At 64.2% G+C, this 91,813-nt stretch carries 82 protein-coding genes and 1 pseudogene; 78 read left to right on the top strand and 5 right to left on the bottom strand.

Going from position 1 to position 91,813, the window contains the following annotated elements:
- Positions 1 to 164: 164 nt before the first annotated feature.
- The 43 genes from ACXR2T_RS06055 (at position 165) to dnaE (ending at position 45,845) form a co-directional block, all read left to right on the top strand.
- The gene (locus ACXR2T_RS06055) at positions 165 to 716 is read left to right on the top strand and encodes a hypothetical protein (protein ID WP_458838758.1); all 552 of its coding nucleotides are present in this window, start codon (positions 165 to 167) and stop codon (positions 714 to 716) included.
- A complete protein-coding gene (locus ACXR2T_RS06060; RefSeq protein WP_458838757.1) occupies positions 700 to 1,293 on the top strand; it encodes an HAD domain-containing protein in 594 nt (197 codons plus the stop codon). Before ACXR2T_RS06055 ends, ACXR2T_RS06060 begins: the two co-directional genes overlap by 17 nt.
- Positions 1,294 to 1,317: 24 nt before the next feature.
- Complete coding sequence (locus tag ACXR2T_RS06065) at positions 1,318 to 1,743, top strand: hypothetical protein (protein WP_458838756.1); 426 nt, start codon at positions 1,318 to 1,320, stop codon at positions 1,741 to 1,743.
- A gap of 241 nt (positions 1,744 to 1,984) precedes the next feature.
- Complete coding sequence (locus ACXR2T_RS06070; protein WP_458838755.1) at positions 1,985 to 3,013, top strand: hypothetical protein; 1,029 nt, start codon at positions 1,985 to 1,987, stop codon at positions 3,011 to 3,013.
- Positions 3,000 to 3,389 (top strand): hypothetical protein, encoded by a 390-nt coding sequence (locus ACXR2T_RS06075; protein ID WP_458838754.1) that lies wholly within the window; start codon positions 3,000 to 3,002, stop codon positions 3,387 to 3,389. Before ACXR2T_RS06070 ends, ACXR2T_RS06075 begins: the two co-directional genes overlap by 14 nt.
- Positions 3,386 to 3,823, top strand: coding sequence for a hypothetical protein (locus tag ACXR2T_RS06080; protein WP_458838753.1), 438 nt, complete (start codon positions 3,386 to 3,388; stop codon positions 3,821 to 3,823). The genes ACXR2T_RS06075 and ACXR2T_RS06080 overlap by 4 nt, the downstream gene beginning before the upstream one ends.
- On the top strand, positions 3,804 to 4,106 hold the full coding sequence (locus tag ACXR2T_RS06085; RefSeq protein WP_458838752.1) for a hypothetical protein: 303 nt from the start codon (positions 3,804 to 3,806) through the stop codon (positions 4,104 to 4,106). The genes ACXR2T_RS06080 and ACXR2T_RS06085 overlap by 20 nt, the downstream gene beginning before the upstream one ends.
- Positions 4,107 to 4,123: 17 nt before the next feature.
- Positions 4,124 to 4,558 carry a hypothetical protein gene (locus tag ACXR2T_RS06090; protein WP_458838751.1) on the top strand — a complete coding sequence of 145 codons (435 nt, stop codon included), beginning with the start codon at positions 4,124 to 4,126 and terminating at the stop codon, positions 4,556 to 4,558.
- A gap of 371 nt (positions 4,559 to 4,929) precedes the next feature.
- Positions 4,930 to 5,283 (top strand): hypothetical protein, encoded by a 354-nt coding sequence (locus tag ACXR2T_RS06095; RefSeq protein ID WP_458838750.1) that lies wholly within the window; start codon positions 4,930 to 4,932, stop codon positions 5,281 to 5,283.
- A gap of 2 nt (positions 5,284 to 5,285) precedes the next feature.
- Positions 5,286 to 5,918 (top strand): hypothetical protein, encoded by a 633-nt coding sequence (locus tag ACXR2T_RS06100; protein ID WP_458838749.1) that lies wholly within the window; start codon positions 5,286 to 5,288, stop codon positions 5,916 to 5,918.
- 176 nt (positions 5,919 to 6,094) lie between these two features.
- A complete protein-coding gene (locus ACXR2T_RS06105) occupies positions 6,095 to 6,439 on the top strand; it encodes a zinc finger domain-containing protein (RefSeq protein WP_489945499.1) in 345 nt (114 codons plus the stop codon).
- Between the two features lie 33 nt (positions 6,440 to 6,472).
- Entirely contained in the window at positions 6,473 to 6,784 is a 312-nt protein-coding gene (locus tag ACXR2T_RS06110; protein WP_458838747.1) for a hypothetical protein, read from the top strand.
- A gap of 429 nt (positions 6,785 to 7,213) precedes the next feature.
- Positions 7,214 to 8,071: a metallophosphoesterase gene (locus tag ACXR2T_RS06115; protein WP_458838746.1), complete on the top strand. Its 858-nt coding sequence runs from the start codon at positions 7,214 to 7,216 to the stop codon at positions 8,069 to 8,071.
- Positions 8,072 to 8,182: 111 nt separating this feature from the next.
- Complete coding sequence (locus ACXR2T_RS06120; protein ID WP_458838745.1) at positions 8,183 to 8,791, top strand: NUDIX hydrolase; 609 nt, start codon at positions 8,183 to 8,185, stop codon at positions 8,789 to 8,791.
- A gap of 75 nt (positions 8,792 to 8,866) precedes the next feature.
- Entirely contained in the window at positions 8,867 to 13,561 is a 4,695-nt protein-coding gene (locus tag ACXR2T_RS06125) for a helicase-related protein (protein WP_458838744.1), read from the top strand.
- Between the two features lie 80 nt (positions 13,562 to 13,641).
- Entirely contained in the window at positions 13,642 to 14,097 is a 456-nt protein-coding gene (gene dut, locus ACXR2T_RS06130) for a dUTP diphosphatase (RefSeq protein WP_458838743.1), read from the top strand.
- Positions 14,094 to 14,216 (top strand): hypothetical protein, encoded by a 123-nt coding sequence (locus ACXR2T_RS06135; RefSeq protein ID WP_458838742.1) that lies wholly within the window; start codon positions 14,094 to 14,096, stop codon positions 14,214 to 14,216. Before dut ends, ACXR2T_RS06135 begins: the two co-directional genes overlap by 4 nt.
- A gap of 58 nt (positions 14,217 to 14,274) precedes the next feature.
- The gene (iscB, locus tag ACXR2T_RS06140) at positions 14,275 to 15,897 is read left to right on the top strand and encodes an RNA-guided endonuclease IscB (RefSeq protein ID WP_458838741.1); all 1,623 of its coding nucleotides are present in this window, start codon (positions 14,275 to 14,277) and stop codon (positions 15,895 to 15,897) included.
- Between the two features lie 85 nt (positions 15,898 to 15,982).
- The gene (locus ACXR2T_RS06145; protein WP_458838740.1) at positions 15,983 to 18,304 is read left to right on the top strand and encodes an RNA ligase; all 2,322 of its coding nucleotides are present in this window, start codon (positions 15,983 to 15,985) and stop codon (positions 18,302 to 18,304) included.
- Positions 18,305 to 18,381: 77 nt separating this feature from the next.
- A complete protein-coding gene (locus tag ACXR2T_RS06150; protein ID WP_458838739.1) occupies positions 18,382 to 18,705 on the top strand; it encodes a hypothetical protein in 324 nt (107 codons plus the stop codon).
- Positions 18,706 to 18,746: 41 nt separating this feature from the next.
- Positions 18,747 to 19,133, top strand: coding sequence for a hypothetical protein (locus ACXR2T_RS06155; protein ID WP_458838738.1), 387 nt, complete (start codon positions 18,747 to 18,749; stop codon positions 19,131 to 19,133).
- 11 nt (positions 19,134 to 19,144) lie between these two features.
- Positions 19,145 to 19,510 (top strand): hypothetical protein, encoded by a 366-nt coding sequence (locus tag ACXR2T_RS06160; protein ID WP_458838737.1) that lies wholly within the window; start codon positions 19,145 to 19,147, stop codon positions 19,508 to 19,510.
- A 6-nt stretch (positions 19,511 to 19,516) separates the two neighbouring features.
- Positions 19,517 to 19,978: a hypothetical protein gene (locus ACXR2T_RS06165; RefSeq protein WP_458838736.1), complete on the top strand. Its 462-nt coding sequence runs from the start codon at positions 19,517 to 19,519 to the stop codon at positions 19,976 to 19,978.
- Positions 19,975 to 20,595, top strand: a complete 621-nt coding sequence (locus ACXR2T_RS06170; protein ID WP_458838735.1) for a hypothetical protein — start codon at positions 19,975 to 19,977, stop codon at positions 20,593 to 20,595. Before ACXR2T_RS06165 ends, ACXR2T_RS06170 begins: the two co-directional genes overlap by 4 nt.
- Complete coding sequence (locus ACXR2T_RS06175; protein ID WP_458838734.1) at positions 20,592 to 20,861, top strand: hypothetical protein; 270 nt, start codon at positions 20,592 to 20,594, stop codon at positions 20,859 to 20,861. The genes ACXR2T_RS06170 and ACXR2T_RS06175 overlap by 4 nt, the downstream gene beginning before the upstream one ends.
- 62 nt (positions 20,862 to 20,923) lie before the next feature.
- Positions 20,924 to 24,037, top strand: coding sequence for a CAP domain-containing protein (locus ACXR2T_RS06180; RefSeq protein WP_458838733.1), 3,114 nt, complete (start codon positions 20,924 to 20,926; stop codon positions 24,035 to 24,037).
- Positions 24,038 to 24,193: 156 nt separating this feature from the next.
- Positions 24,194 to 24,679: a hypothetical protein gene (locus ACXR2T_RS06185; protein WP_458838732.1), complete on the top strand. Its 486-nt coding sequence runs from the start codon at positions 24,194 to 24,196 to the stop codon at positions 24,677 to 24,679.
- A complete protein-coding gene (locus ACXR2T_RS06190; RefSeq protein WP_458838731.1) occupies positions 24,672 to 24,947 on the top strand; it encodes a hypothetical protein in 276 nt (91 codons plus the stop codon). The genes ACXR2T_RS06185 and ACXR2T_RS06190 overlap by 8 nt, the downstream gene beginning before the upstream one ends.
- Positions 24,944 to 25,774, top strand: coding sequence for a zeta toxin family protein (locus ACXR2T_RS06195; RefSeq protein ID WP_458838730.1), 831 nt, complete (start codon positions 24,944 to 24,946; stop codon positions 25,772 to 25,774). Before ACXR2T_RS06190 ends, ACXR2T_RS06195 begins: the two co-directional genes overlap by 4 nt.
- Positions 25,775 to 25,838: 64 nt before the next feature.
- Positions 25,839 to 26,225, top strand: a complete 387-nt coding sequence (locus tag ACXR2T_RS06200; protein ID WP_489945495.1) for a hypothetical protein — start codon at positions 25,839 to 25,841, stop codon at positions 26,223 to 26,225.
- Between the two features lie 132 nt (positions 26,226 to 26,357).
- Positions 26,358 to 27,104 (top strand): hypothetical protein, encoded by a 747-nt coding sequence (locus ACXR2T_RS06205; protein WP_458838728.1) that lies wholly within the window; start codon positions 26,358 to 26,360, stop codon positions 27,102 to 27,104.
- 113 nt (positions 27,105 to 27,217) lie between these two features.
- Positions 27,218 to 28,711 (top strand): leucine-rich repeat domain-containing protein, encoded by a 1,494-nt coding sequence (locus ACXR2T_RS06210; RefSeq protein WP_458838727.1) that lies wholly within the window; start codon positions 27,218 to 27,220, stop codon positions 28,709 to 28,711.
- 102 nt (positions 28,712 to 28,813) lie between these two features.
- Positions 28,814 to 30,340: a leucine-rich repeat domain-containing protein gene (locus tag ACXR2T_RS06215; RefSeq protein ID WP_489945496.1), complete on the top strand. Its 1,527-nt coding sequence runs from the start codon at positions 28,814 to 28,816 to the stop codon at positions 30,338 to 30,340.
- 105 nt (positions 30,341 to 30,445) lie between these two features.
- The gene (locus ACXR2T_RS06220) at positions 30,446 to 30,934 is read left to right on the top strand and encodes an NADAR family protein (RefSeq protein ID WP_489945497.1); all 489 of its coding nucleotides are present in this window, start codon (positions 30,446 to 30,448) and stop codon (positions 30,932 to 30,934) included.
- 228 nt (positions 30,935 to 31,162) lie between these two features.
- Entirely contained in the window at positions 31,163 to 31,642 is a 480-nt protein-coding gene (locus tag ACXR2T_RS06225) for a deoxycytidylate deaminase (RefSeq protein ID WP_458838724.1), read from the top strand.
- 59 nt (positions 31,643 to 31,701) lie between these two features.
- Positions 31,702 to 33,198 (top strand): UvrD-helicase domain-containing protein, encoded by a 1,497-nt coding sequence (locus ACXR2T_RS06230; RefSeq protein WP_458838723.1) that lies wholly within the window; start codon positions 31,702 to 31,704, stop codon positions 33,196 to 33,198.
- Between the two features lie 11 nt (positions 33,199 to 33,209).
- On the top strand, positions 33,210 to 34,151 hold the full coding sequence (locus ACXR2T_RS06235) for a DUF2637 domain-containing protein (RefSeq protein ID WP_458838722.1): 942 nt from the start codon (positions 33,210 to 33,212) through the stop codon (positions 34,149 to 34,151).
- Positions 34,152 to 34,262: 111 nt separating this feature from the next.
- Positions 34,263 to 35,843: a nucleotide-binding protein gene (locus ACXR2T_RS06240; protein ID WP_458838721.1), complete on the top strand. Its 1,581-nt coding sequence runs from the start codon at positions 34,263 to 34,265 to the stop codon at positions 35,841 to 35,843.
- A 2-nt stretch (positions 35,844 to 35,845) separates the two neighbouring features.
- Positions 35,846 to 36,778 (top strand): hypothetical protein, encoded by a 933-nt coding sequence (locus ACXR2T_RS06245; protein ID WP_458838720.1) that lies wholly within the window; start codon positions 35,846 to 35,848, stop codon positions 36,776 to 36,778.
- Positions 36,775 to 37,167, top strand: a complete 393-nt coding sequence (locus ACXR2T_RS06250) for a hypothetical protein (protein WP_458838719.1) — start codon at positions 36,775 to 36,777, stop codon at positions 37,165 to 37,167. The genes ACXR2T_RS06245 and ACXR2T_RS06250 overlap by 4 nt, the downstream gene beginning before the upstream one ends.
- Positions 37,164 to 38,054: a hypothetical protein gene (locus tag ACXR2T_RS06255; protein WP_458838718.1), complete on the top strand. Its 891-nt coding sequence runs from the start codon at positions 37,164 to 37,166 to the stop codon at positions 38,052 to 38,054. The genes ACXR2T_RS06250 and ACXR2T_RS06255 overlap by 4 nt, the downstream gene beginning before the upstream one ends.
- A gap of 35 nt (positions 38,055 to 38,089) precedes the next feature.
- Positions 38,090 to 41,239: a toprim domain-containing protein gene (locus tag ACXR2T_RS06260; RefSeq protein WP_458838717.1), complete on the top strand. Its 3,150-nt coding sequence runs from the start codon at positions 38,090 to 38,092 to the stop codon at positions 41,237 to 41,239.
- Between the two features lie 61 nt (positions 41,240 to 41,300).
- Positions 41,301 to 45,845 carry a DNA polymerase III subunit alpha gene (dnaE, locus tag ACXR2T_RS06265; protein ID WP_458838716.1) on the top strand — a complete coding sequence of 1,515 codons (4,545 nt, stop codon included), beginning with the start codon at positions 41,301 to 41,303 and terminating at the stop codon, positions 45,843 to 45,845.
- 75 nt (positions 45,846 to 45,920) lie between these two features.
- On the opposite strand, the gene ACXR2T_RS06270 is transcribed toward dnaE, so the two are convergent.
- The 3 genes from ACXR2T_RS06270 to ACXR2T_RS06280 are packed head-to-tail and all read right to left on the bottom strand — an operon-like array spanning position 45,921 to position 49,991.
- Positions 45,921 to 47,990 (bottom strand): DEAD/DEAH box helicase, encoded by a 2,070-nt coding sequence (locus tag ACXR2T_RS06270; RefSeq protein ID WP_458838715.1) that lies wholly within the window; start codon positions 47,988 to 47,990, stop codon positions 45,921 to 45,923.
- Positions 47,984 to 48,754: an HNH endonuclease family protein gene (locus tag ACXR2T_RS06275; protein WP_458838714.1), complete on the bottom strand. Its 771-nt coding sequence runs from the start codon at positions 48,752 to 48,754 to the stop codon at positions 47,984 to 47,986. The genes ACXR2T_RS06270 and ACXR2T_RS06275 overlap by 7 nt, the downstream gene beginning before the upstream one ends.
- 31 nt (positions 48,755 to 48,785) lie before the next feature.
- Positions 48,786 to 49,991, bottom strand: a complete 1,206-nt coding sequence (locus ACXR2T_RS06280; protein WP_458838713.1) for a hypothetical protein — start codon at positions 49,989 to 49,991, stop codon at positions 48,786 to 48,788.
- Between the two features lie 837 nt (positions 49,992 to 50,828).
- On the opposite strand from ACXR2T_RS06280, the gene ACXR2T_RS06285 reads away from it, so the two are divergent.
- The 22 genes and pseudogenes from ACXR2T_RS06285 (at position 50,829) to ACXR2T_RS06390 (ending at position 71,411) form a co-directional block, all read left to right on the top strand.
- Entirely contained in the window at positions 50,829 to 51,947 is a 1,119-nt protein-coding gene (locus tag ACXR2T_RS06285; protein ID WP_458838712.1) for a KTSC domain-containing protein, read from the top strand.
- 142 nt (positions 51,948 to 52,089) lie between these two features.
- Positions 52,090 to 52,740: a single-stranded DNA-binding protein gene (locus tag ACXR2T_RS06290; RefSeq protein ID WP_458838711.1), complete on the top strand. Its 651-nt coding sequence runs from the start codon at positions 52,090 to 52,092 to the stop codon at positions 52,738 to 52,740.
- An 81-nt stretch (positions 52,741 to 52,821) separates the two neighbouring features.
- A complete protein-coding gene (locus tag ACXR2T_RS06295; RefSeq protein ID WP_458838710.1) occupies positions 52,822 to 53,244 on the top strand; it encodes an HNH endonuclease in 423 nt (140 codons plus the stop codon).
- A 24-nt stretch (positions 53,245 to 53,268) separates the two neighbouring features.
- On the top strand, positions 53,269 to 55,005 hold the full coding sequence (locus tag ACXR2T_RS06300; protein ID WP_458838709.1) for a M15 family metallopeptidase: 1,737 nt from the start codon (positions 53,269 to 53,271) through the stop codon (positions 55,003 to 55,005).
- Positions 55,006 to 55,013: 8 nt separating this feature from the next.
- Entirely contained in the window at positions 55,014 to 56,702 is a 1,689-nt protein-coding gene (locus ACXR2T_RS06305) for a phage tail tip lysozyme (RefSeq protein ID WP_458838708.1), read from the top strand.
- A 17-nt stretch (positions 56,703 to 56,719) separates the two neighbouring features.
- Positions 56,720 to 57,379, top strand: a complete 660-nt coding sequence (locus tag ACXR2T_RS06310) for a hypothetical protein (protein WP_458838707.1) — start codon at positions 56,720 to 56,722, stop codon at positions 57,377 to 57,379.
- 98 nt (positions 57,380 to 57,477) lie between these two features.
- Positions 57,478 to 58,101 carry a hypothetical protein gene (locus ACXR2T_RS06315; protein WP_458838706.1) on the top strand — a complete coding sequence of 208 codons (624 nt, stop codon included), beginning with the start codon at positions 57,478 to 57,480 and terminating at the stop codon, positions 58,099 to 58,101.
- A gap of 206 nt (positions 58,102 to 58,307) precedes the next feature.
- On the top strand, positions 58,308 to 58,769 hold the full coding sequence (locus ACXR2T_RS06320) for a hypothetical protein (protein WP_458838705.1): 462 nt from the start codon (positions 58,308 to 58,310) through the stop codon (positions 58,767 to 58,769).
- Positions 58,770 to 58,778: 9 nt separating this feature from the next.
- A complete protein-coding gene (locus ACXR2T_RS06325; RefSeq protein ID WP_458838704.1) occupies positions 58,779 to 60,044 on the top strand; it encodes a hypothetical protein in 1,266 nt (421 codons plus the stop codon).
- 2 nt (positions 60,045 to 60,046) lie between these two features.
- Positions 60,047 to 62,605, top strand: a complete 2,559-nt coding sequence (locus tag ACXR2T_RS06330) for an ATP-binding protein (protein WP_458838703.1) — start codon at positions 60,047 to 60,049, stop codon at positions 62,603 to 62,605.
- A gap of 188 nt (positions 62,606 to 62,793) precedes the next feature.
- Positions 62,794 to 63,648, top strand: a pseudogene (locus ACXR2T_RS06335) (zinc-ribbon domain-containing protein); the annotation flags it as partial.
- Positions 63,649 to 63,666: 18 nt separating this feature from the next.
- Positions 63,667 to 64,758, top strand: a complete 1,092-nt coding sequence (locus ACXR2T_RS06340; RefSeq protein WP_458838726.1) for a zinc-ribbon domain-containing protein — start codon at positions 63,667 to 63,669, stop codon at positions 64,756 to 64,758.
- A gap of 82 nt (positions 64,759 to 64,840) precedes the next feature.
- Positions 64,841 to 65,119 (top strand): hypothetical protein, encoded by a 279-nt coding sequence (locus tag ACXR2T_RS06345; RefSeq protein ID WP_458838702.1) that lies wholly within the window; start codon positions 64,841 to 64,843, stop codon positions 65,117 to 65,119.
- A gap of 32 nt (positions 65,120 to 65,151) precedes the next feature.
- Complete coding sequence (locus ACXR2T_RS06350; RefSeq protein ID WP_458838701.1) at positions 65,152 to 66,063, top strand: hypothetical protein; 912 nt, start codon at positions 65,152 to 65,154, stop codon at positions 66,061 to 66,063.
- Positions 66,064 to 66,087: 24 nt separating this feature from the next.
- The gene (locus ACXR2T_RS06355; protein WP_458838700.1) at positions 66,088 to 66,867 is read left to right on the top strand and encodes a SprT-like domain-containing protein; all 780 of its coding nucleotides are present in this window, start codon (positions 66,088 to 66,090) and stop codon (positions 66,865 to 66,867) included.
- A 150-nt stretch (positions 66,868 to 67,017) separates the two neighbouring features.
- Positions 67,018 to 67,941, top strand: coding sequence for a hypothetical protein (locus ACXR2T_RS06360; protein WP_458838699.1), 924 nt, complete (start codon positions 67,018 to 67,020; stop codon positions 67,939 to 67,941).
- A 17-nt stretch (positions 67,942 to 67,958) separates the two neighbouring features.
- Positions 67,959 to 68,723 carry a metal-dependent hydrolase gene (locus tag ACXR2T_RS06365; RefSeq protein WP_458838698.1) on the top strand — a complete coding sequence of 255 codons (765 nt, stop codon included), beginning with the start codon at positions 67,959 to 67,961 and terminating at the stop codon, positions 68,721 to 68,723.
- Between the two features lie 73 nt (positions 68,724 to 68,796).
- The gene (locus ACXR2T_RS06370; RefSeq protein WP_458838697.1) at positions 68,797 to 68,994 is read left to right on the top strand and encodes a hypothetical protein; all 198 of its coding nucleotides are present in this window, start codon (positions 68,797 to 68,799) and stop codon (positions 68,992 to 68,994) included.
- Positions 68,995 to 69,038: 44 nt separating this feature from the next.
- Positions 69,039 to 69,605 carry a hypothetical protein gene (locus ACXR2T_RS06375; protein WP_458838696.1) on the top strand — a complete coding sequence of 189 codons (567 nt, stop codon included), beginning with the start codon at positions 69,039 to 69,041 and terminating at the stop codon, positions 69,603 to 69,605.
- Positions 69,602 to 70,213 carry a DUF7768 domain-containing protein gene (locus ACXR2T_RS06380; RefSeq protein WP_458838695.1) on the top strand — a complete coding sequence of 204 codons (612 nt, stop codon included), beginning with the start codon at positions 69,602 to 69,604 and terminating at the stop codon, positions 70,211 to 70,213. Before ACXR2T_RS06375 ends, ACXR2T_RS06380 begins: the two co-directional genes overlap by 4 nt.
- On the top strand, positions 70,210 to 71,028 hold the full coding sequence (locus ACXR2T_RS06385) for a metallophosphoesterase family protein (protein ID WP_458838694.1): 819 nt from the start codon (positions 70,210 to 70,212) through the stop codon (positions 71,026 to 71,028). Before ACXR2T_RS06380 ends, ACXR2T_RS06385 begins: the two co-directional genes overlap by 4 nt.
- Positions 71,028 to 71,411 (top strand): hypothetical protein, encoded by a 384-nt coding sequence (locus ACXR2T_RS06390; protein WP_458838693.1) that lies wholly within the window; start codon positions 71,028 to 71,030, stop codon positions 71,409 to 71,411. Before ACXR2T_RS06385 ends, ACXR2T_RS06390 begins: the two co-directional genes overlap by 1 nt.
- Positions 71,412 to 71,426: 15 nt before the next feature.
- Here the strand turns inward: ACXR2T_RS06390 and ACXR2T_RS06395 are convergent, their stop codons facing one another.
- Positions 71,427 to 71,627 carry a hypothetical protein gene (locus ACXR2T_RS06395; RefSeq protein ID WP_458838692.1) on the bottom strand — a complete coding sequence of 67 codons (201 nt, stop codon included), beginning with the start codon at positions 71,625 to 71,627 and terminating at the stop codon, positions 71,427 to 71,429.
- 221 nt (positions 71,628 to 71,848) lie between these two features.
- On the opposite strand from ACXR2T_RS06395, the gene ACXR2T_RS06400 reads away from it, so the two are divergent.
- The 5 genes from ACXR2T_RS06400 (at position 71,849) to ACXR2T_RS06420 (ending at position 82,598) form a co-directional block, all read left to right on the top strand.
- The gene (locus ACXR2T_RS06400; protein WP_458838691.1) at positions 71,849 to 73,636 is read left to right on the top strand and encodes an S-layer homology domain-containing protein; all 1,788 of its coding nucleotides are present in this window, start codon (positions 71,849 to 71,851) and stop codon (positions 73,634 to 73,636) included.
- A gap of 151 nt (positions 73,637 to 73,787) precedes the next feature.
- Entirely contained in the window at positions 73,788 to 77,027 is a 3,240-nt protein-coding gene (locus tag ACXR2T_RS06405; protein ID WP_458838690.1) for a DUF7927 domain-containing protein, read from the top strand.
- 11 nt (positions 77,028 to 77,038) lie between these two features.
- Positions 77,039 to 78,598 (top strand): SpaH/EbpB family LPXTG-anchored major pilin, encoded by a 1,560-nt coding sequence (locus ACXR2T_RS06410; RefSeq protein WP_458838689.1) that lies wholly within the window; start codon positions 77,039 to 77,041, stop codon positions 78,596 to 78,598.
- Positions 78,591 to 79,442 carry a class C sortase gene (locus ACXR2T_RS06415; RefSeq protein WP_458838688.1) on the top strand — a complete coding sequence of 284 codons (852 nt, stop codon included), beginning with the start codon at positions 78,591 to 78,593 and terminating at the stop codon, positions 79,440 to 79,442. Before ACXR2T_RS06410 ends, ACXR2T_RS06415 begins: the two co-directional genes overlap by 8 nt.
- A gap of 57 nt (positions 79,443 to 79,499) precedes the next feature.
- A complete protein-coding gene (locus ACXR2T_RS06420) occupies positions 79,500 to 82,598 on the top strand; it encodes a hypothetical protein (RefSeq protein WP_458838687.1) in 3,099 nt (1,032 codons plus the stop codon).
- A 111-nt stretch (positions 82,599 to 82,709) separates the two neighbouring features.
- Here the strand turns inward: ACXR2T_RS06420 and ACXR2T_RS06425 are convergent, their stop codons facing one another.
- Positions 82,710 to 83,267 carry a hypothetical protein gene (locus tag ACXR2T_RS06425; protein WP_458838686.1) on the bottom strand — a complete coding sequence of 186 codons (558 nt, stop codon included), beginning with the start codon at positions 83,265 to 83,267 and terminating at the stop codon, positions 82,710 to 82,712.
- Positions 83,268 to 83,608: 341 nt separating this feature from the next.
- Between ACXR2T_RS06425 and ACXR2T_RS06430 the strand changes: the two genes are divergently transcribed.
- The 8 genes from ACXR2T_RS06430 to ACXR2T_RS06465 all read left to right on the top strand — a co-directional run.
- Positions 83,609 to 84,562: a hypothetical protein gene (locus tag ACXR2T_RS06430; RefSeq protein ID WP_458838685.1), complete on the top strand. Its 954-nt coding sequence runs from the start codon at positions 83,609 to 83,611 to the stop codon at positions 84,560 to 84,562.
- Positions 84,559 to 85,140, top strand: coding sequence for a PH domain-containing protein (locus ACXR2T_RS06435; protein WP_458838684.1), 582 nt, complete (start codon positions 84,559 to 84,561; stop codon positions 85,138 to 85,140). The genes ACXR2T_RS06430 and ACXR2T_RS06435 overlap by 4 nt, the downstream gene beginning before the upstream one ends.
- A 163-nt stretch (positions 85,141 to 85,303) precedes the next feature.
- On the top strand, positions 85,304 to 86,629 hold the full coding sequence (locus ACXR2T_RS06440; RefSeq protein ID WP_458838683.1) for a hypothetical protein: 1,326 nt from the start codon (positions 85,304 to 85,306) through the stop codon (positions 86,627 to 86,629).
- 197 nt (positions 86,630 to 86,826) lie between these two features.
- A complete protein-coding gene (locus ACXR2T_RS06445; protein WP_458838682.1) occupies positions 86,827 to 89,640 on the top strand; it encodes a hypothetical protein in 2,814 nt (937 codons plus the stop codon).
- Between the two features lie 202 nt (positions 89,641 to 89,842).
- A complete protein-coding gene (locus ACXR2T_RS06450; RefSeq protein WP_458838681.1) occupies positions 89,843 to 90,718 on the top strand; it encodes an S-layer homology domain-containing protein in 876 nt (291 codons plus the stop codon).
- Positions 90,719 to 90,731: 13 nt separating this feature from the next.
- Positions 90,732 to 90,959 carry a hypothetical protein gene (locus ACXR2T_RS06455; protein ID WP_458838680.1) on the top strand — a complete coding sequence of 76 codons (228 nt, stop codon included), beginning with the start codon at positions 90,732 to 90,734 and terminating at the stop codon, positions 90,957 to 90,959.
- 99 nt (positions 90,960 to 91,058) lie between these two features.
- Positions 91,059 to 91,268: a hypothetical protein gene (locus tag ACXR2T_RS06460; protein ID WP_458838679.1), complete on the top strand. Its 210-nt coding sequence runs from the start codon at positions 91,059 to 91,061 to the stop codon at positions 91,266 to 91,268.
- A gap of 444 nt (positions 91,269 to 91,712) precedes the next feature.
- The coding region (locus tag ACXR2T_RS06465; protein WP_489945500.1) for a cytochrome ubiquinol oxidase subunit I at positions 91,713 to 91,813 on the top strand (101 nt) is incomplete at its 3' end.

Raw genomic sequence — 91,813 nt, forward strand, 5'->3', positions numbered from 1 at the left:
GCCCCTGCGAGTACGTAGCGATAGAAGGCTTTCGCTGGCACTGCCAAGCGCACCAGTCCTGGGCTGACACGCATCGGCGCTCGTGCGCGAAGCAGCTAGCTGAAACAGCAAAACACAAGCCGCGCATACATAACCCCAACCCACCCGAAATCCAGGAGCAGAAAATGAGCCCAGCACCATCCGCCAACTCAGACCCGGAGCTAACCGGTGAGCACACGGTGTTCGACCAGCACAGCCACCCAGTGCAGGCAGTCTTCGGCCCCGCGCTCGTCGTCGGCGCTGATGATCCGAACGCCGAGCACCGCTGGGTGAGCGGGGAGGCTGATGCGCCGATCGCGGAGCGCGCGTGCGTGAACTGCGGCAAGCAGTACCGGCCCACCGATCCGCACCAGAAGTTCTGCGCGCACCTCTGCAAGCTGCACAACTACCAGCTCCGCCGGTACGGGCAGGAGCACGCTGACCGCTGGCTGCAAAACCGCTCGGCGCGTATCGCGCGCTCCACGTACACCGACCCGGCGCAGGAGTACGTGTACCGGGCGCGCACGTCGGAAGCCTGCACCGGTCCGCACGTCACCGAGCAGCGCGCGCTGACTGCCCTCGCCGAGCTGACCGCCGAGCACGCCCCGGAGCCAGTATTCATCGAGCGGCGGCTGCGGTACCCGTGGCAGCCGCAGCGGCAGATCGTCGCAGAGGAGCAGCATGCTGCCGTCCGCTGATCTGCTGTTCGACATCGACGGGACGATTGTGCCGAACTTCCTGGGCGAGGTGCCGGGCATCTCGCGCCAGAAGGTGCCGTACCTGAAGCTTCACGGAACCGGCGAGGAGATCCCCCGGCACGTGCTCGACTTGATGCGCTGGGCCCACGGTCGGTCAGATGTGCAGCCGCACTGGTTCAGCGCCCGCCTCGTGGACGCCCGCGAGCGCACTGTGAGGGAGCTCTTCCCGAACGCCCTAGTCTGGCCCGACACCGCGCTCACACCGACGGACCGTCAGAGTCACGTGTGGTGGAAAGTGCAGGTGATCGCCCAGTGGCTCCGAGACCCTCGCAATGTTCACCGCCGACTCGTAGCGCTCGACGATGATCTGTCCGACTGCCTGCGCACAGGCGAACTGCCAGCCGAGCTCGCCGCGGATACTCGGTTCCTGCTAATCAGCCCGGACCACTGCATCGGGCTGACCGAGGAACAGACCGACGCGGCCGTCCACTTCATCGCGCACGGGGTCCGCCCCACAGACAGCATGGTCGTTCCGAACACCGACCCGAACGCCGCGTCCTATAGGGCACTCACATAGCCGCCCCAGAACGGAGTAAAAATCATGAGCGCCGCCCAGACTATCCAGCACGCGATCGAGCGACTCGAAAAGCTGCAGCGAGACGCCACCCCAGGTCCCTGGATCGCACGCTTCGACGGTGACGAACCTCACGTCATCGAAACCGCAGACGATCTGCCTGACGAGATCAGGGTCGGCGGCAGTCGCTGGGTGGACAGTCCCGGCGTGTACCACACCACCGACGTCATCGTCGACCTGGATGTCACCGCACTCGACACGTTCGACGTGCGCACCGCGGCCGCTAACGCTGAGCTCGTCGCCGCACTTGCAGGCGCTGTCGGCCCCATCCTCGACATTTTGCAGCAGGCCCGCAGACTGCTCGCGTCCGGACTCGTGGGAGACAGCGGTCCGGAAATCCGCCACGCGACCGCGCTGGCGGCGGCGATCCTCAGTGAAGGGCGGTCCTTGTGAGGTGCCAGCAGTGCGGTCGTGCGTTCTCCCGCCGCAAGGCTGAGTCGAACTACGCCTACCGGCGCCGCCAAGAATGCTCGGCCCGCTGCGCCCGTCTCCTCGCGCTGCAGCGCCAGGCACAGTCACCCGGGCGCGCGGCGGCGCGAGCGCTGTGGGAGGCCGCCGAGCACATGGCTCAGGGCGGGAAGTGAGTCGCCAAGGCGACTCGACCGTGCAACCGAAGAAAACAAGGAGCAAGACAATGTCTGATGATCCGATGACCACCGAAGAGCCAGCTGCCGAGCCAAGAGAGGGTAAGTTGTGGCACTCGAACGAGATCGTGACTGACAACCGAACAAACGAGAAGATCGCAGCGAATGCGATTACCGGCTACTGGAAGGACGAGGAGCTGGAAGGCCCGACACGCTTGCCGAATCTCCACGATGCGGACAGCGGGAAGGATGTGGTCGCCGCGTTGTCTGCTGCTGGCCGTCTGCGTGAACCGGGTGAGCAGCCTGTAAACAATGCTGGACAGCTCACGGACGCACAGGTAGAAGCGGCGGCACAAGCTATCAGTGATTACGAGCGCGAGTGCTCACGAATGATGGTGGCTGAGTCAAAGAGAATCTGGGGCCACGGAGGCGCATTTGTTGCGGAGCACGCGGCAACCAATCGCGGGAGGGCTCGCGCCGCCTTCGTAGCCGCTGCAGCTGCTGCGGGTTCCACGCCACAGGCGGAAGCATACGATCATTGCTGCCAGCACCCCAAATGCCCCGGCGACTCGCTTTGCTGCTGCGCGTCTGAGCAGAGGCTACGCAATGGCTGGAATCAGTGGCGAGAAGAAATCGCTGGAGACAGTAAGCAAGCGTTCCGTGACGGTTATCAGGCAGGACAAAACGATCCCGCCCCCTGGACTAACTCTCCGGCGCTTTCGTCGAGCACCTGTCAGCACAACATGGTCAAGTACACAGATTCGGTGAGCGAAAAGAGAGAGAATTTCTGCTCCCTATGCGGCCACGAGCCGTCGAGCATTGTAGACATTTCTGACCTGCCCGACCCGTCAACGACTGGAGGCGAGACATGGCGCGGCCGAATCGTCACTGCTTCATTCGAGGACGGCGAAAGTGGCTTCGACTGCGGGCTTGAAGACTGTGAGTGTCCCGAGCACGATCAGTCGCCGATGGCCGCTGGCACGTATGTCACGATCAAGCTCGACCAGGACGAGCGGATCGGGCCGGCCGAGGTCGAGATTCGCGTGCTTGCCAAGGGGAAGAACGATGCCGAGCACTAAATACGTGCGCGCCCGCTACGGCGGCACATGTGAGGCGGAGTTCTTTCATCCGAACCTGATCAGCCCGGGCGACATCACGCGGGTGACTACTCATTTTTCGAGCGACGAGCTGGTTACCTGTCACGGGGTGCCCGCGTTCACGCGCACGCGCGTCTGCCAGTGGTGCGTCATCCGAGACGCGCAGCACGGCGCGACGCGAGACGAGTACGGGCTGTTGCAATTCCGCGACAAACACGGCGATGTGTGGGTGTTCGGCCCAGACGGGCTCATGCACACGAAAGAGACCGCACCGTTCTCGTTCGAGCACGTGCAGAAGAAATGGGGCCCATTGCGCATCATCGGCGACGCGGGCGTGAAAGAAGGAGCAGCATCGTGAGTTACATGTTTGACCCTGCGCCTGTAGGGGCGCACGCCCGAGACTGGAACCCGAACGGGCTTGACGAGCAGGAAATCTTGGAGGACCTGTTTCGGGAGATCACCGTCTACGATCACGAGCGCCGCGCGCACCACGACGCGGACGGTTTCTTCGCCGATTTCGCGTTCAGCGACGCCTGCCGCGCGCTCGGGCATGAACGCGGCACTCCTCCTGCGGGTGAATCATTCGACCCGTACGAGGACGACCCGCAGTTCTCGGACGGCACCCACGACACCGGCTGGGACGGGGAGATCATCTGCCTGGACACTCGCCGCGGCGTGGCCTGCACCGTCTGCGAGGATCACTGCGCGTACGCTGACCAGGCGGTGCCGCTCTGGCGTCTCGTGCAGGCTGTTCCCACGGAAGAAGAGCCCGATGCACACCATCAGCGCTGAGCCCGTCGCGCGCATCCCGCACACGAGCGAAGTGTGCCGGCAAACGATCGAACCCGGCGAGCGGTACGACCGCGGCACCACGTTCGACGGCGGAGACGTGTTCACCTGGCGTGCACATCTCACGCCGTGCACCGAGGCCACGGATCGCGCCCGAGCCTCCATCTACGGCGAAGAAGCGATCGCCGGGGACGACGTGCGCGCATGGGCGGCCGACGCCGCGGAAACCGACCCAGTCGCCGCCGAGGTGCTGCAGCGACTGGGCGCCTCGCATACATCTCCGTAACGAAAGGCAAGAACACCATGAGCCAAGACGACCAATTCCCGACCAGCGAACAGGTCGACCGCGCCGCCCGGGCCGGCTGGGATTTCGATGCGCAGGTATCCGAGATGTTCGGTAAGCCTGTGCGGCTCAGCTTCGACGATCTTCCCGACTGGGCACGGGAAACGCACTTAGACAAGGCCCGCGCTATGCTGCGCGCCGCCGGTCCCGACGACCGGCCAGACCCTTGCAAAATGACGCACACACCGCCGTTCGACTTCGGGCAGTGCGAGACGCACGACACCACGTTCCCGCTCGGCGGCTCATGCAAATGGCACAAGCAGGACTCGATCGCCGCGGTGCTGCAGCAAGAAGCCGACGAGCAGCGCGGCCTGAAAGTGCGGGCCGCGCTGCGAGCCGAGCAAGCCGAAGCTGCTCTTGCCCAGATTCAAGCAGAACGCGAACAGGGTGGGTGAGCTGCGCGCCGCCGCTGAGCGCAGTGCTTCGGGCGGCGCCGGAGCACATCGCCGCGGGCATATCGAAGGGTTCATCATCGCCGCCGACCAGGCCGTCCCGACCCGGGCTGAGCTAATCGAAGCGGTCGAGCAGGAGGTGCTCGCCTCGGTCGGGGCGTGCACCTGCGATTCTGCGTATACAAGCAGGAAGCGCACGGATCCAACGTGCGTCTGGTGCGCGGTTGGGGCAACATTCCCGGCAGACGTCGCCGACCGCATCCTCGCGCTGTGCGCCGCCCGACTCCGCTCAGCCTGACCTGGCACTGCGATCGGCACCCTCGCGTCCCGTCCTATAAAGCAAATATCACCGGCATCACACGCAAGGAGGCCTCATGCTCGCCAGCACTCTGATCAACACTGACCGTGCCCCGTGGAGGGAGCGCGGCACCGGTAGGCGATTCGCTGACGCGGATCAGGCCGCGGGCAGCCGAGCAGCGCTCGCGTACGAGCCGCGGCCCGAGTGGGATAACCAGCCCAACATGCTGCTGATCGCGTTCCGCTCCTTCGCGCGAGCGCATCGACGGATCACCACCGTTTCAGATTGCGCGTGGGGCTGGCTCCTCGACCAGGACGGGCCGCTCACGCAGGAGTACCTCGCGCTGCGCACCATCGACATTGAAACCGCCCGGGAGCAGCTCGCCCACGCCCGCCGGGTGCTTACACGCCTCGCCGCCCAAGGAGCCTAACCATGCCTGACCCGACATCACCCATCTCGGACGAGCAGCTCGACGCGCTCACCGTGGCCGCCGAAGCCGCCACTGGCGGTCCGTGGCACTGGGCCGGGAACACCGACACGGGCGAGCCGTACCTTGCCACCTGGATCCCCGGAGCGGGCCGCTGCCAGGTGCTCAGCATCGGGCACGAATACCGTGCCACTACCGGGCGGCAAGCCGACGAGGTGCGTGAGTGCGCCGCAGACTTTGGGCTCGACCCGGAAGAGACCGTGCGCGACTGGGCGCATAGCGCTACGGGCGAGCCGATCCAAGAACCACGGCTGCAATTCATCACCGACCTGATGCTCGAAAACGCGCGCGACCTGGCCGTGTACGAAGTCGCCCCGGAAGCCACCGACCGCGAAGACCCGCGCGTGTACCGCGCAGACGTGGTCGGCATCAGGCACCCCGACGCCACCTATCTTGCGGCCGCGCACCCCGACGCGATCCGCTCGCTCATCGCCCGGCTGCGCGCCGCTGAACAGGCGATCGCCCGCGTGCGCGCCCTCGAGCGACACCGGGTACCTGCGGCGTACGAAGCAGACGGATACTGGCCCGCGCTCGACGCTGACGACGTGGACGCGGCGCTCGCAGGATCCGCAGCCTGATCCGGATCTCTTAACTCGCGTCCCATAGAGCAGATAGCCCGAACACCAAGCCCACAGGAGCACGCCATGCCCGCTGATAAACACTGCCGCTGGTGCGGCCACATGCTCGTGCGCCGCCTTGACGAGAGCGCGTCGAATTTCGCCCGCCGCAGTCACTGCTCGCGCTCGTGCGCCGTGTGCACTCAGAACCGCGAGCGGGCGCGTGCCCGTCGCCGAGAAGCGAGCCGGTCGTGAACCTCACCTCAGTGCCCTGCCCCCGCTGCCAGGCTCCGGCCGGGCGCCGCTGCGTCACCACCGGCACCGCGCGTCTGAGCTCCCCGCACCGCGTGCGGATCGAGCGTCTGGTTGCCGAGGCAGCACGATCGGCCGGTGCCCGCGCATTGCGTGAGGTGGCAGATCAGATCGAAGCGGCGGCCGAGCGCACGGACCACGTGTTCACCGAGCACGCTGTGGTGCAGGCTGGCGGCGCGGCCCTGCTGCGTGAGTACGCCGAAGCATACGGGCAGCGCACCTTCCGCTAATCACCCGGGATCAATCACAGAAAGCGATAGGCCATGCACTTCAAAAATAATGACCTGGACAGACAAGAAGCCAGCGATCAGGAATCTAAGTTTGCCTGGTGCCTCACGTTATCCGTGCTCGGCCTAACCTCACTACTGTTCGGTTTTGGCAGATTCGTCTACTTCATGACCGATGAGAGCTCACGCCCGTCGGACTCTCACCCGATGGTACAACTGGTGATCGCTATTGCGCTTCTTCTTATCTTCGTCATCAGTTTCTGCTCACTTTTCTTCGTAGAGAAGTACTACGAAAAGCGGGAGGAAGATCGCTACGTCAAAAGGCGCAATCGGGCTCGGAACCAGTAGTCAGCTCCGCGAATCAAAGAAAGAATGCTTATGAACTCCGACCACCTTCGCCCACTCACCAAACTCATCGCCAAAGAGCCCATACGGCTCATTAACGGTCGCAGTGAGACCGCCTGGCAGCCTGTGCTGAGTGACGGCACACGCATGTACCAAGTGCACTACGACGACGGACTCCCCGTTCTAGGGAGTGCATATTGGGCCGCACCTGATCACGTGCCAGCACCTGAGGGAAACCCTGGACCGTGCGCCTACATGGATAAGAACGATGCTCTGTACGCCGCCCATCTTGAAGCAAACCGCCGCGAGAACGCAGAGAGTAAGCGCATTGAGGACCGCGCTCGGCAGCTTAGACACCATCGGGAACAACGAGCGAAGATCGCATCCTCTCGCTTTCGCGAAGCATAAACCAGACGAGTCAGAAGGAGCACCATGTCCCGCCTCATATTCATCGGTGACGTTGGAGGTCACCCCAGCGTCTTCGAAGCCTGCTTGCGCCAGGTGGGAGTCGGCGCTGACTGCCGCATTCCCGACGGGGTGACCCTGCTGCAGGTCGGCGACCTCGTGCGCTGCACGAAAGCTCATTTCCGTGCAGGCAACCTCGCCTGCGTTGAACTCGCGGAGCGCCTTTTGGCCGCCAACCCGGATCAGTACATCCAGCTCGCGGGTAACCATGAGGCCGCTGCCTTGGGTGGACCCAAGCGTGAGACGTGGGAGGTGGACGCTTCGCTATGCCTCGACACCCGCTTGAAACTTAGCCGCATGTGGGAGAGCCGTCAGATGTGTCTTGCGCACGCGGTGACCAGCCGCAGCGGCGTCGAATCGCTCATCACTCACGCGGGCCTCACCCTTGATCGCTGGCTCTCACTCGGAGCGCCCACCTCGGCCCACGAGGCCGCGCAGATCGTCAACCGCGACATCGGCCGTGACATGGCCGCCTGGTCACGTGCGGGCTCCCTCGTGGGTGAGCGTGACCTGATGGCCGACACGATGTGGGCCGAGGTGAATCTGGAGTTCTATCAACCCTGGTTGCGGATCGGCACAGCGCCGTTCAACCAGATCCACGGCCATGCGTCACCGCACAACTGGAACACCGACCGGTGGTGGGATGACGCCACCCCGGCCATACGCGCAGCCACACGCGTAGATCACGTACGCCGCCGCACCGTCACGCGCAGCGGCGGCCGAGGCACCAACGGGTTCAGCGCCCGCAGCGTGGACTGGGTACTCGGCGATGGTGCTCCCCCGGCAGGAATCTGGCCGCTGTACGAGTTGCACACGGAGGAGTGAGGAAGACCGCGTCCTATAACGCAGAGAACCCGCCGTTCGGCCGTACGGGCGCCGCTCGGGCCACTAAGGCTTCGGGCACGACGCCCCAGCACCTTGTCGAAAGGAATCACCTTGACCAACACGCAAGCCTCACCTGCGCTCCGCATCGCCTCTTCCATCGTGCTCGTGCGCGATTCTCCGAAAGGTCTTGAAGTGCTGATGCAGCGGCGCCACCTCACCATGCCGTTCGCGCCGGGCGAGGTCGCGTTCCCCGGCGGCGGTGCAGAACCGCAGGACCTGGGCGATCCGCGCCTCACGGCGGTGCGCGAGCTGCACGAGGAGGAGGGCATCACGCTCGACCCTGCCGCGCTCGTGCCGCTGCATGAGTGGATCACGCCCGCGCAGCTCGACCTGCCGCGCCGCTATCTTGTGCACTACTTTATCGCCGAGTGCCCCGCGGATGCCCCCGTCCCTGCCGCCACCGAAAGCGTCGAGTCGATCTGGGTTCGACCCGCTGACGCGATCCGGCTATTCGCGGCGCGCGAAATGCCGATGGTGATGCCTACCTGGTGGCATCTCGTGCATCTGCTCGGCCGCGGCAACGCCCGCACCGCTCTAGCGGCTTCTCAGAGGCTGTTTCCGCGCGCCGCGATTGCCGACCGGCTCGAGCACGACCCGGCGGCGCGGGCGTACTACGCGCACGCAGGCCTCGACGGCTCGTATCGAGAGAGCCGCGGTTAGCTCCTGGATTAGGCCGCCGCCCGCGTCCTATAGCGCCAGTGAGGCCGCAAAGCGCGGCCGCTGAAAGGTGCTCTCGTGTCACTTCCCGCTGCCGCCCGTTCAAGCCTCGCCGCGCTCGCCTTGCTGCACACTCTGCCGGACGGGGCCGACCTCACGGACGCTGACCGGGCCACGCTCGCGGCGTGGACAGGCTGGGGGCCGCTCGCGCCCGCGCTGAGCCCTGCTCCGGCGGAAGAGTGGGCAGACGCCGCCGACCAGCTCGAAGAGCTCCTCTCCCCCGAAGCCTACGCTGCCGCCGCTGAAATCTGCGATACCAGCTTCTTCACTCCGCCCGTGGTCGCGGAGGCAGCGTTCGCGCTGCTGGTCCGTTCAGGGTTCACGGGTGGCCGTGTCTTAGAGCCCGGCTGCGGGTCAGGAGCGATCATGTCAGCGGCGCCCGCCGACCTGCCTGTTGCTTGGACTGGCATTGACCGGGACCCGACCGCGGCCCGCCTCGCGCAGCTGCAGCACCCGGACGCCCGGATCATCGCCGCGCCGCTCGAACAGCACCACTTCCCCACCGGCAGTTTCGATGCGGTGATCGGCAACGTCCCGTTCGCCCGCACCGCCGTGTACGACCCGAACTTCACCGGCGACACCGGCAGCCTGCACGGCTACTTCACGGCCCGCGCCTTGGACGCGGTAAAGCCCGGCGGCTACGTCGTTATCATCACGAGCCGCCACTTCCTCGACAGCATTGACCAGCAGGGCCGCGACCGCGCCGAGCTCGTGTCAGCAGTGCGCCTCCCCGCAGGTATTTTCCCCGGCACGGACGTGGTCGCCGACATTGTCGTGCTGCGGAAACCCGCGCATGACGGGGCAGAACGCGCCGCCCTGATCCCCGCCGCGGACGAGCAGCATGCGACCGTCGCGCATCCGGAGCCGTTTCATAGTGTGCGCGTGCACGCCTTGTGGGGGCGCTATCCCGCCCTGGTGGCCGGGAACATGACCGCAACCGGTTTCAAACCCGCCCCGTTGACGGTGAAAGCACGTGACCGGAAGACCGCCCTGGCGGCCGCGCTGCGCGCCGCGACGGCGCTGTATGAGCCTGAGCACCAGTCACCTGTCGGGGCGGTCGCGTCGCTTGACAACGTGCCGCTGCATGATGCGGACGGCCGGAAAGAAGGCAGCTTCCACGAGCTCGACGGCGCCATGCACCAGGTGTCCGGCGGCATCCTCACCCTTGTCGCCCGGGCAGGGAAAGAGCTCCGCGCGCTGGTGCGTCTGCGCGATGCGGTCACTGTGCTGCTCGCGCTTGAAGCTGACCTGGACCTGCCGGACTCAGACCTCGATCCCGCCCGGCATCAGGCGCTCTCCCTGTACGAGACGTACGTGAGGCAGCACGGACCAATCGGCCGAGGCACCCTCACTGAAGGAAAACCCGACCCGGACACAGGCGCTCCGACCTACACCTGGCGCCGCCCCGCCCTCGGCGGGTTCCGCAAAGACCCGGACTATCTCACCGTGCTCGCGGCGGAACAGTTTGACCAGGCGACCGGCGAAGCATCCCCCGCCCCGCTGCTGCTGCGTCGCGTGAACCGTGCCCCCGTGATCGTGGACCGGGCGGAAACCCCCGCCGAAGCGGCTCGGCTCGCGGCAGGCCCGGGCGGGGTCGTTGACCTGGACCGCGCCGCCCGTCTGCTCGGGATCGCGGAGACCGAGGCCGCCGAAGCGCTGGCCGGGCACGGATTCATGGACGAGCATGGCCGGTTCATTCTCGCTGGTGACTACCTCTCCGGCAATATTCGCGCGAAGCTGCACGCCGCTGAGCAGGCGGGCCTCACCCGGCAGGCCGAAGCGCTGCGTCAAGCGCTGCCCGAACCGCTCGGGCCGCTCGACATTCGCGCGCAGATCGGCGCCACCTGGATCGCGCCCGGCATCGTGGAGTCGTTCTTGCGCGACGAGCTACGTGCCAGCGGCACGGTGTCGTACGCCCAGGCCGTAGCTGCGTGGGAGATCGCGCAGGGCTACTGCCACAACGTCGACACGAACACTCGGTACGGCACCCCCGATGTCACCCCGATCCGGCTGCTGGAGCTCGCGCTCAACAACAGCACCCCGGTCGTGTATGACGAACTCTGGGAGGACGGCGCACCCCGCCGGGTGAAGAACGCCGGCCGCACGATCGCCGCGGAAGAGAAGCAGCGGGCGCTTGCTGAACGGTTCGAGATGTGGGTGTGGGAGGACGCCGACCGGGCGCGCGCCCTGTGCGACGAGTTCAACCGCCGCTTCCGTTCGCACCGCCCGCGCACCGGCGACGGCGCGCATCTCACGTTCCCGGGCCTCAGCGAAGACATCACCCTCTGGGATCATCAGAAAGATGCGGTGGACCGGATCCTGTCCGATCACCGCACGATCCTGCATCACACCGTCGGGGCGGGCAAGTCGCTCGAAATGTTGGCCGGCGCGATGAAGCTCAAGCAGCTGGGGCTCGCTCAGAAGCCGCTGATCACGGTGCCGAATCACCTGCTGGAGCAGATGGCCCGCGAAGCGCGCACCGCCTACCCGACCGGCCGGTTCCTGATCGCCGGGCGTGAGGAGGTTACGAAAGACGCGAAACGTCTGTTCGCGGCGCGCTGCGCGACTGGCGACTGGGACGCAATCATCATGACGCACACCGCGTTCACGTCCATTCCTGTGTCCGCGCCGCTGGAAGAGCAGTGGATCGAGGAGCAGAAAGCTGAGCTATCCACCGCGGCGGCGTCGATTCAGCGGTGGGAAAGCCCGCGCAGTCAGAAGAAAATCGCCGCCGCGAAACGTCGCCTTGACACCGCCCTGCGCAAGCTGCGCGAAGACGCCCGCCGCGACCCGGGCCAGGTGACGTTCGAGCAGCTGGGCGTCGACCACATCGCGGTCGACGAGCTGCACATGTTCCGCCGCCTCATGGTCACGTCCACCAGCCAGTCCGGGTTCTCGCTCGGGCATTCTAAGCGCGCTACTGACCTGGCCCTGAAAATCCGCAGCCTCAGTGACCGGCACCCGGCTAAACCCGTGTTCGCCGGGTTCACCGGCACCCTCATTTCGAACAGTCTCGCTGAGATTTTCGTGTGGCAGACGTACACGCAGCCTGAACGGCTCGCGGAGGCTGGTGTCGCCGGGTTCGATGCGTGGGCGGCGACGTTCGTGAAGTTCGAGACCGCAGTGGAAGTGAAACCGACCGGTCAGGGCTTCCATTTGAAGCGGCGCCCGCGCCATATCCGCAACGCCGCCGAGCTCGCGTCGATGCTGTCGGAAACCTGCGACACCGTCACCGCCGAGCAGATCGGGCTGGAGCGCCCCACCTGGACAGTGCACAACATCGTCAGCCGCCCCACCGAGGAGCAGGAGAGCGCCGTCGCGGAGCTCAGCGACCGCGCCGACCTGATCTACCAAGGCCAGGTCGCACCGGAAGATGACAACATGCTCGCGATCTGCGGGGAGGGCCGCGCACTCGCCCTCGACCCAGCGCTCGTGGATGTGCCCGGCGGAAGCCCGACCATGACCGACGCCGCCGATCAGATCGCGCAGCTGCACCGGCAGCACGCTGCCCGCCTGTTCGGGTCATCACCGGTGCCGGGCATGCTGCAGCTCGTGCTGTGCGACCTCGGCACCCCGAAACCCGGCCGCAGCAGCAGTTACGGCCGTCTGCGCGCCCTGCTGGCGGACCGAGGCGTGCCCGCGGCTCGCGTGCGGTTCGTGCATGAAGCTACCACCGATAAGGCACGGGCGGCGCTGTTCGCGCAGTGCCGGGCAGGGGATGTGTCCGTGCTGATCGGGTCGACCGCGAAAGTCGGGGTCGGCACAAACATTCAGACCCGGCTCGGCGCAGTCCATCATCTCGACGCCCCGTGGATGCCCGCGGACGTGGAACAGCGGGAAGGCCGCGCGCTGCGCCCGCAGAACCTCGCCGGTCACGTAGACATTTTCCGGTACGTCACCGAGGGCACGTTCGATGCGCTGTCATGGGAGACGCTCGAGCGGAAAGCGAAAGCGGTGTCCGGGTTCCTGTCCGCGGCGGCGGATGCCCGCGAAATTGACGACATCACCGATGTGGCGCTGTCGTACGGGCAGGTGAAAGCGCTCGCAACGGGGCGGCCGGAGCTGCTGCGGCTCGCGGAAGTGTCGAACGACATTCGCCGGTTGCAGCTGATGCGCGCCGTGTGGAGTCAGCAGGTGCACGCCGCTACTGATCGGCGCGGGAAGCTCGATAGACTGATCGCAGATTACCGCCGCCGCGGCGAGCTGATCAGTGAGGCGCTGGACCGCCCGCGCGCAGATGACCGCACGGGGCGGATGTACGCGCTCGCAGAGGCGGGCCGCGAAGCGTACCTGTCGAAGCAGCATTCGTACGAGCAGCGCACCTCCCGCCGCCAGTGGCGCGGCCTGGACCTCGCGCTCGTCTGGGATCCGAAGCAGCGGGCCATGCAGCTCGCGCTGTACCACGGCTACCGCCTCCTCGACCAGGCGGGCGTCCCGCTGAAGACGGTGCGCCGCGGCCCGGACGCGCTCGCTCGGGCGCTTACGGCGCGGGCGGACGAACTGATCGACGCTCTTCCCGGCACGCTTGATCGGGTGCAGGCGCTCGCCTCTTCCGGTGAGCAGGAGCGGGGCGAGCTGGACGTGTTCATCGCGCAGGCCGAGTTCGAGCGTGAGGGTGAGCTGCGCGCTCTGGAAGAGGAGCGCCGCCGGATTCAGCAGCTGCTCGAGGAGAGCACCGCTCCGGCGGAAGAGCCTGCGCTGCAGGCGGCGTGAACTACGGCGGCCGCGTCCTATAGCGGTGGTGAGGCGGAACACGTCTGCCTCGCCACCGGCACAAACTAGGAGCATCCGCTTTGTCCATTCAGATTAAGTTTCACGGCCGCCGCCCCACCCAGGCCACCCCGGGCGCTGCGGGCCTCGACCTGCACGCCCACCTTGAAGAGGGCTACGTGCAGCATCTGCGCCCCGGCGCCGCCCAGGTCATCTCAACCGGCACGTTCGTGGAAATCCCCGCCGGTTACGTCGGCCTCATCACCCCGCGCTCCGGGCTCGCCGCCCATCACGGCGTGACTGTGCTGAACGCTCCCGGCACGATCGACTCGGACTACCGCGGCGAGCTGAAAGTGCTGATCGAGAACCGCGGCAGCTCGTCTGTCTCGTTCCGCGACGGGGACCGCATCGCACAGCTCGTCGTTGTCCCCCGCCCGGACATTCAGCTCGTCGAAGTATCCCCCGCCGACTTCACCGACACCGAGCGCAGTGACGCCCGCTTCGGCAGCACCGGGCGCGCGGCGCAGGTGCAGTCATGAGCTCCGCCGAAACCCTGGTGCGGCTGCACCGCAAGGTCGAACGCACCGTCACTCTCGTGGGCCAGGTGATCCGCAAGTTTCCGCGTCAATCACCCGGCCCTAAAGGACCGGGCTTGTAACACGGCCCAGCCCTTTAGGGATTGATTGACCAGACCAAGACACACCAAACCATTGGAGGTGACTACGTTGAACGTACGTGAGCAGACCCACCAGAGAGTGCTTCCTCAGCTCTCTGCTCTGGAATCGGTATCAGCAGACAAGGAACGGGTATCCACGAAACGGGGTATCGACGCGGGCGTGCCCGCAGCGGGCGTTCAACATGGTCGAGGGGAGACCGGCACCCGTCAAACGGTGTCGGCGTCACGGGCAGCATCCTCGGGCGCTGCCCAGCCCGGCGGGGGTAACCCCGCCACACCACGCAATAACCTGGCGGCGCGCGTGTTCGTGCTCGACCGCCACGGGCAACCCCTGCAGCCTTGCCACCCGGCACGGGCGCGGGAATTGCTCGCCAAAGGGAGAGCGGTCGTACACCGCCACACCCCTTTCGTGATCCGATTGAAAGACCGCACGGTCAAGGAATCGACCGTGGCCGGGGTGGAGGTCGGCATCGACCCCGGATCCAAGCACACCGGCCTCGCCGTATTCACCACCGACCAGGCTGCCGACCCGAGCACCGGTGAAGTGACCACCGCGCGGGAAGCGGTGTGGCTGGGCGAGCTCGTGCACCGCGGCCTCGCCATCAAGAACAAGCTCCACGCCCGCGCCGCTTTGCGTCGTGGCCGCCGTGGTAGAAATCTCCGCTATCGGGCGCCCCGGTTCCTAAACCGTGCTCGCAAGGCCCGCCCGAACGCGGGCTCCTGGCTGCCGCCGTCCCTGTGGCATCGGCTCAACACGACACAGACGTGGATGCTCAGGCTCTCACGTTGGGCGCCCGTCACGGCCGTGCATGTGGAGCAGGTCAGGTTCGACATGCAGCTCCTGCAAGACCCGACCATCACCGGGGTGCAATACCAGCAGGGCACGCTCGCGGGCTACGAAGTACGCGAGTACCTGCTGGAGAAGTGGGGTCGCCGTTGTGTGTACTGCGACGCTCCCGGCACCGGCCCAGACAGTGTGCCGCTCAACATCGACCATGTGCGTCCGCGAGCGCGCGGCGGCTCTCACCGGCCCTCGAACCTCGTCACCGCGTGCATCCCCTGTAACCAGCGCAAAGATGCCCGCCCGGTGGAAGAGTTCCTCGCAAACGACCCAGCACGGCTACGTCGTATCCTTGCTTCCTTGAAGCGGCCGCTCGCGCACGCCGCGGCGGTGAACGCGACCAGGCGGGCGATCGTGCACGCCCTAGCTTCGACCGGGCTGCCGGTGCATGTGTCTACGGGCGGGCGCACGAAATACAACCGCCATGTCAGCAATGTTCCGAAAAGCCATGCCCTCGACGCCTTGTGTGTCGGGGAGGTTGATGTGGTGACGCGCTGGCCTGCTCTCGCGCATATCGCGCACTGCACCGGAAGAGGTGGATACAAGCGCACCGCGTCGGACAAGTACGGATTCCCGCGCCTGCGCCTCACCCGCCAGAAAACACATTTCGGGCTCATCACCGGCGACCTGGTACGCGCGGTAGTCCCGTCGGGGAAGAAGCAGGGTACACATGTCGGCCGCGTCGCCGTGCGTGCGACCGGATCATGCGACATCACCACGAAAGACGGCACCATTCAAGGCATCGGCTGGCGTCGTATAGCTCTCATACAGCGCGGAGATGGGTACCGACACTCCTCCGCTCCCACTCTAGAAAGGAGATAGCGGCAAAGACCGGAACGCGCCCGCAAAGGCGCGTCTCCTCCCGGCCTCGAAGGGCCAGGCTTCCGCCGCCGACCGAAAGGACATCATGCGCACTCTATTTCTGCTCTCCGGCGCCCCGGGCTCCGGGAAGACCACCCTGATCAGCGCCCTGGGCGTGGAAGGCCTCGTGCTCGGCTACGACATGTTCCGCGCGCTCTTCTCCCCTGAGGTTCCCTGTGTGGACGAGTCAGGACGTGACGGCGTAACGCTGCGGCTCCCGAGCAGAGCCGAGTTCGCGGTGGTTTCCGCCACGCAGGCGGCCCTGAAGGCGCGGCTCGCGGCGGGGGCGACGGTGTTCTTTGACGCTACGAACTCCCGGGCATCAGATCAGACTGATCTCGCGCAGCTCGCGGCGAAGTACGGGTACCGCACCGTCCTGATCGACTGCCAGGGTGACCTGTCGCTGGAAACGCTGCTGGTGCGCAACCGCGCGCGCGGCTTGAAGCAGGTGAGCGCTGAGATCGTCGCTGAGATGCACGAGCGCTGCGCCGCGAAGCCGGTCAGCGCGCTGATCGACTCCGTGATCGACGGCACCCGCCCCGTGCCAGAGGTGATGGATGCCATCAGCAGGCTCGCCGCTGTCCCTGCGCTGCATATTCCGCGCGACCGCCAGGTGGTCGTGGTGGGTGATGTGCACTCGTGCGCTGAGGCGCTCGAAGAGGCCCTCCATGAGTTCGGAACCCCGCAGACCCATTGGGTGTTCGCCGGCGACCTGTTCGATCGTGGCCCCGACCCGGCAGGAGTCATGCGGATCGTGTCGGCGCTGGTCGCGGAGGGCCGCGGCACGGTGGTGACCGGCAACCACGAGCTGAACCTGCGCGCGATCAGCACTCTGTCTGAGCAGACCCGATTCAGCGACACTCGCGTAACTCGCCAGGCGCTCTTGGAGGCGGGGATTACCGAGGAGGAGCAGGTCGCGTTTGTGAACTCTACCGTCCCTGCGCTGCACATCTACATCGAAGGCGACGATCAGCCCTGGCTGGTGACGCACGGCGGCGTGGGGATCCTCACTCAGCACAAGCTGCAAGATAGCGGCCTGCTGCACGTCTCGGATACTGAGTGCGTGTACGGCCTGGGCGACCGCGGCCGCACGTACCGCGCGAAGACGAGCTACAACGTCGCGGACATGCCGCTTGTCGGTTTCCAGCTGCACGGGCACCGCAACGGCGGCACGGACGACGAACCGGTCGAGGCCGTCTCCATCGACCGCCGCGGGACCCCTGTGATCTGCCTGGAGTCAGGCGCGTCTTCCGGCGGGCACGTGAGTCTCCCTGAGCTCAGCACGAATGAGTATTACTCCGTGCATCGCTTCGACGACCGTGTGGATCCGCAGCTCGCCGCCCGCAACCGCGCCGCCACGCGCCCGGTGAAGCCGGTGGCCGCGGTGGATCCCACCGATGCGACTGATCTGCTGGAGCGCATGCGCCAGTCGGGGTGGGTCACCGTCAAGCCGGTGGATGGGGTCGCCGACGTGGTGGCCTGCAACTTCACGCGCCAGGCATTCCAGCGCGGCGCGTGGGACGACCTCACCGTGCATGCCCGCGGGCTGTTCATCAACGCCGCCACCGGCAAGATTGTCGCGCGCGGGTACGAGAAGTTCTTCCATATCGGAGAAGCGCCGGGACGCTCCCTCGACGGCTGGCTGAACGAGCACGTCACCGCCTACCCGGTCCAGCTACGGAAGAAGTACAACGGCTACCTCGCGCTCGTCTCCTCGCTGGGCGACGGCAAGCTCGCGGTGTTCTCGAAGGCTGGGGTTACGAGCTACGCCAAGCACGCACGCGAAATGCTGCTCACCCACTTGGGCAACGGCGCGGAAGCGGCGCTGGCGGGAATGTTGGAGCGCACGAACACTACCGCTGTGTTCGAAGTGATCGCCGCGCACGACACCCACCCGATCGCGGAGTCGGGTGAGGACCGCCTGGTGCTGCTCGACTGCATCTTGAACGAGGTCACGTTCCGCACTGATGACCGTATCCGCACCGGGATCAGCCGCCGCTTCGGATTCGAGGTCGCCGAGGCGGAGCAAACTCTCTTCACCCCTGACGAGCTCGCGGCCGCCCTGAAAGCTGCCGCTGATCGGCCCGACGAGGGCGTAGTGATCGTGGACGCGCACGGCTACCGCAGCAAGGTGAAGGCGCACATGTACGCCGAGCGGAAGTCGGCCCGCACCGCGCTCGAGCGGTACTGGCGCGGCACCGCCGATACTCTCGGGCCGCGTTTCGCCGCGCTGGAAGCGGCGCTCCATCAGCACCAGCTGCTCGCCGCCGTGCGCCGGGGAGGGTTCACCGTGCACGGGGTGGATGGCCAGCCTCGTCTCGACCTCGCCGGAGTGTTTGACGCGCTCGAGAAGCTCGACCGAAAGTAGGAATCATGTCTCGCGCTCCCCTGGTCCGCAAGGACTATAACAAGCCGAACCGCTGCCCTGCCTGGAGCGGACCCGGAATGGATCTCACCTACCCCTGGGAGCGCCGCCCGCCAGGCTGCCAGAACGGTTCCTCGGGCTACTACGCCGCGCACCGCGCCCTGGATGAACGATTCCCTGAGGCGTCGCTCGGTGCTCCGGCGACGGAGGCCGAGGCGCGGGCGTACCGTCGGGAGATGCGGCGCATCGGCTGGCAGTTCCACCGATGCGCTGAATGCGGCACCCGGACGCTGCCGCTGAACTTCCGCCGCTTCGACCCGGACTGGTGGTGGTTCAAGACCCTGTTCTGGCCGTTATGGCGGCTCAGGATGCGACTGGCGGATCGTGCCCGCCGCGTCCCATAGGGCAAGAAAGCAATCCGAAAGACCCGCAGAAAGGGGCCACTGTGAGCACGCCGCCCATGTTCGACCTCGACGGTTTCGTCCAGGTCAGCTGTTCCACTGCCGACGCAATCCTGTGCGGCTCGCGGGCGCCCGAGCTCGGCTCCGGCCGCGGCGCCGCCTGGGGCAGCATCCGGCCGTCCAGCTCGCTCACCGACCCGGACGGCGAGTACGGGAGCCCGCTTGTTTACACGGAGTGGTCGTTCGAGAAGAACGACTATGTCGCGCTGCGCGAATACCAGTTCCCGGGCGACGACCGACTGTGCGAGCACTGGGTGCCCGGTCCTGGCTTCGATCATCAGCGCTTCCTGCGCGGCAACCAGCCCGCGGAAGACGAAGAGCCCACGGAGACGGACAGAGCACCCGCCGAGAAGCCTGACGGCGCGAAGTAGGGAGCAACCTCATGTCTGAATTTCACGCCCCGATCGCAGGCACTCTCCTGCACACCGCCGCCGCCCGCCTCGAAGCGCAAGCAGGAGAAGAAGGGTCACATCTCGACACCGCTCGCCGCGTGCTGCACGCCGCATTCCCAGACGGGGTTGACGTGGTGGGATCAGCCACCGCTCAGCTGACGGCGGATCGGATCCACGACGGCGCCGACGCGATCATGCTCGACGGCTCATGGAGCCCGAGCAGGCAGCCCGACTTCGACCCTGATTCGGTCCGGTGGCTTGCACGCTGGGCGATCGAATCAGCTCTCGGGCTCCCAGCCACCCCGCACGCCCCCGGCCAAGCGCTCACCGGCACCGCCCCAGCACCTCAGGAGTAGAACACTTTGGCACGCAGAATTGAACGGATCCGGGCAAACCGCAGCCTGAACGCCCTGATCATCACCACGAAACCGGAGAAAGCGTTCGACGGGTACGGCGCGTTCGGCTACCTCCTCGCGGACGGTGACCAGCATACGGCTGACACGCGCACGTTCGCGGCGGAACTGCGGGAGAAATACGGCGCGCGTCTATTCCGCCGCCGCGCCCGCCTGGACCGGATCCCAGAGCTTCAAGACGGCACCCTTATTAACCTCGCGGGTGGCGCGTTCGCGGCGTTCACCACCTTCGACGGGCTCGGGCACGCCGAACGAGACGCGCTCGCCGCGCACCGCCGCCACCCGGAACTCGCGCTCGGCTACATCGCCCGCACCCGCCGCACCGCTAACCCGCACGCCCGCCCTGTCGTGCACGACGACATCGCCGCCGACATTCACCGCCGGCTCACTGCCGAAAGGAATCCATCATGAAACAGCCCGCCCTGGTGTACCGCACCATCTCCCCCGCCGCGCTCACCTGGTGGCGTGACGCCATCGCCCGTGACCAGGCCGTCGCTGATCGGCGAAAGGAATACTGTGCTGCCCTGCTCGCCGAGTTCGGACCGGTCGGGAAGCGGTACCAGTACGACAGCGAGGAGATCGACGAACGCCCGCTCATGCGCGACGACCGAAACAAGGTCACCGGTGTGCTCAGCGCGTCAGGCGAACAGCCGCCGGGCGGCACCGGCTGGCGGCTCGACGCGCACACAGGGTTCTGGAAACCGGACCTGCGCACCAAGGCTGGGAAAGCTCGCGCCGCGGAGCTCGAAGCGCTCGCCGGGATCGACCTGCGCGCCGAAGCTGAACAGCACATCGGCCTGCCCTCCATGTTCTTCGGGACCGGGATGATGTACCGGCCCGCCCTCACGTTCGATCCGGACGAACAAGCAATCTACACCCGCTGGCCTGCCGCGGAATGTCGCGCCGCGATGCCCGCCGACCTCACCGCCAGCACCGGTGTCGTCTGGGAGGAAGTGCCGCTGAGCGTCTGGCACGCCGCGCAAGAGGTCCGCGTTGCCGAGGCCGATCAGGAAGGGAGCACGCTATGATCACCACCCCGCGCATCCTGCGCATCCGCCGCTCCCGCGTCGCCCTGACCCTCGTCGGCAGCGGCCTCGCTGTAGCTGCGTTCCTTTGGCACAGCACCCCGATCATGCTCACCGCCTGCGCCGTCTTTCTCGCCGCGATAGTGATCAGGTTCCGCGAAGCCGCGGCCGTCATCGACGAGATCACCGCTCAGTTCGAGACGGAAAACAGCGGCCCCGACAGCGTTACAGATGGGGCGAAGCAAGAAATCGACGGGCGCGTCCCATAGCTCCAGGCGGAACATGCTTGACCCCACCCGGCTCTGACGAGCCCGACCCAAAGGAAGACACTTTGAAGAAGAACGTCACCCGCCCCGCTGCGGGCAAGCTCACCGCCGCGGCCGTCATCGCTGCGACCGGAATCTCGGCCCTCGGCGCCACCCCTGCCCTTGCGAGCGATGAAGCAGCCCCGGTCGAGACACCGGCTGTCGAGGTGGATCAGGTGGTCGCCGCTGAGGAAGCCGTAGCCGCCGCGGCCGCCGCTACCCCGGCCGAGAATGTTGCCGCGCAGGAGCAGATCGACATCGCTGTGCAGGAAGTCTCTGACGCTGGCGTGCTCCTGGAAGAGGCCCGCACCGAGCAGCAGGGTGCCGCTGAGCAGGTGGACCAGGCGCAGGACGTCGTGGACACCACCGCGCAGGGCGTGACCGATGCTGAGCAGGCTTTGGATGCCGCCACGAATACACCCGACGTGGTGGATGCCACCGCTAAGGTCACCGAGGCTACCGGCAAGCTCGAGAACGCCAAGGATGCGCTGCAGAGCGCTGCCGATGCTGTGACTGAGCAGGAGCAGGCCGCCGCAGGCGCTGACCAGAACGTCACCGACAGTGAGCAGGCGCTCCGCGATGCCGAAGCAGCGGCTCAGGACGCCAAAGACAAGGCATCAGTGTTCGATGAAGATGCCCTCGAGGCGGCCGATCGCGCCGCGGCGGCGCTGAAGAACGCCGACAAGGCCACTGCCGAAGAAAAGGCGCAGGCGGCCCAGGAGGCGGCCGACGCCCTCAGTGACGCGGCGGAGCGTGTGGAGGCGGCTAAGCAGGCCGCCCTCGACGCTGACGACCCGGAGAAGGTCGCCGAAGCGGTCGAAGCTGCCGCAGACGCGGCCACCGAGCTCGACGCGGCCAAGGATGCGCTCCCCGGCATCGTGCAGAGCGCCCAGGATGCTGAGGCATCATTCACCCGCGCGCAGGCGGCCGCCCAGGCCGCCGCCGCTGACAAGAGCGTGTCACAGGCCGGGCGCGACCGCCTACAGGCCATCTCAGATGCGGCCGCGAAGAACCTCGCCCAGGCGCTCGCCGAGAAGGCCGCTGCTGAGCAGGATCAGGCCCTCGCGCAGGACGTGAAGGACGCCGCCGACGCGCTCGCGGGCGCAGCACAGACGGAGAAGCAGGACGCGGCGGCTGAGTTGCTCCGCGCCCAGAACGAACGCACCGCCGCCTCCACCGCCCTGCAGGATGCGAAGCAGCGCGCAGCTGACCTGAAGCTCGCTGCTGAGAACGCGGAGCGCCTCGCGCAGATGGGCGCGGCCGGCTACTTCGAGCAGATGGGCGCGACGGATGCGTACCGCGTGCTCACCGACCCGACCGTCACCCACTACCTCGACAACATTGATCTCGGGGCCGTGAGTGACACCACCAGCCTCGCCAACATGATCCGCGCGCTGCAGTACATCCAAGAGGGCAACGCCATCCGCGCCTCGCTGGGCCTTGCACCGCTCGAAGTGACCGACACCCTCATGGCCGTCGCAATGGCAAACACTGACCACGCCCGCACCACCTGGAATCACCCGGATCAGTTCCGCGGCGTATCGGAGAACCTCGCGTTCGGCTACAACGACAAGTTCGGCACCAGCCCGTTCACCGGCTGGTACAACAACGAGAAAGTCGTGTTCGACGACGCTGTAGCGTCCGGAAAGTACCCCGGCCTGAGCACCATGTCGGCGTACGACATCTCCGTCACCTACCCCGACCTGTACCCCAACATCGGACACTACCTCAACATCATCGACCCCGACTCCACCGTCACCGGGTTCGCTATCGAAGGCTCCACCCAGGGCCAAGTCTTCAACTCTGGCTCCACCATCAAGGGCAAGGGCAACACCTCCCTGAACATGGGCCGCACCCTGTCAGCCGAGGACTACCTCGCAAGCCTGCTGAACTACCAGTCCAGCATCAACGGGGCACAGGACGCGTACGAAGAAGCGCTCGCCGCCATTGAGGCTGCGCAGCAGCGCGCCGACGCCTCCCTCACCGCCCTGAACGCTGCCGAGGAGCGCCGCACCGCCGCGAACACCGCGGCGACAGACGCTGCCGCCGCGCAGCAGGACGCTGACCGTGCCCTCGCCGATGCGATCGCGGCGGTCACAGTCACCACCGCTGACGTGACCGCCGCCCAGCAAGATGTTGATGCTGCTGCCACCGACCTGTCGGCCGCGCAGAGCGACCTGGACGCGAAGGCTGTTGTTGACGCGCAGGCGCAGGCCGACCTCGCGGCAGCCACGGCGGACCGTGAAGCTGCCCAGGCCACCAAGACCGCGGCGGAGGAGCGCGCCACTGCCGCACGCAGCGCAAAAACGGCCGCTGACCAGCGCGTGGTTGATCTTGTCGACGCGAAGGCTGCGCTGGATGCTGCGAACGAGCAGTATGCCGATGCCACCCAAGCAGAGACCGACGCGCAGGGTGCTCTCGATGCGGCGTCGCAGCAGCTCGCCACCAGCACCGCCGTCCACGAGCGCGCTCTGGCTGACCTGGCCGAGGCACGCGACGCGTTCGCGGCAGCCGCTGACGCTGACCAGGCCGTAGCCGGGGCTCAGCAGGATCTCGCGGACGCGAAGACCCAGGCTGAGGACGCTCGCACCGTGCTCGACGGACTGCGCGATGACCAGAGCGCCGCGCAGGACGATGTGACCGCGGCAGAGGAAGCCCTGAAAGCTGCACGCGCGCTGCTCGCTGAGGCCCAGGCTGCCGCCCGCCCCGGTGTGCTCGTCGCCGAGAAGAACCTGGCTGATGCTCAGGCCCTCCACGCTGAGGCGCTGGAAGTGCTCGCGAAAGAACAGGCCGCCAAGGACGCCGCCGACCAGAAGGTCGATGACGCGCAGGCAGCCTACGACCAGGCCGTCAAGAACGAGGCTGATGCTCGCCAGAAGTTGGCCGATCTGGAAGCAGCGCAGAAGGAGCAGGAGGAGGCCGAGAAGGCCCTCACCGAGGCGCTGCGCCAGCATGAGGAAGCGCAGCGCGACTCCTCGGGCGTGGTGACCGCCGGCCTGAGCGGCCCCACCGCCGCAAACACTGACCTGCTGGCGCACACCGGCTCAGGCAGCACCAGCCTGATGCTCGGCGCCGCATCGCTGCTGGCGCTCGCCGGCGCCGGGGCTGCGCTGGCGGGCCGCCGCCGCCAGCGAGTGTAGTCAAAGGCCTGAACACCTATCCACCGCATAAGCGGCCAGGCCCATAACAAGGTCCGGCCGCATATGCGGTGGATTCTTTGGCGCAGAGCGGAAGATTCACGACCGCGTCCCATAGTGGCAGTGAGAGGGAAACGCTCTCGCTAAAGGAGGATCATCTTGAGCAGCATTCGTCCCGGTCGAGTAGCGATCGGCGTCGCCGGAGTAGTGATCGTCGCTCTCGCCGCTCTGCTCTCTCGCGGCGCAGGGCTACGCGTCAAGACGCCACCGAGCACATCAGTAGGGAAACCCGTGAGTACACCGTTTCCTCAAGTGAGCTCGAGTATCAACACGGTCACACCTAAGTCCACCCTGACCGCCACGCCAGGCACTATCAGGCTCGGGCGTGTGCGCAGCGTCCTCGCTGGTCTGGGCTTCACCTCGATAGCACTTGGCTTCGCCGACTTCGACGCTCGCTTCTGGGCGGCAGGCGGCGGGCTCATTCTCGCCGCGCTCGTCGTCTGGTACGGCCAAGGGCTGGCTCTAGCTCGACTGAGCGGAGGCCGAATGCGACCGACCACGCCGAGGCAGGACTGGGCACGCGCCGCGTCCCATAGCGCGGGTGAGAGGGAAACACCCTCACTCGAAGGAGCGCCCCGTGCCTGAACCGACCGATCTGACCGTCGACCCGAGCATCATCCTCACGCCGATTGAAATCGCGTGCGGAGTGACCACCGAGCAGGTGCGAGCGCTCCGCCCGCGCGTGCTCATCTTCGACGGGGGCACCGCGGTGGCGGTGTCATCGACCGCTTCGCCCGCTCTCGCTACCGCTACGGCCCGGTACGCGCTCGGGCGAGAAGTGGCGTACGACGGGTTCAATGACGGATTCAATGTGCTCGGCCTGGCAATCTACCGCGCAGCGGACGCGGCGTGAGCGCGGCTTTCGAGCCGCTGGAGGCCCGCCAACTGGACGAGATATACCGGCGCGCAGTATCACCCATGCTGTTTGACGGGCGCGCGCACGAGCATGAGCAGCCGGAGTTACTTATCGTGGGAGGCCAGCCCGGCGCGGGGAAGACGACGATCATCCGCGATCGGCTGAACCTTCCCCACGGCACGGTCCCGATCATCGGGGACGAGCTACGCCGGTTCCATCCACGATACGACGAGCTGCTCCAGGCCGGACCCTGCGAAATGCCGAGGCACACCGACCAGGCTCTCGGCGCATGGGTGTCACGAGCGCTTGACGAGGCCCTGCGCCGCCGCGCTCATGTGGCGCTCGAAGTCACGCTGCGCACCGAAGCAGTGCTAATCACGGCCCACGAGTATGCCGAGCACGGATACGCCGTGCGACTGAACGCCCTCGCTGTGCCCCGCGCCCGCAGCCTGGTGTCGCTCGCCACCCGGTACCTGCAGCAACACACGGAGCACGGCCACGGTCACTTGACCAGGCTCGAGAAGCATGACGCCGCCTACGACGAAATGCCCGCTACCGTGCACGCGCTGCGTGCGGCTGGTGTTCTGGACCAGGTCATTCTCAGCACTCGCCAACGGCCGCGCGGTGTGCCGTGTTCTGCCGCCGCGGGCGGAGTTGCGGGAGAGCTCGACCGCATCCGGCACGGCTTCTCCCCTACCGCCACCTGGCGTCGCACAGCATCGCGCGCTGCTGACGGACTGGCCGGATTGCACCCCAATGACCCGGACGCAGAACGTCTCACTCAGGCGATCCGGGCGCTGCTGGACACTTGCCGAGCAAGGTAGTTGACTCTTGGGCGGCAAGAGATCAGCGGCTGCGTCCTATAGTGCAGGCAGGAGGGAAACGCCCTTGCCCGGATACGCAAAAGCGAAAGGTATCACCATGTACTCAAGCTCGATTTACGGTGAAATCACCAAGCCCATCGCATTCGCCACCAACGATCGTGGTGAAACCCTCGCACTTGTTTCGATTGCTATGACTAACTATCGCATGGTCAACGGCACTCCCGAAGCCACCGCCTATGACGTAAACGTCCTGCAGGTTATCCCTCAGGGTCGAACTGACATCATGCAGCGCGTTGCTTCACTCACCACCGGAGTGACAGTAAACGCCATGGCACTTCTTGACGATTGCCGCACCGTAAACGGTGTTGATTACTACGCAGTATCTGACCAGGGCTTCCTGGTCGTGCCCGGCGGCGCAGGGGCGACAGCGGGCAGCCGGAAACATAGCTAGACCAGAGCCCCGAGCAAGGCGGCGTTGACGCGATCATCGAGTCAGCGCCGCCTTGTGGTCGTTCAAGGCCCGGTCTCCTGCGCCCGTCCCATAGAGCAGGCAATCAACCCGCCCCGTCCTCAGGAGCTCACCGTGCCCCCGAAGAAACATCGCCCCACCGACCCGATGCTCGCGGGCCTTGTGCTGCGCGGCGCGGCCTCGCACGACATTTACCAGCACAGCGCACTGTCCAGCACTGAGACGGTGCGCACCGTGCTGGAAGGTCAGCTCGCTCAGCGGGTGCGCCGCCGCTTGGAGCTCCCGCCAAGCCAGAAAGTCTGGCTGAAAGAGCGCTTCTGGGAGGGCGGCACCGACTGCACCCGCGAATGCGCGGTCGAGTTCGTGGTCGGCGGTGGCACGGGCGCAGACGCTACGGGGCAGGTGTTCTATCCCGACGACGCTTCCGAGGACCGTTGGACGCCGCGCGCCCGGGACTCGGTGTATGCGCGGTTCGACCACTGGCTGAGCGCCGCGCACACGGACGCCCGCTGCTGGACGTCGTGGACGGACGAAGCCGCGCGGGAGCAGAACGGGAACTATGCCAAAATCCCGGTGCCGCTCACCGGTGCTCTCGGCGCGGCGGCCGCGCGCGGTCGGGAACCGCTCAGCAGCGCATACTTCTGGGGCGCACGCCGCACCGAAGGCTGGTCATGGGAGCTTCACACCATCGCCCTGCGCGGCTTCCCACGCCCTGAGCACGGGGATGTGTTCCATCCGCGCGTGGACACCCACCGGTTCGATCTGCGCACCCGTACCGCTGCCGAGACGCTGACGGACCGTCGTCGCCTCCTCATGCACGCGACCGACCGGGTCATGCCGGGACGCGCGCCGCTGCTGTAGCTTGCGCGCGCGTCCGTCGTGCTGCTGAAACACGACTGTTGAGCCAGGTTCGCATGCGCCCTTGGCGAGCCGCCCGACCGCCGGGCGAATCTGCCACAGGAGGCAATTTCGTTATGAGCAGCCCGATCAAAACCGCGGCAGCGAAGTCCCTCTCCGGACTCGCTCTCGCCGGCGTCGCCGTCACCGGCCTCGCCACCCCGGCATTTGCCGCCGACCCACCCTCGCCCGTCACCGTGGAAGACCCTGCCCTGCAGAAATGCGTGAATGACGCCTTTGAACAGGCGGGAGACAGGCCTGTAGTGAGCCTGAACTGCTTCAGCCAGGGCGTCAAGTCGATCGCCGGAGTAGAGCAGCTGAAAGACCTGAAGTACATGGCGATCGGCGATGCCGACTTCTCCGACCTGAGCCCCGTCGCAGGCCTGACAGATTTGACTTCGCTGAGTGTGAGCAGCAGCCGTGTCACTGATATTTCGAGCGTTGAAAATCTGACCAATCTCACTGATCTGGGGATTTCATCATCACTTTCTGCGTCAAGCCTGGAGTCACTGGGGAATCTCACGAAGCTGAAGCGTCTCGGCTTTAACGGGGCAAAGATCGAGGACTTCTCCGTTGTTTCGTCTCTCTCGAATCTGGAGGCCTTGGACATTATGGGGTGCGAGAGCGGCGCCTCTGTCGTAAACGGCGCGCAAGGCGTGCCCTCGATCGGGTTTATCGAGGGCTTGGACAAGCTCCATAAGCTCAGTGTCACATGCGCTCTCGTCACAGACCTTTCGCCAGTGCTTCACGCGCCATCTCTCACGAGCTTGGCGGTAAATGGCGGAGCGCTAAAAAATGAAGACGTCACCGTACTGCAGCAGCACCCCAAACTGGGAAGCGTAACCCTCAACTCAAACCAGATCACTGATGCCTCTGCCCTCGGCTTCCTGAAAGACAGGATGTGGACTCAGGATTCGACGGTGGGGCCAATTCCCTCTGTGCTGAGCTTGAACAACCAGTTCATCAATGGAAAAGGGGTGCCGTCAACGATCGAGACCGGCACCGGCCTGATCGACTGGCCCGTTGACATCGACGGCAAGCGCGTTGAGTTGCAGGTAGACCGAATCGGAAACGACTCCTCTCGCACTCCGACATCTGACTTTGGGCTCAAAGACGGAAAGGTCGTCTTCACCGAGCCGGGCTACTTTGAGATGCGGTTCAACAGTGATCTGGGAGAGCTCTCGCACCCCTTCCTCAAAGGCGCTTTCACCGGACACGTCGGCCCAGTGGTCGTCACGGGCGATGCCACGCCTCCCATCGACCCGGTAGATCCGGAGAACCCCGAGCCTGAGACCCCGCCGGTAGACCCTGTTGACCCAGAAAAGCCCGGCACCACGCCACCCACCGATGATGGCACGGACGATGACCAAGAGCAGCCCGACGAGAAGCCCGGCGCCGGCGAAGAAGACCAGCAGCAGCCCGCCGCTCCGACGGACTCGCAAGCCGCGCCTAGCGAAGAGCTCGCAAGCACGGCCTCGCAGCATGCAGGTTTCATCGGCGCCGCAGCTGCCGGCGTGCTCGGCTTAGCGGCAGTCGGACTGGGGATCGCTCGACGACCACGCCGCGTGTAGCGCTGCGGTCGTTGTTCCAGTCGGGCGGCTCGCCAGGTTCGCATGCGCCCTTAGCGAGCCGCCCGACCGCCGGGCGAATCTGCCACAGGAGGCAATTTCGTTATGAGCAGCCCGATCAAAACCGCGGCAGCGAAGTCTCTCTCCGGACTCGCTCTCGCCGGCGTCGCCGTCACCGGCCTCGCCACCCCAGCATTCGCCGCCGACCCGCCCTCGCCCGTCACAGTGGAAGATCCCGCCCTGCAAAAATGCGTGGACGAAATGTACGAACGAGGAGGCCCCAGGGAGCTTCAATGTTTCGACAAAGGTGTTACGTCCCTTGTCGGGCTCGAGCAGGTGAAAGACCTCAAAGCAGCCTCGCTCGGGAAGAACAGTATTTCAAACTACGGTCCACTGTCGTCGTTGAATCAGCTTGGCTCGCTTTCCCTCACCGCCACTAGCGACGCTGATCTCTCGCCTCTCAATGGCCTCACCAAGCTCACGAATCTCATGCTGGACGGAGACGGCGCAGGGGGCAGGTTCTCTGACCTCGATCCGTTGGCATCGCTTACCAACCTCACCAAGTTGTACGTGTCAAGCGCGTCGGATCCTGACGCCTCAGCGCTGTCGTCGCTCACCAAGCTGGAATCTCTCACGATCATGTCCTGCAGGCTAGACAACGCCGCACCCCTCACCAGCATCGGCTTCATCGAGAGCATGAGCAGCCTCAAGCGGCTCCACATCGGATGTTCTAGCGTCTCGGACGTCTCCCCCGTGCTGAAAACGACGTCCCTCGAAGAGCTTCACGCGTACAACGGCCACATCTCTGACGTGAGCATGCTCTCGCAACACCCTAAGCTCGCCTACGTTGACTTCTCACAGAACAGCATTTCTGACATTTCGAGCCTTGCTGTCATCAAAGACCGCACCTGGGGCCACGACAACGCCGGAGGCCCCAGCGACGCCTTCCTGAACGTGAGAAGCCAGGACATCGGCCCGGGCGATTGGCAAGACCCCAACGGCTACGACAATCTGTACAGTCGTATCGCGAACACGGGCGAAGAAGCTTTCGACTGGCCGGTGGGTCTTGACGGCGAATTTGTCGAGCTCGAGTCGATTGAAAGGCTGGGCTACGAGGACTATCGCGCGTCTGACGCTTACGAGCGTCGAGGCGGCAAGTTCGTATTCACTGCGCCCGGTAAGTACGTTGTCTCGTTCGACAGCAGTCTAGGAGACCTGGGCACTCCTGATAACGACTCACAAACCGTCGGCAAGTACGCCGGAAGCGCATCGTTCACGGTGAAGGACTCCGGAGGCGTCCAGCCCCCGGTTGACCCCGAGAAGCCGGAGAAGCCAGAGCCGGAGACCCCCGAGCCCACTCCGCCGATTGACCCTGTTGACCCAGAGAAACCCGGCACTACGCCTCCCACTGACGAAGGCACGGACGACGAACAGGAGCAGCCTGGCGAGAAGCCCGGCGCCGGTGAAAAGGGCCAGCAGCCCGCCGATCCGACGGACTCGCAAGGCACGTCTGGCGAGAATCTCGCGAACACAGCTTCACAGCACACTGGCCTAATCGGAATGGCTGCCACAGGAGCGCTCGGCCTAGCGGCCGCCGGAATGGCCATCATCCGCCGCCGTCGCCGCGCGTAGACCGCATGCAAGACGCGCGCCCCGGGTCGATCCCTGACCCGGGGCGCGCGTCCCATAAGGCGGGAACAGGGCGGCGCACTCGCGTCTCCTGCGAAAGGAGAGACCGTGTCTACCGACCCGATCCGCACGTTCAGTAAAGAATTTCGTTTCCTGTCAAACTTCTGGTCCGCCGAGGTCATTCTTGACGGAGAGCGCTACCCGACGGTCGAGCATGCGTATCAGGCTGCGAAACGGCTTGAGCCCGAGTATCGCGCTCGGATCCGCACACTGGAGCGCGCCGGCCAGGCCAAGCGCGCCGGGCAAGCTGTCACCCCGCACGATGAATGGCTGAATGTGCGTGTGCAAACAATGCTGCAGCTCACCCGGCAGAAATACCGTCACCCCGATCTTGCCCGAAAGCTCCTCGCTACCGGTGATCGCTCACTTTTCGAAGGGAACGACTGGCACGACACGTTCTGGGGGCGCTGCCTCTGCGACGAGCACCGCGGAGCGGGAGACAACGTGCTCGGAAGCATGCTCATGCTCGTGCGTTCCTCGCTGCGCGCCGACCTCACTCGTACCGCCCCCATCACGATCGACTGGAACAAAGATTGAACAGCACTGAGCACGACCATCCACGCTGCCCGTGGGGGCGCCCCTGTCTGCGCCCACCGACGGCTCACGTCGTCATTGAGCGCCCGTGCGGGGATGAGCCGCAAGCGCCGGTGCCCACCTGTGATGAGCACTTGAAAATGCTGCACCGGCACGGCGGCACCGCTCCGGTCCCGTCCGAATGTACTGAGTGCGGACAGACGAACGCATTACGCGTGACCGAGGTGCGCGATGTCTAGGCGCCCCGCGGCCGAGGTCGCCACCTGGGACGAAACGTTCATGGCAATGGCGGAGATCGTGAAGCGCCGCTCGAAGGACCCCAGCACGCAGGTCGGTGCGGCGCTCGTCTCCCCGGACCGGCGCGTGCTGAGTCTCGGCTACAACGGCACCCCGAACGGGTTCGATGACGCTGATTTCTCATGGGGCAAAGACAGCGACGACCCCCTGGACACGAAATATCCGTACGTCATTCATGCTGAACGAAACGCCGTCCTAAACTTCCGTGGCAGCCTGCGCGAGCTCGCCGGCGCGACCGCGTACGTCACTCACTTCCCGTGCAACGAATGCGCGAAAGAGCTGATTCAGGTCGGTATTCGCCGGGTCGTGTATCTCCACCCGTACGACTCCGCGCAGGGCCTCGCCGAAGCTTCGGTGCGCATGTTCGCGCGGGTCGGGGTGACTACTGAACAGTTCGAGCCGCGCACTTTGTAAGGCTTCCGGGAACCGGTCTGCGCGTCCTATAGGGCAGGCAGACCGGAAGGAAGCCCAAATTGTCTACGTTCTCCCCCACTGAAGAGCAGCAGATCGCGCTCTGGTACTACCGCAGCGCCGAAGACCTCGTCATCGAGGCCGCCGCAGGCGCAGGCAAGACCAGCACACTCGAGCTCCTCGCCCGCTACGCCCCGAACCGTCGCGGGTACTATCTCGCGTTCAACCGTGGGATCGCACAAGAGGCGAAAGAACGGTTCGCAGGCACCGGCGTGCAGGCGCTCACCATGCACTCGCTCGCGCTCCGCAGCGTGCCGCCCTTCTTCCGCGAGAAGCTCGCCCGCGCCAACAAGTTCACCAACTGGGGCACTGTCGCGAAAGCGCTCTCCATTGACGAGGACTTCCGTTTCACCTCGGAAACCGCGCGCTTCACTGACCGTATCCGACGCGAGCAGCTGGTGCGCTGCGTGCGCGACACGGCCGCGAAATTCATGCGCTCCGCCACCCGAGAGCTCACGTTCGAGCATGTGCAGTATCCCCGCAACCTGGTCGTGGATGAAGCCGGCATGGCGGAGCTTGGGGCGGTAATCCTGCACTACGCGCAGCTGCTGTGGCAGGACTACGCTTCGCCGGACGGACGGCTCCCGCTAGTGCATGACGCATACCTCAAATACTGGCAGCTCTCGAACCCGGTGCTCCCCGCAGATTTCATCATGCTGGACGAGAGCCAGGACGCCGATGAACTCATGACGTCTGTGCTGCTGCAACAGCAGACGCAGCGCATTCTCGTCGGCGACCGCAACCAGGCGATCTATAGCTGGCGCACCGGCACCGTCAACGCGATGGATGCGCTGCCCAACGCTCACCGTGCCCAGCTCACGCAGTCGTTTCGATTCGGCCCGCGCGTCGCGGAAGAGGCACAGAAGTGGCTGGATCTCCTCGGCGCAGATTTGAACATCACCGGCACCGAATCCATCACGTCGACAGTGGAGCAGCAGGTGCACCGACCCGATGCGATCATCTGCCGCACGAATGCCGGCGCGATTGTGGATGTACTCGGTTCGCTGCGGCGTCGTACGGCGGTCGGGATTGCCGGAGACCGGAAAGCGGCGGAGCTATCGAAGCTCGCGCAGGCTGCGGTGGACTTGAAGAAAGGGCGCCGCACCCGTCACGCCGAGTTCCAGGTGTTCGAAACCTGGGATCAGCTGGTCGAGTTCGCGCAGTCTGAAGACGGCGGCGAGATCGAATCGCTCGTGAACATCATCAACCGGTTCGGCGGCCAAAGTGTCGTCGATGCGATCGACTCGTGCGACATGGACGGCGCCGACGTTGTGGTGAGCACCGCGCATATCGCCAAGGGCCTCGAATGGGGCCGTGTCTCGATCGCTGATGACTTCCCCAGCCCTGTGCTGTCCCGTGAGCGGGACGAGCTTCCGCAGCTGCGCGCGGAAGAAGCTCGTCTGGCGTACGTCACCGTCACGCGCGCGAAGCGTGCCCTCGGCGTGGGCGGGCTCAGCTGGGTCGACTCGTACGCCCCCGGAGAAATCGAACTGACCTAAGGAACAATCTCATGCTCTCCCACTCCCCAAAGAAATCAGCGCGGATCTCCCCAGACCGGCTCAGCGTCGGCGTGCTGTCGCTCGCACTGGCGCTACTGGTCATGCTCGCGTCGATGGCGTTCTCATTCGAAGCGCTGCGCGATGCGGCCCGCTGGACCGGCGCCCCTCTCTGGGCGAACTTCCTCGCCCCGATCTACATTGACGGCTCGATCCTCGCCTATACCGTCGCCCTCGCCGTGTTCCGATGGCGACGCGAACATAAGAACGCCCGCAGCGCGCTCGCCTGGCTGCGGGCGTACACCGCCGCGTCTATGGCCGTAAACGCGCTCCATGCCGCCAGCTTCCACCAGTGGAACTACACCTCCCTGGAGCTCTGGGGCGGCGTCGTGATCGCCGCCGGAGCGCCGCTGTCAGCCCTCGTGTCCGCCGAGCAGATCATCCGGCTCAGCTTCCAGCGCGAACAGGAGCAGGAGCAGACTGCCACAGCGCCCGCTCCTGTTCAAGACACTGAGGCAGCCGCGACCGAGAGCGTGCCACCGTATGAAGCCTCGCTCGAAGAGCTGTTGGATGTCAGCCCGCTCCAGGCCTCGGAGCCTGATAGTGAGTCAGGTGCCGACCCCAAGACCTTTGACTCTGAATCGGCACCTCCGAGCGCTCCTGCTGAGCCCGGTCCTGAAGAGATAGCCGAGCCGACCATCGTCGAGGAGGTGAAGGAGACGATCGAGCTTGATTCAGCAATGATTGAGCCTGAGTTCGCACCAGAGCTTGCTCCCGCGGCCACGGAGGCGGCCGAGCTGGCAAGCGAGCTCGTGCCTGAGCCAGTCGAAGAGCTCACTTTCGAAGTCGGTCCGATCGAGCATGACCCGGCTCCTCCCTCGACGGCCCCAGCGCCGCGCTTCGCCCTGCCGCCGTTACCAGCCCCTGCGCCTTCCGCCGCCCAGGAAGCTGCTTAACCAGGCGCCACTTTCACTAAACCCGCCCTCTATTCGAGGGCGGGTTTTCATTTTCCCTCTGACCGACATGTCGATTTCTGGGCGCACATTTTGCGCCGCCCGAAGTAAGGCATGGGACAACAAGAAACTATTGGCCTACTCGGGCCCGCCGACATTGCTCGGCTCCTGCACAGCGCAGGCTTCAAAATACTGGGCGGGCAAAGCTTCGCCGACGCTGCGAAACAGATTCGGGCCGCGCAAGCTGATCTGCCGCCTTTCCCGATCATCGTGGTGGACGACGGTAGCGCAGGACTCAAAACCTGGCTCGAATCACAAGCCCGTCGTACCGATGTGCGCGTCATCTGCAGCGTGGGTGGACCGCTGATCGGTCACGACCTCGCTGTAGACCTCCCCGTCACGCTCGGAGACCTCATCACGGGGCTGGGCCTCGAGCTTCCCGAAGGAGCCGACCCGACCGCCCCTATCGGGGCAGGTGGCCTGACCCACGACCGGGCGGAAGCACTTCCATCGGCAGCGCCGGTATCGCCTGAGTCTGCGCTTGCCGCGCCGGCCAAGATCGAGTACGCCTTCGACATGTCGGAGCCTGCTCCGGCGCCGAGTACGCCCCTCGCGGCCGCTGCCGTCCCCCCTGTGGCGCAGCCTCCTGCCCAGGAGCCGATTGCACCGGTAGTGCCACCAGCAGCTCGACAGCCCGTGTCCGAGGCAGTGATTGCGCCGCCCATCACCCCCACGCCGGTAGTGCCCGAAATCCCGCTCACTCCCACCGCCGAAGCAGCTGCAGCTCCCACCCCCAGACAAACTCTGCATGACCGCCACAGTGTCGCCTTTCAGCACGCAGAACGCACCACTCGCACCTGCGAAGTGATCATCCCCTGGGCAGGAAAGGGAGGCGTCGGCAAGACGAGTTTCACGCTTGCCATTGCGCAAAAGGCCGGCTCAATAGGCCTGCGCGTACTCGTCGTGGACGGCAACCGTGGACAGGCCTCCACCAGACATCTCCTCCGGCTCGCGGAACACGGTCTGCCGACCATTACTGACACTCGCCACATGCTGCCGGATCAGGTGGTCACGGACCGGGCGCAGCTCGCGGCGATTCGTGGCAGTGTGCGCGGAGAAGCGAACTTCGACATCGTATTAGGCCCCATTCCCGAAGGCGACGACGCCAACCCGGTCAACACTCCTGCTGCGCTATATGCCCGCGCTATTGCCGAACTGCGCAGCTCGTACGACCTCATCGTCGTGGACACGCAGATCGCCGAGTCGCATTTCAGCGACATGTGGACCGACGTAATGATCCCGCTCATGCGCGGCGGAGCCTGGGGCGTCGGCATCTTCGACGACTCCCCCTCCGGCCTCGATGAGCTCGACGGCATCCTGGACCATCTCATCGCATACGGCGTACCGAATACCAAGCAGCTCGTCGTGGCGAACAAATGGCCCGACTTCCCGGCCGAAGACGAAGCATTCGTCGCGCAGCGCTTCGCGGGTCGCGCCCGCTTCGTGGGGGTGTCAGAGCCGGACTTCGAGTTCCACGACAGCATGACCGCGGGCATGATCCCCACTGATCCCGTCGCTGTAGGTCCCGTCGTGCACGCGATCTTGCAGCAGGCCATTGGCGGCGAGCTCTTCCCTCCCATTGAGCGAGAAGCCAAGACCAAACGGCGCGGCTTCTTCCGGAAACGGGGGAAGTAGCCATGTCGAAGCTCCCCCCGCGTAACTACCCCCTCAAGGGGCTCCCCAACCCTGACGAGTGTCGACGCTTCTTGTCCGTCATGCGCCAGGGGCAAGCCGCCACCAGCATCGACATTCCGCAGGCCCCCGAAGCCGGGTTTGTGTACCTTCTACCGCTCTTCATCCCCGGCACCAACATCGCCTACGTCTGGGACGTACCCGTGGTCGGCGTGCTCGACATCTCAGACACCGTCACGGCGCACTGGACCGCGCACGACCGCACCTTCGACGGAGGCGTGCGCACTGGCACGGAGACCATCCGCCTCAGCAGTGACCGAAGCCGCTGCATCGTGTACAGCACCTCAGCGCGCCTGCACCGAGCCGTCGCCCGCATCGTCCGCGCCGGTGACGAGGCAAGATGGCACCTCGCCGACATCTGGCGACCCTACGTTCACGTACTGCTCAAGATCGCGTCCGCCAATGTCGGCCTAGAAATCAACGTCTGCCGCACCGACTCTGAACGTGCGGGCGTCATTGACCACGGTGAAATAGAGCAGCTGAGCGACCAGTATCTCCTCGGCTCACAGCAGCAAGACAGCCTGTTTCAGCGCCTAATCGTACGTGCCTCCTCCGACCTGCGCGCAGGAGTGGGTGACCGGGTCGCGTACATCGCCCGCGGCGCCCAGACCGCTGCTGAGGACGCTGTGCGGCGCCGCATCGGGGACCCACACACCGGTCGCCTCATCCGACGGGTGTGGGCAACACTCCCCGCGGACGCGACCTTTGAAGACCTCAGGGAAGAGTTCGCCCGACGCTACCCGAGACAGTCAGGCCTCGGGGCCGAACGGGTTTATCGCGCCCTCACCGCCGGTCAGAGCGCCGATCAAGCAAGTCTCGACTTCGGAGACATAGAGGCTCTCCTCGACTCGTCCGACGAAGACGGGGTGGCGCTGTGAACCACCTCACCGAAGCCCGCCTCGCGGCGTATCAGGCCCGCGGACAACAGATCATCGCCGTCGCAGAACAGCGCCTCACTCCCCAGGACGTAATCGCTGCTGCCGCGGAGCGTGAAGTGCTGCGCCCCATCACACTCAAGCGACTCCTCGGGGCGCAGCCCGGCTGGGGCGACGCCAAAGTCGGGCGCTTCACGGCTGAACTCGCGCGCATCTGCGGCACCGAGGTGAAGCCGCACCGGCTCACGATCGGCTGGCTCATTGACCGCCGTGCGGGAGGTCGCCGCCTTATCGCCTACGCCAACCTCTGGCGCCAAGAACAGCGCGCTCAGCGACCGCTGCCCTGGCCCGGCTTCCCATACACCCCTGCCCCTACAGGAGAGCTTTCGTGAGCATCTACGTCGATCCCACCACCTCTGCCGACAATCAACGCTACGGCGCATTGATTGAGCGTCTCTGTCAGGAAAAGCCCGACTCAGAGAGTCGCCGAGAGGAAATATCCAGGGTCATCACCCTGCTCGAACAGGACGAAAAAATCACCACCTGGACCCGCGGCCTTCGCTATCGCCATAAGGCGTTCCTTCAGGCGGAAGACGACCTGCACCAAGTGGTTGCGCTCGCAATCATTGAGCTCCTGCAGCGCCTCTCGGAACAAGACGTCGTGCGCATCCGCGCCCGCTACATGGAGCATTTCTACCAACACGCGAAGAGTCGGATCTCCAAGTACCTCACCTCAGGGGAAGTCACCGGTCTCGCAGAAGCATCCGGTGCCGCTCGTCGTCAATTCCTCGTCACCGCGGCCATTCGCTCCCTCACAGATCAGGGCGTCACCGACCCGACCCCGGAGGAAATCATCGCGGAAAACGAAAGACTCACCGCGGGCTACGCCAACCCTGTCAAAAACGGGGTCGTCCTCACCATGCGGGATCTAGTCCCTTTCGGGATTGTCACCAGCGGGCACGACAGTGGAGTGGCGGAAAATTTCGACCGGCCCAACGTACAAATGGACACGTACGACGGCCTAGAGCATGACGACCGCCGGTTTGAGCTGGACCAAGCCGTACGCGCACTCGTGCAGCATCTCCGGGCCCTGCATCCGGGCGATCAGGAACTACTGTCATGCGCCGCCGCCTGGATGAAACTCGTATACGTCGGGGTGAAGCCCACTGCCGCGCAGATCACCGAGCACGGGCCGCTCGATGCTGCCTCTGTGAAGCGCTGCTTGCCGCTGTTTGAACAAAGCATGTCCCAATTCAGAAGTGCTGCCCGCGTCCTATAGCTCACCAGCAACCAACCTGCTCGAAAGGAACCTTCGTGTTCACAGCCTCTGATTACGCCCCCTTCGTTTACGGATCGGGCGCCGACAAGCTCGCCGACTCGCAGATCGCTCCCCTCGTCGCGGCAGTGCGCGGCTACCGTAGCTTCACTGACCCAGACAGCAGCCGCGCCGCGATCAACTACAGCGTTCCAGATGGACGAAAGAACGCCTCCACTTACAGCCTGTCGCAGGTGAATGAGTACCTCGCCAATGATGGCGACATCATGATGATGCCGTGGTACTCCACCCAGGCAGTGTCGCTCACGACGGACGAGCAGTTCCCGCGCATGATGACCTGCCAGATGCGCCCGAAACACGCGCAGATGGACAGTGACGGGCGCCCAAAGAAGTACCTCTTCCCGCCGAAGAGCACCATCCCCGTGTCGCTGCATCCAGGGTTCACTAAGGACTGGATGAATAGCGCCCCGCGCGTCATCATCACCGAGGGCGTCATTAAAGAAGACGCCCTCCTCACGGCGATGATGCTCTCTTCCGGCATTCCCGAAGAAGCGTTGAAGCTCCCGCCGCTCACGGAAAGTGAAGCCGACGAATGGCGTCGAGGGCCGGGACGCGACCAGCTGCGTGCGCAACTTATGCAGGTCCCGTCCGAGCGGCGACTGCTCCCCATGGGCGTGCCCGGCGTGCACGGCTGGAGCGAAAGCAACTTCGGCCCGATCGCCATGGACGGGCGCGAAATCGTGATCGCGTTCGACGGAGACACCACTACCAACCCGGCGGTGCACCAGGCGTTCTCGAAGCTGTGGGACGCGATCGGAATCCGCAACGGCCGCCCCCGCCTCCTCGACCTCGGCAGCGACGCGGCGCTCGCGCAGATCCGCGCGGTACCCGAATACACCCACATCGGCGTCACTGACGCGGCCGGGAAGCGCCCCATGCTCGGCGTCGACGACTTCCTCAGCCACATCGGCACGTTCGACGAGCTGCTGAGTTACATCACCGACCGGAAGCCACCGCGCCCATCCAGCAAAGCCGACGGCTACCAGTCCGGCGACTGGCGCGTATCCCCGGACGGCTGCGTAGTGGAAGAGCTCCGCGTCACCGAAGAGTTCGAAAAATGGCAGGACCGCATCTATATCGGCGGCCGCATCGACTCGATCTCCATCAAGCGCTCACCAGACCCATCCGAGCTGCGCACCGGCATTCGCAACGAGTCGTTCGACGGCGACGCAGAATCCATCGCGACGATGACGCTGAACTGGAAAGGGCAGGCCGGCAAGATCCACACCTGCACCTTCGATCTTGACGTAGGGCTGCTGTCGGCTCCGCCGGACCGCTGGGGGCACAAGCTCTCCACGCTGCCGCCCGGCCTCGTCATGCACGCAGACTGGCCGCCGCGCGGCGACACGGGCATGAAATGGCTCTCCGCGATCAAGGCTGCCTCCGAAGGCCATGAAGTGCATTACCGCTGGGAAGCAACCGGCTGGGTGCCCGGCAAAAACGAGCCCGTCTTCGTGATCGGCGATCAGGCGCTCGGCGAGACCCGCGAAGATGAACAAGCATCACTCCCGCACCCCGAAGATACCGTAATCCCGTCCGCCGGACGGTTCGGAGTGCATGACACGTACTGGGACCTAGTAGACCCGTACGGCGGCGGCGAAGTGACTGACGCCGGTCTCGCCGCCTACAAGGCGCAGGTGGTCGCAGACATTGACACCGTCGTGCGCAGCTTCCTGCTCACAAACGTGTGGCCTGAGCGCGGGCACTACGGCGCGGTGATTCTCGGGGCGGCTCTGCGCCCCACTATCCCAGAGCGGCCCCGCGCGAGTGTATTCTTCGCAGGCCCCCCGAAGACCGGTAAGTCGTACTGCGCCGCGATGGGGATGGGTGCGTGGCAGCGCGAGGCGGGTGTGTGGACGAGCCAGTCACTCCCAGGCTCGGCCACCGACACGAAGTATGCGACAGAGCGTCTCATGAGCGCCTGCGGCACTCTCTGGGTGATCGACGATCTTGCCCCGAGCGCGAGCGCATCCCAGGCCGTGCAGGTGCAACAGATGGTCGAAGATATGGTGCGTTCATCATTCAATGGCACCAGCCGTTCCAAGGGCGGCGGGACCATGGCGAACGGCTCCATGGGCCTCGCGCAGCAGACCCCGCCGCGCGCGCAGCTGTTCGTGACCGCCGAGAATGCCCTCACCACGAACTCTGCGCGCGGCCGCACCATCCAGCTCGACTTTGTCGACGGGGTGGTGGACCATGACGCGTCGATTGCGCTGTACCGCGACGCGATCGACTCGCTCGCGCTGAGCCGTGTCTGCGCTGCAATGATCCGCTCCTGGCATATCCCGCACACCACTCCCGGCAAAACTGAAGAGTCTGCTAATGCGATCACTTGGGAAGAACGCGTCAAGCAGATCACGCCGCTGCGGGACGCCATGAAAGCGGTGATGAACGAGGTGCTCGAAGCCGACCACGGCATCTCCGGTGGGGACAGTGACCGGCAGATGACTATGACTTGTGACCTGCTCCTCACCTACCGCTACCTCCTGCAGCTCTATATGTGGGCCGGCGGCCAGGTTGTAGAAACCCTGGCTGCCTTGAACATTCCCAACACCCTGGAAATGTTCCGCGAAACGCAAGAATTGGTGAGTCAAGGGCACTACAAGGTGTCCGCCCCTCTTGATCTTGTGCACATGAGCGTCGCGGCACTCGGACAGGGCAAGGAACAGGCCATCGGCCGCACCTTGATCGACTGCATCGCTGATGTGATTGCTGCCGGGAAAGCGCATCTGCTGAACCCGAACGTGGCCGGAGCACCGCCTTTCCCGGACACTCCCGAAAATCTGCACCTGAACCGCGCCGCGGGCTGGGAGAAAGTGCGCGGCGAATGGACCGGCCGCGGCGAGTCGATCGGTCAGGCCGGGCAGACGAACAACGGCATGATGGCGCTGTTGAATCCGACGAACGCGTTCCAGATCGCGCAGAAGCTGCACCCTAGCAGGATCCCGTTCGGGCAGAAACCCGAAGCCACCTGGCACGCCGCCGCCGCCGAAGGAGTGGTGATGCAGCTAGGCGAGGGCCGCACCATGGTGCAAGTCCGCATCGGCGAGCCTGACCCGACCGGCACCCGTCCGCGTGGGCGGGGCGTCATGGTGCCGCTCGAACAGCTGCTGCGGGAAGAGTTCTAGCCGCGTCCTATAGCGCAGGTGACCGGGCCTCCCGCGCCCGGTCACCTCAAAGGAGCCTTACATGTCATTCGTGCACTTGCACACACACTCCGAGTTTTCCATGCTCGACTCGCTCGCCCGCGTCACCGATATTTTCGCGCGCGCCCAAGAACACGGCGCCCCCGCCCTCGCCGTCACCGACCACGGCACGCTCGGCGGCATCTGGCAAGCCAAGAAAGCCGCCGACCAAACCGGCGTGAAACTGATCGCAGGCCTAGAGGCGTACCTCGCCATCGGGTCCCGCTACGAGCGCGACAAGATCGAAGTGCTCGCTGACGACGCCGCCTCCGAAGGTGACGACAGCGGAGACAAAGGCGACGAGCACGGCGGACTGCGTTTCAAGCAGCGCGCCTACGAGCACATCACCATCCTGGCGCGCAACCGCTCCGGCTGGCTGAACCTCGTGAAGCTGCAGAACGAATCCTCGAAACACATCGCCGGGCGCGCGAAGCTGATCGACTTTGATCTGCTCGCAGAGCACAGCGACGGCCTCATGGTCCTCACCGGCTGTGTCGGCGGCCCAGTCTTCGGCCCAGTCGCCCGCGCTGGGCAGATGGAAGAGCTCCTCTCACCTCTCACATCCCCGGACAGCGAGGTGAGCCCCGAGCAAGCGGCGCAGGCCTTGGAGCTCATCGAGCGCATCGACGCCGAGAAGCAGCGGGCACGTACGAACCTTGAACGCCTCATGGCGGCGGTCGGCCGCGAGAACGTGTACCTCGAAGTGATGGAGCACGGCAACGCCCCCGAACAAGCTGCGCTAGAGGCACTGCGCGCGCTCGCTCGCGAGTACGACCTCCCGCTCGTGGCGACCAACGACTGCCACTACACCGATGCCGACGACCGCACCGCCCACGGAGCCTGGCTCGCGGTGCAGACCAAGAAAACCATCGCCACGCAGACGTTCACCTTCCACGGCAGCGGGTATCACCTGCGCACCGCCGAAGAAATGGCGGCACTGCGCGCAGAAGGCTGGTGGCAGGACGCCTGCGCGCAAACGCTCACGATCGCTGAGCGCGTGGAGCCTGACGCTGTGCCTGAGCCTCAAGACCGGCTTCCGTCGTTCCCGATCCCCGACGGCTTCGAGCACGAAAACTACTACCTGCGTCACCTCCTCGCGCAGGGCATTGAACAGAAGCTCGGCACGCTCGACGATACCTACCGCGCTCGTATTAACACTGAGCTGGACGTCATCTTTGCCAAGGGCTTCGTCTCCTACTTCCTGATCGTCTGGGACCTGATCGCGTGGGCTCGCGCGAACGGTATCTACATCGGCGCGGGACGCGGCAGCGCCGCCGGAAGTCTCGTCGCATACCTTCTCGACATCACCCGTGTAGACCCGATCGAATACGACCTGCTGTTCGAACGGTTCCTTGACCCGGGCCGGACCGACTTCCCCGACATCGACATTGACGTAGAGTCCCGCTACCGCGGCAAGCTCATTGCCTATCTCGGAGAGAAATGGGGCGCCGAGAACGTCGCCCAGATCGGCACAGTCGGGAAAAACCAGGTGCGCGGCAGCTGGAAAGAAGGCCTCAAAGTGCTCGGCGCTGCCCCCAGCCTCGCTGATAAGACGGGTGAGCTAATCCCCGCGGACCTGAAAATGAGTGAGCTACTCTCCTCCCGCCAGGACCCGCGCCTCACTGAGTTCTGGCGTGAGTTTGACAAGATCAGCTACGCCGACCGGGCGCTGCAGCTCGCTGCCTCGTTCTACCAGGTGGCGAAGCTTTCCAGTATTCATGCCGGCGGCGTCATTATCTCCCCTGAGCCCCTCGACACCATGATCCCGATGCGCTGGGCGGAAGCGAACAAGGGTGCCGGAGACTACCGCTGGATCACTGAATGGGACTACCCCGACTGCGAGAGCTTCGGGCTCGTGAAATTCGACCTGCTCGGCATTCGCAACCTCGACATGGCACACGTCGCGATCGACTCCGTCCGTGACCGCCTCGGCGAGAACATCACGCTCGAAAATATCCCTCACCCGGACCACGACCATGAAGACCCGCGCGTGCAGCGCGCATTCCACATGCTGCGCGAAGGACGCACTGCTGGAGTGTTCCAGCTCGAATCCCCCGCCATGACCGAGCTGCTCGAAAACGTCGGCCCCGACACCCTCACTGAGCTGTCATCCGTGATTGCGCTGTTCCGTCCCGGCCCCCTGTCCGCAGGCATGCACACCCGCTACGCCGACCGCAAACACGGCCGCGAGCCGGTCAGCTACGACTACCTGACCACCGACCCAGGGGAAGCAGCAGCGCTCGCGCAGGTGTTCGGGAACACGTACGGCGTGCTCGTGTTCCAGGAGCAGATCATGCAGCTCGGCCGCGTCGTCGCCGGGTTCGATGACGCCTGGAAATCGAAGCTCCGCAAGGCGGTGTCGAAGAAGAACGCGGTCCTCATGGCAGAAGTGGAAGATAAGTTCCTCGCCGGGGCTGGACAGGCTTTTACCGACGAGACAGGCGAAGTGTTTTCACCCATGTTCTCCGAGGCCACTGCCCGGAATGTGTGGGACGCCATGAAAGGCAGCGCCGCGTACCTGTTCAACAAGTGCCTCGCCGGAGACACGCAAGTTGTCACTGAAAACCGACGCACATACACTATCGAACAGTTGTACTACTTGCTGCACGGCGGCATGGATGTTCCCGAGGGTCGGTGTCACCGCTGTGGCTCCCCTGGTCTTGTCGGATTTGGCAAGCGCTTCGGAGATGACGGCGTCATATGCTTCCAGTGCTACGAGTGGCTGCAGTACCAGGAAACCAATGACACCGGAATCAGGCTCATGGCCTGGTCCTCAAAGTCAGGGTCCTTGCACGGGCAGGCGTTGAAAGACGTGCACCAGCTCGGCGTGAAACCGGTCAAAGAGCTTTTCCTCTTCGGCGGTCAGATAGTGCGCGCGACCGACAATCACCGCTTCATGACCCCCGACGGGTACAAGCATGTGCGCGACCTGAAAGTCGGGGACCTGCTGATCGTTCAGCGCGCCTGGCACGAACCGGTCCCAAGCCGCATTCTTACCATCACCGACATGGGCGAAGAAGTGGTGTACGACGTTGAGATGGCCGACGGCACCGACCATAACTTCCTCGCCAACGGCATCGTGTCCCACAACTCCCACTCCGACGCCTACGCCGTACTCGCATTCATCACCGCGTACCTGAAAGCGAACTATCCCGGCGACTACGGCGCCGCCACGCTCACTGTCACCGGCGGCGACAAGAAAGACAAACGTGTCGGCGCGATGCACGCCTTGATCGGTGAGGGGATCAACATCACCGCCCCGAGCGTGAACAGCGGGCAGGCCATCACCTCCCCCGTCTCAGACGGGCAGGTGCAGATCGGGCTCGGTGAAATCAAAGGCGTAGGCGATGTCGCCCATGACATTGTGCGCGAGAGGGAAGAGCACGGGCCGTACACCTCCCTCGAAGATATGATCGACCGCGTACAGGTCGGGGATACCAGCACCAGGCTCTCCACTGCTCAGCTCGACGCCCTGATCGACTCCGGGGCGTGCGACGAGTTCGGACCCCGGTACGGCCTGCACATGGTCGCCCGATCCGGCGACATGGCCGGGCTTGATGTGCCGCCGGTCGAGTTCAGCCCCATTGAGCTCGGCGTGCGGCAATCCGGTCGCCTCCTCATGACCCTCGACGAGCATGTGCGCCGTGAAGTGCAGAGCACTCTCGTCGGCTGGCAGCGCCCCTCACACGGCGGCTTCCACGGCCCAAAAGCAATCCCGGTCGGGCAGCTCGCTGACGCGGGCCTCGAAGACGGGGCATACGCCTACGTCTCAGGCATTCTCACCTCATACAGCGAAAAGGACTACTCGAAAGGGGTCATGGGGCGCATGTCGATCCAGGACGTTGACGGTGACCTTGATGGGGTGATCTGGGAAGAGCAACGCGCGAAAGCCAAAGACGCCGGCGACATCCCGCCCCCAGGGTTCCCGGTCGTGCTGTACGGCCGCCTCGAAACCAGATCGTTCAGCGTCCGCGACACCGCCGATGAAGACGGGGAAGATAAAACCGTCACGAGGCGTCAAATCTCCATCCAGGGCGTCTACCCGATCGACGTGGACCTAAGTCTCCGCGTCCTCGCCCCCGCCGGACCGCTGCCGCGATTGACCCTCACTGAACGGGAAAGCGCCCCGGCGGCGAGCGCGGACGGTGAGGAGCACGCGGCGGACGGGGACCCTGACCCGGTGCCTGCGGTGGCGCTAGTGGAGGATGCAGATCCGGCGATCCTGACGGAAGAACTGCCGCCGTTGCTGCATGCGATAGACCCTCCCGCAGAGGATTGGGATCCGGGTGACTACGACGCTCCCCCGCCGCCCGAGGATGACGACTGGGGTCAGGACGCTTGGAACGGGTCATGGACGACAGAGGCCGCGGTGGCCGTGTCTGACAGCGACGGCGCATGGGCGGGAGAGGCTGAGCCTGGCGCAGTGCTCGTGACAACTCCGACAGTAGCTGCACAGGAGCTAGAGGAGATAGCCGAGCCAGCGTCAGAGGCGACAGTGGAGGCATTAGGACCGCCAGTGCCACCTCTGATCGTCCGGTTCGGCTTTTGACGACCCAAATGGGGCGTGCAGCAAGTTCGTAATGCTGCACGCCCCATTTGGGCTTCCTGCGCGCTGTTAGGGGCGCTAGGCGGCCTGCTTGATGCGTTCGTGCACGACGTCGGTGAGGATGTCGCGCAGGATCTCCCACGGCGGGGTGAGATTCTCGGGGTCGAGGAGGGCGACGTCTGCCTGGTCGTCGCCGGTGACGGCGCCCACGACGTCCTGCTTCTGCCGTTGCACTTTCTGCAGATGCTCGTCGAGGGTGTTGAGGGCGATCATCGTGCGGGCGATGACAGGGCGGGTCTGACCTATTCTCGACTGGCGATCCACTGCCTGCGTCACCAGCGCGGGCACCCAGCTACTCTCTACGAACAGGGCCTCGCAGCCGCGTGTGAGAGTGATGCCCACTCCGGCGGCAGTGATGGATGCGATCAGAACGCGTACGTGGCCGGCCTGGTACTCATCCACGGCTTCCTGGCGCTGCTTGTCGCTGATGCCGCCGATGAGCATGCGGAACTCGATGCCCGCGTTTTCGAGGCTTTCGGCGAGCGCGAATGCGGTGTCGCGGTGGTGAATCCAAGCGACGAGGGGCGAGTCAATATCAGGGTCGTTGGCGATGTGCTCGGCGATCATTTCAGTCGCGGCGGGAATCTTAGTGAGTGCGCTCGCTTTCCACAGCTGCGAGAAGAAGCCGAGCGTGTCTGCTCGAGCGAACTCTTCAATCTCCTCTGGGCCGGGATACACCTCGTACATGCCGTGGAACTCGTCCACCCATTCACGGGCCTTCTCAATTACCGCGTCATGCGCTTCGCGGTACGGGGCAAGGTCAACTTCAAGCTGCACGTCGGTGAGGAACCGTTTCGGCAGGAATGGGAGCACGCGTGACTTTTCCCGGCGCACCCACACCCGCTGCTGCATGAGCTGATGGAGCTCGCCGAGATTGCCTCGCTTCGCTTTGAACTTCCCGAACGGGTCGCGGGTGCAGAACCGTTTCAGGAACCGGTCTGCGCCGCCAAACACGGGGCCGAGATGGCCGGTGAAATCAAGCAGAGATACGAGCTCGGCCGGCGACGCGACAAGCGGAGTGCCGGACGCGGCGACCCGGCGGCCGGGCGGGACGGTGTGAGCAATGTCGAGGAGCGCTTTGGTGCGTTTCGTGTTCCAGCCGCCCATACGGTGTGCTTCATCGACCGCGAAATAATCCGGGCCCCAGGCGATCACCTGCGCCCGGAGCGCTGCCCGGCTCGCGAGCAGTGAGTCGGGCACGATCACCACCCCGGTGTCGGGAATCTTCGGCGCCTTCCGGCCTGCGCGGAACACGGCGATCTCGCCCTCGTAGCCCGCGAGACGGAACTCGCGCGCCCAGTTGACCGCGAGGAGCGGCGGGCAGGAGATGAGGATGCGCTGAGCTTCATGCAGCGCGGCGGCGGCGATGATCTGCGTAGTTTTTCCCAAGCCGGGAGCGTCCGCGAGGAGGGTGTGACCGAGCTTCACGGCGTACGCGCCGGGTACCTGGAATGCGAACGGTTCGCGCGCCCACCAGGCCGGGAACGGCTGCACCTGCTCGGCCAGCCAGTCTTTCGCATCCTCGCCGAGCTCGATCGCGCGGCCCATGTCTGCGGCGAGCTGCTCGTACGACGGATCCACCACTGGGCTGGTCAGAGCCCGGAAACTGGCGTCAATTGAGTCTTGATCCCAGAGGATCTGTGCGCGGGGGCTGGCGCCGTCGTACACGTCAGTCACCGGGATCATGAACATCTTCTCCGCGCGATCCCAGGTCGCTGACATGCCGAGCATATGTTCGGTGGCGACAAAACCGCAGAGGCGGTGCCGGATCATGACCTGGCGGCCATTGTCCGCGAGCTTCGACATCGGCCAGTACAGTTCTTCGAGCGACGTGACGCCGGGAAGCGCTTCCTGGTCGATGGATACGGACAGGCCGGCGGCGGTGAGAAATTTATCCGGATGCCGCGGAGTACCGGTGAGCACCCAGGCGGCGCGCTCTTTGTCCCAGCGGCCTCGCATCTCTTTGAACAGTTCCCGCAGCGGCTTCCGCGAGCCCGGATGCACCGCATGGAAGCCGGTCTGGATGACGATCTCAGGCTCCGTGAAGCGGCCCGTCACGACCGCGGTGCCATTGCTTCCGCTCAGCACTGCGCGAGCACCTCTTCAAGCTTCGCTTGATCAGCAGCGTCCATCGTGAGGTCGTACTTTTGAGTGACCTGGAGGTACTGGGCGGAGAAATCGCAAACGAACGCCGGGTTCTTCGGTACCATCCAGCGGGCCGGGCCCTTGTCGCCCTTAGAGCCGTTCTCGGGGCCGTCCGAGGCGAGGAGATTGCCAAGGTCATTGGAGAAGCGCACGCGCTCGTTCGAATCCCACTTCCAAGCACCCATTTGCCAGGCAAGACTCAGCGGCACAACATGGTCGATCTGCACCGCCTGCGGATCCTTCAGCGAATTGAACGCGATCTTCTTCCCCGTATACGGGTCGGGACTCAGAACGCCTGACTCCACCTTGCATTTGCGGTCGGAACGCATTTTCACGTTCGTCAAGTCACGCATCAGGACGCGCTCGCGGGTCGAGCATCCATCCAGGTCAGACTGCCAGCCATTCCCGAACTGAGCCCGCTCATACTTCGGCATGCGCTCGCCCGCCTTGGGCAGCTTCACGTCGCGCAAACCCTCGACGAGCGCTTTTGCGTTGTACTCTCCGTTTTGCATCTTGCGGGCGATCGCATCGCTCTCTGCCAGATTCTTTCGCGTGTGCGCGTCCAGCTCCTGCGCCATCTCCACGCCGAGCACGGCAGAGACAGGCCTGATCACTGCCATTTCCCATTTTCCGGTAGCAATCAAGATCGACGACATGATCCCTAGGGCGATGCCGCCGATAATCAGGCGAATGGCAAATGGCTTCATGCGTCCCCTATAGGACGCGCCCCTCGAAAACCTAAGCAGGCAGCGTCAGCAACTTCTTTTGCGACCGCCACGCTGGCCCGAACGCCCGCTCCATCACATCCCGCGCGTCCGGATCAATCGTGCCGTCACGATCCACCTTCCGCAGATACGCGAGGTAGTGGTACAGCACGCGATCTTCCTCCAGCGCTCGCGTACCGACCCGCTGATGGATCGTCTCACGCTCCGGCCAGCGTCGATACTCACGCACATACTCGACAATCTGCTCGGCTCTCACGACTTGTGACTCGTGAGGCCTGCCCTCGAACCAGTCCGGCATCAGCGAGTCGAGAAAATACCAACGCAGCGGATCTAGCGTGCCGCGACCACGCTCCAGCAGGAGGTCGTGCGCCCACTCAGCAAGAGAAGCGTCCCAGGGGTGCATGCTGTCACGCTTGGGGCGGCGCCTATTCATCGACAAAAACTCAACAAAATCTAGCGCTCGGTTGGCCCATCGAATGTCACGTTGACTCATGGCTCCGGTATTCAATGCTCCGATAGGGAATGCCTGCAAGATGGGCAGGGGCGCTTCTCGTTCGCTGAACAGCGCCTCAAGGTTTGCGACGTCGAAATCGGCTCTCGATGATCCCATCTGCGCATCCATGAACCACGCAAAGGGCGAGTCTCTGCGCTCGTGCCTTCGCTCTCGCATAATGTCGATGAACACCAGGTCTGAGCGCGTGGCGGCAATTCGACGGGCGGTCAAAAGTGCGCTCGGTGAGAAGTCTTTCGGCGTGCGCCAAGAGGGGGCTACTCGGTCAAGAAACCAGCCCCGAAGGGGTGAAAGGTCTACGCTGCGCTGCGCCTGCAACCACTGTGCCAGGGCAGGCTCGAGCTCCCTTGCGCTGGCGCCATGAGGGCGTTGAGGAATCCTCTCGTGCTCTCTCACGAATCGGGCCACCAGAATGGCTTTGTACACCCACGACATGGAGCTCTTGCTCACGCGTCCGCGATCGTCGCGCTCCAAAGGGAATATGCGCATTAAGGGCGGTCGGTATCCAGTAGCAAGAATCAACGCATTCATCTGCTCAGTAGTGACCGGCTTCTTGAGCCTTCCCGTGTGCAGGTTTAAAAACCACCCGTGCCTGCGCTTAAGGACAGGAGTCTCGGCGATCATCTCGAACGTTTGAAAAAAGTACAGCATTCGCTCTGGATCGTCCCACACTTCGGGGAGAACCGCATACGCCGGGCGAGGTGCCATGCCAGGCTCTCTCGGAGGCTTTGCGTGAGGGCTGTAAGTGCTGGGCAGTATCAAGAGCATGAACCTTTCAGAAATCGACTGCGGCTACTGATTCGATATGGGACGCGCCCACTATCCGCCCGCTACACCCGCGTGCGCTCGTGTCGGGCCGTGTTTCAAGATCGTTGAGTTCATGCGGGCCCGCTTTCGCGGGGCGAACATCCTTATGTATTGTTCACAGCCTCGCCCGATCACCCAGAAAGCCCAGATTTTCGGCCCCGGCACAGACCACCGCTGTGTCGGCACGCCCCTCGGACACCCCGAACACGACCCAAAAACCATTCCTGACCAGGTCAAACACTTTTGACACAGCCGACACACGTTTCTCAGAAAGGGGGTACCCCCACTGTATAGAGGAGGGGCGGGACTTTCGCAGCCGAGCCGGTTTCTATACCTACTACTACTACTACTACTTAACTATCTTTAAAAAATATATATATATAGTGTGTCAGGGCTGTTTAGCGCTGCAATCATGCGGTTTTTGGGTTGTGTCGTTTTCGGGTCAGGCTGGGTCAGGCCGTGCCGGGGCCGCAACATCGTTGATTTCATGCGGAACTTGAAAACCGGCTGACACCGTGTTTTCAGCCGGATTTCGCCCGAAACAGCCGAAAACACGCCTTTTCGAACAGGCTTGAACATTGCATAAGGATGTTTGTTTCCCCTCGCCTGATGCAGGGCCGTTCCAGCGCGGGCGGATGGAAGGCGCTGCTCGCCCAACCCTCCGCTCGAGCCCCACGCTCACCCCACTCGCCATCGCTCGCCCGCACTGCGATTTCGCCGCCGGTCTCATGCAGAGACATGAACGCAACACAGACACAAGGCCAGGCTCGCCACGACGCCGGCGTCCGCCGCGCGGGTGTCGCGATGGGCGGCAAGTTTTCAAAGACCCAGAGCACAGCGGCAAGCGGGGCAGGGCTCTACTACGCCCCGCTCGAGCACGCCGCCGAGCAGCGTGACGCCATTGCCGAGCGCTTCGTCGCGACTGGGTACGCCCCCGCGACGAGCGTGGAGAGCGCCACCAACCCGCGCTACACCGACGGCATCGACGAATGGTGGCTGCAGCACTACGAGCGCATGGAGCAGCCCGCCGACGGGAAGACGTACGCGATGATGCCTGACGACTACACGCCGTCCCGCACCGACGGTCACGCGCTCAGCGGAAAGCGACGCACGCACCGGATGCGCTACTCTGGCGCCGGGGTGGAGATGCGCATGCCGTCTGCGACTGCGATCCGGCGCTTCTCCGCCGAGAACGGCAAACGCACCTTCGACGTGCCGATCGAAATGGAGCACGCCGGCGGGCGCATCTCCGGCTTCGCGCGCGTTACCCAGGGCGCGGACGGGGCCTGGGACGTGAAAGCGCTCAACATGCCGCAGCAGGCTGCATCACGCGCTCAGGAGGCGGTCGCGTGCGTACTCGAAGCACGCCGCCCCACGATCGCGCTCAAACAGGCGGAGGCGCAGTACGCCGCCCACCGAAAGGCACGACAGTCAGCCGCCCCCCTGCACGGCGCCAGCCCGCTGCATCAACGCCGCCTCGAACGTGTCGCCCAGGAGGGCGCTCGCCTCGGACAGCCGCGCGTCAACTCACCCCTCGTGAAAGGCGTCGGGTATGACTCCGCTACCGGCACGATGACGATCAATCTGCGCGGCCGCTACTACGGCTACAAGGTGCCGAAAGAGACCTACCAGGAGATCGCGAGCTCACTCTCTCCCGGTGCGGCGTACAACCAGCTCGTGAAAGGCCGCCGGTCGAAACGAGCCGAGGTGCAGTGCTGCCGCCGCTGCCGCCGCTGGACGCTCACTCAGGTGAAACACTCGTGCCCGGTGAAGCAGCGAGGCATTCGGCGCGACAAGCATCGGGCCCGGGTCGCATCACACGTCATGGAGCTGGCCCTCGCGCGACACGCGGCCTAGATCCGCGCGAATACGTCAGTATTTGCACGCACCAAAAGTTGTGAGAGGAGATCGGCGGCCGCGTCCTATAGCTCAGGTGGAGCGAGAAATCATCCCGCTCCCTCCTCAGCCGGAGTATCGAATCAAATCTTAGGAGAATCCCATGGCTGAAGAAACCTTTGTCACCCTGCGTGGCAACATCGCTGAAGACCTGGTCCTCAAGGCGATCAACCGCCCCGACGGCACCCAGGAGCTCGTCGTCAACTTCACCATCGCAGTGAACAAGCGCGTGTTCGATCGCAACACGAACGCCTGGAAGGATGGCGAACCGTCGTTCTACCCGTGCTCGGCCTTTGGACAGCTCGCCAGCCACATTGTCTCTTCGTTCGTGAAGGGGCAACGCGTCATCGCCCTGACAGAGTCGCAGCAGCGCGCCTGGGAAGCGAAGGATGCGAACGGTCAGCTCACCGGCGCGAAGCACTCGCGCCTCGAGTTCAAGATCGAGGAAATCGGAGGCAGCGTCCGCTTCGGCACGACGGTGTTTCAGCCCGCGCCGCGGCAGAACGCTGCGGCTGCTGCTCCGGTGGCTCAGGCAGCTCCGGTTGCCCAGCCCGTAGCGCAGGCAGCTCCGGTGGCTCAGCCTGTCGCGGCTCCGGTGGCTCAGCCCGTAGCGCAGGTGGCTCCCGTAGCCCAGCCCGTAGCAGTGGCCGCCCCGGTGGCTCAGGCAGCACCCGTCGCGCAGCCGGTCGCTGTGGCTGCCCCTGCAGCCGCCCCTCAGGTGGCCATGCCTGCTGGCATGGACGCCAAGTTCTAGCCCTCCCCTTGTCGAACGCCCCCGCTTGATTCTCGAACCAGGCGGGGGCGTTCGCATGCGTCAAGAGCAGAAAGGAGCCTCATGCCTGCAGACACCCACCTTCCGGTCCTGCCTGAAAATGCCCTTTGGTGGTCCATGGCCGCGGTAGCCCTCCTTTCACTAATGGCGCTCGCTCGACGCAAGAGTAGCCAGAAAGACCCGCAGCGAGCGTTCAGCGCAGACCAGCGCCGCGTTGGTTTCGCCCGCGCTGAACAGCAATGCGAAATGAGCACCTGGTGGGGAGCGCGCTGCACGCGCACGGCCAACCATGCCGATCACTTTTACCCGCACACGCGCGGCGGAGCGAGCTCTATGCGCAATCTCGTCGCAGCCTGCGCCCCCTGCAATCTCAGTAAGAGCTCCAAGATGCCCACCAGAATCCAGCGCCTGCTGATCGCGCACCGCCGGCGCAGTTACTTCCCCGCGCGCCTCGACCGTGCTCCTGGCGAGTGGTTCCGCGGTTGAGCGAGCATCTGGAAGGAGTACGCCATGAACGATCAGATTCCTGACGAGATAGAAGACATCCCCACGCCGCGCCGCGCGACCCAAGCGGCGCCGCCTGACAAAGCCAACTCGAAGCTCGAGTCGATCAAAGAGCTCGGTGAGGTGCTGCGGGTCTCGGCGAAAATGTCCAACAAGGTCAACCCGGTCGGACCTAAAGCTCCAGCGGCATTTCTACCCTCTCTCAAGAAGCAAGATGAGAAAGAAGCCCAGGAGACCGGAGAAGCTCAGGCGCGGCAGGAGCGCAACACCGGAGCCGCCGCTGCGAAGCCCCAGCGCCATAAACCTAAGGGAGCTGGGTCACCCAAAGCAGCTGGAAAGCCCGCTACGCCCGCCCCGGTCGCGGGTAAACCTGCACTCCCTGCTACTCAGGCTGGGAGCAAGGCTGCCAGCGCCGCGGGAGGCGCGACCAAAGCCGCCGCGGCCGGTGGAGAGGCTGCGAAGAAGGGGGCTGAAGCCGCCGGCAAGGCCGGGAGTAAGGCCGCGGGCGCTGCGGCCAAAGCAACCGGCGGCACGGCAGCAAAGGCAGCGGGCAGCACCGCCACGAAGACGGCTGGAGGACTCGCGAGCGGCGCCACGGGCGCTAGTTCAGGCGCCGTGGGAGCAGCCGCCGGCGCCATGGCTCAAAAGTCGGCGGATGAGATTACCGCCGTCGCTCAGCGCCGCGCGGATCGCAAGGGAACAGTAAGAGCACAGAAGGACGCTGACAACGCCAAAGCTCTCGGGGCGGTGGCGTCAGAGGCCGCCGCGGGGGCGGCTTCTGGAGCAGTGGCGGGCGGTATCGGAGCCGTTCCCGGCGCAATTGTCGGCGGCCTAAAGGGGCTCACCAAGTCCAAGCAGGGACGCAAGCTGTTGCTCATTAGCGTTGGCTTTCTGCTCATGACCTGGATCATCCCTGCCGCCGTTGCGCTCATGACTGTCGCCAGTATCAGCGGAGCGTTCGGTGAAAGCTCTTCGGGCAGCGAAGGCACGAGCCAGTCCATGACGAACGCTGAGGTCGATCCTGACATGTATCAGGAGGCTCAAGCCATGCACGAGAGCGAATATCAAGACGTGCCCGCCAGCCTCATCACGAGCGATATGCACGGAGTAAAAGAGCCGCCCCCGTCGCCGCCCGCCACCACGCCCGCAGACGACGACCATAGCGACCCCAACTCGCTGATCGTCGTGATCAACAAGCAGCGCCCATTCTCCCCGCTCGACTGGGAACCCTCTGACCTCCGGATGCCAGCTGGTTTCGCCAATGCCAACGGCCAGCCCGTGCGCTCAGAAGCGGCGGATGCTGCTGAGAAAATGCACGCCGCGGCGCAGAAAGATGGGGTCACCCTCACAATCGACTCGGGTTACCGCCCTCACAGTCTGCAGGTCACGCTGTACGAGTCATACATCCAGCGCGACGGGCAAGAGGCGGCCGACACGTACTCAGCTCGCCCCGGTCACAGTGAGCATCAAACCGGTCTCGTAATCGACTTCGGCATGCCCGACGGCACGTGCAGCCTATCCGAGTGCTTCGAGGACACTACCGCAGGCCAGTGGCTGCGCACGAACGGATGGAAATACGGCTTCATCCTGCGCTACGAGCGCGGAGAGGAGCCCGTGACCGGCTACATCTACGAGCCTTGGCACTACCGCTACATCGGCGAAGACGCTGCGAAAAAGTACCACGACGCTGGCGCCACCACGCTCGAAAAACACTTCAATCTACCCGCCGCCCCGACCTACTAGGAGAATCCATGATGCTGCGCCGATCAAGCCTGACCGCTGCTGCAGTGCTGTCTGCAAGCCTGCTCGGGGCGCTCGTTTTTGCACCACCAGCTTTCGCGGAAAGCGACACTGAAGATGAAGTGGACGAAGTGAGTCAGGCGCTTATTCAACAGGCCAAAGAAGAGTGCTCCAAGTATCCTGACCCGCGCAAAGCGCCGCAGAAGTCGAAAACCGAAACCTCGGCAGATGCAACAGGCGACCAGGGGCAGGTGAACTGGGCAGCGGTTGATTGCGCTATGCAGATCATGGATCCTAAGCGACAGTTTCGAGACATTAGCGCCGGGGCAGTAGTGGCGGATGAAAAGCGCTCTGAGCAGCAGCGACTCATTATCCTCGACCCCGAAGAAGAGGGCGGAGATCACGGACGCTTCGGCTATCAACAAGAGGTGAAGCGTCTCTGGACGATAGCCCTAGAAATCGGCGGGGCTGAGAAGCCGAAAGAAATGTTCGTTCAAGCTTTGGAGTGGGAGCTGGGCGTCATTGGCTGCAACACCGGACTTGACGACACTTCCACGACTCCAGAGGGAGCACCTGCAGGTGATGGCGACTGGATTACCCCGGGGAATGAAACGTATGACAACGCGAAGAAGCTGTTCGACCTGCTCACTACGGAGTACGGCGTGTCGGGCGCATTCGCCGCCGGCGTGCTCGGCAACGTTAAGCAGGAATCGGGCTTCGTGCCGGACAGGTCACAGGGCGATGGCGTAATCCGGTTCGGCATGGATTCGAAGACGCCTCCTGCCAACGAGGGCGGCGGAGGCGGACTCTTCCAGTTCACCCCGTATGAGAAATTCACAAACTCTGACTACTGGGGAAAGATCAAGAAACCGGGCTGGTCGATCGAAAACCAAGTCGCATTCATGTGGGCGTCCGAATTTCAAAACCGCGCCGTGTGGCCCTATGTAGAGTCAAACGCGCCCGGCACGTTCACCTCTCTCGAAGACTGGCTCTCCACCACGGATCCGTCCAAAGCAGCGATGGCGTTCCAGATGGGCTACGAACGCCCCTTGAACTTCCATCCCGAGCGCGCTGACTGGGCCCAGCAAGCTAATGAAGTCTTCAACCAGAAGGCCATCCCTGCTAACAAAAGCAAATGGAAGATCGACGGACTCACGCCCGACAAAGGCGATGACACCAAGGGCAACACGGGAGATACGAACGATTCCGGAAGCTGTCCCGACCAGTCAGAGGACTATCCCGCCACGGGGGCCCAGGGGAAAGTCAACGCCAATGGCTGGGCCTGGCCCTCTGATACTCCTGCGATCGCTCAGCATTACCATCTTGGTTACAGCATTGATCTTGCCTCATCACCCAAGGGCCCAATTTTTGCCGCATATGACGGTGTCGTTGTGAAAGCCGGAGGGGATGGCATGCCATTCGGGAGCTACTGCCCCACTATTGCATGGTGGCGAGGCGAGAACCAGACCGTCATGATTAAGCACACCTATAAGGGAAAAACACTATTCTCTAGCTCGAACCACGTCGGCAACGGTTCTGTGATTGTGAAGCCCGGGCAGACAGTAAAGGCGGGGCAGCAGGTTGCGTCAGAAGGCATGAGCGGCTGCACGTCAGCCCCGCACAACCACTTCTTTATCGGATCCAGCATGGGCGCATTTAACGGAGACCTGGAACCGTTCCAGTACATCGGAAGGCCATAATATTGAAGAAATCAACGATGATCCTGCTCGGCCTACTCATCGCAGCGACGATCGCCATGCTGGTGTTCATCCTGCGCCCGGGCGAGACATTGAACGAATCCACTCCAGGTTCACCTCCATCCGCTGGATTGGAAGAACCTGCGGATGAAAGCGGTGCATCCCGTGGCACTGAACAGCCAGGTGAAGGGCACGCCCTAGCCGAGCAGACCGATGAAACATTCGAGAAAATGGTTGAACAGGGCACTGCTGCACACATCGGAGAGGCTTCGCCGGCGGCGATCGAGCGAGCGCTCAAGCTCGCCGAGCTCTGGCCTGCCTTCGATACGCGCGATGGGCGAGAAGCACGAGCGAAGCAGCTGTCGGCTGCTATCCCCAACGCCGATGAATGGGCGGACTACCCCGCGGTCCTTGAGAACCCGAACGGCGTGACTGACGGCCTACAAGACACCTATAGTATTTCAATCTTCAAGCCGTCCGCCACCGTGAAGCAGGACTGGACTTTCTCGATCAATGGAGACCACAACGTCGCCGTCTCCATCCCGTTCTCAGCGATCTACTACGCCGGGAGCGGGAACCATGTCCTCGGGAAGGTGAGCGACGCTCAAATCTGGCAGTTCAAGCTCAGTGACGCCGGCGAGCTGCTTGAAGTAACGCCGCCGCAAGCGCCAATCAACTAGAACAACTCGTTCCAGGGCCCCGGCGTGCCGCCGGTCTGAGGTTCGCATGCGTCACAGACGAAGCGAAAAATTTTCAACCTCAGGCGGAAAGGGACCACATGTCTTCCTGGAACACAGACAACGGCTACGGCAATTTTGGCGAGAGCGAGGAGACGGGTCGCAGTGACACTTTCGAGCCCGTAGCGCCTGCGAGCGATCCCGAGGAGCAGCACGAAGACACTGCCGCCGCGGACGAAGCAGCCACCGACGCTCCCGCTCATCCTGCCACTGACAAGGCTCCGAAGAAGCGGCGCGCCCGTCCCACGACAGTGACGAAGGCTCAGGTACTCAGCGTGCTTGAGACACACACCGCGATCGGCGAGGCCTCGTCTGAAGCGCGCACCGTCTTGCGCTCGGTGGTCCGCTGCGACGCAGATGCGCCAGACGACGAGCTGACCGCGCTCGCCATTACGCAGGACCGGGCTGACAACCCGCTCAGCGTGATCGGTGAGCTGCGCGAGGCGCTCGCGACGAGTCCTTTCACTGTCCCCGCCATTATCGCGGGAATGGACAAGGCGAAGCGCGTGCGCCCATTCGCCGTCCTCGCGGCAGTTACCGGATCCGACGAGTCGCTACCGTCCGCTGACGTGGCCGCTGCGGTCTCGTTTGCGAACCTACTGAGCGCGCTGTCTGACGAGCAGGTGGCGGCGCTCGATGAAGCTCAGGCTCTGCTCGGGCGATAGGCGGACCGGTGACCATCCGCTGCCGCTCTTGGCGGTACACCAGCACGCCCGGCCACGCCCTGCACCTGCCAGGGAAGTGCCGGGCGTGCTGGGCCCCCTGCCGTGAGCCCGTACCGGCGGACGATGTTCGCTGCCGGGACTGCCTCGCGGCGCTCGTGAGCTCGCCGGACGTCAGTATCCGCCGCGCTCTGTTGCATGAAGAGCCCGTGCATAAAAGCACGCTGCAGCTGCTCGCCACAGACGCGAATCCGGTGATCGCCGCCACGGCACGCGATCGTCTTGCCATACTGCGGGCGACATCGAGCGAGACAGCCCCCTTTACCGACTCATGCCCTGAAGAGGACGAACAACCCTTCGACGATGACTCCGTCTACGAAAAGGCTTCCGCGGACGAGTACAGCGCGGAAGGTGAATATCTAGAGCCCCTCGTGCTGCCCGTGAGCTCTCCTGAACAAGCCGTCGAACCAGCGCCGGAGGACCGGCATGAGGCATCCGACGAGCTCCTGGCCGAGGAGCAAAGCGGTACCGAACAACCGGCAAAAGAGGCGGCCGAGCTGGATTTCACCGACGAGAGCCCCTTGTCCGTCGCCGCAGAGCCTGCACCGGGCGACGAAGACGATACTCAGGCAGGTTCGCATGCGCCACCACTGAACAGCTGGGGCTTCTAGGAGAAAACAGTGGCGAAGAAAAAGCAGACAACACCCGGACGCGGGCCGCTTCACCAAGGGCAGCAACGCGTGGCCGTCAACCTTGACGCCCCCACGGCCGCGAAGCAGCAGCAGCGCCGCAAAATCACCCGCTGGGCGATCTGGAGTAACTCGTTCGTACTCGTACCACTCGTGGGGGTCGTCGGCCTGCTCTACCTGGCGGAGAACTTCAACAAAGTGGACGAAGCCTCTGTCGTCAGCTCGCGCACGATCAACTCGTCAGGCGGCAAAGCCAGCGCCAACATTGCCATGAAGCAGTGGCTCAAGTCGGTCCCCGCCCCGTTGCCCAAGGGTGAGATTGTGGCGTGGGACGGGTACGACGAGCGCGTGGCACCGCCCCTGCCCGACGACGCGCCCGAAGGCGTGAAACGCCCCACTTACACCCAGGAGTTGCACCACTTCACCCTGACTGACGGAGTGAGGTTTTACGACTCCGACGTGCTCGTGCATGTTGACGAAGTGCTCGGGGCAAAGGTCGTTTCTTCTCCGACCCTGCTCCCGCGCGCCGCCTACGTTACCGGCGGCTGGAGCGGTGAAATGCCCTGGTTCGGGTTCCAGCAAAACACTACCAACCATGACATCACCCCTGCCGTGCAAGAGTGGGTGGAAGCATTCGTCTCAGGGTCTCCGAAGAAGCTTAAGCAGGCGGTCTCCGACCCGGCAGCCGACCACTCATACGTGCCGCTCTCGAACGTCGAAAGCGCGGCTTTTAGTGTGCCCGCCACTGCGACGAAAGAACCGAAGACCAAGGAAGACCCGCCCCCCACGTGGCTGATTGCCCGCGTCGAGCTTGAAGTCACTTGGAAGGATCAGGACGAGCTTGAACCTGGCGAGCGACTGTCTAAGGTCGCGTACGACCTACTCGTGACCGGCATCGACAGCGCCACCCCCAAGGTGGTCAGCTGGGGCGGCCCGGGCTCGGGTCCCGACCTGCGCAAATACTCCGTCGCCCTCAAGGGCCTGGAGCTCGATGAGCCGGGTGAGCACGACACCGATCGCCCGGATGGCCTTGGCACCAACCTCGAACAAGTCGGTAAAGGCGACGGGGAAGCGCCAGACGGGGAGGAATCGGGCGGCGAAGTCACCGTAAAACCGGACCCCAAGACCTCCGAGCAGAAGGCGAAGGGCAAAGATAAGGCCTCGCCTGAAGACGTCAAGAAAGCCGCCCCCAAAGAAGATAAGGCCTCGGACAAGAAGCCTGCCGCCCCAAAGACCGAGAAGACCAAGGGAGACTAGCTTTGGCGAAGAAGGACCAGGCCGCGTTCCCTCAGGTGCCTACGCTGCCGCAGTGGGAGACCCGCTCAAAGGTACCGCTCGCAGACGGGCGCATTCCGGGCATAGACAACTCCATGTGGCTGTACCGATCAGTGCCCATGTCGTCCATCACAGATGCCAAGTCAGTAGAGGAAGCAATCAAAGGCGGCTCCGGCTTGAACGCTGCCTTCGAGCAATTGGCTGAGCTCGCCACGCCGGGGATCAACCGGCCGACGACGAAGAACTCATACCGTGAGTTTCACGTCCTCCTGTTGAACGTCCCCACCTGGTACAAGGCCCCAGCGGAAAGCAAGATCCGGGACTACCTGAACACTGAGTTCCGGCGCCGTCTCGTCATCAGGCGCGAGCTCCTCATCGGGGTGCGGCTCATCCCGAACGCAAGCGGTACCGCGAAAGGCGGCTGGAAAGAACGCCTGAAAACATCGGTCGAGTCAGTCACGCACACCATCGTGCACGGAGGAACGCTGCTGGAGAACTTCGACCAGGACACGCAGCTTGTGTCCGGGGCGCTCGCCCGAGCGGGTATGCACACTCCGTCCGCAGAAACACTGCGCTGGGCAGACTCCTGGTGGAATCGAGGACTGGCCAAAGCCATCCCGGTGAACCCGCATGACAACCACTTTCACTTCTTCTCCTCGATGGACGCGAAACGGCGCATCGACCGAGACTTTGACGTCGCCGATTGTGAGCACTGGCCGAAAGACCTCACCGACGCGAGCATGAGTGACGGGGCGAAGCAGCACGCCGTCACCTTCGCCGCCGCGAACGACTTCACGCTCAGCCCCACCGCTGTGTCCGAACCGATCGTGCGCTGGGCGAGCGAGCTCATTGATCAGCATGCTCGTGTCATCTCCATCCGCGGTCTAGTGGAGCCGGCGAGCACGACCCGGGCGCAGATCAGGTCTCAAGCGAAACGCATCCGTGAAGACATCGGCGCGTTCACGGAGAAGAACAAAGACGCCCGCGAGGAGATGAAAGAGCTCCAGCAGAACCTCGACGAGCTAGAGCCGTTCTACGCCAGTGGCAATGCCCCATGCACCCTGCACGATTGCTCCATCATTGTCGGGTTCGACGGTATTGTGGACGACCTCACTCGCGTGTCGCCCCGGGCGCTGGAGCTGAACCCGCTCACGAATCTGCAGCCCGCGGCGTTCTACGAAACTATGCTGTGCTCGAGCGTGCGCGCCAACCCGCTCAAGCAGGACCTCCCGTGCACAACCGTGGCGTATTCAGGGCTCCCGAACCTCAGCCGCGTTGGCGACGCTGACGGCGCCCTCATGGGCTTCACCGAGCGCGACGGGCAGCCGGTGTACATCAGTAACGCGGCGGCGAGCGCCACGGATGCCTTCCCAATTTCGCTCGTAGCGGCTGGTACCGGAGCCGGCAAAACTGCCCTGCTCCAGTGGCTCGCTCATCAGTGGGGTCTCATGGGCATTCCGCAGGTGATTGTCGACCCGAAACGCGACTCGGATCTGGGCCCAGCGGTAGAGGCGTCGGGAGGCCGGGTGTTCTCGTTCGACGAGTTTGTGCATTCGGACGGAGCGCTTGATCCGCTGCGGTTCGCGTCCGACCCGACCGTGGGGGCGGGCATGGCGGCGAACATGATTTCCCAGGTGCGGCCGTTTGATTCGTACACGATGCAGCAGCATGAAACGACGATCATGTATGCGATCCACCACGGCGTTTCGAAAGGTGCGCGGGCGACCGGCCAGGCGTTACGGATCGCTCAACAGGACGGCATCATTGACGAGCAGGTTGTAGATGGCATCTTCCGGCTCGCAGAGGCCGCGCCCATGTTCCGGGCGTGCTTCGGGATCAACCCCGAGGGCGAGTCACTGTCAGTGTCGAACGGGATCACTCTGTTCAAAGTGGGCAAGACGCAGTTCGAGCTGCCGCAGGCGAACACGACGTTTAACCCGGCCACCGCGAACCCGCTGGTGCGCACGAGCGTGAACATCATTCAGATGATGGTGCGCGGCGCGATGATGAGTCTCACGGGCCGCGCCGGGGTGCTGCACATTGACGAGGGCTGGGTGCTGCAGCAGGCGGCGCCGGATGAACTTGAACAAATTGGGCGCCTATCGCGATCCCAGAACGTACTACCCATGATCTATACACAAACACCTTCAGGCCCCCTGGACGCAGGCATGGGCAACTTCATTTCGCGCGGCATGGTCGGCCACATCAAAGACCAGGAAGAAGCGCTCGCCGGTATGCAGCTGTTCGGCGCGGTGAGTGAAGAGCTGATCGGGCGCGTATCTGAGATGGAGTACCTCTCCGGCGGCGCGGGCGTGAACTGGAACTCACTCAAGGCGCTCTGGCACCTGGACGAGGAAACCGGGAAAAGGCAGCTACTCCGCCCCGCGGTGTTCTACCATTCAGACCTCAAGAACGCGATCGCCCCGGTCGAGGTGCACATCCCTCCGTCATTCTTTGAGCTTGCTTCCACCAACCCGGAAGATGTGCGCCGCCGCACCGAGCAGGCCGAGCGCCGAGCCGTGCTCGCGAGAGGGCGATCGTAGCCAAGTCGGGCAAAACTTCGTGGCTCCGCCAGTAAGTGGACACCGCGAGGTTTTGTGCATGTTGTGGAATGGTAGTACCTATAGTGAACACTAAACAGTGATCCGCTAGTCTGCGTCACCGAGGTACGTGCGTCCTATAGAAGTGTCAAGTACCGAGACAGCTCGCGAGATAAGGAAGCTCACTAAGTATGACCCCCGCCTCTCCCCCTCGCCGTCGGGTGAAGCCCGGCCGCGACCTCGCTACGCTGAGGCCAGACGTTGCTGCGCAGTGGCATCCGACGCTGAACGGTGACTTACGCCCAGGCGACGTATCTTCGCGCTCACATGAGCGCGTGTGGTGGGTCGGTGCGTGCGGCCATTCCTGGGACGCTACCATTGCGAACCGCACGAACACGCACGCCAATCCCGGATGCGCCGTCTGCAACGGCAAGCGCGTGCTCGCAGGATTCAACGACCTTGCCTCTCATAGTCCGTCTCTGGCAAATGAGTGGCACCCCACTAAAAACGGTGACCTCTCCCCTGCTCAGGTCACGCCCTGGAGCAACAAAGATGTCTGGTGGCTGGGGCCTTGCGGGCACGAATGGCCTGCCCCGGTGACGGGACGCTCCCGAGGCGAGGGGTGCTCAGTATGCGCGGGAAAGCGCGTCGTCGCAGGAATCAACGACCTCGCCACGACCCATCCAGCTATCGCAAAAGAGTGGCACCCGACAAAGAATGCGCACCCGGACGCGACGCAGATCACCTCAGGGAGCAACAAGCGCGTGTGGTGGCAGTGTGCCCGCGGACACGAGTGGGCCAATATAGTGTGCGCGCGCGTATTGCATGAGAGTGCCTGTGGGGCCTGCGCCAGTGCTGGCCTGATGCGCGGCTCGCTCGCTGAGCGCAACCCTGACCTGGCGCGCTGGTGGCACCCCACGAAGAACGTCACCCTCACCGCGCATGACGTAGCCCCCGGTAGCGCAACGACCGCCTGGTGGCAATGCGATCAAGGGCATGAGTGGCAACGTGAAATTTACGCTGCCCAGCACGCGGGGTGTTCCGTGTGCTCTGGGAGGCTGCTCGTGGCAGGCATCAATGATCTCGCCACGACACATCCAGCACTGGCCGCGCAGTGGCATCCCGAGCTCAATCAAGAACTCACCCCGGACCAGGTATCGCACGGCAGCAAGACGCCCGTATGGTGGCAGTGCACCGAGGGTCACGCCTGGTTGACGCCGGTATGGGGGCGTAAGAATGGCTTGGAAGCATGCCCCGAATGCTGGTCACTCAGCACGACGAGTCCGTTCGAAGCTAAGGTCGCAGATTTCATCGCGTCCCTTAACACCGTGTCGAAAGTGCATCGCAACCGGCGCGGCCTGCTCTCAGAAACAAGCCAGGAGCTCGACATCTACCTCCCCGAGCATCACGTAGCGGTCGAATGCAACGGCGTGTACTGGCATTCGGAGCCCGCCGGGAAAGACAAGCACTATCACCGCCAGAAACTCCTCGCAGCGCGAGCGGCGGGAATCCGACTCGTGCAGGTGTGGGAGGATGACTGGCGCGACCGGCAGCCGATCGTCGAGCGCCTGCTCGCGTCGATCCTTTCCGCTGACCAGGGCCGACGCGTCGGGGCGCGCACCACCGCAGTAGAAGAGCTCACGCTGGCCGAGGCCCGCGACTTCTGCGACGCTCACCATCTGCAAGGGTATGCGCACGCCGGCGTACGGCTCGGGCTGCGCACCAGAGACGGCGAACTCGTCGCCGTCATGCTCGTCAGACGCCGAGGGCTGGGACAGATAGAGCTCGTGCGCTTCGTCACCTCTGTCCGCGTACCGGGTGGCTTCACGAAGCTTTGGAAAGCGGTTGATCAGCTCGGCGATTGGACCGAAGCGATCACGTTCTCCGACGAGTCCTGGGCCAGCGGCGACCTGTACGCGCAGCACGGCTGGACCCGCGACGGCGACGTCGCCCCGGACTACGCTTACCTTGCAGGTGCCAGCAGGGCACATAAGTTCGGGTACCGCTTGAAGCGTTTTCGGTCGGACCCTGCCCTCACCTATCAAGAGGGCTGGACCGAGGCAGAAGCCGCCGCTGCGAACAACCTGCACCGCATCTGGGACAGCGGCAAAGTGCGCTGGCGCATTGGCCGCAGCCCCGCCCCCGCGCAGCACTAACCATCACACCGCCAGAAAGGAGCTCCCGCTGCCGAGAGTGTTCAGGCTCGCCGGCGGTGTCGCCGCGCCTGAAGGCGAGACGATGACCGAGACGGCGCGGCGCCTGTCTGTCTGGTTACGCGTGCAGCCGCGCTTCTCCCCTGGGGTGCGCGATTTTCGGGTGGTCAGCTCGGATGAGCGCGAAATGGACTTCGAGCTGACCATTCACGCTTCATCCTGGGGTCAAGCTCAGGCGCTCGGCGGCGCGGCTTTGGCAGAGGCACTGCAAGCCGCGGGCGTCACGCTCATGCTTGACGACGCGGGATCGGCACCAGGCGCGCCGTACGTTCAGTCGCTCGGCATCATGCTCACCGAAGCCTGATTCTTCCAGCCTCGCCGGTCTCACGCAGAGACATGAGCAACATGAACCGCCAGGCCGCGGGCACAAAACAGGCGGGCGTATCGGTGGGCGGGCAGTTCGCCGCCTCCCAGAAGACGGAAGCGAGCGGGGCGGGGCTATCAGGTCTCACCCGGCCGGGCATCAACGCGATGGCACGCGAGCGCAGCATTCAGCGTGCTCAGGAGCGCCGCGCGCAGGCGCAACAAGTGCGCCAGGCAGCACGAGAGCACGAGAATCGGCTGTTCGAGCACGAAGCAGCGCTCCTGATTAAAGGACACTTCCCGGAGGCGAAACACATCGCACTGGTGCGCCAATACGATTGGGCAGCGCAGGCGGAAAGTCACTGCTGGGATTTCGGCGGCGTCGAGGACGGCGAGGGCCGACAGATCGACCTATCAAGCGTGAATGGCCTAGCCAGACAGCTGCGCGGCTTGACAAACAACACCCGCATCGACCCGATGGACAAGTATTACGCCAAGCAGGACACGAACATCGAGTTCGGAAGCAGCACGCGCGATACTGACGAGCCTCGCAACTTCTCCGAGTTCGACGAGATCGTGCGCATTGACCTGGACGAGGCGGAGCAGGATTCGCACGTGAACCTCTCCCGCCAGTTCCTCGACACCGATCACCTCACCGAGGATGGCTTCGATGCCGCGCTCGGAGCGGCGCGGGACCAGCTGAATTTCGCGGCCACCAACGGCTATTCGCGGCGTGACATGGCCGAGTACATCGACTCCGGGTTCGTCCTCGAGAACGGAGACGAGCTGAACGAGGAACAACTAGCTCAGATCACTGAACTCGCCAGCCGAGAGTACGCGTTGAACCCGCCACACGATGATGTGTACAACCTTGAAGCCGCCCGGCGCGACCGGGCCGCGGTGTCCGCTGCGCAGCAGCTCGGCCTCAACATCGAGCAGGGCTAGGAAGCGCCGGTCTCACCCAGAGACATGAGCAACATGAACCGCCAGGCCGCGGGCACAAAACAGGCGGGGGTCGCGGTCGGCGGCCGGTTCGCGGCGTCGCAACAGACTGAAGCGTCCGGGGCGGGACTGTCTGACCGGACCGTGGTGCGTAACGACCTGGTGCGTACGCCGCCGCCTGCCCCGAACTTCCGGAAGCTGCTGAACGCTACGCCGGATGAGTGGTTTGCGACTCCGTGGGCGCAGCGCAAGAAGGTGGTGGAGCAGGCGACCCGGGAGATTATTGACCACACCCCGGAGGCGGCGCAGCCGCCGTTCGGCACGCCGGTGACGTTCGGGGGCTGGATGCAGAGTAAACGTGCGATCGGCTGGAACAAGAAAACGCAGTACCGCGGCAACCCCGCCCTGAATGAGAACAAAATCGAGCTCAGCACGCCGCAGGTGCGCATGAGTGAGCCCGCCACGATCGCCAACACCATCCTGCACGAGGTGGCGCACGGCATTGACGACCTGCACGGCGGGCACGGGGAAGGTTGGAAAGAGAAGTTCCGTACCCTGCTGCGCCGGCACGATCTCGATGAAGCCTCCGCCACCCGCGTGCACCATGCGACCGAGGCGGAGCGCAACGCGCCGGTGCATCTCATGCGCCGGTATCGCGGCAACTGCCCGAACGACCCTACTCATGCCACGTATCGGGACGGGAAGCCGCGCACCGCCCGGTACATCTGCACGCAGGGCGAATGCCGCCAGAAACCGCAGCGCGAACGCTTCCTGACGTACGACAAAAACCCCGACTTCAGAGGATAGGACCTATCATGCGCAAGACCAGCATCTTCGTAGAAACCGACGAGCACGGCGACGAGCTCGACACTGAACTCATCGTGGAAACCACGCCCCGCGCGATCACCGAGACTGTTACTTGACCGAGCGGTTGGGGCGCCGGTCTCACGCAGAGACATGAGCAACATCAACAGGCACAGCGCAGGCACGAAACAGGCGGGCGAGGCGGTCGGCGGCCGGTTCGCCGCATCGCAGCAGACCGAAGCGTCCGGGGCAGGGCTCGCGCTCAGCCCGGCACCCGACTCGGCGGAGCTGCTACACAACGACGCCCCGATCACCGAAGACAGTATCCAGGCGCTCCTTGAAGCGCACGACCTCGACTACGGCAACGCCGAAGTGGAAGACGGAGACTTCATGACCGTCGAAGCCCCCAACCACGCCACCTGGCGCGTAGACACTGACGGGTTCGAGGACGGCGGCACCATGGGCGACCTGAAAGCCACGATCGCGCAGGATCTCGACGATTTCGACCCGGACGAGCAGTTCGACGAAATATGGTCTCCCGAGTTCGGAGAACACAACGGTTTCACACCGCGCCAGTTCCTCGACGGCCTGCGAGAAGACAAAGCGTTCTTTGAACACGCCGCTATGCGGCTCCGGGCGGAAGCGAACGGGGACAACCCCCATCAGGCGAAAGCGCTCGTGGCGGGCTTTGCCGCGCGAAAAATGGAGAGTGAAATCGAGCTCATGCGTGAAGAGCAGCGGGCGCTGCACCGCGAGAATCTACGCGAGCGGGTGCTGGCGGAGCATCCGACCGCGGAGACGCTCGACCTGGAAGTGCACCGGAACGCGAACGCGACAGGCGACTCCGACCGGTACCTGTTCACGCCGGTCGCGGTAAGAAACGCAGACGGCGAAACTCTTTCAGGCGACATGAGCTGCGAGGGCGACCTCGGCACCGGGGCCGTCCTATATGAGAGTCAAGCGCACGGGTCGTTCGTATTCGACGGGGCCAGCAGTGACCGGGCGTTGTTCGAGAACGAGAACTATTTTGGCCCGATGCGCGCTTCGGTGAACATTCACCGCGGCATCGACCGCTAGTTAAGGACTGATCTTTCATGATGGGTTACAACCACGCCCTGTCCGGGGCGGCCGCCTGGGTGGCGGTCGCTTCCACTGCCCCCGCGTTCCCGGCGCTCGGCCTCGTCACGGTGGAGCCGTGGCAGCTCGCCGCCGGCGCGGTTGTGTGTGCGGGCGCGGCGCTCCTTCCGGACGCTGACCATCACAACGCGACGATCGCGCATTCTGTGCCTGGCGCGGGCCGGGTCGCGGCCGGGGCGGTGGGCGCGCTTTCGGGTGGTCACCGCAAAGGCATGCACTCGATCCTCGCGATTATCGGCTGCTGGTATCTGACCGGCTGGCTCGGCACGCTCACGTGGACGCCCTCCTGGTGGCATCAGGCGCTGCCGGTCGCGGGGGCGGTCATGATCGCGGCGCTGCTCACATTCGCGGTGAAGGTGTTGAAGGTGGTGAAGTCGTGGTGGAAAGCGTGGATCATCGGGATCGCAGTGGCGGCGGCGCTGTTCTGGTTCCTGCCGGACGAGCTCGGCTGGTTCCAGCTGTGCATCACGATTGGGTTCGCCGCCCACATTCTCGGCGACTTCCTCACCGTTGAAGGCATCAACTGGCTCTGGCCGCTGAAAATCAAAGCCCCGAAGTTCATTCAGGCGATCCCGGTCGTGAACCTGATCTGGAAAGGGAACGGCTACTTCTCCCTCCCGGTGCTCGGGAAGACCGGATCTGTGATCGAGATGCTGTTCGGCGCCGTCCTCGGGCTGTACGCCGCCTGGGGCATTGCAGCAAGTGTGCTCGGCGTCCTATAGGGCAGATACCGGCCGCAAACTGCGCGGCTGAACAACACACCATCAGGAGGCGCCCGTGTCAGAAGCCGGTCCCATGGCCGACGAAGTCGTCGTGGAGACGAAACCTCACGCGGACGCCCCCTGGCGCACGCACACCATGTTCGCGCCCGCCTCGATGCTGAACGTGCTCAATGCGGCGGGCGCCGCCCGCGTGCTGAAGCATCATCGCGTCGAGCATGTGCGAATTGTTATCCGACAAGGTGGCGAGATCGTCGAGCAGGAAATCTGCTGACCTTCACGCACCTCTGGTCCCAACTAGTTGAAAGGTGGCTCCTCTTGAGTCGCACTCTGAAAGATGCCCCGCATGCCGTACGTGCCCGTCGCCACGGCACCGTAGCGCCCGATCACGCTGGACCCTGCCGCGTACCGACCGCCCGGCTCAGCCGCGTCACAGCCGTGTTCTACGCGCACGAGCTCCCGGCGCTGCACGCCTTCGTCACGCTCGCGACCGATGCAGGCTACGACGTGGTCACGCGCGAGCGTGAGGCGTACCTCGCTCCGACCAGCCTGCTTGATGTGACCCCTGCCCTGTCACTCCCCCGTGAACTGCGCGCGGCGGCGGCTCAGGTCAGCCCGTACGTGCATCGCACGCTGGTGGACGACGCCCCACGACGGCGTGCTACCTCCCGCGACATGTTCGACGAGGCAGATACCGTCCCAGGACGCGCGAAGCTCAACATCTTCACTGAGGTGACGGTCGAGAAGCTCGTCGTCAGCCAGGAGACACCCTGCTGCCCGAGAGACACCGCCTACGACCTCGGGCCCGGCGACCGGGTGAAGCCCAGCCGCCGCGATCAGCGCGCACGCTTCAGCGGCCGCGCCCAGCGCAAGGCACGATCGTGAACACTGCGCCCCCGCTGGTGGTGATCGAGTCCCCGTACGCGGGAGCGACCGCCCTGCACGAGCGATACGCCCGCGCCTGCCTCGCTGATAGCCTCACCCGCGGTGAGGCCCCGTTCGCGAGTCATCTGCTCTACACGCAGCCTGGCGTGCTGGACGACACTGTGCCGGGCGAGCGCACGCGCGGTATTGAAGCAGGCTTCACGTGGGGCGCTCACGCACAGTACGTCGCCTGCTACACCGACCTGGGCGTGAGCCCCGGCATGGTCGAAGGCCGCCGCCAGGCGCTCGCTCGCGGTCAGCGCGTCATCACTCGGTCGATCGGCCTGGTCTGGGCGGAAACTGACCGCGGTGCACGGCAGGTGCTCGAAGTCCCTGTGCCGCCCGGCGTGGTGCAGGGGGAAGCTTGCGACCATATGATGTCGTCGCTCAGGAAGCAGTGGGAGGCGCTGCACGCGCCCACTCCGGTTGAGCGGTGGGAAGTGCAGGTCGAAGTCACGCCGCAAGCTACCGGGCTGCGCATCGTCACCTCGGCAGAGTGCCTTCTCCCCGAGCTCGTCTCGCACCTCACCCGGCTCTGGGCAGGAGCGGCGCTGGGAGAGCTCACGTGAGTCCCGCCCCCGCTTGGAAGACCGAGCTCGCGCACGCCGACCGCGTCGTCATCGCGGGCGACTGGCATGCCCGCCGCCCTTGGATGGAGGCCGCGCTGCTCGCGGCATCCCGCACCGGAGCGAAGCACGTGCTGCACGTCGGCGATTTCGGGTACTGGCCCGGGTTCCGGGCGGGGCCAAGATACCTCGCCCGCGCCAACGAACTGTGCGCCATGCTCGGCTTGGAGCTCGTCATCCTGGCAGGTAATCACGAAGATCACGACCGCTGGGACCCGGGCCAACGCGATTATCCGACGATGCGCCTGCTGCCTCGGGCCGGGAGCCTCACGCTCGGCGGTCGCCGACTCACCTGGATGCAGGGCGCCGCGTCCATCGACCGGGCGCACCGGCGCGAGGGGCACGACTGGTTCGCAGCCGAGCTTCCCACCGATGCGGACGTAAGCACCGCCCGGCAGGAGACCGTCGGGCTCGCCGACATTCTCCTCACGCACGAAGCCCCGCTCGTCGCCACCCCCTCAGTAGTGCAGGCGCGACTGCGCAACCCGCTCGGGCTGCCAGAAAGCGTACGCGCGTACGCGCATCAGGGCGCGACGCTTGTGCAGGAGCTCGCTGATGCGGTGCAGCCGCGGCTGCATTTTCACGGACACTGGCACATGCCGGAGCGGCAGCACTTCGACGAGACGCCCGGCCGCCGCGCGCACGAAGTCATCTCGCTCGGCATGGACTACCAGCCCGGCAATCTCATGCTGCTCGATACCGCGGCGCTCACAGCCGAGCCGGTCACCGTGCCGGCGGAGCGCGAAAGGTCAGTCTGATGCACTGGCCCTCATTCTGGTGGGGCGCCGCCGCCGTCGCAGCGGGCCTCCCTGCGGCGACCGCGCTGATGTGGGTGCTGGCGATGCTGTTTCTGCCCGGGCCGGATCGCGGCATGAAGTTTCATGCGTGCGAATGGCGGTTCGCTGGCCTGGCTGACAACTACGGCGTGCTCGGCCGCGTCCCCCGTGCACACCTGAGCCGGCCGATCGGGATTCACGCGTTCGCTTCAAGGGTCTGGCATGACCTCGTGATCCGCCGCACGAAGAAGCACCGCGCCGCCTGGACGGCGCGATACGAGTCTCTCGCTGAGGGCAGCAGTCTGCGCGCGCATGAGCGCCAGTGGGCGAAACGCAACGGCACCAAGGGACACGAGCACCAGTGAGAGGTCTGGCTGGGCCTAGCCCTTGCGCGATGTGACTGCGCCGATGATCAGCAGCACTACGGCGCCGATGAAGAGCGGCCACCAGCCGACCCAGGAGAAGAACGCGCTCAGGGCGACGAAGAACCCGCCGAGAAGCATCGCCATCCCGAAAGCGACCGCGCCGATCACGGCGAGGATCAAGAGGGCGATGAGGGTGAAGCAGCTGAGGCGGGACATGATGATCGGGTTCCTTGGGTAAGCGGAGCTGTTCGGGTTGGGCTCCTGGTGTCTACGCTATGCGACGCGGCACCAATGAGCACGAAAAGGCGCGTACAAGGCAAGGCACAGGCTCGGTCCTGCTGCGCAACAGGCGCGTCGTATATAGGGTAGTGAGCAGCAACATGCCGCTCGACCGCCCACGTCCCGGCCCGCCGGCCCAGTCCAAGGAACCCTCGATCATGAAACTCAACCTCGCTCGCAAGGCAGCGACGCTCCTCACCGCCTCTGCAGTGGCCGCGACCATGCTGATCGCCGCTGCCCCGGCCGCGCACGCCGCCCCTGAGCAGCTGCCCGGCACGACCAAGCGATTCCCCGATGTTCCGCAGGGCCACAAGTTCTACACCCCCATCACCTGGATGTACAACACGGGCCTCACAACCGGCACAAAGATCGGCGGCCGCGACTACTACCAGCCCGGATCAGCGCTCACGCGTGAGGCGATGGCCGCGTTCCTGTACCGGCTCAGCGGAGACAATTACACCGCCCCGAAAAAGTCACCGTTCGTGGACATGAAACCGGGCGACAAGTTCTACCGCGAAATCAGCTGGATGAAAGCGAAGGGACTCTCCACCGGCACGAAAACCGCCCGTGGGGTCGTCTACCAACCTAAGGCTGCACTCACCCGTGAAGCGATGGCGGCGTTCATGTACCGCACCAACGGAAAGCCGGCCGCAGGCATCAGTGCCGCGTTCACGGACGTGCCGCGCGCGCACAAGTTCAACCGCGAGATTGCGTGGATGCAGAAGTCTGGCATCACCACCGGCTACGCCGACGGCACGTTCAAACCCCGCAGCACTGTCACCCGTGAGGCGATGGCAGCGTTCATCCACCGCGACGCCGGCTCCCCCGGCTACGTGGAAACCGGCACCGCCACGATTTCCGGTGACGCGGTCGAAGGCAAGACCCTCACCGCCCAGGCTTCAGGATGGGGCACGTCAGGCGTGCAGCTGTCCTACGAGTGGCTCATCGACGGGAAGCCGGTCACTGACAGCAGCACCCAGAAGCTCACCATCCCAGAGGGAAAGAGCGGCAGCAAGGTGGCGGTGCGTGTCACCGGCACCGTCGCTAACACGTTCCGCACGGTCACCTCCGCGGCCATGACCATCAAGGCCGTTCCGGTCGAAGAGGTGCACATTTACGGCACTGTCTCCGTGAAGCAGTCCGGCCGCACGGTCACCGCGATCGCGAATGACTGGGGTCCCACTGGCGTGAAGCTCGCCTACCAGTGGCTTGACTGGGGTCAGCCCATCTCGGGCGCGACCAAGGCGAACTACACCGTCCCGAGCGACCAGAGCATGAACCTCTCCGTCAAAGTCACCGGCACCCTCCCCGGCGCGAAAACCCGCGTCGCGAACTCGCACTACCAGCCTCAAAACGGTGGCGGCATCCAGATCGACGCCGTACCGACCCCTGACCTGTCCCTCGAACAGTTCCGCGAAGTGTACGCCGAAGAGGTCATCCGACTCGTCAACGAGCTCCGCGCCGATCCGCAGTACATCGACGACTGGCGCAAAACCGTCAGCGGCGGAGTCCCGATCAAGCCTGAGCCCTATATCCTTGACCGCAGGCTCAAGCCCATGGGCGACTTCCAGACCGACTTCTGGGTGAGCAAGGGCTTGCAGTGGGCGCTAAATAACTCCTCTGATACCGTGCACGGCGCCTCTGGATGGTATGACCAATACCCGCAGCCGCATCCTGACGGCTCCCCTGCGACAGCTTTTATGACCCAGTACGAAAACGCTGCAAGCAGTGGCGGTTGGGATGCGCTGTCACAAGAAGCGGCACTCGACTTTGCTGCGTTTGTAGTGGCTGGCTGGCTGGAATCGCCCGGACACCGAAAGGCCCTGTTCTCGCAGGTACTTGACGCTGGTTCGGCTCATGTCTGGGCTTCGGTTGGTTGGAGCGCCTCAGAGTCGTCCATGTTCGGGAACATTTACCCCTCCTACGACTACCGCCTCTACCTCTAACCACTTCCCCCTCTTTTCCACCGCCCTCAACCTGCTCCAGGTCGAGGGCGGTGGCTTTTTTCTTCTCTCGGCGTGTCGCGCCTCAAAGGTTCGCATGCGTTATGGGTAGAGGCGCCTTTGCGCGTCGATTCCGAACCCAGAGGGGAAAGAAGTGAAACCTAAGCTTTCAGCATTCGCTGCACTCGCCACGGCGGTGTGCATCGGGCTCGTGCCCACTGGCGCCGCCATAGCCGCGCCAGCACCCTGGCCCGTGCTGGCCCAGGACGACACCCTGCCCGTAGTCGAGACGGGTGAAGAAGAACCGTCGGTCGACGAGCAGGACTCCCCGGCCGAGGGTGAAGTTCCTGCTGAGGAACAGGAGGCACACGCCGACGAAGGCGACATTAATTCGGGCACCGAAGAAGGTACCGAACCTACAACCGACGAAGCAGAAGAGCTCACACCGCTCAGCGAAGAAGGCGACGCCGATGACGAATCCGATGAGGGTGGTTCCGCTGTCTCCCCCGGAGGCATCGTGGGCTACGGTCTTGTGAACGGCAGCACTGCTAAGACCGACTACTCCGGCTCCAGCATCGCCGGCACCGCACTGCAGACTAGCGTCTGGTACGCCTACGTCGGCGCCGGAGACGGGCTCGTCGTCGACCTGGTCACGCCCGATGACGGCTACCAGACCCCCAACATGAACGGCGGACCATTCATGGTCGGCTGGGATAAAGCCCCTCTGCGGGTGAAGATCACCAACCCTAGCGGGACGGTAGTAAGCAATAAGACGGTCGTGACCGGAGCCGGGAAGCAGCTCGGCCACACGATCGGCGCTGGCGCCACAGGCGCGAACGTCGGCGTATGGAAAATCGAAATCATCGACGGTGAAACGAGTGACCCTCGAGGTCCCGGCACGCTCGAGCTGATGCCCCGCCTCAAATGGAACATCTACGTGCCCGGCAAAGCCGGCAGCGTATGGACGAGCACCCTCAACATTGGCCAGAACTGGAAGACCAGTGAGGGGCCCGGCAGTGACGGTGTTGAAATGTGGGCCATGAACAACACGGGCAAGCAGTACAAGGTAGAAGCACCCCGTTTCAACGGTATCCACTCCACGTTCCGTCTCAATAACCTCGGCGTGACCCTGGACGCCAAGAACGCTGACGGACAGTGTGTGCGCCAGCCGCTCTCGGTGCCGCAGCGCGATGCGTCAGAGACGCTGACGAACGGCGACAAGGCCACTAAGTACCGCCTCCCAGCAGGCGCTGGCACAGGCGCGAACCAATGCCCCAACCTACAGCCATATCGCCTGTTTACCAAGAAGCCCCACAGTTCACTGCCCACAACATCTCCCGGCTACGGCTGGGTGAAGCCAGCCTACGTCGCGCCAGATGTTACCGACCTCAAGCTCAACCGCACCACCGGCGTGCTCACCGGCACGGTCACTCAGAACATGAACCTGATCGTGAAGATCGGCGCGAAAGGCAGCCAGGCCAACGGTTTTGACGGCAAGGCTGTAACCAAGAATGTGACGGTCACCCCGGGCACCAATAAGCAGATCCTGAAATGGGATCGCAAGAACTCCGACGGCGCCGTGATCCCGTTCTCGCAAGACCTGAAAGTCACCGTCACCGGCGACGGGGCAGGATACATTCACCTCACCCGCACAGATGCCGAGCACTCGAACGGCGGCGTGATCATCACCGACCTGCAAACGAACAAGGTGCAGCCCGTGAGCTGGGACGACAGCAAGCTGCGTACCCCGAGCGGTCGTGTGGCGGCGACGTTCACGAAGAAGGTCACGAACGGTAACGGCGCGAACCATAAATGGGACGGCACCGGTACGAGCCCTGCTGTAAGCCCGCCCGGCAGCTGGGGCAACACCCGCGTCATTAACGACTGGGTGAGCGAAGCATTCACGAAGTCGATTGACCTGCCGCCCAACAGTTTCCAAGAGCGACCCGATCTTTTGCTTGACAAAGCGCAGGTCGGCGAGCCTGCCTACGCCGCGGATCGCAAAACGGCGACGGTGACGTGGAAGGTTGACGTTCACAACGCCGGTGACGCCGCCGCCTCTAACACGGTCATGACGGACGTGTACCCGACGGGCGCGACCGGCGCGAAGATCGTGGCGCAGCCCTCGAAGGGCACGTTTGATGCTGCGACCGGCAAGTGGACGATCGGCACGCTCGCGGTGGGTGAAACCGTGTCGGTGACGTTCAGCGCGGTGCTGCCCACGACCACGGCGACTTCGCCTACGTCGAAGCATGTCAACCGTGCCGTCGTCAGCGCCACTGACCTGCCGCGCACCACGACCGGCGCCTGCCAGGTGAACGCAGACCTCGATAGCGACACGGACCAGTGCGACGAGGTGGAGACGCCGCTGGACGGCTCCGTGCCCGGCCTCAAGATCGACAAGGCGCAGGTCGGCAACCCCGCCTACGCTGAGGATCGGAAGACCGCGACCGTCACCTGGCAGGTGTCCGTGAAGAGCACCGGTAATGCGCCGGCTGAGAAGGTCGTCATGAAGGACGTCTACCCGACGGGCTTTAAGACACCGAAGCAAGTGACGGCACCGTCACACGGCACGTTCAACGCCGAGACAGGCGTCTGGAACATCGGCACGCTGAAGAACGGCACCACGGCCACGGTCACGTTCAGCGCAGTCATCCCGACCGCGGACGCGAACAAGACCGCCACACATACAAACCGCGCCGTCGTCAGCGGCACTGACCTGCCTCGCCCCGAAACGGGCGACTGCCAGGTGAACGCGAACGTGGATGCCGACACTGATCAGTGCGATGAAGTGGAGACTCCTCTCAATGGGCCTAAGCCAGGCTGGAGCATGGCGAAAGACTCTGATCCGAAGTCGGGGTCAGAGGTCCCCGCGGGCCACCCGATCACGTACACGCTGACGGTGCGCAACACCGGCGACGTGCCGCTGACTGGGATCGAGCTCACCGACACGCTCGCGAAGGTGACCCCGTTCGCGAAGCTTGACGGCGTACCGCAGGAGAAGGTCACGAACGGTCAGGCCGTGGATCGCCCGAACGCCATCTCCGGCGACAAGCTCGCCTGGACGGCGCCGAAGATTCCCGCCGGTCAGGAAGCCACTCTCACGTACACGTACAAACTGAACGACGACGCCTGGGGTGTCACGGTGGATAACGCCGCGTTTGGCAAGCTCACCTACGACGACAAGCCGCTGCTGCCTGACTCGTGTGGAAAGAGCGACACCGACCCGTGCGCGACCGATCACTTCACCCCGAAGTGGCCGACGAGCGACCTCCCCGTCCTCGGTGGCGTTGGATCGCCCGCGTTCATGCTCGGCGGCGCCGCTGTCGTGCTCCTCTCCGCCGCGGCGGGGATCATCCTCTACCGCCGTAACAAGCGCCACGCTGCGAACTAAGGAACATGACCATGAAACGACACACGAAACGCGGCGCTGCCGTCGCGCTTGGGGCAGCAGCGGCCATGCTGCTGTCCCTGTTCGGGGCGACCGCCAGCATGGCCGCGCCCGCCAACATCGACGGTGAGCAGGATCGCACGCTCACCGTGCACAAGCACACCTCTCCCACCGTCGCCGATAGCCCTCGCGGTACCGGCGACGTGTGGGACGCTCCCCCAGTCGGGGCGGAACCCCTCGCCGGGGTGACGTTCAAGGTGCAGCAGGTCACTGACTATGCAGGCGAAAAGGTAGACCTGAGAGACACTGACGGGTGGCAGGCAATTCAGCCGCTCCTGGACGGTACCCAGGCGTTCGACCCCGCCGCGGCAGGCACCACGCTCGCCACAGGCACCGAGAAGGTGACTGCTGGAAACGGCGCCGCCACATGGGCCGGGGCTGAGCTGCCGTTCGGGCTCTACTGGGTGACGGAAACCGACCCGGGCGAGCACAAGATCGCACAGCCCGCCGAACCGTTCCTGGTGACTGTTCCGACGCCGCGCGAGGGCAAACCGGGAGAGTGGATTTACGACGTGCACACGTACCCGAAGAACACCATCGTCACGGCCGCGAAAACGGTAGACGACTCGGACGCCACCGCGCTCGGCGACCTGGTGACCTGGGACATTAGCTCGACCATCCCCGCGAACCCGAGCCACGGGGTAATGATCACCGACCTCACCATCATCGACACACTGCCTACTGGGCTCGTGTATGGCGAGAAGTACTCGGCCCCCGTGGTGACCGAGACGAGCGGCCAGGCGGAGGGCGCGCAGACCGTGCGCAAGCTGGAAGCAGACGAGTACACCGTGACACACCAGGGCGGCGTCGTCACCATGTCGCTCACCGAAAAGGGTCGCCAGGCTGTGCAGGCGAACATCGGCAAGACCGGCGGCACGGTCACGTTCCAGTTCAAGACGATGGTGACCGAGCTCGGCGCGGCCGACGGGCACCTCGTGAACAACGCCGTCGTACGCCTGAACGACTCGAAGATCGACGTGGACGCCGAGACCCTGTTCGGGCCAGCACGCATCACGAAGATCGCTGAGGGTGACTACAGCGTCCGCCTCGATGATGCCGAGTTCCAGGTGTTCGACAGCGAAGAGGCTGCTCAGGCGGCGAACGACGCGGTCGAGCGCGGCGAGAAGCCCACGGGAGCCGTGATGATTGGTGTGGGTGACGAGCGCCGTGACACGTTCGTCACTGAAACGGCTGACGGCCAGACCGGGTCGGTGTACCTCCCCGGCCTCAAGGCCACGCTTGACGGGACGAAGTACTGGCTGGTCGAGACTCGCTCACCGGCAGGCTACATCCGCGCAAACCAGGTGTTTGACTTCACCGTCTTCCCCGGCAGCGGAGAGCCTGAGGAGCTGTCGATCATCGAAATCTCGAACCCGAAACGTCCCGCCATCGCGATGGCCGTGACGGGCAGCGCTCAGATCCTTCTGTACACGATCGGTGGAGCCGCTACCCTCATCGCCGCGGCGGGTGCCGCCGTAGCCATGGCGCGAGGTCGTCGTGCCGCGCGTGACTAGGCGATCAACCCACCTCCGCCCCGCCGCCCCGGCTGAAAAGCGCCCGGGCCGGTGGGGCGGCTTCGTCCTCATCGCGATTGCTTGGCTCGGGGTGCTCGCGATGCTGTACCCGTCAGCGGCGCAGTGGATTGAGCAGACGGTGCAGAACCGCGCGCTGGTTGCCCAGATGGAGACGACCCGCGACCTGCCTGAGCGCGGTGTAAATGAGATTTTGGAAGAAGCCCGCGCTTATAACGCTGCCGTGGCGGCCGGCACCGGCGTACCACGCGACGGGTATGCAAAGGCGCTCGCGCTTCCCGGCACAGACATTATCGCCCGCGTACGAGTGCCCTCTATCGAGATCGACCAGCCGCTGCGCCACGGCCTCACTGACGAAACGCTCCTGAAAGGGCTGGGCCACGCTCAGACCTCGTCTCTCCCGGTCGGCGGCGAAAGCACGCACTCCGTACTCGGCGGCCACCGCGGCCTTGCTACATCAGTCGGGTTCACTCGCCTGCCGGAGATGAAAGAGGGTGATGAGTTCATGATCGACGTGCTCGGCGAAACCCTCACCTACCGTGTCACCAGCACCGACGTGCTCGACCCGCTCGCCGCGGATTACCGCCCCGTCGTAGTGGGCAAGGATCTCGTGAGCCTCCTTACATGCACGCCGCTCGGTATTAACAGCCACCGATTCATCGTGACGGGAGAGCGTGTACCAGGCGCGGACACTCCCCCGGGAGCCGAGATGCCTACCCCGACCATGCCGACCCCCTGGTGGGCGGTGGGCGCAGGTGTCGTCACTCTCGCCGCGGGCGGGACGGCGATCGTCGTAGCACGAGCCGGTCGAAAACCGACTGTATAAAGCGCCGCGTTCGCATGCGTCATCTGTGAAGCAGTTTGTTCACGGAAGGCGGCGGGTGTGGCACTCGAACGGATCAAGGTTAAAGCGGGCGGCAAATTCGACCCGAACAATGAAGCGCACATGCAGGCACTCGTGCAGAAAGTGTCTGAACAGCGCGGCACCGGCTGGGAGGTGCAGTCCTGGGACCCCGAGACCGGGCAGGTGACCCTCACCCGCGGCACGGCGCTCACCGAGATGCGCGGGAGCCAGGGCGGGAAAAGCTTCGAGGTCAGCCTCGGCACGTCTATCAAACCGAATGAGGGTGAGCTCACCGCGCAGCGCCTCGAAGAGGAGCATGACGGCTACTACCTGACTGAGTTCCGCCCTCACGTGAAACGCGCCCGACTCACCAAGATGAGCGAGCAGGAGCTGCGCTGCCGCGACGCGATCGCCAACGTCATCGGTGTCCCTCGCTGGGAGGTGCAGGTGCACGACCGCCGCGGCGGCGGGTTCACGTTCGAGCTGCCGTCTAAGTACGCCCCGTCAAAGCATGACGACAAGCTGCTCGAAGTCGCAGAGAGCGTCGTCGGCCGGCCCGGCTGGTACGTGAAAACAGATGCCCGAGCCCTGCGCGGCGAAATCATCCCCGCCGAGCAGCCCACGTTCGAGCCGGTCTACCCGTTCGATTTCGCGGCTCTACCGCACGCGGAGCAGGTGGGAGACAAAGACCTGTGGCGCATCCCACTCGGCATGTCACTCGGCGGCAGCGGTGAGCCCAACCGGCCGGTGGAGATTGATTTCAGTGACTCGGTGGGAAGTCTAGTCGTGGGGCTGGCTGGAGCGGGTAAAGATTTGAGGCTCGACGAACGTATCCCTGTACCTATTCAGCACAACACACCACACGGCTGGGCGACAGTCCGCAACTTGAAAATCGGCGATCTTGTCTACGCCGCTGATGGTACCGAAACCGAGCTAATCGGGCTCTCAGATATTCGCCGAACCGACACCTACGTGGTCACGTTTTCCGACGGGCAGCAGGTCCGCGCGAGCGGCAGCCACCTGTGGAAAGCGTCCAGTGTCGTGTCTCGGTCGATCCACACCCCGAAAATGAAGCTGAGACGCGCTGCGCACAAGGAAAAGTACCTGGCCGAGGCCGCCGCGTTGCGCGCGAAAGCCAAGGAAATCGGACCCGGGGACGTGGCAGGGCTCTCGGACATTGCACGTCTCATCGGGCGGCACGAAACATCGCTGTATCAGCTCAAAGATCAGTTCAAGCACCTCGCGGTCGGGGTGAGCAAGCGCCTGGCCGGCACTGGTGGCGTCCCGCCTGTTGCGTACCCTGTGGACGAGGTGATCACGCTCCTCGCCGAGCGCGTGGAGCGGCAGTCGCTCACTGACCAGCGCAATCGCCCAGCCATGCACGAAGAGCAGCTCGTCACCACCGCCGAAATGATGTCCAGCCTGCGCTACGGCAAAGCGCAGCGCGTGAACTGGGCCATTCGCACCGCGCAGCCCATCGACGGACCCGAAGCTGATCTACCTCTTGACCCGTACACGTTCGGAGTCTGGCTCGGAGATGGCAGCGCAAGGGCGGGTGTCGTAACTGGAATGGATCGTGAAATCATTGATCGGATCGAAGCTGCTGGCTTTCCCGTGCGCAGAATCGAGACCAAGCCTGAAGGTCGCGCTTCCACTTATGCCCATGCCGGGCTCTGGGACGCTCTCAAGCTCACCGGACTAAACACCGTCGCTGCAGGCCCAGGGCGCAGAAAGCTCGACAAACGCATTCCGGCCGCCTATCTTCGTGCGTCGAAGGCGCAGCGACTCGCACTGCTGCAAGGCATCATGGACTCTGACGGCCACGTCAGCAAAGTCGGCAAGTGCGAAATCACGTTCTGCAAACAGGACCTCGCCGAAGACACACTGGAGCTGGTGCGCAGTCTCGGGATCAAAGCGGCGATGAACAGCAGCGTTGCGGCGTACACGAAAGATGACGTGCGCACGGTCACGGGCACCCGGTACCGGATTACATTCACCACGAGCCTGCCGGTCGCGCTTCTCACGCGGCATGTGGAGCGGCTCCCGGCGGAAGTGCGCGCGACGCAGGAGCTCTTGTATGTCACGGACATTCGCATCGACGGGCAGGATGACATGCGCTGCCTCAAGGTCGCGCATCCTGAGCACCTGTACCTTACGGGCGGCTTTATCCCGACCCACAACTCTGTGACCGTACAGAGCCTCATCTTCAGCGCGAAAGCGCGCGGGTACGACATCGGGGTAATGACGTCAGTTGACAAAGCCACCGACTTCATTTGGGCCAAGCCGTTCGTGAAGGATCACCTGTGGGGCTGCGACTCAGTGGCACAGGCGGTCGCGGTGGCGAAGCTCGTCGGCGAGGAGGGCGAACGCCGCGGCGCGCTGCTCAGCACGCACGGCGCATCCAAGTGGCAGGAGCTCCCGGCGCAGGTCAAGCGGGACAATCCCCCGCTACTGCTGGTCGCGGACGAGCTCGCAGCGCTCCTGACCGCCGACCCGATGCCGAGCGGCCTGTCGAAAGAAATGAAAGAGCTGCCGGAGTTCGTGAAGATGCAGCAGGACTTGCTCGAGTCGAAGCTCCTGGTGACGGCGCTGTCGAAGATCCCGGCGGTGTATCGCGCTGCCGGCATCCGGGTCATCTTTTTGACGCAGCAGCCGAACGAGCGGTACGGGTTCTCGACCAAACTGAAAGGCAACCTCCCGCACCGGGTAATGCTCGGAGTGAGCCCCAGCCAGGCGGAGAAGGGGCACGCGTTCCGCACTCCTGAGAAAGTGCCCGATGTCCCGGCGAACATCGCCCAGGATCCGGTGCGCGGCCGCGGCGTGGGCCTTGCCCATCTCGACGGGCAGGAGCCGGCGGTGTTCAAGGGCTACTTCGCGCCGCTGGAAGCGTACCTCGCGGAAGCGAAGCGGCGCGGGTTCCGCACCTCTATCAACCCCGCCCCGTCGCAGGCGCAGATCAGCCGCCTCGTGCCGCGCATTGACGGGGAGGATGACGTCGCCGAGGGGTACGGGCACGGACCGCGCCAATACGAGGCGTGGGAGCTCGGCCCGGACGGTGAGCCGCTCACCGGCGGCGCCCGCGCGAACGCCGCGAAACACCACGCCACGAAGGTCGCGCAGCAGTTCCCGGACGGCTAGGGAGCGGCAAGCTCGGTCAAACCGTCACTTTTGACTGAACTATCAAACCTGCACAAGACAGCGCCCCGCCTTCGAATCGAAAGCGGGGCGCTGTCTTGTGTGGTGCGGGGTTTAGAACGGGGCGAGCTCGTCGACAACCTCCTCGGCCTCTTCGGCGCGCATCAAGAGCTGCCCCAGTCCCATGAGCTCCAGCGATGCGAGGAAGCGGCGCTCGTCATGCGCGTTCAGCCACACGATCGCATCCCCTTCGGGAGCAGGCACGTCCGAGTACGGCATGTACTGGTGCGCCATCAGCACGAGCGGGATTTCGGACTCCCACGCCTCGAACTTGAGAATCTCTGCGTCTTTAGGGTGCATGAGCGCGGTCACCTGATCCTCGGAGAGGGCCGCGAGGAAGTCTGGCTGCTCCCCTTCAATCGCGGCGAGAATGCCCGCCTGCAGGGTGTCGGCAAAGCCGCTGAGGACGTCAAGTCGGGCTGCCAGGTGTGGGTCAAAGTCTTCGGTCATCTCAGGGAGCGTGTCGTACCCCTCGATAAATGCCTCGCACAATCCAGTGAGGGTGTCGGAGCAGATCGCCTGCCGGTCTTCGCCGTCGGTGACGAATACGAACCGGGGCAGCTCCACTTCACCCGATAGCGCATATTCCACATCATGTGTCTGGTAAGTCATTAGAAGTCCCTCTCAAGTAACAATGCCGTTGCCTCTGACGCATGCGAACGCGGCGGGTTCGCATGCGTCCTTAGCGAAGCACGCTATCGCAAGGAGAGGGTCATGGCCGCCACACCACTGCGCTCCCTTTGTTGTGCTTCGCTCCCACCCCTCGTGGCACCTTCCGGTCCCGTCGTCGCCGCGAGGGGTGGCTATTCATTTCCGTCTCCCGTCACGTCCTATGCGACATGTTGGTTACGCGTCTCATAGCCCCGGTGATGAGCGCCGCGCACGACGACACTATCTCCGGGGGGAGCGCGTCTTCAGCGCGCTCAAATGGTGATCACTCCCTTCGTCTGCAGGTGTTCTTCGCACTGTGTGAGGAGCAGATTCCCGAGCAGGTGGCGCAGTCCGTACTGTGGGAGGGTGCGAACGACCTGTTGCGTGAGCGGCTGATCGAGCAGCTCACGGACCGCCTCCACACAGCGGTGCTCGGAACGCCGGAGCGCCCGTCGCATTTCGACCCGCGCCATAACGGGTCACCCGTGGGCTGGGCCTGGTCCTATCTCGCCACCGCCGCGCGGGGTATCGCCCAGCAGGAGCAGCAGCACCTGTCGGACTACCATCAAGAGATCAGCGAGCGCGCTCACGCCATCACGTTTTCAGCCACCCCTGACGGGGGCTGGGGCAACGACCAGGTGAGCGCGCTCAATATGCGCCTCAAGCATCACACCGGGCTGGGGCGCCGGCTAGAGGGCGCCCGGGGCCTGCATGACGCCTTCGGTATCCCTGATCTCACTCCCCCGAGCAGCCCTGTGATCTGCCGAGAGCTTTGGTCCCGCATTGGTGCCCACCCTGAAATCTTGGAGACCTCTCTACGCGCTGCTGCTACAGGTCGACCCTCCGACACTGACCTCGATCGTCTCTGGCTGCAGTTCACCCCTAACGACGCGCTCGCGCTGCTTGATCGTGACAAGCGCATTGCTCTTCTCGTCACAGAAGCCGCGCTGTCTCCGATTCCGCGCCCAGGAGAGCGTCTGCTCCTTGCACACCGGAAGCTCGTAAAAGCGGCCTCATCACAGCGCGGATGGCCGTCTCTAGCTGGACGCGTGCAACAGGCGTGGCTTGCGCACTTCTTCGCCGACCGAGCTGACCGCGACACCACCGTACCTGCGAGCGCGCCCGAAACAGCGCCGTCATGGGAAGGCACCGCCACCGAGGCGGCTGCCTTCCGCGGCGCTCCCCTCGGCCCCACTTCGTCCGAAGTTCACACCACTCTCATGCGTCTGCTCGACGCTGCGAAGGAGCCATCATGACCGATCACCTCAACACACAACCCGCCGCTACTGTCAGCACTGGTGAAACTTCGATCTGGCAGGGGCGCACGCACTGGAAAGTGCTGTTCGTCCCCGTGATCATCGAGCTCTTCCTGCTTGCGCTGCACTTCGCGGCCCTGCGCTGGCTTCCGACTAATACGGGATTGCCCTGGTGGGATGACTGGGGGCAGCTCGGAGCTCATGTGCTTCTACTTCTACTAGGCATCTGGTACGCGGTCGTACCAGTACTGCAGTGGCGCGCAGCCACGTTCTCCGTCACGAGTCGCCGTGTCATCGCCCGCTGGGGTCTTCTCTACCGCCAGTCTCGCGAAATCCCGCTCGACCGGGTCGTGTCCGTGTCGGTGGAGCGCGGCATCCTCGATCGCATCTTCCGCTGCGGCACGCTGATCTTCCACGATGCGGCCGCTGGGTTTGGGCCGCAAACCCAGGGCACCTGGAACACCAGCAATGGCGGCTCTGGAGGGGTGCGATTCAGCGATGTTCCGCGTGTCCTCGCTGTGCAAGACATGATCAACCAGCAGCGGTTCACGAAACCCGCCGAAGGCGCCGCGTCATAGGCCGCTGCTCGCACAAGCGTCAGCCGGGTGCGCATCATTTCCGGGGCTAAGGTCGAATATCAAAGCATCACATCCGTCTTATAACTCTATCGAGCCAGCACCCCTGGATATATAGAGCCAACGACCGGATCATCCCGGATCGACAGTACAGAAAGAACCCGCTATGTCGAACGCAGAAACCTCACCACCCTCCCTCCCTCCCGGCACGGCTCAACGCGCGCCTGCCCGCAAGAAGATGTATGCCATCCTCGCCGGTGTAGCTGCCCTGGCTATCGGGGGCGGAGTCGGGATTCCTGCGATCGTGCACGCGCACCAGGTGTCCAACTACCACAGCACAGTAGAGTCGTTGCATGCAGTGTCGATCCAGTCTGCCTCTGATGAATCAACCTCTCAGGCAGTCGTGGAGCTTCACAAGATCACGCAGCCGGCGGCGTACTCCCTCGCAGAGAAGCTCAATGCCCTTGCGGATCAGGGAGAGCCAACGTTCACCAGCGCGGACGCGAAGGCAATCAAGAAGGCTGTTACTGACGCCAAGATCGAGCAGGCCAGTGCACCCAAGGAGTCAGCGCTGCAATCCGCCTTTGACAAGCAGGTACAGTCAGACGCTGACGCCGCAGCAGCAGCGAAAAGGGCCGATAAGCCCGCCCCTGATCCCACCGTCCCCGCGCACATCATCGACCTGTCGGTGGACCAGGCGATCGAACTGCTCGACATTAGCTCGAAGCCTGTGCCTGCGAAGAAGGTTGCGGACCATGAGGTGAATGGAAAAGTCGTCGATTCAGTGCGGACTGAGCTTGCAAAGGCTGAAAAGTCCGCCGCCGACGCCGCCAAAGAGGCTCAAGCATCGCAGGCCTTAATCGAGGCGGTGGATGCGCAGGTAGGCTCGCTCCGTTCAGCGCTTTCAGCGGCGGCGAAGAGTGCCCCTGCGCAGGCAAAGACATCAATTGAAATGTTCGCGAAAGCACCCCAATCCGACAAAGATGCCGTGACGAAGGCCGCCAAGAAGGCTGCTCAGCTGCACGAGACCGAGGAGGCCACGACTTCTGAGCTTTACGAAGCAGTGCAAACGTACGCGAACGCTGTTGCTCGAGCGAAGACCAGTCACGATGCAAAGGTCGTGGAGGAGACCGTTGCGGCCGAGGCTGCGGCGGAGCGGGCCGAGCAACTCACAGGCGCAAGCGACGGCAGTGGCTACGGCGATTCGAGTGGCTACAGCGAATTTAGCGACTACATCGACTACGGCACGGGCTCTAGTGGAGCTGGCACGGGTTCCGGCGGCTCAGGCGGCACTGGCTCAGGTGGCAGCGCTGGTTCTGGCGGAGCAGGCACCGGCGCGGGTGGCACGGGCTCAGGAGGTGCAGGCTCCGGAGGCAACGGCGGTTCGGGCGGCGGACCTGTTACGAGCTGCCCTCCTGGTACCAGCTGGACCGGCCAGTACGACGGCAACGGAAATTACTACTGCGGCACCTGGGATGAAATCGGCTGGTGAGCTCCCAGCATCCTCTCAGGATACGCTCGCTCAGGGGCGGCTGAAGGTTCGCATGCGTCTATATCGAGGTGCTAACGCCTCGCTATAGAAAGGAGTCGTCCTCGATGATGACGGCAGAAAAGCGAACCCGAGGTAACGCTCGTCGGCTAGGAGCAATCCTGCTGACAGCCAGCCTACTGGGCGGAACGTACACGGCCGTGAGCTTCACCTCTCACAGCATCGAAGCTCAGGCCGCGTCTGCCGGCGCAGGTGACTACGACGGCGCAGGAGCAGGTATCGGCTCTCTCATCCACGAGAACGGCACCACTGTGTACTGCATGGAGTTCGGCCTGGCGGTCGGAAGCGGCGATGCTCCGCTCGTCCCTGCCAGCTCGCTCCCTGCTTACAGCACGGGCGGCTACACGAACGCTCACCTTGGCGTGCAAACCGGGCCCATGTCAGTCGGCGCAGTGACCGGCGATGGCGTGAAGGTGCTCCAGTACGTCATGGGCAAGTACGGAAGCACCGTTGACAACGTGCAAGCTGCCGCGGTTCAGCTTGCAATCTGGGATTACCGCGGACAGATGGGCGGCGACGGAGCGTACAACGCCGCCATCGCTCAGGTGAAGTCTGCCATGATCGGACACGGGTTCGGCGCTTCTGTCGATATGGCCGCGGCAATGATCCAAGAGGCGCAGAACTGGGTTACGGCCGGAGGCGGCAGCACCGGGGTCATCGGCGGCACTCAGCCGGGCGACCTCGTTGTGAACTCGTCTTCGCCCTATCACGGCACCATCGAGGTTCAGGCAGGAACCCAAAAGGTCACTGTTGAGAACGGTGTGTTCATCGCGCAGAGCGGTGTCACCCTGTCCAAGGACGGCCGCACCGCCACTGTCACGGACGGCGAGGCACACACGATCTCCTGGGAGGGGCGCCCTCCCGCCGGGGAGGAATACAACCGCTACTACCGAGTCAGCTTCGGCGGCAGCTGGGCGTATGACAAGGTCACCACTCTCCCAGGGCAGCTGCTCATCTCGAGCAACGGTCCCAGCCAGAGCTTCGTCACAGGCAGCGCTCCCGCTGAGAAGATCGAGCGCATTGAAGGCGACTTCGATGGCGAGTACGTTGACCCCGACACCCTCTGGGCGCCGGAGCTCGTGACCGAGGTGAAAACCAAGGTCATCAAGGTGGGCGAAAAGTTCAGCGACACCGTGACCTTGTCGCCGTCGAGCAAGATCGGCACCGGGGACTACCCCGTGCTCACTGATCAATGGCGTACCTCGTTTAAGTCTGACGGCACGAAGAAGTTCGCACCCATCACCGCTCACGGCACGCTGTACGGCCCGTTCCTACAGGATCCCGCACTGAACCCGTCGGCAACTCCCCCGGCAGGATCGCCGATTGCCGGCACGGCCGAGGTAACCACCAGCGAAAAAACCGGTCCCGGTACTTACGAGGTTGAGACCGATTTCGTTTCAGAAGAGACGGGTTACTACACCTGGGTCTGGACGATTGACGCCGACAAGCAGTCCGAGAACGTCAAAAACCCGCCGACCGCAGCGAACGGCAAGCGTGCCATGTCGATCCCCGTGAACTACCACTTCACGGACGGCTTCGGCACGGCCGATGAAGGGCAGGTCACTGCGCAGCAGCTCAAGATCGACACGCAGCTTTCCACTAGCAAGGTGACGATCGGTGACTCCTTCACTGACAACGTGACCGTGGATCTCGTACGAGGCGGCTGGCTGCAGGGCGCGGACGGCAAGCGCATTCCCTACACTCTGCGCGGTACCGCCTACCTGACGGACGACAAGCCTACTCAGCAGGAGAACGCACCTTCGGACGCCAAGGTTCTCGGCTCTGTCACCACGAACGTCAACAAGCCGAGCACGGCTTTTGAATCCGACGCCTTCACCATCCCGCTCTCAACCCAGGAAAGCTACGTCACGGTTCAGTGGTGCGCGCTGCCTGAGGACCAGGTGGGCGAGGCGAAGGACAAGATCGTCGAGTCCTGCGATGATTTTGGCGTCCCTTCGGAGACCGCCAAGATTGAACGACCCGAGGTAACAACTCAGGCCCAGGAAAAGGGCGCCGTGTACGGTGACATCAACGACACCGCTCTCATCACAGGCTCCATGCCTAAGAACATTCCCGCCGTCGTGGACTTCACGGCCTACCTCAAGCCCGAGGCTGGCAAGCCGAAGTACGACGAGAACTGGGAGAAGGTGCTCGACGAGAACGGCGAAGTCGTGCTCTGGACGGCCGAGGAAGTCTCCGACCCGAATGCGGTGTGTGACGTTCAGCCTGTCGCTAAGACCGACCCCGTGGCAGTTGATGGCGTAGGTACGTACCAGTCACCTTCTGTCAAGAGCAAGTCGGAAGGCACCGTGTACTGGGTGGAGAACCTGATCTTCAACCCTGAGGACGGCGAGAGTGTCACCGCTCATACCGGCAAGTGTGGTCTCCCGAACGAGACCACGGTGATCGAGGAGCCGACGGTCAGCACGAAGTCGGCCGGTACGGTGGAAGTCGGCGAGAAGATGTTCGACGTCGCCACGGTTGAGGGTCCGCTCTCTGAACGTGACGATGTTGAGTACAAGGTGACGTTCAAGGCGTACGAGCGCACTGAGGGCGAAGACATGGTCTGCACCCCTGAGACCGAGCTCAAGCGCTTCTCAGACCAGAAGGGCGTGAAGGTCACCAAGACCGGCGAGTACACGTCCAAGAAGGTTGTCACCAAGGCAGAAGACGTTGGCCTGGGCGGCTACGTCGAGACACTGATCCGGATCGAAGACGGCTCTGAAACGATCATCGCCACCGGCGACTGTGGAGAGCCGAGCGAGAACTTCGAGATCAAGCACCCGAAGAAGCCTGTCGCCGCGGCGGCCACCGCTTCGGACCTGGCTCTCCCGATTGCCGCTGGCGCAGGTGCGCTACTGCTCGCAGCCGGCGCCACTGTTGCTCTTTGGCTGCGAGGCCGCAAGAAGAGTGACGCTGACGAGTCCGTCGCCACTGAGGAGGATGCAGAATAATTAAACGGGAGCGCGTGACGCAGACCACTGTCGCGCGCTCCCTTGCGCTCTTGGTGTAAATCTAAAACCCCCGCTGGCACCCTTTCGCCAGCGGGGGTTTTGGCTGCGTCCCATATGGAAGGGAGTGGGAGCCACCCACGTCTACTGTTCGCCGATACGATGAAGCCGGGGAATCAACAAGCGCAAAGGAAACTCACTGATCATGGTCCGCCAACTCATTCAACAAGCAGCGAAGACGCTCGCGGTGACTATAGCAGTCGCCCTGCCTTTCACGCTTGCTTCAGCGCCTGCATTCGCAGAAGAACCCGCCCTGGTCGCTGAGAGCGCCATGGGGCAAGAGACCAAACGATTCCCCGACGTTCCGCAGGGCCACAAGTTCTACATCCCCATCACCTGGATGTACAACACAGGGCTCACGACCGGCACGAACATCGGTGGCCGCGACTACTACCAGCCCGGCGCGAACCTCACGCGCGAAGCAATGGCGGCGTTCCTCTACCGTCTCAGCGGAGACAACTACACCGCCCCGAAGAAGTCACCGTTCGTGGACATGAAACCGGGCGACAAGTTCTACCGCGAAATCAGCTGGATGAAAGCGAAAGGACTCTCCACCGGCACGAAAACCGCCCGCGGGGTCGTCTACCAACCTAAGGCGGCGCTCACGCGTGAAGCGATGGCGGCGTTCATGTACCGCACCAACGGCAAGCCGGCCGCAGGCCTCAGCACCGCGTTCACGGACGTGCCGCGCGCGCACAAGTTCAACCGCGAGATCGCTTGGATGCAGAAGTCTGGCATCACCACCGGCTACGCCGACGGCACGTTCAAGCCCCGCAGCACTGTCACCCGTGAGGCGATGGCCGCGTTCATTCACCGCGACGCCGGCAGGCCCGGATTCGTGGATACCGGACGCGCCTCGATTTCGGGTCGCCTGAGTGTCGGTTCTATGCTGACCGCCTATGCTGACCGCCTATGCAGACGGCTGGGGCACGAGCGGCGTGCAGTTCGCATATCAGTGGCTTCGCAACGGGCAGCCCATTACAGGAGCCAACGGAGCGAGATACCAGCTCACCGAGAGTGACGAGCTTCAAAGCGTGCAGGTTCAAGTGACGGGCACGATCGCAGGGGCGCAGTCTCGCTATGTCACGTCAGCACAGGTCATCCCGGTCGCCGACGGTCAAGCTGGCGCGGAGCAAGGCGGCAACGGGAACACCAACGGCGGCCCCATTACTGAATGCCCGCCCGGCACCAGCTGGACCGGCCAGTACGACGGCCACGGCAACTATTACTGCGGCACCTGGGATGAAATCGGCTGGGATTAGCTAACCCTCTAAGCATCGCACGCGACTAAGCAGAAAGACCCACTCGGAATCACGGGTGGGTCTTTCTGCTTGGTCGCGTCGCCGGTCTCACGCAGAGACATGAACAAGTCATCACCATCATCGCCCGCCCTGCGGAAGCTTGTGTCGGCCCGCGAGCTCGCCGAGGCCTGGTCGATCTCTGAACGAGAGATAGCCGAGAAGGCGCGCACGCGCGAGCTGCCGTCATACAAGATCGGCCGCCTGGTGCGCTTCGACCCAGCCGAGTGCGAGAAACACTTGCTGAGCGTGTTCAGGCCGACGCTCAGGTAGCGTGCCCAGCGGCGTATGGCGCCCCTTCTGTTCAGATTTGGAATCGCAGGAGGGGCGCTTTATGCTGTCTAAAGCCTTCTTCATTGGTGTTGCCAAGTCGAAGGAATCTGGGATGCAATTGGGATGCAATGCGCACCGATTTCCAGGCTGTAGACGTAGGCAAATGCAGGTCGGACACTCTTTCGCAGGGGCCCTGGCCGCGTGAATTTTGCGTCGTTCTACCAGGATTCCGAGGCCTCTCAATATGCCCCGGAATCCTCAAAATATCTCGACGTGAAGCATCATCTTTTTCGACGTCAAGACGCATTCGCGCACGGCAAAAATGTTGGGTATCTTGGTGGCAATCCAGAGACAACTCTGGCCCCTGGGACCCCTAAAGTTTCAGGATCACGCTATGGGAGCGAAGACCGTAGTCGTGGTCTTTTCCCAGGTCAGGAAACAGATATGATCGAGCAACTCGACCCGCTGGCCCTTGCGCGCTGGCAATTTGGCCTCACCACGCTGTACCACTTCATCTTCGTGCCCCTCACCGTGGGCATGGCCCT

The organism is Leucobacter faecis (assembly GCF_054456635.2).

Excerpts from the sequence above, each read along its gene's own strand:
- ACXR2T_RS06370 (WP_458838697.1), top strand. The coding sequence starts at position 68,797 with ATGGCCGACGAAGTCGTCGTGGAGACGAAACCTCACGCGGACGCCCCC.
- ACXR2T_RS06060 (WP_458838757.1), top strand. The coding sequence starts at position 700 with ATGCTGCCGTCCGCTGATCTGCTGTTCGACATCGACGGGACGATTGTG.
- ACXR2T_RS06425 (WP_458838686.1), bottom strand. The coding sequence starts at position 83,267 with ATGACTTACCAGACACATGATGTGGAATATGCGCTATCGGGTGAAGTG.
- ACXR2T_RS06145 (WP_458838740.1), top strand. The coding sequence starts at position 15,983 with ATGCGCACTCTATTTCTGCTCTCCGGCGCCCCGGGCTCCGGGAAGACC.
- ACXR2T_RS06315 (WP_458838706.1), top strand. The coding sequence starts at position 57,478 with ATGTCTTCCTGGAACACAGACAACGGCTACGGCAATTTTGGCGAGAGC.
- ACXR2T_RS06440 (WP_458838683.1), top strand. The coding sequence starts at position 85,304 with ATGTCGAACGCAGAAACCTCACCACCCTCCCTCCCTCCCGGCACGGCT.
- ACXR2T_RS06305 (WP_458838708.1), top strand. The coding sequence starts at position 55,014 with ATGATGCTGCGCCGATCAAGCCTGACCGCTGCTGCAGTGCTGTCTGCA.
- ACXR2T_RS06355 (WP_458838700.1), top strand. The coding sequence starts at position 66,088 with ATGAGCAACATGAACCGCCAGGCCGCGGGCACAAAACAGGCGGGGGTC.
- ACXR2T_RS06095 (WP_458838750.1), top strand. The coding sequence starts at position 4,930 with ATGCTCGCCAGCACTCTGATCAACACTGACCGTGCCCCGTGGAGGGAG.
- ACXR2T_RS06170 (WP_458838735.1), top strand. The coding sequence starts at position 19,975 with ATGAAACAGCCCGCCCTGGTGTACCGCACCATCTCCCCCGCCGCGCTC.
- ACXR2T_RS06100 (WP_458838749.1), top strand. The coding sequence starts at position 5,286 with ATGCCTGACCCGACATCACCCATCTCGGACGAGCAGCTCGACGCGCTC.
- ACXR2T_RS06210 (WP_458838727.1), top strand. The coding sequence starts at position 27,218 with ATGAGCAGCCCGATCAAAACCGCGGCAGCGAAGTCCCTCTCCGGACTC.
- ACXR2T_RS06075 (WP_458838754.1), top strand. The coding sequence starts at position 3,000 with ATGCCGAGCACTAAATACGTGCGCGCCCGCTACGGCGGCACATGTGAG.
- ACXR2T_RS06460 (WP_458838679.1), top strand. The coding sequence starts at position 91,059 with ATGAACAAGTCATCACCATCATCGCCCGCCCTGCGGAAGCTTGTGTCG.
- ACXR2T_RS06285 (WP_458838712.1), top strand. The coding sequence starts at position 50,829 with ATGAACGCAACACAGACACAAGGCCAGGCTCGCCACGACGCCGGCGTC.
- ACXR2T_RS06435 (WP_458838684.1), top strand. The coding sequence starts at position 84,559 with ATGACCGATCACCTCAACACACAACCCGCCGCTACTGTCAGCACTGGT.
- ACXR2T_RS06115 (WP_458838746.1), top strand. The coding sequence starts at position 7,214 with ATGTCCCGCCTCATATTCATCGGTGACGTTGGAGGTCACCCCAGCGTC.
- ACXR2T_RS06310 (WP_458838707.1), top strand. The coding sequence starts at position 56,720 with ATGATCCTGCTCGGCCTACTCATCGCAGCGACGATCGCCATGCTGGTG.
- ACXR2T_RS06175 (WP_458838734.1), top strand. The coding sequence starts at position 20,592 with ATGATCACCACCCCGCGCATCCTGCGCATCCGCCGCTCCCGCGTCGCC.
- ACXR2T_RS06275 (WP_458838714.1), bottom strand. The coding sequence starts at position 48,754 with ATGAAGCCATTTGCCATTCGCCTGATTATCGGCGGCATCGCCCTAGGG.
- ACXR2T_RS06400 (WP_458838691.1), top strand. The coding sequence starts at position 71,849 with ATGAAACTCAACCTCGCTCGCAAGGCAGCGACGCTCCTCACCGCCTCT.
- ACXR2T_RS06150 (WP_458838739.1), top strand. The coding sequence starts at position 18,382 with ATGGATCTCACCTACCCCTGGGAGCGCCGCCCGCCAGGCTGCCAGAAC.
- ACXR2T_RS06240 (WP_458838721.1), top strand. The coding sequence starts at position 34,263 with ATGGGACAACAAGAAACTATTGGCCTACTCGGGCCCGCCGACATTGCT.
- ACXR2T_RS06215 (WP_489945496.1), top strand. The coding sequence starts at position 28,814 with ATGAGCAGCCCGATCAAAACCGCGGCAGCGAAGTCTCTCTCCGGACTC.
- ACXR2T_RS06350 (WP_458838701.1), top strand. The coding sequence starts at position 65,152 with ATGAGCAACATGAACCGCCAGGCCGCGGGCACAAAACAGGCGGGCGTA.
- ACXR2T_RS06090 (WP_458838751.1), top strand. The coding sequence starts at position 4,124 with ATGAGCCAAGACGACCAATTCCCGACCAGCGAACAGGTCGACCGCGCC.
- ACXR2T_RS06225 (WP_458838724.1), top strand. The coding sequence starts at position 31,163 with ATGTCTAGGCGCCCCGCGGCCGAGGTCGCCACCTGGGACGAAACGTTC.
- ACXR2T_RS06360 (WP_458838699.1), top strand. The coding sequence starts at position 67,018 with ATGAGCAACATCAACAGGCACAGCGCAGGCACGAAACAGGCGGGCGAG.
- ACXR2T_RS06450 (WP_458838681.1), top strand. The coding sequence starts at position 89,843 with ATGGTCCGCCAACTCATTCAACAAGCAGCGAAGACGCTCGCGGTGACT.
- ACXR2T_RS06300 (WP_458838709.1), top strand. The coding sequence starts at position 53,269 with ATGAACGATCAGATTCCTGACGAGATAGAAGACATCCCCACGCCGCGC.
- ACXR2T_RS06110 (WP_458838747.1), top strand. The coding sequence starts at position 6,473 with ATGCACTTCAAAAATAATGACCTGGACAGACAAGAAGCCAGCGATCAG.
- ACXR2T_RS06235 (WP_458838722.1), top strand. The coding sequence starts at position 33,210 with ATGCTCTCCCACTCCCCAAAGAAATCAGCGCGGATCTCCCCAGACCGG.
- ACXR2T_RS06245 (WP_458838720.1), top strand. The coding sequence starts at position 35,846 with ATGTCGAAGCTCCCCCCGCGTAACTACCCCCTCAAGGGGCTCCCCAAC.
- dnaE (WP_458838716.1), top strand. The coding sequence starts at position 41,301 with ATGTCATTCGTGCACTTGCACACACACTCCGAGTTTTCCATGCTCGAC.
- ACXR2T_RS06395 (WP_458838692.1), bottom strand. The coding sequence starts at position 71,627 with ATGTCCCGCCTCAGCTGCTTCACCCTCATCGCCCTCTTGATCCTCGCC.
- ACXR2T_RS06290 (WP_458838711.1), top strand. The coding sequence starts at position 52,090 with ATGGCTGAAGAAACCTTTGTCACCCTGCGTGGCAACATCGCTGAAGAC.
- ACXR2T_RS06070 (WP_458838755.1), top strand. The coding sequence starts at position 1,985 with ATGTCTGATGATCCGATGACCACCGAAGAGCCAGCTGCCGAGCCAAGA.
- ACXR2T_RS06410 (WP_458838689.1), top strand. The coding sequence starts at position 77,039 with ATGAAACGACACACGAAACGCGGCGCTGCCGTCGCGCTTGGGGCAGCA.
- ACXR2T_RS06280 (WP_458838713.1), bottom strand. The coding sequence starts at position 49,991 with ATGGCACCTCGCCCGGCGTATGCGGTTCTCCCCGAAGTGTGGGACGAT.
- ACXR2T_RS06160 (WP_458838737.1), top strand. The coding sequence starts at position 19,145 with ATGTCTGAATTTCACGCCCCGATCGCAGGCACTCTCCTGCACACCGCC.
- ACXR2T_RS06135 (WP_458838742.1), top strand. The coding sequence starts at position 14,094 with ATGAGCTCCGCCGAAACCCTGGTGCGGCTGCACCGCAAGGTCGAACGC.
- ACXR2T_RS06390 (WP_458838693.1), top strand. The coding sequence starts at position 71,028 with ATGCACTGGCCCTCATTCTGGTGGGGCGCCGCCGCCGTCGCAGCGGGC.
- ACXR2T_RS06065 (WP_458838756.1), top strand. The coding sequence starts at position 1,318 with ATGAGCGCCGCCCAGACTATCCAGCACGCGATCGAGCGACTCGAAAAG.
- ACXR2T_RS06295 (WP_458838710.1), top strand. The coding sequence starts at position 52,822 with ATGCCTGCAGACACCCACCTTCCGGTCCTGCCTGAAAATGCCCTTTGG.
- ACXR2T_RS06055 (WP_458838758.1), top strand. The coding sequence starts at position 165 with ATGAGCCCAGCACCATCCGCCAACTCAGACCCGGAGCTAACCGGTGAG.
- ACXR2T_RS06365 (WP_458838698.1), top strand. The coding sequence starts at position 67,959 with ATGATGGGTTACAACCACGCCCTGTCCGGGGCGGCCGCCTGGGTGGCG.
- ACXR2T_RS06085 (WP_458838752.1), top strand. The coding sequence starts at position 3,804 with ATGCACACCATCAGCGCTGAGCCCGTCGCGCGCATCCCGCACACGAGC.
- ACXR2T_RS06345 (WP_458838702.1), top strand. The coding sequence starts at position 64,841 with ATGACCGAGACGGCGCGGCGCCTGTCTGTCTGGTTACGCGTGCAGCCG.